Origin of the sequence: Pseudomonas sp. BLCC-B112, from assembly GCF_028550695.1 — a bacterium.
GTDB lineage: Bacteria > Pseudomonadota > Gammaproteobacteria > Pseudomonadales > Pseudomonadaceae > Aquipseudomonas > Aquipseudomonas danubii.
In genome coordinates this window covers 113,272-227,301 of sequence record NZ_JAQQGK010000008.1, presented here as the reverse complement: position 1 = coordinate 227,301, position 114,030 = coordinate 113,272, and the positions used below count along the sequence as shown (strand labels likewise).

The following is a 114,030-nucleotide window of genomic DNA, read 5'->3' as shown; positions in this document are numbered from 1 at the left end:
CGATGTTCCTGCAACATGGTTTATCACTCATAACACTCCCGTATTAGAGAGACTCAGGAACAATCCAAAGTTTGAGCTCGGTATACACCCTAACTTTAATCCTTTGCTAAAGGGAGATTTCACCAACGGTACAACCGCAAGCGAGGTGATTGATCGTCTAATGCAACTTGTGCCAGAGGCTACTTCCGTTAGATCTCATTTTATGACACAAAGTAGCTATCTGATCAGTCTATTCAGTGAGAAGGGACTGACTCATGAATGTAATCACTTCATACCAGAGCAGGCAAATATAGAGTTAAAGCCTTGGGAACATTGGCTAAATATGACCAAAGTTCCATATTTCTGGGAGGACGATGTAGTATGCCTAAGCAAAAACAACTCGGATTTATACACCTTAAAAAAGAGAGAAGGGCTCAAAGTTTTCGACTTCCACCCAATACACCTTTTTTTAAACACCTCTGACATTTCACTTTATAACGAGTGCCGTAACTTTTTATCTGACACAAAACTATTATCAAAAAAAATAAATCGTGGCAATGGCAGCGCTTCCTGGCTAAAGATACTTCTGAGTCAGTAATACTGAATAATATTCAGCTAAGATAGAGATGAAACATGCAGCTTATTGAGGCAACCAAAGAAGAACTAGAAAAATGGGATCATATGATTGAAAACTCGGTCAATGGCACCATTTATCACCAGCGACTTTTTTTGAGCTATCACGGAAAAAAATTCGACAACCAAGAACAGTTTCTTGTATTCAAGAAAAAAAATAAAATTATTGCCTTACTGTCTTTACTTGACAAAAAAGACGCCATAGTTTCACCATTTGGTGCAAGCTATGGCGGTGTTGTTTTCCTAGAAAGACCAACATTCTCTATATCAAGTGAAGTTTCCATACTATTAAAGTCATTTCTCACGTCAAATCGTGCGGACAAAATGACTCTTACGTTCCCAACTAGCGCATGCGACAAAGTACCACTTGGAACATTTTACTACTGCTTGCTACAAGTAGGTTTTAATCAGTCCTCACATGATATTTCAAGTACAGTACATCTGCAGCAAGCATTCGATACGGATGATATATTAAATACTCGTGCACGACGCATGGTACGTAAAGCAGTGAGTCTTGGAGTATCGCTACAAAACAACGCTAGTTTAGACTTAGCTTGGCCATTACTGGTTAAGAGCCTAGAAAAACACAATGTCGCCCCCACTCATAGCTATGATGAACTTTCAGAGCTGCTTAAAAAATTTCCTAATAAAATTTCATTCCATATAGCAAGTATTGGATCAGAACCTCTCGGAGGAATATGCGAGTTTGATATCACAGATAAGGTACGTTGCTCTTTTTACATATTCCAGAACAATGAAAAAAGAGAGTACCAAGCTCTATCTCTAGTGATATCAGATGCATTAAAACGCGCAAAGAACGAAAAGTTCGACTACTTTGATTTTGGAACATCGACACAAAAAGGCTTACCACACCCTAGTATTTTCGAATTTAAAGAAGGCTTTGGTGCAAATGGTTACTTCAGAAAATCTTTTACTCTAGATAATACAAACCATGACACGTAAAATAGTATTGAGCCGTTGCAAATCAGACGATAAAGTTTTATCAAGTCTAAAAAATGAGCTTCGTGAACTAGAGTTCTCATCAAGCCTTGAAGAGATAATCGACGTAGAAAACTCTTTTATAATACTTTACTCATGGCCTACGATATTATCCGAAGACTTTATAAACAAGCAAACCTGCGTGCTAAACGTGCACAACTCGCTGCTTCCTAAATATCGTGGCAGGCATGCTTTTACTTGGGCGATGATCAATGGAGAGAAGGAGGTTGGCTATACACTTCATAAGGTTGACGGTGGTATAGACACAGGCGATATTTATGCCCAATTAATTATACCTGTGGACTCGCAAATCGATATAAATACTTTATTTGAAATCGCTGAAACGGAACTGGCCAGCTGGCTCCCCAGCAAACTAATTCAAGTAATAGAAAAAAAAGCAATACCAAAAAAACAAAACAATAATAAGGCAACATACTTTAGAGCTCGTCGCCCTGAAGACTCTATGATAGATTTGTCTCAAAGCTATGAAAAAATTTACAATTTTATACGAGCTCAACGCCCACCCTACACAAAGGGAGCATACTTAGAAATTCATGGTTCGAGATTATACTTTGGTGAAGTAAAAAAAATACCTTCTGGCACGCTAAAAAATAAAGATTTTATAATCAATGACGATATATCCATAATAACCAGGTGCCTAGATGCTGAAATTGAACTGTACCGAGCTTGTTAAATGAATAAGAGAAAAAAAAACTCGAAAGGGAAGGTCGTTTTCTTCACTTATAAAAACTATAGAAATAACCCAATGCTGAAAATGTATACTAGTGCGTTCAAAACAAGGTACGACTGCCTAGTATCATGCTTCGATAGTAAAACAACACCTCCTGAAAAAGACATTCAGCTCACCAACATCTCAATCAATCACTGGGAATATATAAGAGCGCTTTACAGAAAGTCCCCCATAGAATTGAAAAATCTTCTTAAGAAAATAAACTTCATAAAAAAAATTTCACTCTATCTTTTAACACTTTTATTTATTGTAAACTTCATCATCAATAACTTTATTTTTCTAGCTAAGCAATTTCGCTTTGTTAAAAGTGGTGTCAGATTAGTATTCGCTGTAGATGGAGACTACTTGCTAGCCTCATGGCTTACGGCAAGATTGCTTGGCGCAAAGTTCTATTACTTCGTTTACGAAATATGGCCTGATCAATACCCGGTTACCTCATTAGTTGATCGTGCAGAAAAGAGTGCTCGTACAGCTTTAGAGTACTTTTTCTGTAACCGTGCAGACAAAGTAATAACTGTACAAGATGTCGTCTCCAAATATATAAGACGAAAATATCATCTTAACAATAACGTCATGGCGACGATACCTGTATGCCCAGACAAATATTCCGCTACAACTTTCTCTGTAGAGACGCCTTTAAAACTTCACTATCATGGTGCATATCAAGCATCTCGTGGGTTAGATGAACTAATTCTTGCCTTCAAGCAAGTTAGCTCTGCAACCCTATATCTCCGCGGAGTTGGTGATTATGAGAAAATTTTACGAGATCTAGTTATCAAAGAAAATTTGACAGAGCGGATTTTTTTTCTAGACGCAGTACCCTCCGATCAACTTGTGTCAAACTCAGTAAGTTTTGATGTCGGAGTAATCCTGGCATCGCCCAATACCGGCAACGGAAGAATGTGTGTCGGATTTAAACTTTATGAGTATATAAATTCAGGCTTAGCTGTTCTTGCCCCCTCCTCTCTACCCCTGATGAACGTGCTCAGAAAGAGTGGTTGTGGAGTAACCTACGGATGGCCAAATTCAAATAAAATAGCGGCTCAAATAGAACTCATGAAGTCGGATATCAGTGCTGTAATGGAAATGAAAAAAGCAGCAATAAAACTGAGCCGTACTTATAATTCTGAATATCAAATCGATCGACTCCTTAAACTGACAGACTTATCATGAGCATAAAAGTAGGTAGAGACATATTCACCTATGGTATTGGGGAGCTCATATTCAAACTTCTCCCAATACTAATTCTTCCTTTCATTGTTAGAAATTTAGATCAAGCTGAGTTTGGGGCAGCCGAACTAATGCTGACAATCATGAATTCATTTATTATTTTTTTGTGCTTTGGATCCGGCAGCGCCATTCACAGGTATTATAACGATCCGAAGTTTTCACTCAAGGAACGGTCTGAAATAATTAGCACTAGCTTTCTATTTGTTATATTTATAACAACTCTATCCTTAGCAATCCTATTCTTATTCTATGACTACCTCATCTTAAAACTAAACCTCTACACCTTTAAAGATTACAAATTAATTTTTGCATTATTTATTATCTTTTCCATTTTTGGTCAACTGACATTAGACGTGATCAGAATCCGAGGAGAACCATTACAGTACCTGCTTGTAGCAGGATTAGCTCGTATTGGCGGAGGTCTCTTATGTTTAGTTTTTGTCGTTTTTTTAAGCTTCGGAGTCAAAGGCTACTTATCTGCTCCAATTATAGCCACAGCCTCAGCGCTTATAGTTGGTATTTTATTAATCCGCAGCGATCTTTCAGCATCTTTTAAATGGAATAGCTTAAGAAAAATCGTTTCTTATGGATGGCCATTCGCACTTCTCGCCCCACTCCAATGGCTAATTTCAGGATTGGACAGATATCTGATTGCTAGTGATGCTGGACTAGCTACTCTTGGAAGCTATGCAATGGCTGCAAAAATAGCGACCATGATAGGACTCATGTTTGCTTCCATCTTATCCGCATGGGGTCCATCTGCTGCGCGCCTACAAGCAATATCTAAATCTAACTTTCTAGCACTCCATAAAATGGTATTTTATGGATGCTTGACTGCATTTTTTGCTACTTGCCTACTATTGCACTGGTTTTCGAATTGGGGAATAATACTCCTGTTTTCTGAAATATATTCAGAGTCACATTATTATGTTTTGCCCCTTGTTATTGGTAGCTCACTACCAATGGTATCAGCAACTCTATATACATATATATCCCTCAGCGGAAAAACATATACTTACATTCTGATTAATATAGCAGGTGGAGGATTGGCACTTATCCTTAACTTAATATTAATTAATAGAATTGGAGCACTCGGCGGGGCAATTTCCTCTGCCCTTGTAGGTATTAGCATATTTTTACTCAACTACTTTGCAGCTGTAAAATATGGCTTCTCAAGATTTACAACTTATGAGCTCCTGTCATTTGCTTTAGGTATAACTACAGTATTCACACTGGCAACTACCTCTAAGTACGAAATTTTTCTTATTATTTTAAATTCAATTGTTATATTATATTTTCTTATGCGCTTTTTTTCCTCGTTAAAAAAAGTACGCGAGCTGTGAGGGAGAGACTTTATCAATGTGCGGAATTTTAGGCGGTAACTGGCAACAAAAGACTTCAAAATCTGATCAAGCAATCCAAGAAGCTCTTTCAACTTTGAAAAATCGAGGGCCTAATGATCAAGGTTTTGAGCGATACGTCCATCATGATAGGGAAACTTTGCTCGGACACACTCGACTGTCTGTACAGGACACTTCTTCAGCTGGCCATCAGCCAATGCACTCCAGTGATGAAAATTTCACTATAGTTTTCAACGGTGAAATCTACAACTTCAAGGAGTTAAGAAAAGAGCTCTCTAGCACTACCGGCGCACTATTTAACTCTGAGTCAGATACAGAAGTACTATTAGCAGCTTGGCAACATTGGAAAGAAGGTTGTCTCAGCCGGTTGAAAGGGATGTTTTCATTTGTCATTTACAACCGCCAAGATGAAACTCTAACATGTGTAAGAGACCAATTTGGTATCAAGCCTTTTTTTTATACCCAAGAAAATAAAGATTTTTTGTTTTCCTCAGAGCTACCTGCTCTACGAAAATTGAAAACAAAAAAATTTGAGCTTAATACTCAACGGGCATATGACTATCTGGTTCATGGAGACTATGACTCCAAAAGTTCGACATTTGTCAAAGACATTTATCAGCTAATGCCAGGACACTTAATAAAACTGAACACTTCCACAGGAGTTGTATCTGCTCCTCAGCAATGGTGGGTTCCTAATGTAGAGCAAACATCTGTATTGAGTTTTTCAGATGCTGCTGATGAACTACGTGAGCGTTTTCTGGATAATATAAAGCTACATCTTAGAAGTGATGTGCCGTTGGGTGCTGCTCTCTCAGGTGGGGTAGATTCTTCGGCAGTTGTCTGTGCAATGCGTAAGATAGAACCAGACGCAGTCATTAGTACGTTCAGCTTCATTGCTAAAGACAGTACAGTATCCGAAGAGTCATGGGTTGATTTGGTTAATCAACATGTTGGGGCAAAAGCATATAAAGTGTTTGTAAGTCCTCATGAGTTAGCCAATGATCTCGATGATATGATACTTGCTCAAGGTGAGCCATTTGGAAGCACCAGTATTTATGCGCAATACAGAGTATTCAAACTAGCGAAAGAGAGTGGCATCACCGTAACTCTTGACGGTCAAGGTGCTGATGAACTGCTTGCAGGTTACCATGGATACCCTAGTAAACGCATAAAGAGCATGTTGGAACAGCGACAATACTTGAAGGCATTAAACTTTGCTAAAGAATGGTCAAAATGGCCTGATCGAGACTTAAAGCATTGTTTAAAAACGGTAATCGCGGAGTGCGTAGACGGCCCAGTATACGAACTGCTCCGACGCGGAAATGGTATGCGTACCAAACCAACGTGGATTGATACTGATATCCTGCGCGAGTCGGGAGTTGTTATTGGATACCCGCGTCAAAAGTCACCTTATGATATAACTGGACGTAAACTCGCCTCTGAGCTTGCTTTCTCCCTGAGCCACCGTGGACTTCAGTCACTACTAAGACATGGTGACCGAAACTCAATGCGTTTTTCCATAGAAAGTCGAGTACCGTTTCTCACCAGTGACATGGCAGATTTTCTTCTTTCGCTCCCAGAAAACTACCTGATTTCTCAACAAGGAGAAACTAAATCAGTATTCCGAGCAGCAATGCGAGGCATCGTGCCCGATGCCATTCTTGATCGCAGAGATAAGATAGGCTTCTCTACACCAGAACAAGTATGGTTGACCCATTTGGCCGATCAGATACGGGAATGGCTAAAAATTGACCTTGGGCTTCCGTTCCTTGATCAATCCGCCATATTAAAAGAGTTTGATAAAATAATTTCAGGGAAAGCACCTTTTAGCTGGCAAGTATGGCGCTGGATTAATTTTATTCGCTGGCACCAACATTTTTTCGGGTGAAAATCATGACTAACATACTAATAATTTCGTTTTCCCCCATAAAAACTGACCCTCGCGTGATGCGTCAAATTGACTCACTAAGAGGTTCATATCATTTAACTGTTGCCGGATTTGGTAGCTCTCCGTACCCAGATATTGAGTTTATCGACATCAGCTCTATAGGTGCTCATTTTTTTAAGAAAGTCTTGAAAGGGACTTTACTTATATCCCAATGCTTCGAAACTTATTACTGGAAAATGCCCTACGTCCTAAAAACCCTTAATTTACTACAAGGGAAAAAATTTGACTGTGTATTGGCAAACGATATAAACAGTTTGCCGCTTGCTCTTCGCCTAGCAGGAAAATCCCCAACATTTCTTGATGCCCACGAGTACTCACCAAAGGAATTTGAAGACCGCTTTATTTGGCGTTTATTTTTCTCAAAATTCTACGAATACATTTGTAAAAAGTACATCCCCAAAGTTTCTGTAATGTCTACTGTTTGCACGGGAATAGCTGAGGAATATGAAAGAAATTTCGGAGTACATTCTAATGTTGTCCTGAACGCACCGGCTTACAGCGAGCTATCACCAACACCAGTTATGGAAGGAGTCATCCGCTTAATCCATCACGGCGCAGCTATTAGCTCAAGAAATCTCGAACTAATGATCGAAATGATGGACTATCTTGATGAACGCTTCACTTTGGACCTCATGTTAGTAGACAACGGAAGCGGTTACCTTGAAACATTAAAAAAAATGGCAGCCAAGAATAATAAAATCAAATTTCGCCCGCCTGTCGACATGAAAAAAATATCGTTCGAAATCAACAACTATGATATCGGCTTATTCTTGTTGCCCCCCGTAAACTTCAACTACAAGTATGCACTTCCCAATAAATTTTTCGAGTTTATCCAAGCCCGCCTTGCCATTGCTATTGGTCCTTCTGACGAAATGGCTCGACTAACAAAAAAATATAACCTGGGTATAATCAGCGACGATTTTTCGCCAAAAAACATGGCACACAAACTGTCTCAGCTGACATCAAAAGACATCTATCGAATGAAAGAGTCGGCCAACCTAGCGGCCAAAGACTTAAATGGCGACTCCACAAAAAAATTTATATTTGATACTGTAAAAAAACTCTTAAATAGTTGACACAAAATGCTAAGTATTTTGATGCCCGCCAAAAATGAAGCTCTTTACATTGAGGCAGCACTTCGTTCCATTGAAAAAATAAACAATCTCGACTTCGAAGTTATTGTTGTCGATGATGGATCTGATGACGAAACTTTCAACATTGTAGAGAGACTCGATTTCAGCTTTGTAAAACTCATAAAAAGCGGGGGCGTTGGTAAAGCACAAGCCTTCAATATTGCTTATGAGAACGCATCTGGAGATATTTTTATCCTGCTGGCAGCTGACGACTTATTGATTGCAGAAAGTATTCATGAGCGAATCACGCCAATACAGAAAGAAGGCACACCAAAAGTCTCATACTGCAAACTAAAGTCTTTCTCCGCTGATTCAAAATACAATGCAATGACACTACCAAAGAACCCTGCACTGGGTCTTGAGTCAGGTGGTTGCATGGCGTTTAATCGCTCATTTGCTCAATTGGTTTTTCCAATCCCAAGTTTTTTGCCGAATGAAGACGTGTGGATGATGCTCCACGCACGCTACTCTTCCGTGGAAGCAACTCACGTCCCTACAATTGGAATTTTTTATCGAATTCATGACAACAACAGTTACAAGCGCGGGATCAACTACTCACAAATTAACGAACAGATGTGGGTCAGGCAACGTGCAATATTCTATTTTTACGAACAATACAAACCAAAACTTTCCCCTCAAAAACAGAGAGCACTTCTTGTAGCATTTCTTCTACAACTTTTGCGCTATCTTGGTTACTCAAAAATAATATGTTTCATCCCAGAAGCATCCTTAAAGGAACGGGCCAAACTTCTATTAAACTCTTCAGCTTGGCTTTACTCCATTAGAGAGCGTTTTTATAGCTTTTTCTCTGGACGGTAAATCGCCATCATCGTCTAGGTTAGGCTTTATTCAAAGAAGGTGCTCCAGACTAGTACGTCTGGGGTCGCCCATAGCAGTCCAGTCTTTGCGAGATCCGCATCGAACCATGCTGCATGCTGGCTTTTTTAGCAAACCAGTACTCTCATACATCCCCTAGAACGCCAGCACCATCGCGCATATCCGCCACCCCGCACGCTCATCCAAGGAACCCCATGTCAGAACATGCATGCCCCAGACGCCGACTGGCCACCCGCTGGCTGCCCACCCCTGGCCTGGCCGGATCTGTCCGATCAGGGCGCACGGCTGAAGTGGTACCTGGCCACGATCGGTGCCTATGGCGCTTTATGGGAAGGACACGTCAACGAGCCTGAATTAACCCCCGTCAGCGAGGAAGCGCTGGTGGCCCTGGAGCAGCGACTGGGCTGTGCCTTGCCGCCCTCGCTGCGCGACTATCATCGGCAGTTGGGGGTCTTGTCCCTGGCGGAGATCCTTTGCAGCGTAGGCCCCGGCCATACCCCGATCCAGCCTCTGCTGGAGGCCTACCCTGGCATTGTCGATATCCCCGAGAGCGATCTGGACCTGGCACTGGCGCACCAGTTGGTTGCCTTTGGCGACTACCTGGGCAACGGCAACCTGTTCTGTTTCCACCGGGAAAGCGGCGCGGTCTACTACTTCGATCACGACACCGGCGTAGCGCTGACACGTTTCTTCGACTCACCCGAGGAGTACCTGGATGCGCTGATGCTGCTGTGCCTGGCCGAGGTGTACGAGGACGACGACGGCGCCGAAGCGCTGATCAGCCAGCGTTACGGCGACGACTTGGTGCGCAAGTGGCGCTACTGAAGAACAAGGACCTCGGTCTCTACTAACGCCAATGCCGGCGCACAATCTGCGGTTCTCAACCCCGAACAAGGATGCTCCATGTTTCAGCGTGCCCTGATCTGCACACTCCTGACACTGCTTGCCTTACCCGCCAGCGCCGCTCCGGCCAAGGTCGAACGCCGATGCGGCTGGTTCGAGAACCCGACGCCGGCCAACGCCACCCTGACCGACCGCGACGGCGTCTGGGAAATTGCCAGCCAGGGCGGTTATCAGGCCGAGGGCGACTGGCCCACCTTCAACGACCAGCAATGGGTGCGCACCAACAACCACTACGGCTACGGCTGTGCCTGCGTCAGCGCCAGTGCTGATCCACAGACACATCGCCTCGACCAATTGCACAAGGCCAAGGCCCGCCCGCTGTCTGCCTGTCGCAACGATCCCAGCCTGTACGAACCCTTGCGCGAGGAAGCCGGAGTTCCGGTATTGCCCATGGATTCACCACGCTTCAAGGCCCAGGGCTTCAGCCTGCAATACCCCAAAGGCTGGAAGCTTGGCCAGGCGCAGAACTGCCTCACCCTGGACCACCCGAAAAAACGTCCCCAGGAGGAATACACCCTGCACCTGTGCCTGCAGCAGGGCAGCCTGGAACAGGCCGCCGAAGGTTTGTTTTTCTATCAGGAAAACGGCGTGTGGATGCGCAGCGCCGGAAGGGATGAACCCAGCCCGGTGCAAGAGATTTCAGGCCCCGGCTGGAAAGGCCTGCTGGCCTATCAGACCTGCGGCATCAGCGATGGGGACACCGGCTTTCACGCCTATGGCGGCACCTGCCTGATGGCGCTGATCGACAGCGGCCAGCGTCAGGTGGTGGCTGATAGCGTCGGGTTCTTTCAGGACTTCGCCACCCTGAGGGCGATTCTGTACTCGATCCGCTTCGACCCGGCGCCAGCGGCGCCATAGAGCTCGCGCTAAGGCACCGCCCGATACAGGGCCTGCAGGTGACAAAGGCGCAAGCCGCAGTGCTCCAGGTTGCGCCGGCTTTGCGAGTTCACCAGGGCCGTGGCCGCGACACTCCGGGCGCCAAGAGCGGCGGCCTGCTGCACGCGATGGCCGATCAGGGCCCGATGATGGCCCTGCCCCCGGGCGGCCCGGGTGGTAAAGGCAGTGCCCAGGTAGGCCACGCCATTGTCAGCGATGAACAGCGCTGCGCCAGCCACTGCAACACCCCGGTCCCGCAGCAGGTACAAATGCCCGCGCCCATCGTTGAGCAAGCCGCTGAAAGCCGCCTGGTTGATCGGCCGCGCCGCCGCAGGGGTATTGAAGCCTTCGCTGTGCAGCGCGCAGAACCTTTCAAGGTTCAAGGCCGTCACCGGCTCGATATCCAGCGCGGAAGACGGCGGCGCCAGTTCGTCGATCGAAGCGAACAACTGCCCGTGGGTCCAACCCTTGAGGCGCTGCAATGGCTGCCCCTCCAGTTCCAGGGTGCCCGCCACCTTGGCTGACTCAGCGATCAAGGCGATCGCCGGGGCGCAGGCCGCGCAGGTCTGTAACAGCTCGACGAGGCGGCAGGCCTGTTGCGCCCAGTCGCCATGCACCCGGTTCATCATCGGACTGGGATTGCCAGCGACGACGAAGGCGCCACACCCCGGCTCGCCCAGCAGGTTGGCCCCATGGGGGTTGCCTGCCAAGTTCGCCAAGCCCTGAACCCGGGCCCGCAGGTATTGGTGCTCCGCGTATTCAAGCGCCAGGGCGCGGCGGCGATCCATATCAGCGACCGCCCATCGGGGTTTCACTGACCCAGGGCACGCGCACTTGTTCGGCAATGCTGGCAGCCTGCTGCTGCAGGACCTCGAGTTTGGCGCGACGCCCAAACACCCCGCTGAAATGCAGCAGCAGGCGCCCGGCAAAGCCCAGGGCATCGCCACGCTTGCGCGGGATCAGGTGCAGATGGGCATGGGGGATGTGCTGGTTGGTGGCCCGACCATCATTGACCAGCAGGTGGGTGCCTTCGACGCCGTAGCCGGCACGCCGCTGCGCGGCCAGCAATCCATCGAACACCTGATACAGATGCTGACGGACGAAGCCGGGTAATTGATCGAGCTTTTCCACATGGGGCTGGGGAATCAGCAGGACATGACCCGCCCCCAGGGGATGCACGTCCATGAAGGCCATGCAGTGTTCATCGCGGTAAACCACGGCCGCCGGCAGGGTGCCGGCGACAATCTGGCAGAAAATGCAGTTCATCCATGAATCCTCAAGTGACAAGGTGCGTCCTGGCGGGCTACGTCAATGTAACCCACCTTATCCCTTGAAGGCCTGTCCCTTGAAGACTCATTCTTGGAGAGCCTGTCCGCGAAACAGGCCTGCGGATCAGTCCAGGGCCAGATAGGCGCCGGCGTCGACTTCGATCATCACCGGCTGGCGGATATCCCTGAGGCTCTGCAGCAGTTCCTGCAACTGCGCCGGGGTGTCGGCGCGATGGTGCGCCACATGGAAACTCTGGGCCATGGCCCGGAAGTCCGGAGTGAGGATGTCCACCCCCAGCGGCGCAATGTCCCGGGCCTGCATGTAGTCGCGGATCTCGCCGTAGCACTGGTTGTTCCACACCAGCAGGATCACCCCGATCTGCGCTTCCTTGGCGGCGATCAGTTCGCTGCTGGCGAACTGCAAGCCGCCGTCCCCCACCAGCGCCACCACCGGACGCTCGGGCCGCGCCAGCTTGGCGCCCATGGCTGCCGGCAGGCCGTAACCCAGGGTGCCGTAACCGCTGCCGGCGTTGAACCAGCTGGCCGGGGCCGGTGCCTGGTAGCCGCAGGCGCCCTGGTACACCGGTTGGGTCGAGTCGCCCACCAGGATCGGACTGCCCAGGGTGTCGCGCAGCAGGTCGAGCAAGCCCTGCAAGCCTTGTTGCTTGGGCGTCCAGCCGGTGCGTTCGGCCTGGTTGACCCGCTGTACGCTGTCCACGGCCCAACGACCGCGAGAGCTGGGTTGCAGCACTTTGCCAAGCAAGGCTTGCAAGCCTTCCAGGGCATCGCCTACCAGGCCGACATGGGCCCGCTGCACGCCCATGACCTGCATCGGGTCGATGTCCAGGCGGATCAACGAGCCTTTGAAACGCAGCGGGCCCAGGCCAAAGAAGTCGTAGTCGGTTTCCCCCAGTTCAGTGCCCACGGCCAGCACCACGTCGGCTTCGTCGATCAGCGCCCGGCCATGGGCCGATGACTGCACGCCGTCGAGCAACAGCGGGTGCGCGCAGGGCAACAGGCCCCGGGCGTTGGTGGTCAGGGCCACCGGCGCTTGCAGGCGTTCGGCCAACTGGCGCAACGTCTCGGCGCAACCCCGGGCGCCGCCGCCGGCCAGGATCAACGGCCGGTGAGCGCTGTTGAGCAAGGTCGCGGCCGCTTCGATCGAGGCTCCGGCCGGGGCCGGAGCACCGGGCAGGCTGCGGGGCATCAGGTTGAGGTCGGTGGCGGACATGTCCAGCACATCCAGGGGAATCTCGATGTGCACCGGCCGTGGCCGCGCGCACTTGAACACGGCAAAGGCCCGGGCCAGGAGCTCCGGCAGTTCCGCAGGCGACTGCAGGGTGTGACTGAAGGCGCAGACCCCGGCCACCATCGCCCGCTGGTCCGGCAGTTCATGCAGATGGCCATGGCCCAGGCGCAGGTGCTCGCGACGGTTGACCGTGGAGATCACCAGCATCGGCACCGAATCGGCGTAGGCCTGGCCCATGGCGGTGAGGATGTTGGTCATGCCGGGGCCGGTGATGATGAAGCACACCCCGGGCTTGCCGCTGGCCCGGGCATAACCGTCGGCCATGAACCCGGCGCCCTGTTCATGCCGCGGGCTGACATGGCGCAGGCGGCTGCCGTGCAGGCCGCGATACAGCTCGACGGTGTGCACGCCGGGAATCCCGAACACCGTGTCCACGCCATAACCTTCCAGCAAACGAACCAGCGACTGGGCACAGGTGGTCATCGACTACTCCTCTTGTTCTTATGCGTCCGGACGACACCCTGCGCCCGGCTGATGTCGAAGGACATTAGTCGCTGCACCCGAGGCGCAACAATCGAAAAAAATCGCGGCGATTGCTCAATAAAATTCACGCTTTGCCGTTGCGGCGCGGCTCCGGGTGCAAGCGGGTGATGCCCTGCAACTGGGATTTGACCCATTCGCTGAAAGCCAGCACCACCGGACGCTCGGCCTTGAGCAGATCGGCCACCAGGTAGTAACCGCGGTTGGATTCGATTTCGGTGCCGAAGGGTTGCACCAGTTGCCCCCGGGCCAGGGCCTCGCCGCTGATCAGGTTGTCGCCCATGGCGATGCCCTGGCCGGCGATGCAGGCCGATTGCACGAAGTGCGCGTCGGCGAAGATGATGCCCCGGCGCACATCGACATTCGGCGCCCCGGCCGCCGCCAGCCAGACCCGCCAATCGGAGTAGTCGATCATGTGCAGGAGCAAGGCGTGATCGAGCCCGTCGAGGGTTTTCAGGCCGCCCATGGCATTCACCAGGCTCGGGCTGCACACCGGGAAGTAACGCAGGGAAACGATCTTCTGTACATGCTGGTTGGGCCAGTCGCCCATGCCGTAGGCGACGAACAGATCGACGCTGCTGTCGCTGGTGTCGCCCGGAGTGCGGGGTGACACCAACTGCAGTTCCACCTGGGGATACAGCGCCTGGAACTCGGCGATATGGGTGCACAGCCAGTAGGTGGCGAACCCCGGCGGGCTGCTGATGCACAGCCGGCCACTGACCTGCTGGCCATCGGAACGCTGCCCGGCCTCGAGGATATTGGCCAAAAGCAGGTGAATGTCCCGAGCGTAGCGCTCGCCCTGATAGGTGATGCGAATGCTGCGGCCCTGGCGCTCGGTCAGCGCAAACCCCAGGGTCTGCTCCAGGCTCTTGATCTGGTGGCTGATGGCACTGGGGGTCAGGTTCAGCTCATTGGCGGCTTCGGCGACACTGCCCAGGCGGGCCACCGCGTCCAGCGCGCGCAGGGCGGTCATGGAGGGATAACGCATACCGATCAGGCCTCGACTGCAAAAAAACGAGTGGCAGCACCATAGCTGCAAACGTGGTCCGGCAATAGTCTTGTCCGTCGCCGGAAAAACCGTCCATTGCTGAAAAAAATTACCGGGTCCGGCTAAAAAAGCTCGATTGACCCCAGGCCATCGATGGCTAATTCTCCAGCCCTACCCTGTGCCGGGTACTGCCCGGCCATCGCACAATAACAAGAGGGTCGACCCTTGCAATCGCAGCCCAACTCCGTCAATCCCGTGGTGGCGATCGATGATCTGCACAAGAGCTACGCCGATCACCACGTGCTCAAGGGCATCGCCCTGCGCGCCAATGAAGGTGAAGTGGTCTCGCTGATCGGCTCCAGCGGCTCGGGCAAAAGCACCCTGCTGCGCTGCATCAACCTGTTGGAAATTCCCTGCAGAGGCAGCTTGCGCATCAATGGCGAAGAGGTGCGCATCAAGACCGATCGCGCCGGCAACCCCCAGGTCGCCGACCCGGCCCAGGTGGCACGCCTGCGCACCCAACTGAGCATGGTGTTCCAGAGCTTCAACCTGTGGCCCCATCGCACCGTGCTGGAAAACGTTATCGAGGCGCCGGTGTATGTCCTCGGTGAAGATCGCAAGGATGCCATCGCCCACGCCGAACACCTGCTGGAAAAAGTCGGCCTGGCCAACAAACGTGACACCTTCCCGTCCTTTCTGTCCGGTGGCCAGCAGCAGCGTGTGGCCATCGCTCGGGCCCTGGCCATGCGCCCCCAGGTGCTGTTGATGGACGAACCGACCTCGGCCCTGGACCCGGAACTGGTGGGCGAAGTGCTCAAGGTCATCCAGGGCATCGCCGAGGAAGGCCGCACCATGATCCTGGTGACCCACGAGATGGCCTTTGCCCGGGATGTGTCGAGCAAGGTGATGTTCCTCCACCAGGGGCTGGTGGAAGAGGAAGGCCCACCGCAACAAGTGTTCCTCAACCCGGTCAGCGAACGCTGCCGGCAATTCGTCATGGCTCAGGAAAACCGCGTCTGACGTCCCGCTTCAATCCTTGAAAACAACAACTTCGATAAAGGGTAAAGCCATGAAAAACCTGCTCAAGGTGCTTGCCACCGGTTGCCTGTTCAGTGCATTGGCCAGCCACGCCGTGGCCGCCGACAAGATCGTCTTCGGCATCGCCCTGGAACCCTACCCGCCGTTCTCGATGAAAAGCGGCAACGGCAACTGGAGCGGCTTCGAGCCGGAGCTAATCCAGGCGCTGTGCGAGCGCATGCAGGCCCAGTGCCCGCTCAAGGAAGTGGCCTGGGACGGGCTGATTCCGGCCCTGCAATCGAGCCAGATCGACGCCATCCTCAATTCCCTGAGTATCACCGAGGAGCGTGAGAAGGTCATCGATTTCTCCGCGCCTTACTACCAGACCCCGGCCATGTGGGTCGCCGACCAGAGCCTGGAGCTTGCGACCACTCCCGAAGGCCTCAAGGGCAAGCTGATCGGCGTGCAGGGTTCGACCTCCAACGCCACCTTCGCCAAGACCTACTACGGCAAGACCTCGACCCTGCGTTACTACACCACCCAGGACGACATGATCGCCGACCTGCAGAGCGGGCGCATCGACGTGATGCTGGCCGACGCCCTGACCATCGAGCCGATCCTCAAGACCGCGGCCGGTGCCGGCCTCGCGGACAAGGGCCTGGCGCCGAAAGACCCGCTGTTCGGTTCCGGCATCGGCGTCGGCCTGCGCAAGGGTGACAGCGCCCTGCAACAGCGGATCAACACCGCCCTGGCCTCGCTCAAGGCCGACGGCACCTACGACAAGATCCGCAGCCGCTACTTCAGCGTCGACATCTCTGCCAACTAAGCCGTCCGGCGCGCCCGTTTGCGCGGGCCGCCGGCGTTGACTGGATACGTCATGATTTCTCTGTCCGACCTTTCCCAACTGTTCGTCGCCGACGGCTGGCTCGGTGCCCTGGCCCAGGGCGCGCTGGTGTCCCTGCAGATTTCCGCCGGGGCCTTCGTCCTCGGCCTGGGCATCGGCCTGCTGGTGGCGATGATCAAGCTCAAGGGCCCGCGCTGGCTGGTGAAACTGGCCAACGTCTACACCACCCTGTACCGGGCCATGCCCGAGCTGCTGCTGATTCTGTTGCTGTACTACGCCGGCACTGACCTGTTGAACATGGCCATGGCCGCCATGGACCGTCCGAGTGTCACGGTCAACGGCTTTATCGCGGCGGTACTGGTGCTGGGGATTGTCCAGGGCGCCTATTCGGCGGAGATCATCCGCGGCGCGATCCAGGCCATTCCCCACGGCCAGATCGAAGCGGCGCGGGCCTACGGCATCGAGCGCTGGCTGCTGGTGCGGCGCATCCTGCTGCCGAGCATGCTGCCCTACGCCATGGCCGGGCTGTCGAACCTGTGGCTGGTACTGGTCAAGGACAGCGCGCTGATCAGCATCGTCGGTTACAGCGAACTGCTTTCAGTAGGCAAACAGGCGGCCGGTTCCACCAAGCACTACCTGGTGTTCTACCTCGCGGTCGCGGCTTTCTACTTCGTCATCACCCTGGTGTCCGGCAGCCTGTTCCGTGTGCTCGAACGTCGCACCAACCGCTGGCTGCCCCAGCACTAGGAGACTCGGATGGACTTTTCCTGGATCAACGGTTTTTCCACAGAGCTGCTGCGCGGCCTGGGCATCACCCTCAAGCTCCTGCTGCTGAGCGGAATCTGCGGCTTTGCCCTGGCGGTGGTGGTGGGCCTGGGCCGGGCGTCGCGCAACCCTCTGATTCGCGCACCGATGCAGTTCTATATCAGCGTGTTCCGCGGTACGCCGCTGCTGGTGCAGATCTACATCCTGTATTACGGGGTCGGCAGCCTGTTCGCCGCCTACCCGCCGATTCGCGGCAGCTTTCTCTGGCCCTACCTGCGTGAAGGCTTCTGGTACGTGGCCCTGGCCCTGACCCTGAGTGTCGGTGCCTATGTCGGTGAAGTGCTGCGCGGCGGCTTGCGCGCGGTGCCCCGGGGCGAACTGGAAGCGGCCCGCGCCTATGGCATGGGTTACTGGCTGACCCTGCGCCGGGTGTGGCTGCCCCGGGCCCTGGAGCTGGTGCGCCCGACCCTGGTGGGCGAATGCGTGCTGCTGCTCAAGGCCACTGCGCTGGCGTCCACCGTGGCGGTCACTGATTTGCTCGGCGCCGCCAACCTGGTGCGCGCCCAAACCCTGAAGGTCTACGAGCCACTGCTGGCGGTGGCGCTGATCTACATCATCCTGGCCTTCGCCATTGAGCATCTGTGCGCACGCCTGAGCAACCCCGAACGAAACCGGGCCCCCCAGCGTCAGGCCTGAACCCATTGATTGCACGGGCAACCAAGCCCGTGAGGAGAACAACATGCGTTACTCACCTTTCGTTCAGCGCATCAGCGGCGAATCCGTCAGCGCCTGGGATATTCACTACGCAGCCATCGAGGCCCGGGGCCGTGGCGAGGATGTGATCGTCCTCAGCGTCGGTGATCCGGACTTCGCCACCGATGCGCGCATCAGCGCCGCCGCCAGCGCTGCCCTGGAGCAAGGCGACACCCATTACACCCATGTCCTCGGCCGCCCGGCCCTGCGCGAGGCGATTGCCGCCAAGCAGCGGCGCCTGCTGGGCATCGATGTCAGTGCCGATAACGTGGCCCTGGTGGCCGGTGCACAGAACGGTCTGTTCGCCACCTGCCTGTGCCTGTTCGGCAGTGGCGACGAAGTGCTGGTGCCCGAGCCCATGTACCTGACCTACGAGGCCTGCGTGCATGCCTCCGGGGCGCAGATCGCCTGCGTCCAGCAGCCGGCGGCCAACGGCTTCCGCCTGACCGCCGCCGCGCTGGAAGCGGCGCTGACCAACAAGACCCGGGGCATCGCCCTGGCCACGCCGTGCAACCCCACCGGCAACGTCTACAGCCGCGAGGAGCTGGAAGCCGTGGCCGAGGTGGCGCGCAAGCATGACCTGTGGGTGATCTCCGACGAGGTCTACGGGCAACTGACCTATGACCGCGAACACCTGAGCATCGCCTCAATGCCAGGCATGGCCGAGCGCACGGTGATCCTCAACAGCCTGTCGAAAACCCACGCCATGACCGGCTGGCGCGTGGGCTGGGTGATCGCCCCACCGGCCTTGGTCGGGCACCTGGACAACCTGCTGCTGTGCATGCTCTACGGCCTGCCCGGGTTTATCCAGGAAGCCGCGCTCAAGGCCCTGGAGCTGGATGAAGAAGTGATCGGCAGCGCTCGCGAGGTCTATCGCCGGCGCCGCGATCTGGTGGTGGCCGGCCTCAAGCCGGTGCAACTGCTCGATTGCCGCGAGCCCGAGGCCGGGATGTTCATGCTGGTGGACGTGCGTCGTACCGGGCTGTCGAGCATGGATTTCGCCTGGCAGCTGTTCCGCGCCACCGGGGTCTCGGTGCTCGACGCCCAGGCCTTCGGCGCCAGTGCCGAGGGCTTCGTGCGGATCTCCTTCACCGTCGCCGACGACGTGCTCAAGGACGCCTGCCAGCGCATCGCCGGCTTTGTCGAAACCCTGGGCGCACAACGCTGAATGCATGACCCGGGCCGCCCCGCGGCCCTCGTACCTCTGACAAGAACACTGCTGCGCCTTACTTTTTTGCCCACCTTTGAAGGGCCCCCCTGCTTGAGAGGTTGACCCCGTGACCGCTTCCGACCAATTCAACTCCACCCATAGCGCCGTCGATCAATACGCCGAACTGGTGCTGCACAACGGCCGGATGTACACCCTCGATCCGGCCCAGCCCTGGGCCGATGCCGTAGCGATCCGCCAGGGCAAGCTGATCGCGGTGGGCAGCCTCGCCTCCCTGGCTTCGCTGATCGGGCCCAACACCCGTCAACACGATCTGGATGGGGCCTTCTGCATGCCCGGCCTGCACGACATGCACACCCACCCGGACCTGGCCCTGGCGCCGCGCTACGCCGACGATCTGGACGTGGGCATCGAAGACCCGACTCCCGAGCAACTGGCCGCGGCGATCCACGCCTATGCCGACAGTCACCCAGGCGATGGCTGGATCTACGGCCAGTACTGGGTGCGCTACACCTTCCGCGAAGCCGGCCTGACCCCGGGCCGCGAGTGGCTCGACAGCGTCATGCCGGACCGTCCGGTGGCCCTGCTGGACCGCATGTGGGGCACCATGATGGTCAACTCCAAAGCCCTGGAACTGGCCGGTATCGACCGCCACACCAGCGACCCGCGCAACGGCTACCTGGAGCGCGATGAACTGACCGGCGAACCCAATGGCCTGCTGATCGACGGCGCCTACGCCCTGATCCACGCCGCCATGCCACCGACTCCGGTGTCGGTGCTGCGCCGCGCCTACCGTGATGGCGTGCACTTCCAGACCTCTCGCGGCGTCACCGCCACCAAGTACGTGCACGTCTGCGAGAACCGCCTGCAAGCCCTCAAGGAACTGGACGATGCCGGTGAGCTGACCCTGCGGGTGGAGGCGGCCATCAGCTGGCAGGACGATATCTTCCCGGTGCGTCGGCGCTGGGAGCTGCTCAGCGGCGAGCGGCATTTCTATCGCAGCGCCCGCCTGAATGCCAACGCGGTGAAGTTCCATTTCGACGGCACCGTGGAGCCCAAGTCGTCCTACCTGCTGACCCCCTGGCCGGAAGAGTCGAGCTGGCGCGGCAAGCTCAACCTGACCCCGGAACACATCACCGACATGGTGGTGGACATGGACAAGCGCGGCCTGCGGGTGATCGCCCACTGCACCGGCGACGGCGCCTCCGACGTGTTCCTCGACGCCGTGGCCGAAGCCCGGCGGCGCAACGGCAACAGCGGCATCCGTCACCAATGCGCCCACAGCACCCTGCTGCACCCGGGCAACCTCAAGCGCTTCCAGAGCCTGGACGTGATTGCCGAGTTCTCCCCGGCGGCCTGGTACCCGACGCCATTCGCCAGCGGTGCGCGTTCCGGCTACGGCCAGGAGCGCCTCAAGCGCATCTATGACTTCAAGGGCGTGCTGGCGGCCGGCGGCATCGCGGTGTTCGGCACCGACTGGCCGGTGGCGTCCATCGACCCGTGGCTGGCCCTGGAAACCATGGTCACCCGGCAGAACCCGTGGAACCAGGAACCCGACACCTTCGGCGACCCCATCAGCCTGGAACAGGCCCTGCAAGTGGCGACCCTCAACGGCGCCCACGCCATGGGCCTGGAACACCTGACCGGCAGCCTGGAGGCTGGCAAGTCGGCGGACCTGATCGTCCTCGACCGCAACCTGTTCGCCCAGGACGCGCGCAACTACATCCACCACACCCAGGTGCAACTGACCTTCGTCGAAGGACAACTGGTCTACGACCGCCAGGGCATCTTCAGCGACACGCCGTTGCAGGCGGTCTGGGAAGGCCTGCCGCCGGTGATCGAGGGCAAGGAATAATGAACAGCACCCCGAGCATTCCGGTCACCGTGGTTGCAGGCTTTCTCGGCGCTGGCAAGACCACCCTGCTCAACCGCATGGTGCAGCGCGCCGACAGCGGCCGGCTGGCGGTGATCGTCAATGATTTCGGCGAGCTGAACATTGATGCGGCGATCATCGCCGAGGTCACCGACGCGGTGTACAGCCTGCAGAACGGCTGCATCTGCTGCACCGTGCAAGAGGACCTGCTGGCGCAACTGGTGAGCCTGTCCAAGCTGCGCCCGGCCCTGGAGCGAATCGTCATCGAGTGCAGCGGCGTCTCCGACCCGCAGCGTATCGTGCAGACCATCGGCTACCCGCAACTGCGCAACCGCCTGCACCTGGACGCGGTGATCACCCTGGTGGATGCCAGCGGTTATCAGGACCTGGAAGGGGAAATGGCCCGGCTGTCCCGGGCCCAGGTGGCCTGCGCCGACTGGGTGCTGCTGAACAAGGCCGATCTGGTGAGCGCCGAGCAGTTGCAGAGCATTCGCGCCAGCCTCGGCCACCGCGCCCCGGTGTTCGACACAGTGCAAGCCGAACTGCCCCCCGAGCTGCTACTGGCGCCGCCGGTTCGCTCCACCGAAGTGCTGTTCAAGGCCCTGCCCCAGGCCCACGACGAATTGTTCGAAAGCTGGGTGTGGAAAAGCTCGCGACCGCTGCAGCCCAAGGCTTTGCGCGACTGGCTGGCGCGCCTGCCCGCCGATCTGCTGCGCCTCAAGGGCCTGGTGCGCCTGGAAGGCAATGAACAACCCTACTGGTTGCAGCATGTGGGCAACCGCAGTCAGTTCACCCTGGCCACAGGGCAGCCCACCGAGCATGCCGCGCAGTTGGTGTTCATCGCCCGCCGGGGCAGCGATCTGCGTCAGGAACTGGAGGCTGGGGTCAGCGATACACAAGTGCTTTGAACGACAGGGAATCTGTGGCGAGGCGGCCGGTCTGATGAGGCGCGGCTGCCGGGCCGTCGCTTGGTCCGTGACAATAGTGTCCGGGTCCAATAGATTAGGCGCCCCCGAAAATGCCCCCCCGGGCCTTTCGCGCCTCAAACCTGTTAAACCAAGTAGTGGATGTTCAATGCCTGATTCCAACACCGAAGAATCCGTGATCGCCCTGTCCAACAAGGCCGAATACGAAAACGCCATTCATCTTTCCCAGCACGTGTCCCAGGCCAAGACCATCAGCGAGATGGTGCTCGACGCCTTCCACAGCTCGAAAGAAAGTGACCAGATTCGCGAACTGCGTGCTGCGATTCGCCAGGCCCACGACCGCTTTGACGACGACACCGCCTATGAACTCATGGGCCAGCTCAAGCAACTCAAAGACGCCGAGGCCGCCGACTTGGCCGCCCTGGAAGACCTGAGCAAGAAATTCCCCATCAGCCGGATTCTCTCCAGCTACAAGGACGACCCGGACTTCCAGGAACTGGTCTACGGCCTGGCCCTGAAAGTGCTGAACCAGACGCACCAAGCCATCAGCAACCCCAGCGGTGGCAAGAGCAAGGCGCGGCCGAAGAAGGAAATGGAAGTGTTCGCCATCAGCAAGGACGGCATCAGCGTCACCCTGCCGATGCGCCCGCGCTCCAAGGCCAACGTCGACCGTGAAGCCTTCGAATTCCTCGGTTTCAGCTTTGTCGGCGAAGGCGATGAGGCGGAACTGGAAAGCGAAATGTTCCTCGACAAGAACGGCAACGAGCAGCAAGCGACCCGCAAGAACATCGTCACCGCAATCCAGCAACAGACGGCGTTCGAAGGCTACAGCGCGCAGCAACAGCTGTAACCCGGCCCTGTAGCGAGCTGCTCGCGAAGGCACCAGCCCGCCCCGAGCAGCCAAGAAAAAGCCCCGTACTTGCGTGTGAAGTCGGGGCTTTTTGTTTTCAGCGATCCCCGTACTCACGGATCGGGTACATCGTGCACAACGCTTCGGTCTGTTGCCGGAACTGCTCCTGCAATACGGGCTCCAGGGTGTATTTCTGCTCGCCGTGGGGCTGCACCTGATCGAGTATCCGGCACACCAGGTCGACGATCTGGCGACACCCTTGGGCGTCCACGTAGCGCTGGGCGATGGAGCCGGTGCCGATACACAAGCCATTGGCGGCAAATGATGATCGGTTTTCCCTCGGACCGCGTTTTTTGCTGACGATGATTCCACACTTCTCCAGCGCCGATTCGGCGATGGAGCCGCTGATGCCGCCACGCAAGCGCAGCAGGATCGTGTGATTTTCCGTCCCTCCTCCCACAACCTCGTAGTCCCGCGCCATGAACGCGCAGGCCATTTCATCCGCCGTGGCGCGAATCCGCCCCATGTAGGCATCAAACGGCGGGGACATCGCATAACCCAGCGCGGCCGCCTTGGCGGCAATCACGTTGACCGCAGGCGCGCCTTGCATACCGGGGGAAACCGCTTGTTCGAGAACCCGGCGAAAACTCGACCTCAGTCCAGGCACTTTGGTGTCTGCATCACGACCGGAAAGAATCAGACCTCCACGCGGGCCGGCGAGCTGCTTGTGGGTGCAGGTGATTGTGACGTGCGCGGCATCGATCGGGCTCGGATGGCGCCCTGTGGCCACCAGCCCGGCGATATGGGAAATATCGGCAAGCACGATGGCACCGGCCTCATCGGCAATGGCACGAAAGCGCTGAAAGTCCACGACCCGAGAATGGGCCGTCGCCCCGCAAATGATGATCCGCGGACGATGGGCCATCGCCAGTTGGCGCACTTCTGCGTAATCGATCTCCCCCTGGGATGTGGTGCCGTAGCGAATAGCCTTGTAGTTGGCCTCCGTGAAGGCTTCCACTCGGCCATGTGCAAGGTGCCCACCCTGTTCGAGGGCCATGCCCAGGATCGTATCCCCCGGCTCGGCCAGCGCAGTCAGCACCTGGTAAATGGCATTCGAGGCCGAGTGTGATTGCACGCAGGCGTATTGGGCAGAGAACAGCTCCCGAGCGCGTCGGATCGCCAGAGCCTCAACCCGATCAACGTTCTCACACCCACTATAATGACGCCGGCCGGGAGCGCCCTCGACCGTGACGTTGACCAGCGCCGAGGCTGATGCCGCCAAGCTCCGGGGGCCGGCCGCGCAGGAAGATGAAACCAAAGACAGTGTGCGGTGTTGGCGCGTGACTTCCGCGTCCAGGATGCTTGCCAGCTCGGCGTCTTCAGCGCGCAGATCGGCCAAGCCACGTCGCAGCAGGTCGGCCTGGGTCCTGAGTGGTTCAGTGTCAGCTGCCATTCTTCTGTGTCCCTTCCTTGTATGTTGCGCGCCACGAACGACAGCACGCTTCCTGGATATCACGTTCGTTTGCCTGCATCGGGCTTATCCAAGCCTCGACGTCAGACTCTATAAGGCGCAACAAAATTAATCAAAGAATTAAACATTTTCCAAATTAAATGCTGCTTTTCTGCCCAGATAAAAACATCAGCCCTGTACTGTTGCTCAATACCCAGCAACGAGGAGCCAGGCCACGGTTTTTTGGGGCTTTATTCCCCGGACTGACGCATGTAACACTTACCCACCGCGGCGCCCTTACGAATCGTGATTTCTCCCACGATTTGATCGCCCCACATACCAACAGCAGAGCAACCCAGGACGGATGCACGCTGACTAAAGGAGTAGTAGCGAATTGGTAAATATCAAAAACTAACCTGCCCACTTTCGCTGCAGTAGCCCAGCGCTTGGCATAACACATGCCGAGAGCCATATACGGCATAACTTCTATAAACGTCTCGATGCCTGACGACTATAAGGAAATGGTGAGCATTTGATGCACAGAAGAGAAAGAACAGAGTATTTGAAGAGCAATATCAAATACTTGATAAAAAGTCGCGGCGAAACGCAATTATCTTTGTGCAACGCTAGTGGCCTGACCAGAACGACCATATACAACATACTGGAAGGCAAGGTTACTAATGTACAACAATCCACCATTCGAAAGATTTCCGACTTCTTCGGTGTTTCCTACGAAGAAATAGAAACCATCGACTTTGAAGAAAAGGAGATCATCGAAAGCAGCATCTCACCTCAAGGCAACATGAATCCCGCCGCTGTGCCAATCATCAAGGAAAGTCTGCTGATCGCCAATCTCGATAGACGCATCGGCGAACTGGCCACGCTTTATCCGCTGACCTATTATTTCGGCACATCTCACAACTTGATAGCGGTACTGCTTGAGAATGAAATACGTGACATGAATGAACCTGGCGACCTTTTGATCGTGCAAAAAGGGTCATCGACAGACGACAAGGAAAAACTCGTTTACGACAGGCTGACAAAGAAACTGTTCATCGTAAACACTCCGTACTCCAGCTCAGATGATATGTGCATCGTGGGAGACATCATCGAGGAGCGATTCAATGACAGCATTTGAAAGTGAAATCGAGAACAGCAAATATAAATTACTAGGCTTTGAAAACAACAAGAATCTAGCTGTGATTATGATTATCGCCACAGGCAAAGTCATCAGAATAAAGCTGAACGAAGTATTGAACAGTGAAATAATGGACAATCTGAACAAAATGGAAATCAGAAACCTGTATAAAAAATTCTATTCCCAAGGAGGAGCACTTACTGCCTACGACCTGAATGACCGCCACGAAAACTCATGGATGATTTATATCATCCTGAACCTACTACTCTTTACATTCTATATTTTCACCAGTATTGCTGCGACAAAGCCAATTTATCTGGAGTCGCTCAATATCATCATCACTCCCGGCACCTTTCTTTATCCCCTGACATTTTTGATCGTTGACCTGCTGAACGAAAACTTCGGACTCAGACTTGCAAGAAAAGCCATTTTCTTTGCTTTTGCAAGCAACGCAATGATCATCATCCTCCTTTATGCTTCGACTTTTCTCCCTGGACTGCCCGACTGGAAACTCGACAAACCTTATAACGACGTCATCATTCAGGTGACCTCCGTATTGATTGCTTCCTCTGTTTCTTTCCTTGTTTCGGAAAATGTAAACTCATACTTACTATGCAAGATAAAGGAACTGACAAACTCTAGATTCCTTTTCCTGCGTATATTTCTGAGCACCTTGTTTGCAGTGATCATCGACAGCTTCCTGTTCTGCTTCATTGCTTTTTATGGAGCAATGCAGAACAACGATATTCTGAGCATGATTTACGTTCAGATCGCGATCAAAGTATGTTTTGCTTTTTTCAACATTCTGCCTGCCTATGGTGCGCGATCACTATTCAAGAGATACGTCACAGATAACCAGGTAAGAAAATAGACATACAATAGGCGGAAGCCATTGAATTCAATACTCACCTGTTTCAAAGACAGGTGCAGTATTGAATAGCAATGGCGAGTCAGCACTTATAAATTATTTCAGAGCCATTTTGCTTTTCAAGCTATTCATCACTTCAGCTTTATTCTCCAAGTAACTGCTCAAGCCTCTTGCACGAAGGTTGCAAGCGTCACAATTAGCACAGCCACTTCCGACGACACCGTTATAGCAAGTCAGTGTTTGCTCGCGAATCAGATCCAAACGGTTGTGGTAGTCCGCCAGCGCCCAAGTCTCTGCCTTGTTTAGCCACATCAACGGGGTTTCAAGACGCAGCCGGTACTCCATTCCCAATTCAAGGGCCTTATTCAAGGCTTTCACGAACTCGTCCCGACAATCGGGGTAACCGGAAAAGTCTGTCTCACACACCCCGGTAATGACCGTCTCAGCCTTTACTTGATAGGCATATATAGAAGCCAACGTTAAAAATAGAATGTTTCTTCCTGGCACAAAAGTGCTCGGCAAGCTTTCACCGGAACTGTTTACCGTCGGAACGGGAATATTGTCCCGAGTGAGGCTACTGATCGCCAGCTCATTCAACAACGAAGCGTCCAGTACCTTGTGGACTGTCGCTCCTAATTGTTTGGACAGTCTCTGTGCCGTTTCGATTTCCGCGTGATGACGCTGACCATAGTCAAACGTAATACAGTGCACTTCGTCATAAGCCGGCAGTGCATGGATCAAACAGGTTGTTGAATCCTGCCCGCCACTAAAAACGACAACGGCTATTTTTTTCATCATTCTGCTTCCTGCAAAGGTTGAGTCATTTATATGGTTTGAACAGCCCAATGGCGGGCTCTGGATAAACAACCCCGCCCGTCTCTCGAAGGCGGGGTTTTCTCTGCTCGGACGATCAATCAAGCCGAGGTCGTGCTACCCGCCATGCGCCGCAGGACATGCCCCTGGCCTTTGACGCAATGCAGGATCACCGCCGCTACATGGCCCACGATCAGTACCAGCAAGGTCCAGCCCAGCAGGCTGTGGAAGCTGTTGCCCAGGTCGGTCATCCACTGGATCTTCGGCCCTTCGAAACCGCTCATCACCGGCAGCCCGAAGGCGGAAAACGCTCGCCCGGAACCGTACTGGCGCAGCAGGCCGAGAAACGGGATGGCGAACATGCCGGCATACAGCAGCCCATGCCCCAGACGCGCGCCCAGGTTCAGGCTCGGCGGCCGACGATGGCGGTTCAGCAGGCTCCAGAGCAGCCGCACCAGCAACAGCCCCATCAATAGCAGCCCCACTTGCTTGTGGGTCGGCCAGAGGAACTTGTCCAATGCCGAATCCTCCAGCAGGTAATGGGCAGCAGTCGTGCAATAGATCCAGGCAAAGGCTAGCGCCATGGCCCAGTGCAACCCACGACTGACCGCGCCGTAGCGCGCCTTGGAGTCGTTCATTTCAATACGGCTTTGCATGACATCCACTCAGGCTTAATCAACGAACCGGCAATTTTACCCAGCCCGGGGATCGTACTGGGCCGAAAAACTTTAAATGATGTAACGACGCGGCCAAAAAAAACCCCGCGCTTCTCTCGAAGGCGGGGCTTTTCTGTGGCCTGGACAGCTTAGTGTGCGTAGGTCAGCAACAGCTCGGTCGGGGCCTTGAAATCCACCGACATCATCACGCTCAGCGCGGTGATGGTGAAGATCGAGAACACGAACAGCTTGCGCGCCCACACGGTGTCATCCACCGCCTTGTAGCCGGTCCAGGCCATGTACAGCCAGTACATGCCCATCGCCGCCGCTACCGCCAGGTAGCTCATGCCGGCGTAACCGCTGAAGGTCAGCATCAGGGTCGCCACCAGGAACGCCAGGATGTAGAGCAGGATGTGCTTCTTGGCCACGCGAATCCCACGTTTTACCGGCAGCACCGGAATCGATGCGGCCAGGTAATCGTTGAAGCGGAAGATCGCGATGGCGTAGGAATGCGGCATCTGCCACAGGCTGAACATCACCAGCAGGGTCAGCGCGGCCATGTCGAAGCTGTTGCTCACGGCCACATAACCGATCACCGGCGGCATGGCCCCGGACAGACTGCCCACCAGCGTGCCGTGAACCGACTTGCGCTTGAGGTACAGGCTGTAGAGACCGACGTAGATGACAAAGCCGATTACCGCGAACAACGCGGCCAACGGATTGGCCACGTAGTACAGCAGGGCGACGCCAGCGACCCCGAGGAGGGAGGCATAGACCAAGGCCGCTTCCAGGGAAATCAGGCCCTGGACCAGCACCCGGTTCTTGGTGCGCTCCATCTTCAGGTCGATGTCACGGTCGATGCAGTTGTTGAACACGCAACCGGACGCTACCACCAGCGAGGTGCCGATCATGGCGGCCAGGAAAATGGCCAGATCGACATGCCCTTTCGAGGCCAGGAAAAACCCGCCTGCCACAGAAAGCACGTTACCGAAAATGATCCCCGGTTTGGTGATTTGGATAAAGTGCTTGAGCGACATCGGGTTTACCTCACTTGGCCATCATGACGGTGTGGATGCTGAACATGATCCACAACGACAGACCAACCAGCAGAACAATGACCAGCGCCGCGAAGATAAACGCGATGACGTTGTTACGCTGCGCCGCGGAACGGTCCAGATGGAGGAAGTACACCAGGTGAACGATCACCTGGATGACCGCGAACGCCAGGACGATCCACAGGGTCACGTCTTTAGGCAGCGACGGGTACATCACCAGGCCGAACGGGATCAGTGTCAGGATGACCGACAGGATGAAGCCGATGGCGTAGGACTTGACGCTGCCGTGACCGGCTTCGTCGTGGGAGTGTGTGTTGGCCATTTACATAGTCCCCATCAGGTAAACAACGGTGAATACGCAGATCCACACCACGTCCAGGAAGTGCCAGAACAGGCTCAGGCAGCTCAGACGGGTCTTGTTGGTCGCCGTCAGGCCGTTTTTCTGCACCTGATACATCATGATCGCCATCCAGATCAGACCGCTGGTCACGTGCAGACCGTGGGTGCCGACCAGGGTGAAGAACCCGGACAGGAAGCCGGAACGGCTAGGGCCGTAGCCTTCGGAGATCAGCAGGTGGAACTCGTTGATCTCCATGCCGATGAAGCCCAGGCCGAACAGGAAGGTCATGGCCAGCCAGCCCAGTACCTGCTTCTTGTTGCCCCGGAAGAACGCCAGCATGGCGAAGCCGTAGGTGATCGAACTGAACAGCAGCAGAGCGGTTTCGCCCAGTACGTAAGGCAGTTCGAAGATGTCGTGGCCCGACGGGCCACCCGCTACGTTGTTAACCAGTACCGCGTATACCGCGAAGATCGACGCAAACAGAATGCAGTCGGTCATCAGGTAGAGCCAGAAACCGAATACGGTCATCTCGCCCGAGTCGTGGTGATGGTCATCGTGCCCATGGTCATCGACATGGGCGTGTCCAGCATTGGTCACTAAGTTCGACATGGATTAAGCCTGTTCCAACGAGGTTTCAACACGGGTAGCCGGGATCTTGTTCTCCGATACCAGACGCTTGTGCTGCTCGGCTTCGATGCGTTCGATCGTCTCGACCGGCACCATGTAGCCTTGATCATCACGGGCAGCGTGGATCGCGAAATAGATCACGGTGCCGGCCAGGCTTGCGATGGCCAGCCACCAGATGTGCCAGATCATGGCGAAACCGAACACGGTCAGCAGTGCCCCCATGACCACACCGGTAGCGGTGTTGTTGGGCATGTGGATCGGCTGATAGCGGCTTGGCTTCGCGTAGGCGGTACCGTCTTCCTTGGCTTCGGTGAACGGGTCGATGCCGTCGGCTTTGGGCAGTACCGCGAAGTTGTAGAAAGGCGGTGGCGACGAGGTCGACCATTCCAGGGTGTGGGCGTTCCATGGGTCGCCGGACACACACATGTTCTGCTTGCGATCACGCACGCTGACGTACAGCTGGATCAACTGGCAGGCAATACCCACAGCGATCATCAGTGCACCCACCATGGCCACGTACAGGTATGGCACCCACTCAGGGTTGGTGGTGGCGTTCAGACGACGGGTCATGCCCATGAAGCCCAGTGCATAGAGCGGCATGAACGCGACGAAGAAGCCCGAGATCCAGAACCAGAAGGCAGCCTTGCCCCAACCTTCATGCAGCTTGAAGCCGAAGGCTTTCGGGAAGTAGAAGCTGAAGCCGGCGATGTAGCCGAATACCGCGCCGCCGATGATCACGTTGTGGAAGTGAGCGATCACGAACAGGCTGTTGTGCAGGACGAAGTCCGCACCCGGGATGGCCAGCAGTACGCCGGTCATGCCGCCGATGGCGAAGGTCACCATGAAGCCCAGGGTCCACAGAACCTGGCTGGTGATGCGCAGACGGCCGTGGTAGATGGTGAACAGCCAGTTGAATAGCTTCACCCCCGTCGGGATCGAGATCAGCATGGTTGCCAGGCCGAAGAAGGCGTTGACGCTGGCCCCCGAACCCATGGTGAAGAAGTGGTGCAGCCAGACCATGAAGCCCAGGATCGAGATCGCGCCGGAGGCGTAGATCATCGAGTGGTGGCCGAACAGGCGCTTGCCCGAGAAGGTCGAGATGACTTCGGAGAAGATACCGAACGCTGGCAGGATCAGGATGTACACCTCGGGGTGACCCCAGGCCCAGAACAGGTTCACGTACATCATTGGATTGCCACCAAGTTCATTGGTGAAAATGTGGAAATCCATGTAACGGTCAAGCGTCAGCAGTGCCAGGGTAGCGGTGAGGATCGGGAACGAAGCCACGATCAGCACGTTGGCCCAGGTGCAGGTCCAGGTGAAGATCGGCATGTCCATCATCTTCATGCCCGGGGTACGCATTTTCAGCACGGTGGCCAGGAAGTTGACCCCCGTCAGCGTTGTCCCCAGCCCTGATAGCTGTAGCGCCCAGATGTAGTAGTCGACACCCACGCCCGGACTGTATTGCAGGCCCGACAGTGGTGGATAGGCAACCCAGCCGGTCTTGGCGAATTCGCCAACGCCCAGGGACAGGTTGATCAGCACCACACCCGATACCAGCAGCCAGAAGCTCAGGGAGTTGAGGAACGGATAGGCCACGTCACGCGCGCCGATCTGCAGCGGCACGACCAGGTTCATCAGGCCGGTGAAGAAAGGCATCGCCATGAAGATGATCATGATCACACCGTGGGCGGTGAAGATCTGGTCATAGTGTTCAGGTGGCAGGTAGCCAGGCGAACCCTCGGTGGCCATGGCCAGCTGGGTACGCATCATGATGGCGTCGGCGAAGCCACGCAGCAGCATGACCATGGCGACGATGATGTACATCACACCGATTTTCTTGTGGTCGACGGACGTCAGCCACTCGGTCCACAGGTAGGTCCACTTCTTGAAGTAGGTGATTGCCGCGAACAGCGCCACGCCGCCGAGCGCGATCATGGCAATGGTCACCATGACAATCGGCTCGTGGAACGGAATCGCTTCCAGACTTAATTTACCAAACATCGTTTACTCCTCTGCCCCGGCAGCTGAATGCGAACTCACGTCCATCCCTTCGGTTGCAGCCACTTCCTTTTCTTTCTTCTCGTGCTTGAGCGGCTGGCCCGGTTTCATGCCTTCATACTTGTCGATGATGGTCTGGAACAGGTTCGGCGCGTACGCGGAGTAGAGTTCTACAGGATTGTTCTGGCTCGCCTTGGAAAGGGCTTCGTATTCAGCGGTGTCCAGCTGTTTAGGTGCCTTCTTGACTTCGTTTACCCAGGCGTCGAAATCTTCCTGACTGGTTGCGATCGCTTTGAATTTCATGCCGGTAAAGCCCGCGCCGCTGTAGTTGGCGGAGATACCTTCAAGTTCGGTGTTCTGGTTGGCAATCAGGTGCAGCTTGGTGGTCATGCCCGCCATCGCGTAGATCTGGCCGCCCAGGCCCGGGATGAAGAACGAGTTCATCACGGTGTCGGAGGTCACGCGGAAGTTCACCGGGGTATGGGCCGGGAACACGATCTTGTTGACGGTGGCGATGCCTTGCTCGGGGTAGATGAACAGCCACTTCCAGTCCATGGCGACCACTTCGATGGTCACCGGCTTGACGTCGGACTCCAGCGGACGGTACGGGTCCAGGGCGTGGGTCGACTTGTAGGTGACATAACCCAGGGCAATGATGATCAGCACCGGAACCAGCCATACGGCGATTTCGATCTTGGTGGAGTGGGACCACTTCGGCGCGTAGGTCGCGTCCGTGTTCGAGGCGCGGTATTTCCAGGCGAAGGCGAAGGTCATGATGATGACCGGCACAACCACCAGCAGCATCAGGATGGTTGCCGTGATGATCAGGTTTCGTTCATCCAGACCGACCTGACCCTTAGGATCGAGCAAGGTCCATTTGCAGCCTCCCAGCATCAACATGCCGAGCAGCGGCAATAAGCCTAGTAATCTGGGGTACCTGTTTTTACTCATCTCACGACCTCTAAAGCAGCTTGCGCAATGCAGTTGGGTTTTGATCGCCAACACTTCACCCTGCCAAGGGTTGGCATTTTTCTTCAATGGAATAAGGGCCTGCCCGTTGCGTTAAACGCTCAACGACACATCCCGGGCTAGCAGTGGTTCTTATTCGATCTCGTGGTCAAAGGCCTTGTTACAGACCAATTCCATTTGGTGCGGAAGTTTGGAAGGCGCCGACACCCGCAGTCGCATGGAGCGCTCAATCCGCCCCTCGACCGTCCTCGTGTGCTCAGGGATGAGCAGCGTCGGAAATTCAGTGCGGGCGATTGTAGATATGTCGCGTTTTATAAACCATGTCTTATCCCGAAATAATTTTTATCGCTGGGCGCAACAATCGCTCACGATTGTTGCAAAGGATCGCAATCATAACGATTTTCATTATCAACAAAAACCCCCAAAAAGGACTTGAAAAAGCCCCGCCGCCGGACCTCTACCCACCCCTGAAAGCCGCCTTTCATATGGCTTCACCCCTTGTAAAACGGGGTCTGTGAAGAATTGTATAGATAGCAGGCTATGGGTTTTCCCCAACAACGCGGCTTACATAAACTGACAGACTTGTATGGAACCAGTTGCCCGGAATGCAGTCTGTTGGCAGCCCCCGACCGCCCGCCTGCGGCCGCGACAGTGTGACAACATGTCGCACTTTTGCCGCACCCTCACTTGCCGCAAATCACGGACTTTTCAACTGCTGGATGAACGACATGAAAAAGCCCCGGCCCCTGTTGAGGGACCGGGGCTTTTCCGGGTGAATCAGTAGGTTTTCTTGCGATTGCGCACCACGCCCAGGGGCACCAGGATCACCGTCAGCACGAACGCCAACAGTGCCCACTGGGCCAGGGACAGCCCAAGGATCGGCGGATACGGCGTGGAGCAGAAGCCGTCTACCTGAAAGCCCAGGGGAAAGATCGTCGCCAAGGGCAGGCTGTCGACAATCGGCTGCAGCACGTCAATGCCACAGCTCACTGCTGGATAGAACTGGGTGTACACATGGTGCCCGGCCACTCCCGCGCCGGCGATGGCACTGATCACCACCAACGTCTCCATGATGGTGATGCCACGCCGCGAACTCAGGGCCGCGCCAATGAAGGCGAACAGTGCAATCAGCAGCAAGGCGTAGCGCTGCAAGATGCACAGAGGGCAAGGCGCCTCGCCCAATACCACCTGCATGTACAGGGCACCGCCGATCAACGCCAGGCAGATAACCCCCAGCAGCACCAGGAAGCGCCGTTCACGTCCCAAACGCAGTCTGTCGTCACTCATCCCTTTTCCTTTTTTCTGTTGTCTGTCCAACCGGGCCACCTGTGCTGCTCACGGCAGCCCACGGTTGAATTGCGAAGTTGATCTGATTGCCATCGGGTGCCCGGAAGTCTACACGCTGATCATGACCTTTGAATGCATTGCATCGCAGGCAATACCCAAGGTTTACGGGCCTGGGGGACGCACAATGAAAGGGCCGGCATGGCAGCGCCATCCCAGCATCGTGGGGAATTAACGACAGGCAGGTTAAGCAAGGATTAACAAGCCAGCCCCATTGCAGGGCTGGCTTGTGCAGGAGTCGCGAGGGTTATTCCAGGGCCGCCGCCGGGCCGAAGAACTCGTAGCGACTTTGTTGCTCGGGAATGCCCAGGGCCTTGAGATGGCGCTTGATGGCCGCCATGAAGCCCTTGGGCCCGAGGAAATAGGCATCCAGATCACGCTGCTCCGGCAACCAGTCGGCCAACTGCTCCCGGGTCAGCAGCCCCAGTTTGTCTGCTGCTGGGCTGATGCCGTCGTCTTCGGCGTAGCAGTAGAAACGCTTGAGCTGTGGATAACGTTGCGCCAACTCGTCGACCCAGTGGCGAAACGCATGCACCTGGCCATTGCGTGCACAGTGGATGAAATGCACCGGGCGCTCGGTCGCCAACGCGGCCTCCAGCATCGGCAGGGTCGGGGTGATACCTACCCCGCCACTGATCAGCACCAGGGGCTTGTCGCTGGCCTCCAGGGTGAACTCACCCGCCGGCGGAAACAGCATGATGCGCGCGTCCACCGGGCACTGGTCATGCAGGTAGTTGGACGCCACGCCTCCGGCCTCGCGCTTGACGCTGATGCGGTACTGGCCCTGGCTGGTAAGCGCCGACAGGGAATAATTGCGCCGTACTTCCTCGCCTTCGATGAAGAGCTGCAAGCCAATGTACTGCCCAGGCTCGGCGGCGAGGATCGGCCCCCGGTCCAATGGCTCGAAATAGAAGGAGGTGATTTCCGCGCTCTCCTGGACCTTATCCACCAATGTGAATTCCCGCGCGCCCCGCCAGCCGCCGGGTGCCTGGGCCTTCTCGTCGTAGATGGCCGCCTCGGCGCCAATCAGGATATCCGCCAACTGGTTGTAGGCCGCACCCCAAGCATTGATCACTTCGGGAGTGGCGATCTCGCTGCCCAGCACCTCGGAAATGGCCCGCAACAGGCAGGCGCCAACTATGGGGTAATGCTCCGGCAGGATCTGCAGGGCCACATGCTTGTTGATGATCTTGGCCACCAGGTCCCCCAGTTGGTCCAACTGGTCGATATGCCGGGCATACATCAGTACGCCATTGGCCAGGGCCCGGGGCTGATCACCGCTGGCCTGGTGGGCCTGGTTGAACAGCGGACGCACCTGGGGGTACTCGGACAGCATCATCCGGTAGAAATGGGTAATCAGGGCTTCGCCACCGCTTTCCAGCAGGGGCACAGTGGATTTGATGATGGCGCGATCTTGAACGCTTAGCATAGGGACAACTCCTGGACTTTTTGACTGCTTGCAGGTTGCCCTTAACTAATCAGTTTCCATGCCAGAATTTAAATCGTTATAAATCAATAACTTAAAATATAAATAGTCATAAAGACACGCCGACCTTTATAGTCATTAAGACAACGCGGAGTCCTTATGACTGCAAAATCCCTACTCACGACCCTACTGCCACTGGTGACCGACCTGTCCCGGGAACTGCCTGAGGGCGAACGATATCGCCGCCTGCTGGAGGCCCTGCGAGCCCTGCTGCCCTGCGATGCCACCGCGCTGCTGCGCCTGGATGGCGAATGGCTGGTGCCGCTGGCGGTCAACGGCCTGAGTACCGATACCCTGGGCCGGCGCTTCAAGGTCAGCGAGCACCCGCGCTTTGCCGCCCTGCTCAGCAGCCCGGGACCGACCCGTTTTGCCAGCGACAGTGAACTGCCCGATCCCTATGACGGCCTGGTGGAAGGTCTCGACGATCACCTGGAAGTCCATGACTGCATGGGCTGTCCGCTGTTCGTCGATGAACGCCCCTGGGGCCTGCTGACCCTCGACGCCCTCGACCCGCAGCGCTTCGAGCCTATCGAGCTGGACGCCCTGCAAGCCTTCGCCAGCCTGGCTGCCGCCACGGTCAGCGCTGCCGAACGCATCGAGCGCCTGGCACTGCGCGCCGAAAACGAGCATCAACGGGCCGAAGTCTTCCGCCAGGCCAGCGGGCAGAACCGCGAGATGATCGGCCAGAGCAAGGCCCACAAGCGCTTGCTGGAAGAGATCAATCTGGTGGGCGGCAGCGACCTGACCGTGCTGATCACCGGGGAAACCGGCGTTGGCAAGGAGTTGGTGGCCCAAGCCATTCACGCGGCCTCGCCCCGGGCGGAGCAACCGATCATCAGCCTCAACTGCGCGGCCCTGCCCGACACCCTGGTGGAGAGCGAGCTGTTCGGCCATGTGCGCGGCGCCTTTACCGGGGCCACCCAGGATCGTCGGGGGAAATTCGAGCTGGCCAATGGCGGCACCCTGTTTCTCGATGAAGTCGGTGAACTGTCGCTGACGGTACAAGCCAAGCTGCTACGGGTGCTGCAAAGCGGCCAATTGCAACGCCTGGGCTCAGACAAGGAACATCAGGTGGACGTACGCCTGATCGCCGCCACCAACCGCGATCTGGCAGAAGAGGTGCGCAACGGTCGTTATCGCGCCGACTTCTACCATCGCCTCAGCGTGTATCCACTGCGGGTGCCGGCCCTGCGGGACCGGGGCCGGGACGTGCTGCTGCTCAGCGGCTACTTCCTGGAACAGAACCGCTCGCGCATGGGCCTGGGCAGCCTGCGCCTGAGCGCCGATGCGCAACAGGCGCTGCTGGCCTACAACTGGCCGGGCAACGTCCGCGAACTGGAGCACTTGATCGGACGCAGCGCCCTCAAGGCCTTGGGCAACTGCCGTGAACGGCCGAAGATCCTCAGCCTGGATGCAACGGACCTGGACCTGCCGCGGGTCAGCGAAAAGGCGCCTGCCGTGCCCGAGCAAGCCCTTGAAAGCGCGCCTCTGGCCCTCACCAACGGCGATCTGCGCCAGGCCACCGAGCACTATCAACGCCAGCTGATCAACGCCTGCCTTGAACGGCACCAGCACAACTGGGCCAGTGCCGCCCGTGAGCTAGGCTTGGACAGGGCCAACCTCAGCCGCCTGGCCAAGCGCCTGGGCCTGCGGTAGAGGCCAAGGGCCTGCTCGCTGGAGCGGGCGTGCCAGCAAAGGGCACGGCGTAAATCCAGGGACCCGCGCAGCGGCCGACGGAAAGCAGCCTCGCCGCTAAAGCCAGTCCTGAATACGTCGATAACCCGTTATCAAGGGTTGTCCGTGGGTCGAGCCACAAGCCAATTTTTTCCAGAGAAGGTTTTTATGTCCTCCAACAAAGCCCGCGCAGACTCGCTTTCGCTTCTGCTGTTTACCTTGCGCAGCGGCAAGCTGATGGCAATCAACCTGCTTAAAGTCAGTGAAATCATTCCCTGCCCGCCGCTGACCAAGCTGCCGGAATCCCACCCCCATGTGAAAGGCATCGCCACCTTGCGCGGCAACTCGCTGTCGGTGATCGACCTCAGCCGGGCCATCGGCGAGCGCCCACTGGCCGACCCGGACAGCGGTTGCCTGATCGTCACCGACGTCAGCCGTTCCAAACAGGGCCTGCACGTGCAGGCGGTGAGCAAGATCGTCCACTGCCTGACCACCGATATCCGCCCACCGCCCTTTGGTTCCGGCGGTATCAAGTCCTACATCACCGGCGTGACCCAGGTGGACGGCACGCTGGTGCAAGTGCTGGATATCGAGAAAGTGATCCACGGCATCGCCCCGGCGCAGATCGAGATGGCGCCCACCGAACTGAGCATGGAAGACGCCGATGCCCTGGGCAATGCGCGCATCCTGGTGGTGGACGACAGCCAGGTAGCGCTGCAGCAATCGGTGCACACCCTGCGCAACCTCGGCCTGCAATGTCACACCGCCCGCAGCGCCAAAGAGGCCATCGACTGCCTGCTGGAACTGCAAGGCACGGCCAACGAGATCAACCTGATCGTTTCGGACATCGAGATGTCGGAAATGGATGGCTACGCCCTGACCCGGACCCTGCGGGAAACCCCGGACTTCGCTCATCTGTATGTGTTGCTGCACACCTCGCTGGACAGTGCCATGAACAGTGAAAAGGCCCGCCTGGCCGGAGCCAATGCGGTACTCACCAAATTCTCCTCGCCGGAACTGACCCGCTGCCTGATCGACGCTGCCAAGACCATCGCCAGCCAGGCAGCCTGAGCCATGAGCGAGGTCCACTGCCTGCTGCTGCGTCGTGACCTCAGTGTCCCCCAGGCCACGCCACAGTGGCCGGCGGGCATCACCCTGCAGCACTACAGCCCGGAACTGGCCGAAGCCGTGCATCAACTGCTGCACCTGGGCTACCAGGACGGCGGTGGCCAGGTGCCACCCCTGGAAAACTGGCGCCGGGCCTTCGAAACCGATGCCGAGTACGACCCTCAACTGTGCCTGGTGGTGCGGGATGCGCAGGGCGTGGTGGCGGTGGCCCAGTGCTGGACCAGCGCCTATATCAAGGATCTGGTGGTGCACCCTCGGGCCCGTGGTCAAGGACTGGGCCGCGCCCTGCTGCTACAAGCCTTCATGATGTTCGCCGAACGCCGGGAAGGCTTTGTCGATCTCAGGGTGCTGGAGGACAACCTGCGGGCGCGGCGCTTGTATGAAAGCACCGGCATGCATATCGTGCGTCGCGAAGTCCTGCCCTAGGCGACAGCCATCAAGACCCGACAGCTGGCGTGCAACTTGCTTCGACACGGCTCCTGGCCGCGTCAATAACAGCATTTATGGCGCTATCCCTGTCGACCCAGAACGGTTTACTCGCTCCATGAATACTCAGTTTTCCTGCGTTGGTTGCGGCAAGTGCTGCAACGATCACCATGTGCCCCTGACCCTCACCGAAGCCCGGGCCTGGGCCGCCGACGGCGGTCAGGTGATCGTCCTGGTGGAGGCCTTCCTCGGCAATGGCCTGGGGCTGCCGGCGCAACAGCGCGAGCACGCCGAGCGCCGTTCCTGCCGGGTCACCAGTGGCAGTACCGAGGCCTACGTGGCAATCACCTTTGCCGCCTACAACGTCGGCCCCTGCCGGAATCTTGACGAAGACCAGCTCTGCCGCATCTATGAGCGTCGCCCCCTGGTGTGCCGTATCTACCCCATGGAGATCAATCCCCATATCCCCCTCAACCCGCAGGCCAAGGAGTGCCCGCCGGAATCCTGGGAACAGGGACCGCAACTGATTCTGGGGGGAGCACTGGTGGATAGGGAACTGGCCGAGCTGATCAGCCGCTCACGCCAGGCCGACCGCGACGATATCCACACCAAGGAAGCCATTTGCGCCCTGCTCGGCATTCGCACCACGGCCCTCAAGGGCGACGGCTTCACCGCCTACTTGCCCGACATGAATGCCCTGGCCAGGGCCATCGATCAAGTTCAGGCAGCGCCCCCCGTGGCATCCAGCCAGCCCTGGCGCTTTCATCTGTCCGGAAACGACATCGCCGGCCAGGTCCAGGCTGCCGGCGCCCAGGTGGTCAGCGAAGCGGCCCTGGACTACGCCTTCATCTCGCTACGCGCCGCCTGACCCCGCAGCATCAGGCTGGCCGGCGAACCGGCCTATCCGCGCTTATGCCAGAACTCCTGGGCCAGTTGCCGCAAGTCCCCCGCCAGCCCGGCCACGTCGCCTGAATTGACATGACTGAGCTGGCCGGCACTGACCGTCACTTCACAGGCATTGCGAATACCGATGATGTTGCGGTTGATGTCCTCGCTCACCGCGCTTTGCTCCTCCACCGCCGCGGCAATCTGCAGGCTCATTTCGGTGATCTGATTGACCCGCTGGCTGATGCCGTCCAGGGCCACTGCGGCGCGCTGGGCCTGGTCGACACTGCTTTCCACATGGGCACTGCTGTGCTGCATGGCCTCCACGGCATGGCGCGCCGCATTTTGCAGGGTGCTGATCATGCGCTGGATTTCGTTGGTGGAATCCTGGGTCCGCTGGGCCAGCCCACGGACCTCATCGGCCACCACGGCAAAGCCGCGCCCCTGCTCCCCGGCCCGCGCCGCCTCGATGGCAGCGTTCAGGGCCAGCAGGTTGGTTTGCTCGGCGATGCTGCGGATCACCTCCAGCACCCCGGAAATATCCGTGCTGTGGCCCTCCAGCTGATGAATGACTTCAGTGGCTCGCTCCAGCTCGCTGGCCAGGCGCAGCACCGCGCTGCGGCTTTCGCCCACCAGTTGATGACCTTCACGGGTTTCGCTTTCCGCCTGATCCGCCGCCACCGATGCCTGCTGGGCATGGGTGGCGACCTCGGCCACGCTGGCGGCCATCTGGTGGATGGCGGCCGCCACCTGATCGGTTTCCGCCTGCTGCTCCAGGGTGCTGTTGTGGCTGCTGTGCAGGTGTTCCACCAGCTCTGCGGCGTGCCCGGCCAGGCGCTGGGACGCATCGCCGATCCGCCCCACCACCGCCCCCACTTGGGCCTCGAGCATCTGCAAGGCGAACTCGATACGCCCGAACTCGTCGGCACGACCGGTGTAGATGCCCTGGCTCAGTGGGTTGTCGCCGATCTGCCGGGCACGCTCGGCGAGGCGATCCAGCGGGCGCATTTGCAGACCGACCGCCACCAGACTCAGGCACCAGCCCATGGCCATCACCGTGCCCTGGAGCATCCAGGACTCGGGCAGCAGCCAGGCTGAAACCCCGAAACTGCCGATAAAACCGGCGCTGATAGCGGCCCACAGGCGCAAGCGCAGGCTGACGACAGGCAGCATGCTCCAACCTGAACGCCCGCCCTCCCTGAGCCGGGCATAAGCCCGCTCCGCGGCGTCGATCTGTTGCGGACTGGGCTTGGTGCGCACCGATTGGTACTCCACCGCCTGACCGTCGCGGGTCACCGGCGTGACGTAGGCGCTGACCCAGTAGTGGTCGCCGTTCTTGCAGCGGTTCTTGACCATGCCCATCCACGAGCGGCCGCTCTTGAGGGTGCGCCACATATGGCCGAAGGCCGCGGAGGGCATGTCCGGGTGACGCAGCAGGTTGTGCGGCGAACCCAGCAGTTCCTCGCGGGTGTAGCCGCTGATCTCGATGAAGTCAGGATTGGCGTAGGTGATCGCGCTGGTCAGATCGGTGGTCGAAAGGATGTTCGCATCAGGGGCAAAGTCCACGTTTCGCCCAGTAACCGGCAGGTTGATCTTCATGGGAAGCGCGCTCGTAATTGTTAGGAGGAGTCGGCAGGGCTGCTGACTCTAAGCGCACTGATGCCACAAATACTGATCCAGCTCAGGTTTAAAGCAATTAGCCATCATTGCGATTAAAAAGCGCAAATCGAGGCAATATCTTCGATTGTCGGCGATATCAACGTTTGCCCATGGAGCGCCGGGTACCGGGAGGCGCTGCGCCGGGGGTCTTGGTGTGGCCATTGCTGGCGCCGTTCTTGTACCAGGGCTGCTGAACGTTTTTTGCCGCGGCGAATTCGGACGGTTTGAAGGGAAACTTGAACGCCGGTATCTCAGCCTTGCCCTCGGTTTCAGGGGTGGCCGGCTCGGCCGCAGGATCAACGCTCAGGGCGTCATCCGCAGCAGGTTGTGCAGGGGAAGTCATGGAAGCTCCAGGAGAGAAAGAAAAGCCGGGCCGAGGGACGGGCCACAGGGGCCGGCAGTATACCTGTGTGCCTGCGATCTTTGACCTGCATCGCAAGGGCTGGCAGGTACTTTTCTGACAGGGCTGACAGCTGGCCGTCACCCTGCTGACCGGGTTAGCGGACTATAACTGTGCACAGATCATGGCCGTCCTTCCGACATCACTGCCCGGCGCCCTCCCCCCATGCCCATTGCCAAGAAAACCGTCGTGACCGCAACGCTTCTCCTGGCCATCGCCGCCGCTGCGATCTGGTTCTTCAACAAACCCACAAGCCCCAGGCTGGCCGCGCCCACGGCGATACCAGTGCGAGTGGTACAGGTGGTCCAGCAGGACGTAGCGCGCTACACCAGCGGCATAGGCTCGGTGCAGTCGCTGCACAGTGTGACCATCCGTCCCCAGGTGGACGGCATCCTCACCCGATTGCGGGTCAAGGAAGGGCAGTGGGTGAAAGCAGGTGACCTGCTGGCCACTCTCGATGACCGTTCGATCCGCGCCAACCTGGATCAGGCCCGGGCCCAGCTGGCACAGAATCAGGCCCAGTTGCAGGTGGCGCAGATCAATCTCAAGCGCTACAAGCTGCTGTCGGTGGATGAAGGCGTCTCGAAGCAGACGTACGACCAGCAGGTGGCCCTGGTCAATCAGCTCAATGCCACGGCCCAAGGCAACCAGGCCGCCATTGACGCCACCCAGGTACAACTCTCCTACACCCAGATCCGCTCTCCCGTCACTGGCCGGGTGGGTATTCGTACCGTGGATGAAGGCAACTTCCTACGCGTGACCGACACCCAGGGGCTGTTTTCGGTGACCCAGATCGACCCCATCGCCGTGGAGTTTTCCCTGCCCCAGCAAATGCTGCCGACCTTGCAGCAGTTGATCCGCGCCCCGAAGCCGGCGGCGGTCCAAGCCTACCTGGGCGCCGACAGCAACAGCCCCGATGCCCTGCTGGGCAACGGCCACCTGACGCTGATCGACAACCAGATCAATGCCGGTACCGGCACCATTCGCGTCAAGGCCGAGTTCGACAACGCTCAGCAAAAGCTCTGGCCCGGACAATTGGTGACGGTGAAAATCCAGACGGCGCTGGACCAGGCCGCGCTCACCGTACCGCCTAACGTGGTCCAGCGCGGCCTGGATCAGCACTTCGTGTTCAGGGTCAAAGGCCAGCACGTGGAAAGCGTGCCGGTGCAGGTGCTGTATCAGGACAGCGGGCTGAACATCATCTCCGGCGTCCAGGCCGGGGACGTGCTGGTCAGTGACGGCCAGTCGCGGCTCAAACCCGGCTCCCAGGTCCAGGTACTGAGCGACCCGCCGCCCCTGGTGCAGGCCTCGGAGCCCAAGCCATGAAGGGCCGTGGCTCGATGTCCGCCTGGTGCATCGACCATCCGGTCGCCACCGTGTTGCTGACGTTCGCGCTGGTGCTGCTGGGGCTGATCGCCTTTGCGCGCCTGCCGGTGGCGCCGCTGCCAGAGGCCGAGTTTCCCACCATCCAGGTTTCCGCCACCCTGCCCGGGGCCAGCCCGGACACCATGGCCTCCTCGGTAGCCACGCCGCTTGAGGTGCAGTTCAGCGCCATCCCCGGCGTGACCCAGATGACCTCCAGCAGCGCCCTGGGCTCCTCCCTGCTGACCCTGCAATTCACCTTGAACAAGAGCATCGACACCGCCGCTCAGGAAGTACAGGCGGCCATCAACACCGCCGCCGGCAAACTGCCCAAGGACATGCCCACCCTGCCCACCTGGAGGAAGGTCAACCCCGCCGACAGCCCGGTGCTGATCCTCAGCATCAGCTCAACGCAGATGCCCGGCACCGAGCTCAGCGACTACGCGGAAACCCTGCTGGCCCGGCAGATCAGCCAGATCGACGGTGTTGGCCAGATCAACATCACCGGCCAGCAGCGCCCGGCGATCCGGGTCCAGGCTTCAGCAGACAAGCTGGCGGCCATCGGCCTGACCCTGGCCGACATCCGCCTGGCGATCCAGCAAACCAGCCTCAACCTGGCCAAGGGCGCGCTGTATGGCGAATCGAGCATCTCCACCCTGTCCACCAACGATCAGCTGTTCCATCCCGAGGAATACGGCCAGTTGATCGTTTCCTACAAGGACGGCGCACCAGTGCACCTGCAGGACGTGGCGCGAGTGGTCAACGGCTCGGAGAACGCCTACGTCCAGGCCTGGTCCGGCGACCAGCCTGGGGTCAATCTGGTGATCTCGCGCCAACCGGGGGCCAATATCGTCGACACCGTGGACCGCATCCAGGCTGCGCTGCCGGGCCTTGAGGCGATGCTGCCGGCGTCGGTGCAGGTCAAGGTGCTGGTGGATCGCACCCAGACCATCCGCGCCTCGCTGCATGAAGTGGAGATCACGCTGCTGATCGCCGTGCTGCTGGTGGTGGCGGTGATGGCGCTGTTCCTGCGCCAGTGGTCGGCGACCCTGATCGTCTCCGCAGTGCTGGGGGTATCGCTGACCGCCAGTTTCGCCCTCATGTACGTGATGGGCTTCAGCCTGAACAACCTGACCCTGGTGGCCATCGTCATCGCCGTGGGCTTTGTGGTGGACGATGCCATCGTGGTGGTGGAGAACATCCACCGTCACCTGGAGGCCGGCGACGGCATGCGCGAGGCGGCGATCAAGGGCGCCGCAGAGATCGGCTTTACCGTAGTCTCCATCAGCTTTTCCCTGGTGGCGGCGTTCATTCCACTGCTGTTCATGGGCGGCGTGGTCGGCCGGCTGTTCAAGGAGTTCGCCCTGACCGCCACCTCCACCATCATGATTTCGGTGGTGGTCTCGCTGACCCTGGCCCCGACCCTGGCCGCCCTGTTCATGCGTGCCCCGGTGCACCCGCCCCATGCCCAGCCGGGTTTCGGCGAGCGCCTGCTGGCCTTCTACGAACGCGGCCTGCGCAAGGCCCTGGCCCATCAGCAACTGATGCTGGGGATTTTCGGCCTGACCTTGAGCATGGCCATCGCCGGTTACATTCTGATTCCCAAGGGCTTCTTCCCGGTGCAGGACACCGGCTTCGTACTGGGTACTACCGAGGCGGCGGCGGACATCTCCTACCCGGACATGGTGAAAAAACATCAGGCCCTGGCGGAAATCGTCGCTGCCGACCCAGCAGTGCAAGCCTTCTCCCATTCGGTGGGCGTCTCCGGCAGCAACCAGACCATCGCCAATGGCCGCTTCTGGATCTCGCTGAAAAAACGTGGCGACCGGGATGTCTCCGCCAGCGCCTTTATCGACCGCATCCGCCCACAACTGATGCAGGTGCCGGGCATCGTCCTCTACTTACGGGCCGGCCAGGACATCAACCTCAGTTCCGGCCCCAGCCGCGCCCAGTATCAATACGTGCTCAAAAGCAACGACGGCCCGACCCTGAGTACCTGGACCCAACGCCTGACTGAAAAACTGCGCGGCAACCCGGCGTTCCGCGATGTTTCCAACGACCTGCAACTGGGCGGCAGCATTACCCACATCAACATCGATCGCACCGCCGCCGCGCGCTTCGGCCTCACCGCCAGCGATGTCGACGAAGCGCTGTACGACGCCTTCGGCCAGCGTCAGATCAACGAGTTCCAGACCGAGATCAACCAGTACAACGTGATCCTCGAACTCGACACTCAGCAACGGGGCAAGGCCGAGAGCCTGAACTACTTCTACCTGCGCTCGCCGCTGACCGGGGAAATGGTCCCGCTGTCGGCCCTGGCCCGCTTCGACGCGCCCAGCATCGGGCCGCTGTCGATCGCCCACGACGGCATGTTTCCGGCGGCCAATCTGTCGTTCAACCTGGCCCCCGGCGTGGCCCTGGGGGATGCGGTGATCCTGCTTGACCAGGCCAAGAGCGAGATCGGTATGCCGGCGGCCATCAGCGGCAACTTCCAGGGCGCGGCCCAGGCCTTCCAAAGCTCCTTGGCCAGCCAGCCGTACCTGATCCTCGCCGCGCTGGTGGCGGTCTACATCATTCTCGGGGTGCTGTACGAAAGCTTCGTGCATCCGCTGACCATCATTTCCACCCTGCCTTCAGCGGGCCTCGGCGCCTTGTTGATGCTCTGGCTCTGCGGCCAGGACTTTTCCATCATGGCGCTGATCGGCCTGGTGCTGCTGATCGGCATCGTCAAGAAAAACGGCATCCTGATGATCGACTTTGCCCTGGAGGCCCAGCGCAACCGTGGCCTGGCTCCTGAAGAAGCGATCTACCAGGCCTGTATCACCCGCTTCCGGCCGATCATCATGACCACCCTCGCCGCCTTGCTCGGCGCCCTGCCGCTGATGCTCGGCTATGGTACCGGTGCCGAACTGCGCCAGCCCCTGGGTATCGCCGTGGTCGGCGGTTTGCTGGTAAGCCAGGCCCTGACGCTGTTCACCACGCCGGTCATATACTTGTGGCTCGAGCGGCTGTTCCACCGGCCCCAGCCGGCCCTTTCGCCGGCCACCAACACCTGAGGCGGGTCATGCGCGTTCTGATTATCGAAGACGAAGAAAAAACTGCGGACTACCTGCATCGCGGACTGACCGAACAGGGCTATACCGTCGACCTGGCCCGGGATGGCGTCGAGGGTCTGCACCTGGCTCTGGAAAGTGACTATGCGGTGATCGTGCTGGATGTGATGCTCCCCGGCCTGGACGGCTTTGGCGTGCTGCGAGCCCTGCGTGCGCGCAAGCAGACCCCGGTGATCATGCTCACCGCCCGGGAGCGCGTGGAGGACCGGATTCGCGGCCTGCGCGATGGCGCCGACGACTACCTGGGCAAGCCCTTTTCCTTCCTTGAACTGGTGGCCCGCCTGCAGGCCCTGACCCGCCGCAGCGGTGGTCACGAACCGGTGCAGATCAGCATCGCCGACCTGTGGATCGATCTCATCAGCCGCAAGGCCAGCCGCGCCGGCACGCGCCTGGACCTGACCGCCAAGGAGTTTTCCCTGCTCAGCGTGCTGGCCCGGCGCCAGGGCGAGATCCTGTCCAAGACCTCGATTGCCGAGATGGTCTGGGACATTAACTTCGACAGCGACGCCAACGTCGTCGAAGTGGCAATCAAGCGCCTGCGGGCCAAACTCGACGGCCCTTTCGAACACAAGCTGCTGCACACCATCCGCGGCATGGGTTATGTGCTGGAGAGCCGCAGTGCCGAGTAACTCCATTGCCCTGCGCCTGAGCGGGCTGTTCACCCTGGTGGCACTGCTGATCTTCCTGCTGATTGGTGGCGCCCTCTATCAACAGGTGGACAAAGGCCTGGGCCTGCTGCCGGAAGCCGAGCTGGACGCGCGTTACAGCGTCCTGGAGTCGGCCTTGAACCGTTACGGCACGCCTGAACACTGGGCCAAGATCAACGCCAAGCTCAAGCTGCTCAGCGAGGAGGACAAGCGCATCCGTTTCTGGGCAGTGAGCGGCGATCCCGCTTATGAGTACGGCAACCCGGACCCACAGATCCGCGCATTCGCCCAAGGTCCGCTTGGCATGCGCGACCTGATCCTGAGCGCTCATCCCTATCCACTGAAGGTACTGGTCAGCCAATTGCCGGCCAAGGAACAGCGCCCGGCCCTGCGCTTCCTGATTGCCATCGACACCGATACCTTCCACCAGACCCAGCAGCAGTTGCTGATAGCCCTGATCGGCCTGGCCATCGTCGGTGTACTGCTGGCCTCGGCCCTGGGTTACTGGGTGGCGCGGATCGGCCTCAAGCCGCTGATCAAGCTGTCCCAGGAGGCCCAGCGCCTGGCACCGCCGCGGCTCTCCGGGCGCCTGCAGCTCTCGCCCCTGCCGCCGGAGCTGAGCCAGTTCGTCAGCTCCTTCAACTCCACCCTGGAACGGGTCGAACAGGCCTATTCGCGCCTGGAGTCGTTCAACGCCGACGTCGCCCATGAACTGCGCTCGCCCCTGACCAACCTGATCGGCCAGACCCAGGTCGCCCTGACCCGGGGCCGCTCGGCGGAGCATTACTTCGAGGTACTGCAATCCAATCTTGAAGAACTGGAACGGCTGCGCTCCATCGTCAACGACATGCTGTTCCTGGCCAGTGCCGACCAGGGCAACAAGGCCACCAAGCTCACCAGCACCTCCCTGGCGACGGAAGTGGCCGCTACCCTGGACTACCTGGACTTTATCCTCGAAGACGCCCAGGTCAGGGTCGAGGTCCAGGGCGATGCCCAGGCACGGATCGAGATTGCCCACCTGCGCCGGGCCCTGATCAATCTGCTGAACAATGCCGTGCAGCACACGGCGGTGGGGGAAGTGATCCAGGTGCGGATTGAAGTGCAGGAGCAGCAAGTGACGATCGCCGTCAGCAACCCGGGGCAAGGCATCGCCAGCGAACACCTGCCGCGTTTGTTCGAGCGTTTCTACCGGGTCGATGCCTCGCGCAGCAACAGCGGCGCCAACCACGGCCTGGGGCTGGCCATCGTCAAGGCCATCGCCCTGATGCATGGCGGCGACGTCTTTGTGCGCAGCGATCAGGGGATCAACACCTTCGGCCTTTATCTGCCTCTGTGACTCGGGATTCTCGGATTCTGCAGACGCCGACTGGCCGACGCACGCCTCAACCTATCCGGCGCGGACTATGGGGCACTTTCGCTGACAACCCGGCACCTGCTGGCCAGTCTCTACTGTTGTGTTTTTGGTAACAGTCCTTATCCTGTTCGGCTCTTTTTCCAGCAGCCACATGGTTATATTTTTGTCGCACCGAATTGAACTTGCTCTGCAAGAAGGTCTTCAGAAATGTCCAACAGTATGGGTTTGGCCAGCGTCTTTGTTTTGTCTTCCCTGTTCGTGGTGCCAATGGCCATGGCCGAAGAATCCCAGGGATTCGTGGCGAGAAATGCCGCACGCGCCGCCGCGTTCGAACAAGCACAGATTGCCCAGGCCGCCCAGCAGCAAAACAGCCAGCAAGCCCAGAAGATCACCGCTGAGCACAGCAAGACCGACGCTCACAAAGACAGTTGATCGGCGATAGCCACTCGTTTCCCTCGACAACTTCTCTGCTTTCAACCCTGGAGTAAGTTGTCTTAAAGCCGCTGACTTCAGCGGCTTTTTTTTGCTGTAGAGAAACCCTCTGCACATTCGTCATGCACAGAACAAGAAACAACCGAATTCACAATAAAAAATCATGTTCATTCACCAAAGGAGCTACACGTTGTTCAGGACCACGCTGAGAATCAGCCCACTATTCATTGCAATCGCTGCAACTATTCCCGCCTTGGGCCAGGCTGCCGAAGAGCGCGACAAACAGGGCTTCGTCGCCGGCTCGAGCCTCAAGCTCAACGCCCGCAACTACTACATGAATCGCAACCGGCATCAGCAAGCCGATGACAACATCGAATGGGGCCAGGGTTTCCTGGGGGTCTTCGAGTCCGGCTACACCCAGGGCACCGTAGGTTTCGGCCTGGATGCCAATGCCATGCTCGGCCTCAAGCTCGATGGCGGTGGCGGCACCGACAGTTCGAGCATCCTGCCCATCAGCGATGGCAACGGAAAAGCGCCCGCAGCGTTCTCCACCGCTGGCGCCACCTTGAAGATGCGAGCCTTCGACACCGAGCTCAAGGCAGGCGATCTGTTTCTCAACAACCCGGTGATCGCCGGGGGCATGAGCCGCATGCTGCCGCAGACCTTTCGCGGCGTCAGCCTGACCAACCACAGTTTCGACGGCTGGTTGATCGAAGGCGGCCAAGCCAGTTTCACCAAGCCTTACAACCAGAGTGGCCACAAGCGCATCGGCACCTCCTACGGCACCTTGCAAAAAGGTGACGAAAGCCTGCACCTGAATTGGGCCGGGGTCGCCTGGAGCGGCGTTCCGGGGCTGACCAGCAGCCTCTACGCCTCTGAACTCAAGGACATCTGGAACCAGTACTACTACGACCTGGACTACACCTACGCGCTCAACGATCTGGTCAGCCTCAATCCGGGCCTGCACTTCTATCACACCCAGGACACCGGCCAGGCACTGCTGGGCAACATCGACAACAACACCTACAGCCTGCACTTCACCGTGGGCGTAGGCAGCCACAGCGTCACTGCGGCCTACCAGCGGGTCAACGGCAACACGCCGTTCGACTACATCGCCCAGGGCGACAGCATCTACCTGGACAACTCCCAGCAGTACTCGGACTTCAACGGTCCCAACGAGCGCTCCTGGAAGCTCAAGTACGCCTACGATTTCGCCGGCGTCGGCCTGCCGGGCCTGACCTCGGCACTGTCTTACTCCCGGGGCGAGTTGGACCTGACCCAGGTCGATCCGGCCAGCCGCGGCTATGCCAACTGGTACAGCGCCGACGGCAAGCACGCCAAGCACTGGGAGCGCGACCTCGACCTCAAGTACGTGGTGCAAGGCGGCACCGCCAAGGACCTGGCCGTGCGCTTGCAATGGGCCACCAACCGTGGCGGCAACGGCTACGGCGCACTGGACAACGACACCGATGAGTACCGGGTGATCGTCGACTATCCGATCAACGTGTTCTAAGCCGATATGAGCAAAAGGCCAGCATGTTTTGCTGGCCTTTTTTTTATTCGGGATTTATACAGGCGCGAAGGCGTGACCGATTTCTGTAGCCCACGTCCACACTAGACTTAACTATGTCGACGTAGCAGAAATCAAAATCATGAGCGTGAGTCGTGCGACACCCCGCACAGGGAAAATCGCGTCAAATCCGGAACGTCTGTTGGTCCTGGCCAGCTCGCTGATCGTCGTGGCCATTCTCAGTATCGTCACCTACCTGTTGATCCGTGAACACGCTGCTGCCGAACAGGCTGCCACCCGTGCCGCGAACAACATCGTGCAACTGATAGAAGCGGATGTGTTGCGCAACGTCGAACTCTACGACCTGTCCCTCAAGGGGCTGATCAGTGCGGCGCAACGCGACGACCTGAAGGACGTGTCGGCGCCCATCCGCCACCTGGCGCTGTTCGACCGGGCCACCGCAGCGCCCTACAAGGGCGATATTCTGTTGCTGGACAAGCACGGCGAGGTACTTGCCGACTCGGCTTCGGTCGTGCCGCGCACGGGCAACTACGCCGACCGCGAGTACTTCCGCTCGCATATCGACAATCCAGATCCAGGCATGATGATCAGCCCCCCGTTCCGTGCCCGCACCGCCGAGCATGACTGGCGGATCAGCTTCAGTCGTCGGCTCAGCAACGAGAATGGCGAGTTCATTGGTGTCGCCGAAGCGGCCATGCGCCTGAGCTACTTCAATGAGCTGTTCAAGAATCTGGATATCGGGCGCAATGGCTCGATCAACCTGATCAGCCGCGACGGGGTTCTGCTAGCCCAACAACCGCCCCTGGCGGACGACCTGATTGGCAAGAGTTTCAGTAACCGCCCCAACTTCGTGCGCATCCTGCGCGAAGGCAATGGCAGCTTCGGCAGCGTGTCCAGCGTGGATCGGATGCACCGGCTGTACACCTTTTCCCAGGTGGGCGACCTGCCGCTGATCGTGGTTGTGGCGCTGTCCATCGACGAAGTCTTCGCTGCCTGGCAACGCACGGCGCTGCTGATCAGCGGCGCCACTGGGGCGCTGTGCATCGCCCTGTTCTGGCTAACCTGGCAACTGTGTCGCGAACTGCGGCGCCGACAGGATGCCGAGCAGGAGCTGGCGCGCCTGGCAGCTGTCGATGCCCTCACTGGCCTGGCCAACCGTCGTACCCTGGATCAAGTGATGAACAATGAGTGGGCCCGGGCCCGGCGCACCAACCAGCCCCTGTCGCTGCTGATGGTCGATGTCGACCACTTCAAGTCGTTCAACGACCGCTTTGGCCATCCACTGGGGGACCAGGCATTGCGTGCAGTGGCGCAGAACATTGGCACTTGCGCGGGACGCCCGGCAGATCTGGCGGCGCGCTACGGAGGCGAAGAGTTCGCGATAGTACTGCCGGAGACCGACAGCGCCGGCGCCGCCGTACTCGCCGAGCGAATCCGCGCCAGCATCGCCGCCTTGCCGCCTGTCAGCGAACAGGCCACACCCTTGACGGTGAGCATCGGCATCAACACCTGGTCGGGCAATCCCGATATCAGCCTCGACCAATGGGTGAGTGACGCCGACAAGGCCCTGTATCAAGCCAAGTACAGCGGCCGCAACCGAGTGGTTTCCAACATGTCACGACGCAGCAGTTGAACATTCGGGCATAAAAAAAGGCCATCCGGGGGGATGGCCTTCAAAAACAAAAGGAAAGAGAGAGTAATTACACGGCCGCGACCGGACGCATGTAAGAGATCGGTGCAGTGCTGGCATCTTCGAAGGTCACGACTTCCCAGGCATCTTTCTGCTCAATCAACTTGCGCAGTAGCTGGTTGTTCAGTGCGTGGCCCGACTTGAAGCCCTTGAACTCGCCTATCAGGCTGTTGCCTAGCAGGTAGAGGTCACCAATTGCATCCAGGATCTTGTGCTTGACGAATTCATCTTCGTAGCGAAGACCGTCTTCGTTCAGTACGCCATCCGAATCGACCACAATGGCGTTTTCCACGCTGCCGCCGAGTGCGAGGTTGTGCTTGCGCAGGTACTCGATATCACTCATGAAACCAAAGGTACGGGCGCGGCTGACTTCTTTTACAAACGAAGTGCTGGAGAAGTCCACGCTTGCACTCTGGGTGCGGTCACGGAAAACCGGGTGATCGAAATCGATCTCGAAGCTCACTTTAAAACCATCGAAAGGCACGAAAGTGGCGCGCTTGTCGCCGTCTTCCACGGTCACTTCACGAAGGATGCGGATGAACTTTTTAGCTGCGTCCTGTTCTTCGAGGCCAGCAGATTGAATCAGGAATACGAAGGGTCCGGCGCTACCATCCATGATCGGGACTTCGGACGCGGAGAGCTCGACGTAGGCGTTATCGATGCCCAGGCCAGCCATGGCCGAGAGCAAGTGCTCCACCGTGTCCACTTTGACGTCACCGTTGACCAACGTGGTCGACATCGTGGTTTCGCCAACATTTTCCGCGCGAGCAGGAATCTGCACCACAGGGTCCAGGTCGGCACGACAAAACACAATGCCGGTGTCGACAGGCGCAGGCTTGAGGGTCAGGTAAACCTTCTCCCCGGAATGCAGGCCTACACCTGTGGCACGGATAATATTCTTCAGGGTGCGTTGTTTAATCATGGCTTGGGCCGCTTCAGCGCAAATTGCGAACTGGTATCAACAAAGGCTGGCGATAATAGCAGACCATGCCTTTGCTGAACACCAATCACCCTAATACCCCTGATACATTCCATCAATCGGCCTGACGACGCAGGAATGCCGGGATGTCCAGGTAATCCAGATCATCTTGCGGATTCAGCTTCGCCGCGGTCGCCGCGTTCGACTGCGCCTGATTGCGCATGACGGTCGGACGGTCCAGGTCACGGTAGTTCACCGACGGCAGTTCCTGACGAGCAGGGGCTGGCGCTTGCGACTGAGCGGACATGGAAGTCTGAACGGTGTTGTCGATGACCTTTACAGGTTTCTCGATTTTCGCGCCCAGACCGGTGGCCACTACGGTTACATGCAGTTCGTCACGCATGTCCGGATCGATAACGGTACCGACCTTGACCATGGCGTGTTCGGAAGCGAAGGCTTCGATGATGCTACCCACGTCGGAGTACTCACCCAGGGACAGGTCAGGACCGGCGGTGATGTTCACCAGGATGCCGCGTGCACCTTCCAGATTCACGTCTTCCAGCAACGGGTTGCGGATCGCCGCTTCAGTGGCCTCACGCGCACGGTTCGGACCGCTGGCGCAGCCAGTGCCCATCATCGCCATGCCCATTTCGCTCATCACGGTACGTACGTCGGCAAAGTCGACGTTGATCATGCCCGGACGCTTGATGATGTCGGAGATACCGCGAACGGCACCGGCCAGCACGTCGTCAGCCTTGGCGAAAGCCGACAGCAGGCTGGCGTCCTTGCCGAGGATGGTCAGCAGCTTCTCGTTGGGGATGGTGATCAACGAGTCGACGCTTTCGCTCAGCGCGCGGATGCCCTCATCGGCGATCTGCATGCGCTTGCGGCCTTCGAACGGGAACGGACGGGTCACCACCGCGACGGTGAGGATGCCCATTTCCTTGGCCACTTCAGCGATGATCGGCGCCGCACCGGTACCGGTACCGCCGCCCATGCCGGTGGTGATGAACACCATGTTGGTGCCCGCCAGTACTTCGGCGATACGCTCGCGGTCTTCCAGAGCGGCTTGACGGCCGACTTCCGGATTGGCGCCAGCGCCCAGGCCCTTGGTCACGCCGGTACCCAGTTGCAGGATGGTCCGCGCGCCGATGTTTTTCAGCGCTTGAGCATCAGTGTTGGCGCAGATGAACTCGACGCCTTCGATGTTGCTCTTGACCATGTGATTGACCGCGTTGCCGCCGCCACCGCCAACACCGATAACCTTGATTACCGGACTCTGCGGGATGTTGTCTACGAGTTCGAACATTTTCCCTCTCCTTTCATTTCTCTAGTTTTTCGCCTACTGCCTACTGCTTTGAAACGGTGTTGCGGTAAATCTTTAGAAGTTGCCCTGAACCCAGCTTTTGATGCGGTCCAGCAACGCGGCCTTGGGCTCGTCGCTGCTGTAGCTGTCGCGGCTGCCGATGCCGGAGAACGAGATGCCATCGGACTGTTTCTGCAGTCCGTAGAGCAGCAGGCCGACGCCGGTGGAATAGATCGGGTTGCGCACCACGTCGGACAGGCCCTTGACACTGTGGGGCACGCCCAGACGAACCGGCATGTGGAAAATCTCCTCGGCCAGTTCCACCGCGCCTTCCATCTTCGAAGTACCACCGGTGAGCACGATGCCGGCCGGGATCAAGTCTTCGTAGCCGCTGCGTCGCAGCTCGGCCTGGATCAGGGTGAACAGTTCGTCGTAACGCGGCTCGACCACTTCGGCCAGGGCCTGGCGCGACAGCTCGCGCGGCGGACGATCGCCAACGCTCGGCACCTTGATGGTTTCGCCGGCACCGGCCAGCTTGGCCAGGGCGCAGGCGTAACGGATCTTGATCTCTTCGGCATACTGGGTCGGCGTGCGCAGGGCCATGGCGATGTCGTTGGTCACCTGATCGCCGGCAATCGGGATCACCGCGGTGTGACGGATCGCGCCTTCGGTGAAGATCGCCATGTCGGTGGTACCGCCGCCGATGTCCACCAGGCACACGCCCAGCTCTTTTTCGTCGTCGGTGAGTACCGAATAGGCCGAGGCCAGTTGCTCGAGGATGATGTCGTCGATTTCCAGGCCGCAGCGACGCACGCACTTCTCGATGTTCTGAGCGGCATTCACCGCGCAGGTCACTACGTGCACCTTGGCTTCCAGACGCACGCCCGACATGCCCAAAGGCTCACGCACGCCTTCCTGGTTATCGATCACGTAATCCTGTGGCAGGGTGTGCAGGACCCGCTGGTCAGCCGGGATTGCCACGGCCTGGGCCGCATCCAATACCCGCTCCAGGTCCGCCGAGCTGACTTCACGGTCGCGGATCGCCACGATGCCGTGGGAGTTCAGGCTGCGGATGTGATTGCCCGCCACACCGACGAAGGCCGAGTGGATACGGCAACCCGCCATCAGTTGCGCTTCTTCCACCGCGCGCTGGATCGACTGCACGGTGGACTCGATGTTCACCACCACGCCCTTCTTCAGGCCGCGGGAAGGATGGGTGCCGATGCCGACGATTTCCAGCGAGCCATCGGCCGCGACTTCGCCCACCAGCGCCACCACCTTGGAGGTGCCGATATCCAGGCCGACGATCATTTTGCCGCTTTGCACATTTGCCATGGTCCTGCCTCTTCTTAATTCTTCGCGACGGCAGGTTGCGCCGTCGTGGGTGCCGCCGGATCGCGCCAGCCCACGGCCAGGCCGTTGGCGTAGCGCAGATCGATGCGCGCGATGTTCGTGATCTGTTCTTTCAGCGTTTTTTCATAAATGGCAATGAAGCGGCGCATCTTCTCCACCAGATGATCGCGACCTAGGAGCAACTCGATACCGGGACCGGCACTGCCGGCACCGGTGGTCAGGAACCAGCTGCCGCGCTCGCGCAGCTCCAGACGGGCTATCGAAAAGCCCAGCGGCCGCAGCATCTGGCTCAACACCTGATACTGCTGCATCACTTGCTGCTGGGCCCGCTGCGGCCCGAACAACTGCGGCAAGTGTTCATAGTTCGCCAGTTCACGCGGAGTGAAGGCCTGGCCCTGGTTGTTCAACAGTGCCTCGTCGCCCCAGCGGGCCACTGGCAGTTGTTCTTCCAGGCGAATCACCACTTGGTCCGGCCACACCCGACGAACTTCGGCGTGGGCGATCCAGGGCATCTTTTCCAGCTCGGTGCGCATGCTCGCCAGGTCGATGGTGAAGAAGCTCGCCGCGACATATGGCGCGATCCGCTGCTGCACCGCCTGCTGGCTGATGTAGCTCAAGTCCCCCTGCACCGCGATCTTGGTGATCGGACGGTCGGCGTATGGCAGCAAGCGCTGGGCACCTTCATAGGTGCCAAAGCCCAACGCCACCAGCAGCACCGGCCAGAACAGGCTTTTCAGAAAACCAAAGTTGGCTTTCGGCAGGCGCACCGACATCGGCTCTTTGGCCACCATACGGCTGGCACCCCGCGGCACCGGCTTGCGGCCGGGTGCGGGTTGCTGATGACGAAGCGACGCGCCTTGCATGGACTTAACCTCTCGCCTCAAGACTGGCTGCCAGGATGGCCAGGACCAACTGCTGGAAATCCAGACCGGCCGCACGAGCGGCCATCGGCACCAGGCTGTGGTCGGTCATCCCGGGAGCGGTGTTCACTTCCAGAAACCAGAACTGCCCCTGGGCATCCTGCATCACATCGGCACGCGCCCAACCGGCGATACCGAGCGCCTCACAGGCTTTCGCCGTGAGGTCCATGAGTTCCTGTTCCTTGGCGCTATCGAGGCCGCATGGAATCCGGTACTGGGTATCGGAAGCCAGGTACTTGGCGTCGTAGTCGTAAAACGTGTGGGGAGTGCCCAACGCGATCGGTGGCAGCACCTGGCCACGCAGGGTTGCGATGGTGAACTCCGGACCCTGGATCCATTGCTCGACCAACACTTGCGAATCGTAGGTACTGGCCGCCTTCCATGCCTCGATCAATTCGGGCGCGGAAGTCACCTTGGCCATACCGATACTGGAGCCTTCATGAGCCGGTTTGACGATCAAAGGCAGGCCCAGTTCCGCCACCGCGGAAATACAGTCGGCTTCCGAACTCAGGACCGCGTGACGCGGCGTCGGAATACCCAGGCTGTGCCAGACCTGCTTGGTGCGCAGCTTGTCCATGGCCAGGGCCGAAGCGAGGATGCCGCTACCGGTGTAGGGAATCCCCAGGCATTCCAGCAGGCCTTGCATGCTGCCGTCTTCACCGCCACGGCCATGGAGAATGATGAAGGCGCGATCGATCTTCTCGCTCAAGAGGCGCTGCAGCAGGTCGTCACCGACATCAATACCGAAGGCGTTCACACCGCCACTCTGCAAGGCTTCAAGCACGGCCTTGCCGGACTTCAGCGACACTTCGCGCTCGGCGCTCTTGCCGCCGTAGAGCACGGCAACGCGACCGAAATCGCTCGGCTTTACGGTGGAGAACAGGTTGGCGTAGGCAGCTGTCATTTCGCCCCCTTGCCAGCGGCCACAGCACCGGCGAACAGCGGGCTGTTGAGCAGTTTTGGCGCCAGGCCACCGATATCACCGGCGCCTTGGCACAGCAGGATGTCACCAGCACGCAGCAGTGGCTTGACCAGCGGTGCCAGGTCGACGCCTCGCTCGATGTAGATCGGGTCCAACTGGCCCCGTTGCCGAATGCTGTGGCACAACTGGCGGCTGTCAGCGCCCGGAATCGGCTCTTCACCGGCCGGGTAGACCTCCATCAACAGCAGCACGTTGGCATCGGCCAGCACCTGCACGAAGTCGTCGTACAGATCGCGGGTACGGCTGAAACGGTGCGGCTGGTAGACCATCACCAGACGGCGCTCCGGCCAACCGCCACGCACGGCCTTGATCACTGCCGCGACCTCGGTCGGGTGGTGCCCGTAGTCGTCCACCAGCATGACGTTGCCGCCTTCCACCGGCAGTTCGCCGTAGACCTGGAAGCGCCGGCCCACGCCCTGGAAGCCCGACAGCCCCTGGACAATGGCTTCGTCGCTGATGCCTTCGTCGGTGGCGATGCAGATGGTCGCCAGGGAGTTCAGCACGTTGTGGTTGCCCGGCATGTTCACCGACACGTCCAGCGGCTCGCGGTCACGACGCAGCACGGTGAAGAAGGTCTGCATGCCTTGCTGGCGTACATTGATGGCACGCACATCGGCTTCTTCGCTGAAGCCGTAGGTCACGGTCGGACGCTTGACCTGCGGCAGGATATCGCGCACCACCGGATCGTCCAGGCACATCACCGCCAGCCCGTAGAACGGCAGGTTATGCAGGAAGTCGACGAAGGTTTTCTTCAGTTTGTTGAAGTCACCGTCGTAGGTCGCCATATGGTCAGCGTCGATGTTGGTGACCACGGCCACCAGCGGTTGCAGATGCAGGAAGCTGGCGTCGCTTTCGTCGGCTTCGGCAATCAGGTAACGGCTGGTGCCCAGCTGGGCATTGGTGCCCGCTGCATTGAGCCGACCACCGATGACAAAGGTCGGGTCCAGACCGCCGGCGGCGAACACCGAAGCCAGCAGGCTAGTGGTGGTGGTCTTGCCGTGCGTACCAGCCACGGCAACGCCGTGACGGTAGCGCATCAGCTCGGCGAGCATTTCCGCCCGCGGCACCACCGGAATACGCCGTTCCAAGGCAGTGGCGACTTCCGGGTTGGAGGTGTTCACGGCGCTGGAAACCACCAGTACATCGGCGTTCGCAGCGTTCTCGGCGCGGTGGCCGATAAAAATCTGTGCACCGAACGACTCCAGGCGCTCGGTGACCGGCGACGCCTTGAGATCGGAACCGGAGACCTGGTAACCCAGGTTCAGCAGCACCTCGGCAATCCCGCACATGCCCACGCCGCCAATACCGACGAAATGGATACGACGGATACGGCGCATTTCCGGTTGCGGCATGGCTTTTTGATTCTCAACCATGGGCCACCTCCAGGCAGATATTCACCACATCGCGGGTGGCATCGGGTTTGGCCAGGCGGCGCGCAGCCTGGGCCATCTTGTCGAGTCGTTCTGGTTGCATCAAAACCTCTGTCAGGCGAGCGGCAAGGTCCGCTGCACCAGTCGTTCTTTGCGGCATCAGGAAGGCAGCACCTTCACGAGCCAAATATTCGGCATTGCGGGTCTGGTGATCGTCGATCGCATGGGGCAAAGGCACCAGCATCGAAGGCAGACCGGCAGCAGCCAGTTCGCTGACGGTCAACGCGCCTGCGCGACAGACCACCAGGTCGGCCCAGCCGTAGGCTTGAGCCATGTCTTTGATAAAGGGCTGCACTTGCGCCTCGACGCCGGCGGCGCGATAGCGCTCTGCAGTGACTTCATCGTGGTTTTTACCAGCCTGATGGAACACCTCCGGACGCAGCTCGGGGGCGACCTGTGCCAGGGCTTCCGGCAATAACTTGTTCAACGGCTCTGCCCCCAGGCTTCCGCCCAGGATCAGCAAACGCGCCTTGCGTCCGGCCAGGGCCTCGCGCGGTGTGTCGAGGAACAGTTCGGTGCGCACCGGATTGCCCGTGGTGCGGCGGCTGTCGGAGGCTCCGAAGGTGTCCGGGAAAGCTTCGCAGACTCGGGCGGCCAACGGCACCAGCAGCCGATTGGCGGTACCGGCCACAGCATTCTGCTCGTGAACGATCACCGGCACCCCCGACAACTTGGCGGCAACACCACCAGGGCCGGTCACATAACCACCAAAACCCAGCACACAGACCGGCTTGATTTGCCGAATGATCCGCCGGGCCTGGAGCACCGCCTTGATCAGGACGAACGGCGCCTTGAGCAGGGACAGCTTGCCCTTGCCCCGCAGCCCGGTGACGTTGATCAAATGCAGCGGCAGGCCAGCCGCCGGTACCAATTCGTTCTCGATCCCACGGGGAGTACCCAGCCAGTGCACGCTGTAGCCACGGGCCTGGAACTCGCGGGCACAAGCCAGCGCCGGGAACACGTGGCCACCGGTGCCGCCCGCCATGATCAGCACGTTAGCGCCCATGGATCGGCTCCTCGGCAAAGTCACTCTCACTGAACTCCATCTCTTCACTGCCCAGGTGGGTCCTGCTCTCCCATTCGATACGCAGCAACAATCCGAGGCAGGCGCAGCAGATCACCAACGAACTACCGCCATAACTGAGGAACGGCAGGGTCAGCCCCTTGGTCGGCAGCAGACCGACGTTCACCCCGATATTGATCAAGAACTGACCAATCCACAGGAACGACAAGCCATAAGCCACATAAGCGGCAAAATACTGCTTGGCTTTCTCGGCCCACAGGCCGATGTACATGCCGCGTATACAGACGAATACGAACAGCGCCACCGTGCACAAGGAGCCCACGGCTCCCAGCTCTTCGGCCAGCACCGAGAACACGAAGTCGGTATGAGCCTCCGGCAGATAGAACTGTTTCTGCACACTATTGCCCAGGCCCACGCCTAGCCACTCGCCACGACCGAAGGCGATCAAGGCCTGGGACAGCTGGTAACCGGCACCGAACTGGTCCGCCCAGGGGTCGGCAAAGTTGGTCAGACGGGCCATTCGATAGGGCTGCATCTGAATCAGCAAGACCACCGCCGCCACCGCCAGAAGCACCATCAGGGAAAACCGGAACAGCCCGACACCGCCGAGGAACAGCATCGCCGCCGCGGCGCCCATCATCACCACGGTGGCACCGAAGTCCGGTTCCATCAGTAGCAGGCCCGCCATTGGCAGCAGAACGATGAACGGCTTGAAGAAGCCCATCCAGCTTTCACGCACTTCCTTCTGCCGCCGCACCAGATAGCCGGCGAGGTAAATCACCACGAACACCTTGGCAATCTCGGAGGGCTGAACGTTAAAGAAGCTGAAACCGATCCAGCGCATCGAACCGTTCACTTCACGGCCAATCCCCGGAATGATCACCATCACCAGCAAGCCGAAGGCACCAATCAACATCATCCAGCCCAGGCGCTGCCAGGTGGCGATGGGAATCATCATGGTGACAATGCAGGCCCCCAGGCCCAACACGATGTAGATAAGGTGGCGAATCATGTAATACAGGGCACTGCCCGACTGCGCCGCTGCCACTTCGGTAGAGGCCGATGCAATCATGACCAGCCCCAGGCCGAGCAGCGTCAGGCAGCCGGCGAGCATCGGGAAATCAAGATCGATGCCACGCCCAGTGATGAGCGGTGACGGATATGGCTTGATGATGTTTCGCAGATTCATGCCAGTTCCTCCACGACGCGGACGAACTGGTGACCCCGGTCTTCGTAGTTCTTGAACATGTCGAAACTGGCACAGGCGGGAGATAGCAACACCACGTCGCCAGGCTGCGCGGCTGCGCGGCATTGAGCCACAGCGTCGGCCAGCGAATCGGCACGAATCAGCGGCACGGCATCGCCGATGGCCTCACCGATCTTGTCGGAGTCACGGCCCATCAAGACCACCGCGCGACAGTTGGCCGCCACCGGGTCCCGCAGATCCTTGAACTCGGCGCCCTTGCCGTCGCCACCGGCGATCAGCACGATCTTGCCAGCGATGTCCGCACCCAGGCCTTCGATGGCAGCCAGTGCGGCGCCGACGTTGGTGGCTTTGGAATCGTTGTAATAGCCCACGCCATCCACGTCGCGAACCCACTGGCAACGGTGCTCGAGGCCGGCGAAGGTGCGCAGGGCCGAGAGCATCGCGTCGAACGGCAAGCCGACTGCATGCCCCAGGGCCAATGCCGCCAGGGCGTTGGACTGGTTATGGGCACCACGGATTTTCAGTTCGCGCACCGGCATCAGGGTCTGGAACTCGAAGGCCAGGTACTTCTCGCCGTTCTCTTCCCGCAGGCCAAAGCCCTTGAAATCGGGCTTGCCCAGGCCAAAGGTCCAGCACGGCAGGTTCTCGCTCAACAACGGCCGGGACAGCGCATCCTGGCGATTGACCACCACTTGCCGCGCGCCCCGGAAGATCCGGTGCTTGGCCAGGTGATAGGCCGGCAGACCGCTGTAACGGTCCATGTGGTCTTCGCTGATGTTGAGCACAGTGGCCACTTCAGCGCCCAGCTGGTCGGTGGTCTCCAGCTGGAAGCTGGACAGTTCCATCACGTACAGCTCGACATCGTCGTTGAGCAGATCCAGAGCCGGAGTACCCAGGTTGCCGCCCACGGCGACCCGCTTGCCCGCCGCAGCGGCCATCTCGCCCACCAGGGTGGTCACGGTGCTTTTCGCGTTGGAACCGCTGATGGCGACAATCGGCGCCTTCGCGTTACGCGCGAACAGCTCGATGTCACCGGACAATTTCACGCCACGGGCAGCAGCGGCCTGCAGGGCCGGGGTCGCCAGGGCCAGGCCGGGGCTCACGTAGAGCTCGTCGGCACGGCACAGGAACTCGACATCCAGCTCGCCACAACGCACCTCCACCTGCGGGTAGTCACGACGCAACGTGGCCAGCTCAGGTGGATTCTCCCGCGTATCGGCCACCGCAAAAGCCACGCCCCGGTTCGCCAGGAAGCGAACCAGGGACATGCCGCTCTTGCCGAGGCCGACAACGATGCGGAAGTGGTCAGAAGCGATCAGAGACACTCGTTCTACCTCAGCTTCAGGGTGGCAAGGCCGATCAACACGAGGATCACGGTGATGATCCAGAAGCGGACAATCACGCGAGGCTCGGGCCAGCCCTTGAGTTCAAAGTGGTGGTGGATCGGTGCCATGCGGAATACACGGCGACCGGTCAATTTGAAGGAAGCGACCTGGATCACCACCGACAGGGTCTCCATCACGAACACGCCGCCCATGATGAACAGGACGATTTCCTGACGGACGATCACCGCAATGGTGCCCAGGGCCGCGCCCAGCGCCAGTGCGCCGACGTCGCCCATGAAGACTTGTGCCGGATAGGTGTTGAACCACAAGAAACCCAGGCCGGCACCGATCAGCGCACCGCAGAAGACGATCAGCTCGCCCGCCCCCGGTACGTAAGGAATCAGCAGGTATTCGGCGAACTTCACGTTACCCGACAGGTAGCAGAAGATCCCCAGCGCGCCGCCGACCATCACGGTCGGCATGATCGCCAGGCCATCGAGGCCATCGGTCAGGTTGACCGCGTTACTCGAACCGACGATGACGAAGTAGGTCAGGACCACGAAACCGATGCCCAGAGGAATACTCACGTCCTTGAGCATCGGAATCAGCAGGGTGGTTTCCACCGGACTCTGTGCGGTCATGTAAAGGAAGATCGCGGCGCCCAGGCCGAACACCGACTGCCAGAAATACTTCCAGCGGCTGGGCAAGCCACGGGAGTTCTTCTCGATCACCTTGCGGTAGTCATCGACCCAACCGATGGCGCCAAACGCCAGGGTGACCACCAGCACTACCCACACATAGTGGTTGCGCAGGTCGGCCCAGAGCAGCGTGCTGATACCGATGGCGGAAAGAATCAGCGCGCCGCCCATGGTCGGCGTACCGGACTTGGACAGGTGGGACTGCGGACCGTCATTACGCACGGCCTGGCCGATCTGCCGGTTTTGCAGAGTACGGATCATCCACGGACCCAGGCACAGCGCCAAAGACAGCGCAGTCAGTACCCCGAGAATCCCGCGCAGGGTCAGGTACTGAAAGACCGCGAAGCCTTTGTAGAACTGTTGCAGGTACTCCGCTAGCAGCAGCAGCATCAATGTTTCTCCGTGCTCGAGCCGCACAAAGCCGCGACGATGTTTTCCATCACCGCGCTGCGCGATCCCTTGATCAAAATGGTGGTATTTGGGTCTTGCTCGACGTCCAGGGCGGCAATCAGATCAGCCTGGCTGGCGAAGTGGCGCGCGTGTTCGCCGAAGGCGGCAACGGCATGAGCCATCATCGGGCCTACGGCGTAGAGGGCCGAAACCTTGCCAGCGGCATATGCACCTACTTCGCGGTGCCCCTGCTCCGCCCACTCGCCCAACTCGCCAATGTCTCCGAGCACCAGGACGGTGCGGCCGGAAAAGCCGGCGAGTATATCAACGGCGGCACACATTGAGGTGGGGTTTGCGTTGTAAGTGTCATCGATCACCCGCATGCCGTTCTTGGACAGTTGGGCAACGGTGCGGCCCTTGACCGGCTGCACAGCGTTCAGGCCAGTGACGATGCCGAACAGCGAGACACCCATGGCATGGGCTGCGGCAGCAGCAGCCAGGGCGTTGGCCACGTTATGGGTGCCAAGCAGGTTAAGTTGCACCCTATCCACGCCCTTTGGGCTGTGCAATGTGAAGGACGGGCAACCACGGGCATCACGACCGATATCCGAGGCATGGAAATCTGCTGCGCTGTTGTCCAGGGCAAAGCTCAGCACCTGGCGACCGGCGGCTCGGGTCTTCCAGATTGGGAAGGCCTTGTCGTCCAGATTGAGCACCGCGATCCCGGCGCTATCGAGCCCCTCGAGAATCTCGCCCTTGGCTTCGACGATTTTCTCCGGGCCGCCGAACTCACCGACGTGAGCGGTACCTGCATTATTGATGATCGCCACATGGGGGCGAGTCATGGCCACGGTGTAGGCGATTTCGCCGATGCGTGACGCACCCAGCTCGATCACCGCAGCGGTGTGTTCGGGGGCCAGTTCCAGCAGTGTCAGCGGCGCGCCCAGATCATTGTTCAGGTTGCCCCGGGTTGCCAGCACTGGACCACGGGTACGCAGGATGCTGGCCAGCATCTCCTTGACCGTGGTCTTGCCGCTGGAACCCGTCACCGCAGCTACCGGCTGGGTAAAGGCGCCACGATTCAGAGCGCCCAATTGGCCGAGGGCCAGACGGGTATCCTTGACCAGCAACTGAGGCAGGGTGCTGTCGGGAACTTCACGTTCAACCAACGCGGCTACGGCACCTTTGCCTGCCACTTCGCTCAAGTAGTCATGGCCGTCAAAACGGGGGCCCGTCAAGGCAACGAACAACTGGCCCGCCTGAATCGCCCGGCTATCGATACTGACACCACTGAAACGCACGTCGCCCGCGATCAAGCGGGCATCCAATGGGGCCGATACTTCACTGAGCAGCAAGGCTTTAAGCATGTGCCACCTCCCATGCGGTCAAGGCCTTGTCGGCTTCAGCAAGGTCGGAGAAGTCATGGCGCTGGCCATTGATCTCCTGATAATCCTCATGGCCCTTACCCGCCAGAACCACCACATCGTCTGCCGATGCGGCGGCGATCAATCGAGCAATGGCTAGGCCACGACCGGCAACAAAATCGACCTTGTCTACCGCGCTGAAACCAGCACGGATGTCGTCGAAGATCTGCGCAGGGTCTTCGCTGCGTGGGTTGTCATCGGTGACCAGCACACCATCTGCCAGGCGCTCTACCACCTCGGCCATCAGCGGACGCTTGCCACGATCGCGGTCACCGCCGCAGCCGAACAGGCAGAGCAGACGCCCCTTGGCGTGAGGGCGCAGGGCCAGCAATACTTTTTCCAGGGCATCCGGAGTGTGGGCGTAATCCACGACCACCAGGGGCTGAGTACCACCACCCAGGCGTTGCATGCGCCCGGCAGGGCCTTCGAGCTTGGGCAGCACGGCGAGAATTTCGTCCAGTGCATACTCCAGGCCCAACAAAGCACCGACCGCAGCCAGCACATTGCTCAGATTGAAGCGTCCGAGCAGAGCGCTGCGCAGATGGTGCTCGCCCTGCGGAGTCACCAGGGTTGCGCGAACGCCGTCGTCGTCGAAGGTCGCCTCACGGCAATACAGATAAGCAGAGGCATCCTCGAGACTGTAGGTAATCAGCCGTGACTCGTGCTTGTCCGCTGCCAGTTGCCGGCCGAACTCATCATCGAGATTGATCACCCGGCAACGCAGGTCGGTCCAGTTGAAGAGCTTCGCCTTGGCTGCGCCATAGGCTTGCATGGTTCCGTGGTAATCCAGATGGTCACGGGACAGATTGGTCAGCACCGCAACATCGAAAGCCAGGGCCGCCACGCGCCCCTGATCCAGACCATGGGACGAGACCTCCATGGCCACCGCCTTGGCGCCGGCGTTTTTCAGGTCAGCCAGGGTCGCCTGCACAGCGATAGGGTTAGGCGTGGTGTGCAAGCCACTTTCCAGCGCGCCATAGAAGCCAGTACCCAGCGTGCCCACCAAACCACAACGCTGGCCCAGCAGATCCAGTGCCTGAGCCACCAACTGGGTGACGCTGGTCTTGCCGTTGGTACCGGTCACGCCCAGCAGATTCAGCTGGCGGCTTGGATCACCATAAAAGCGTCCGGCAATATCCGACAGTTGCGCCGCCAGGCCCTTGACTGGAATCAGCGGCACATCAGTCAGCGGCAATACAGTTGCGCCTTCCACCTCATAGGCCACTGCAGCAGCACCGCGCTGCAAGGCGTCGGCAATATGCGCACGGCCGTCAAACTTGGCGCCGGGTACCGCCAGGAACAAATCACCGGCACGTACATTGCGGCTGTCCAGCGTCAACTCGCGGATCAGCAGATCGCGACCAGCGTGGGCGAATATCTTGTTCAGGCTAAGAGACATTAGCCGCGCCCTCCATTAGCTCGTACTGGGGTACCGGGCACCGCATTGGCCTGTTGCGTGGCCGGCAGATTATCCGGAGTGATGTTCATCAGGCGCAGGGTGCCGGACATCACTTTGCTGAACACCGGAGCCGATACCAGGCCACCGAAGTAACCGGCCTTGCTCGGCTCGTCGATCACCACCACGATGGCATAACGCGGATCGCTCATCGGGCCGAAACCGGCAAACAGCGAACGATAGGAATTCTCGGCATAGCCTTTGGTGCCGACCGAAGTCTTGCGCGCGGTACCGCTCTTGCCAGCCACGTGATAGGCCGGAACCTGGGCACGGAACACGCCCCGGGGCGCCTCGATCACCTGCTGCAGCATGCCCTGCATAGTCTTGGCGACGTTTTCCGGAATCACCTGGGCGGTTTGCGGGGTCTTGTCGGATTTGATCAGCGTCAGTGGAGCGATCCGCCCATTGTTGGCCAGCACGGAAAACGCGTGGACCAGCTGGATCGCGGTCACCGAGAGACCGTAGCCATAAGACAGGGTCGCGGTTTCAGCCTTGCGCCACTCACGGTAGTTCGGAAGGTTGCCGACTCGCTCGCCAGGGAAGCCCAGGCCGGTGTCCTGACCCAGGCCAATCTTCTGTGCCAGACGAAAAATGGCTTCACCACCGATATCGAAGGCGATCTTGCTCATGCCGACGTTACTGGAGTTGATCAGGATGCCGGTCAGATCAAGCACCGGCCCTTCGGTCTTCGACACGTCACGAATGGTGTATTTACCCAACTGCAGGGTGCCCGGATAGACCTCGACAGTATCGCTGGGCTTCCAGCGACCGGTTTCCAGAGCGGCACTCATGGAGATCGCCTTCATGGTCGAGCCAGGCTCGAACACGTCGATCATCGCGCGGTTACGCATCATCGCCGGCTGCAAATTGCGGCGGTTGTTCGGGTTGTAGGTCGGCTGGTTGACCATGGCCAGGATCTCGCCGGTCTTCACGTCCATGATCACCAGGCTGCCGGCCTTGGCGCCATTTTCGACAATGGCATTGCGCAGCTCACGGTTGGCCAGGTATTGCAGGCGCAGGTCAATCGACAACGCCAAGGGCTTGCCGGCCTTGGCGTTCTTGGTGACTTGGACATCCTTGATCAATCTGCCGCGCCGGTCCTTGATCACCTGGCGCTTGCCGGGAACACCGGCGAGCCATTCGTCATAGGCCAGCTCGACCCCTTCGCGGCCACGGTCGTCAATGTCGGTAAAGCCAACCATGTGCGCGGTCACTTCGCCGGCCGGATAGAAGCGCCGGAACTCCTCAATGCCATAGACGCCCGGCACCTTCAGATCGAGCACCGCCTGGCCCTGCTCCGGAGTCAGGCCCCGGACCAGATAGATGAATTCTTTATTGGCCTGAGCTTCAAGACGCTTGGCCAACGCCTTGGGGTCCTGACCAAGAGCCATAGCCAATGCTGGCCAGCGGTCCTTGGCCAACTGCATTTCCTTGGCATTGGCCCAAAGCGTGGTCACTGGCGTACTCACGGCCAGAGGCTCGCCATTGCGGTCTGTGATCAGGCCACGGTGAGCGGGAATAGGGATGTGCCGGACACTGCGCGCATCGCCCTGCCCCTTGAGGAAGTCACGGTCGACCACCTGCAGATCGATAATGCGCCAGCCAATCGCCGACACCATGATCGCAAGCAGACCCAGCACCACACGGAAACGCCAGGGGTAGAGAGCGCCTTCAAGTTTCATGGCGCCACCATGCGGACTTCAGCCGCGCCAGGGATATGCATCTTCAGCTGTTCGGTGGCCAGCACTTCGATCCGGCTATGAGCGGTCCAGGTGCTTTGCTCGAGAATCAACCGTCCCCATTCGGCCTGGGCCTTGTCACGCACACTCAACTCGCCATACAGCGTATTGAGTAATTGACGATTCCAGTGGGCGCTGTAGGTAACCGCAATCGCGGAAACCAAAACGCCAACGAATAGCAGAAGCATGAAAAAGCTTCCGCCTGGAAGAGGCTTGGCGAAGAGCTTGCTCACCGAAGCTTCTCCGCAACACGCATGACCGCACTACGGGAACGGGGATTGGCTTTGAGCTCGGCCTCGGAGGCGAACTGCGCTTTGCCATGAATCTTGATTTTCGGCACGAAGGCTTCGAAACGTACCGGCAGGTTGCGCGGCAGATTGTCGGACTCGCCCTTCACCAGGCGTCGCATGAACAATTTGACGATGCGATCTTCCAGGGAGTGGAAGCTGATCACCACCAGGCGACCACCCACTTCCAGCGACTCCAGCGCCGCTTCAAGGCCAGCCTCGAGATCGCCCAGTTCGTTGTTAACGTGGATGCGCAATCCCTGGAAAGCCCGAGTAGCAGGATTCTTGCCCTTCTCCCAGGCAGGATTGGCGACTTTCAACACTTCGGCCAGATCGGCGGTGCGTTCGAAGGGCTGGATTTCACGACGCTCGACCACGGCCCGCGCCATGCGCCCGGAGAAGCGCTCTTCGCCGTACTCCTTGAACACACGGGCAATTTCCTCGACGGGCGCGGTGGCAATGAACTGCGCAGCGCTGATGCCACGAGTCGGGTCCATGCGCATGTCCAGAGGGCCATCATTGAGAAAGCTGAAGCCGCGTTCAGGATCGTCCAGCTGTGGCGAAGACACGCCAAGATCCAGCAGAACACCACTGACCTTGCCTGCCAGGCCGCGCTCCGCGACCTCCGAACCCAACTCGGCAAAACTGCGCTGTACAACGACAAAGCGGCCGTCTTCGGCCGCTAGCGCTTGCCCGGTGGCAATCGCTTGGGGGTCCTTATCAAATCCGAGGAGCCGGCCCTCCGTTCCGAGCTTGCTGAGAATCAAGCGGCTATGCCCGCCACGGCCGAAGGTGCCATCCAGATAGCAGCCATCAGGGCGCACGGCGAGAGCCTCGACGGCTTCGTCAAGCAGCACGGTGATGTGGTTAAAGCCGCTATCAATAGTCACAGGATCAAATCACGCAGTTCATCAGGCATCGCGCCCGGTTGTTGAATAGCCGCCAGGTCAGCCGCAGAAACAGCATCCCAGGCATCCTCGTCCCACAATTGGAACTTGTTCAGTTGGCCCACCAGCATTGCGCGCTTATCCAACTTGGCATATTCACGCAGGCGCGGCGGCACCAGAAAACGACCACTGCCATCGAGCTCAAGATCAACGGCATTACCAATCAGCAAACGCTGCAAACGACGGTTTTCTTCGCGAAGCGAAGGCAATGCGCGCAGTTTGGTTTCTATCAGCTCCCACTCATCGAGGGGGTAAACACACAAACAAGGATCAACAGCGTCGATAGTGACGATTAATTGCCCGGAACTTCGCGAAACGAGCTCGTCACGATACCGGCTCGGCATGGCGAGACGGCCCTTCGCATCGAGACTGATAGCGTTAGCTCCGCGAAACACGTCAGCGTTTCTCCAAATTTTAGCGTTTTGCGCTCAAAAAACCCACTTCATGCCACTTTCTGCCACTTGCGCACACTATAGGAATGCGCCCACACCACCGTCAAGGCGCGCAGCGACGGAAAAGCCTTATAGAACGGAGATTTAGGAGACTAAGAGGAGAGATAACGAGAATTCGGAGGGCATTCCAGAGCATCAACTTCAAACAGCTCAATAAGCTGCAGCATGAAGTTAAAGTAATTTATTAAGAGTAAGATTTTTTCGGTATTACAGAAACGCTTCTGCTATTGATTCAAGCAGGGAGGGAAAAGGTGGAGAGTCGATCTGTAAGCCGGGTTCTGTCGAGGACAGTCATTCCTCTACGATGGCCATCACTGGACATCTTTAGCAACCTACCCGGTTCCAGCGCGGGCCACGCCTTGGAACCCTATTTGGTCTTGCTCCGAGTGGGGTTTACCTAGCCACGAACTGTTACCAGACGTGCGGTGCGCTCTTACCGCACCTTTTCACCCTTACCGGCACCGAAGTGCTTAGGCGGTTATTTTCTGTGGCACTTTCCGTAGGCTCACGCCCCCCAGGCATTACCTGGCACTCCGCCCTATGGAGCCCGGACTTTCCTCCCCCCTCTAATTTTCATAGAGGGCAGCGACTGTCCAATCGACTCTCCGCCGCGCAGGTTAACGGCAGAGCGCCCCAAGAACAAGCGCTAAAAGCCTTTGGCCACCCTGCCACGCAATTTATTGTTCTTTCTGTTTATTCAGCGCTACCTGATACAGGACATTCTTGCGCTCACCCGTGATCTCGGCTGCCAGCGCCGCCGCCCTTTTGAGGGGCATCTCCTTAAGCAACAGATCAAGAATGCGCATCGACTCACTACTGATCGCTTCATCACTTTCCGGTGCCGTCCATCCCGCCACCAGCACTACGCACTCACCACGCTGCTGGTTGCTGTCAGCCTCTACGAACTGGCGCAACTCGGAAAGAGGCAGCCCCTTGAGGGTCTCAAAGGTCTTGGTCAGCTCTCGAGCCAACAGTGCCGGCCGCTCACCACCGAATACCGCTTCCATGTCTTGCAGACACTCAAGAATGCGATGCGGCGCCTCATAAAAAATCAACGTGCGGGGTTCTTCCTTGACCAACTCCAGGCGCCCACGCCGCCCAACGGCCTTGGCCGGCAGAAAACCCTCGAAGATAAACCGATCCGACGGCAAACCTGCCGCCGACAGTGCCGCGATCAATGCACAAGCCCCCGGCACAGGAACCACATTGATGCCTGCAGCTCGAGCCTGCCGCACCAAGTGATAACCAGGGTCGGAAATCAGCGGCGTGCCGGCATCGGAAATCAAGGCGACATCATCACCCGCCAATAAACGAGTAATGAAACGAGAGCCTTCATCACGCTCGTTATGCTCATGGCAAGCCGCCAAGGGCGTGGAAATGCCAAAGTGCTGCATGAGGCGCTGAGAGTGCCGAGTATCCTCGGCAGCGATCAAAGACACTTCGCGCAACAACTTAAGGGCCCGGGCACTGATGTCGTCCAGGTTGCCGATGGGCGTTGCCACCACATAAAGCGAGCCGGCAGCGGTATTCAAAGCACCTGGAGCAGTCAAAGGGCACACCTCTAGATCGAAAAAAGCACCATTGTAACGCGTTGAAGCCCTATCAATACGCCTGACGATCACTCAACAACCCAGCCCTTTGGGACCTTTTAGGCACTACGGCAACATTTGCACCAGCTAAATAGACGGTTTATCACCAGCAACATCGCGCCCCGGCCAGCGCTTGGGTACAATTCCACGCTCATTTGATCGAGTATCAGGAACACTTACATGATCGCTTGCCTGCGGCTGTTTCTTGCCCTCTGCCTGGCTACCCTTTTGGTGGCTTGCGCCAGCTCGCCCTCTTCCAGCCTTGGCGAACTTCCACGGACACCGGATGCCAGCATCGAGCAATTGCTCGAACAGGCCGCCACCAGCAAAAACCCGGACAAGGCAGCTCTGCTGCGCTTGAGCGCTGCAGACCTGGCATATCACCAGGGCAACGCAGGACGCGCCGGACAAATCCTTCAGCAAGTGTCGCTGGATCAACTCAAACCTGCCCAGCAGATCTTCGCCAGCACCCTGGCCGCAGAGCTGGCCATGATCCGCAATCAGCCGAAAGCCGCGCTGACTGCGCTGAGCCATCAGAGCCTGCAGCATCTCAGCGAACTACCTGCAACTCAGCAGATCCGCACCGGCAACGTTTATGCTCGTGCCCTGGAAGCAGACGGCCAAACGCTCTCTGCCGCCAAGCAGCGAATTCTTATCGCCCCCCTGCTGAAAGATGATGCCGCGGCAAAAAACCATGAGGCCATCTGGGCACTGATTGCTGCCCTGCCCACCGACCAACTGCAACCTGCAGGCAACGATGACCTGGCCGGCTGGCTGAGCCTGGCCCTGGCAGTCAAGACCGCCGGCACTCTAGAGCAGCAACAGTCGGCCATTGATAACTGGCGCGCGCAGAACCCAAAGCATCCTGCCGCCATTCAACTGCCACAACCGCTGACCCAGCTCAAAGAGCTGGCTAGCCAACCCGTTTCGAAAATCGCCCTGCTTCTGCCACAAGATGGTCCCTTGGCTTCGGTTTCCAAGGCCCTGCGTGAAGGCTTCATGGCCGCTCACTACCAGGCTCAGCAAGCAGGGCAAAAGCCGCCCAGCATTGAGTTTTACGACAGCTCGCGCTTGAGCTCCCTGGACGACTTCTACCGCAAAGCCCAGGCCGCAGGCGTGCAACTGGTAGTCGGCCCCCTGGAAAAACCATTGGTCAAGCAACTGGCCACACGCTCGCAACTGCCGATTACCACCCTCGCACTGAACTACAGCGAAGGCGAACAAGGCCCGGCGCAACTGTTCCAGTTCGGCCTGGCTGCCGAGGACGAAGCCCGTGAAGTCTCTCGTCGTGCCCGCGCCGATGGCCTGCATCGCGCCGCGGTACTGGTCCCCAAGGGCGAGTGGGGCGATCGCGTGCTCAAGGCGTTCCGCCAGGATTGGGAAGCCAACGGTGGCAGCGTGATCGGCATCGAACGCGTTGACCAGCCTGTCGCCTTAGCTCAGCAAATTGCCGACCTGTTCCGACTGCGCCAAAGCGAGAGCCGCGCCAAGAGCCTGCAGAGCACTGTAGGCACTCAAGTCGCCGCACAACCGTCGCGCCGCCAGGATATCGAGTTCATTTTTCTCGCCTCCACTCCACAGCAAGCACAGCAGATCAAGCCGACCCTGAACTTCCAGTACGCTGGCGATGTTCCGGTGTACGCAACTTCCAACGTGTTCAGCGCCAGCGGCGATCAGAATCAATACAACGACATGAACGGTGTAATGTTCTGCGAAACGCCTTGGCTGCTGGATGCCAACGGCCTTCTGCGTCGCCAGGTCACTGCACAATGGCCACAAGCTGGAGGCAGCCTCGGTCGCCTGTACGCAATGGGTGTCGACGCCTATCGCCTGGCGCCACGCCTGGGTCAGCTCAAGGCTCTGCCCGACAGCCGTATCGAAGGCGAATCCGGAAGCCTGGGCATGGCCGCCGGTCAGCGCATTGAGCGTCAACTGCCCTGGGCCAAGTTCGTCAACGGCCAGGTCACCCGCCTGCCCGACACAACGCGCTAATGATTCAAGGGTCACGCCAGCAAAGCGGAAGAGATGCCGAGAGCCAAGCACTCCGGCATCTCCAACAGCACGGGCTGCGCCTATTGGCGCAGAACTGGCTGTGCAAACGCGGCGAGCTTGATCTGGTCATGCTTGACGGCGATACAGTAGTATTCGTCGAAGTCCGCTACAGACAACACACGCAATGGGGTGGAGCTCTGGGCAGTATCGATGGACGCAAGCGTCAAAAACTGATTCTTGCCGCGCAGATTTTCCTGCAACGCGAATCATGCTGGTCCAACCACCCCTGCCGTTTCGACGTGGTCGCCATTGAAGGCGCCCCGGGTGCAGAAGCCCGTTTGAACTGGCTACGCAATGCCTTTGATAGCTGAAAGACGCCTTCAGGCCGCACCCATTTTCACTCAACTTTTTTGCTCTTTGCTTTGCGGGCTGCACATTCACGTGCCACCAAGCCGCGCCACTTAAGGTCACACAGATGGACATGCAATCCCGAATTCGCCAGCTTTTTCAGGCCAGCATCGACACCAAGCAACAGGCGATGGACGTACTTGCACCGCACATCGAGCAAGCCAGCCAGGTCATGGTCAACGCCTTGCTCAACGAGGGCAAAATGCTCTCCTGTGGCAACGGTGGCTCCGCCGGCGACGCCCAGCACTTCTCCTCCGAGTTGCTCAACCGCTTCGAGCGTGAGCGCCCCAGCTTGCCCGCCATCGCCCTGACCACCGACAGCTCGACCATCACTTCGATTGCCAACGACTACAGCTACAACGAAGTCTTCTCCAAGCAGATTCGCGCTCTAGGCCAACCTGGCGATGTGTTGCTGGCAATTTCCACCAGCGGCAACTCGGCGAACATTATTCAAGCCATCCAGGCCGCACATGATCGTGAAATGATTGTCGTAGCATTGACTGGTCGCGACGGCGGCGGCATGGCCTCGCTGCTATTGCCTGAAGACGTGGAAATTCGCGTACCGGCCACCGTCACTGCACGTATTCAAGAAGTCCACCTGCTGGCGATCCATTGCCTTTGCGACTTGATCGACAGCCAATTGTTCGGGAGTGAAGAATGACCCTTAATCGCCTTGGCCTTCTGGCCTTGACCTTATGCCTCGGCATCACTGGTTGCAGCTCGGTGATTACCGCCACCCGCGACAAACCAATCGATGACGATCGCGGCACCCGCACCTTCGGCAGCAAGATCGACGATTCGCTGATAGAAACCAAAGTCGCCGTCAACGTTGCCAAGGCCAACCCGGATCTGGAAAACAACTCGCACATTGTCGTCACCAGCTTCAACGGTATCGTCCTGTTGGCCGGCCAGACACCGCGCCCCGACCTCAAGGCAACAGCCGAACAGGCCGCCAGCGAGGTACAGCGAGTCAAGAAGGTGCATAACGAACTGCAGGTGCTGCCACCATCAGGATTCCTGGCACGGCAGAACGATGGCTGGCTGACCACCAAGATCAAGACACAGATGCTCACCGACGCCAGCATTCCCGCTTCACGGATCAAGGTGGTGACCGAGAACGGCATTGTCTACTTGCTGGGCTTGCTGACCCAACAGGAAGCCGCCCAAGCCACCAATTTGGTACAGGGCGTCTCCGGCGTACAGAAAATCGTTAAGCTGTTCGAATACATCGACTGACAAAGCACTGCAGCAGATACAAAAAAGGCGATCCATCCGGATCGCCTTTTTTATTACTTGACCACTTTCAGGCTCGGCCGGCCGCTAGGTCGCGGCGGCTCACTGCCCGGTGGAGGCAGGTCGTCATCCGGCTCAATATCGTCCTCCTCATCCAGAGGCGATTCCAGATCAAAGACCATGCCCTGCCCATTCTCGCGCGCATAGATCCCAAGGATCGCAGCAACCGGTACGTGCAGGCTGTGAGGCACACCGCCGAAGCGCCCCTCGAAAGTTACTGCATCGTTGTCCATATGCAGATGGCGCACGGCACTGGGAGAAATATTCAGAACAATTTGCCCATCGCTGGCGAAACCCTGAGGCACCTGTACAGCCGGGTAATCGGAGTTGACCAGCATGTGCGGGGTGCAATCGTTGTCCACAATCCACTCATAGAGCGCGCGGACCAGATAAGGTCGACTGGAGTTCATAGCGGCTCCTTAAGCCTCAGCGCATATCACGTTCGACGCCAGACAAACTTGCCTGGAAAGCCTCACGCGCAAATTGGCGGTCCATATAATCAAGCAGCGGCTTGGCCTGCCGCGGCAGTTCGATACCCAGGATTGGCAACCTCCAGAGTATGGGCAGTAGGCAGCAGTCCACCAGGCTTTGTTCCTCACTGAGGAAAAATGGCTTATCGGCGAACAGCGGGGAAACCCCTGTCAGACTTTCGCGTAATTCCTTACGCGCCTGCACCCGGACCGCCTCCTTGGTCCGCGAATCCAGAATCAGATCCACCTGCCCGCACCAATCACGCTGGATCCGATGGATGAGCAAGCGACTGTTGGCACGCGCAACAGGGTAAACCGGCAGCAATGGAGGATGAGGGTAACGCTCATCCAGGTATTCCATCACCACTGTCGATTCCCACAACGCCAGGTCCCGATCGACCAGCGTCGGCAAGCTCCCGTAAGGGTTCACTTCGATCAGTTTCGGCGGCTGACGCCCCGCCTCCACACTGATGATCTCGGCGCTGACACCCTTCTCCGCAAGCACAATGCGCACCCGGTGGGAATAGTGGTCGGCGGGGTCGGAGTAACAGGCCAACCGATTGGTCACGCCCATGGCGATCCTCCTCGCTTGTTGAAATTATCGGAAGCAGAAAAAACAAGCGCGCCCTCAGGGCGCCTCTGGTAACCCCCGAATGATACAGGGTTGTTACAGTTTCAGAGACGCCCCTGGGCGCGCATGTTCAACAACTGATGCTTAAAACGCTATTAATGCACATCCTTCCAGTATTCGCGCTTGAGCAGATAGGCGAACACGAAGAAGAAGGCCAGATACAAGAGCACGTAAGTACCGATGCGCTGATGCTGCAGTTTGACAGGGTTGGCCGAGTAAGCCAGGAAGGTCACCAGATTCTTGACCTTCTCGTCGAACTGAGCCTCATTGAGAGTACCGGTACCCTCTTTGACTGTCAGCTGGTCGCACGCCTCGTGAGTCAGGGGCGTACCAGTCAGCGGATCGTATTGTTTCTTACCGTCTTCAACGATTTGCACCTGCTTGCAACCGACAACTTGACGCCCTTGCAGACCGACCAGGACGTTAGGCATACCAACGTTCGGGAAGACCTTGTTGTTCACGCCCCAAGGGCGCGCAGGATCTTCATAGAAGGACTTGAGGTAGCCATAAAGCCAATCGGTACCACGAACGCGAGCCACCAAGGTCAAATCTGGCGGCGCAGCGCCGAACCAGGTCTTGGCATCAGCCGGCTGCATGCCGATGTTCATGTGGTCACCGATCTTGGCACCGGTGAAAACCAGCTTGCTCAACATCAAGTCGTGAGGAATGCCCAAGTCATCGGCGACCCGCTCATAGCGCTGGAACTTGGCGCTGTGGCAGCCCATGCAGTAGTTGGCGAAAGTACGCGCACCGTCTTGCAAGGCAGCCTTGTCGGACAGGTCAATATCAACCTTCTCCAACTCAGGACCCGCGGTATTCGCGAAAGACAACACAGGCATAGCAGCAAGAATCAGTACAGCAAATAGCTTTTTCATCAGCCAGTCACCCTTTCCGGAACCGGTTTGGTCTTCTCGAGCCTGGTATAGAACGGCATCAGAATGAAGTAGGCGAAGTACAGGAAGGTACACACCTGCGACAACAGCGTACGGCCTGGAGTCGGCGCCAACACACCCAACACACCCAGGATCACGAACGAGACGCAGAACACCAGCAGCCAGATCTTGCTCAGCCAGCCTTTGTAGCGCATGGACTTGACTGGACTACGGTCGAGCCAAGGCAGCACGAACAGGACCGCAATTGCAGCGCCCATGGCGATAACACCCAAGAGCTTGTCTGGCACCGCACGCAGAATCGCGTAGAACGGAGTGAAGTACCAAACAGGAGCAATATGCTCAGGTGTCTTGAACGGGTTGGCCGGTTCGAAGTTCGGCTTCTCGAGGAAGTAACCACCCATCTCAGGGAAGAAAAACACGATCGAGCAGAAGATGAACAGGAACACAACTACGCCGACGATATCCTTCACGGTGTAGTAAGGATGGAAAGGAATGCCATCCAGCGGGACACCGTTCTCATCCTTGTTCTTCTTGATGTCTACGCCATCCGGGTTATTCGAACCCACCTCGTGCAACGCCAGAATGTGCAGCACCACCAGACCGAGAATCACGATCGGCAGGGCTACCACGTGCAGAGCGAAGAAGCGGTTCAGGGTAATCCCGGAAATCAGGTAATCACCACGGATCCACTGAGTCAGGTCGTCACCAATAACGGGGATCGCACCGAACAGCGAGATGATCACCTGGGCACCCCAGTAGGACATCTGCCCCCAAGGCAGCAGGTAGCCCATGAAGGCCTCAGCCATCAGCGCCAGGTAGATCAGCATGCCGAACAGCCACACCAGCTCACGAGGCTTCTGGTAGGAACCGTAGAGCAAGCCACGGAACATGTGCAGATAGACCACGATGAAGAACGCCGAAGCGCCGGTGGAGTGAAGCAAACGCAGGATCGCGCCGTACTCGACGTCGCGCATGATGTATTCAACGGAAGCAAAGGCTTCTTCCGCCGAAGGGGTGTAGCTCATGGTCAACCAGACACCAGTAACGATCTGGTTAACCAGAACCAGCAGTGCCAGGGAGCCAAAGAAATAGAAGAAGTTGAAGTTCTTCGGAGCGTAATACTTGCTGAGATGGTCTTCCCACATCTTGGTCGCAGGGAAGCGCGCATCAACCCAATCCATGAACTTGCTCATCACGCTTTCTCCGTGTCGACGCCAATGACGATGATGTCATCCGACTCATAGGAATGCGGGGGTACTGGCAGGTTCAGGGGCGCAGGCTGCGCTTTATAGACGCGACCAGCCAGGTCGTAGTGGGAGCCGTGGCAAGGGCAGAAATAGCCACCTACCCAGTCCTTGCCCAAATCAGCGGGCGCCACTTCAGGACGGAAGGTCGGAGAACAACCCAGGTGAGTACAGATCCCGATCAGCAGCAGAATCTCTGGCTTGATCGAACGCACTTCCGGATCGACGTAGGTTGGTTGTACCGAGTTCTTGGAGTCAGGGTCAGACAGCTGGCCCTCGATCTTTTTAAGATTCCCCAGGATTTCCTCTGTACGGCGGACGATGAATACCGGTTGACCACGCCACTCAGCAATCATCTGCTGACCTGGTTCGATCTTGCTGATATTCACTTTCACCGGTGCACCTGCGGCTTTCGCCTTGGCACTGGGAAACCATGACCCCACGAACGGGACCGCAGCCCCCACCGCTCCAGCAGCACCCACCACGGATGTGGCTGCTACTAGGAAGCGACGCCGGCCTGCATTCACGCCGTCATTGCTCATTCAGTCCTCTCCCATCAGCTTTGTGGCCTGTTAAATCAGGCATCTACTAAGTAAAAATCTGAACTTATAAAAATTTTGCCGAATGGTAATGAAAAGCCCCTATTCTGACAAGGTAATTACCAAGCCGACCCAGCCCGAAGCCTTGTAGTATAGGGCCTGCGCGGATGTGGCAAGTTGTCACAGCGCAAATTTCAGACAATAAAAAACGCCCAGCTCCGCGAGGAGACTGGGCGCTTTTGAACGCAGTAGCGAATTAACGCTTGGAGTATTGCGGACGCTTACGCGCTTTACGCAGACCCACTTTCTTACGCTCAACTTCACGTGCGTCACGGGTTACGAAGCCAGCTTTACGCAGAGCGCTGCGCAGAGTTTCGTCGTAATCCATCAGAGCGCGAGTGATACCGTGGCGGATTGCGCCAGCTTGACCACTTACACCGCCGCCGATAACGGTAACGTAGATATCGAACTTCTCAACAGTCTCGGTCAGCTCCAGCGGCTGACGAACTACCATGCGGGCAGTTTCGCGACCGAAGAAGTTATCCAGGGAGCGGTTGTTGATCGAGATATTGCCAGTGCCCGGACGCAGGAAAACGCGTGCGGTTGCAGTCTTGCGACGGCCAGTGCCGTAATTTTGAGTCGCCGACATAATGAACTATTCCGTTAAATCTTCAGTTCTTGGGGCTGCTGAGCAGTATGAGGGTGAGCAGCGCCCGCATAGACTTTCAGCTTACGGTACATGTCGCGACCCAGCGGGTTCTTAGGCAGCATGCCTTTTACCGCGGTCTCGATCACGCGCTCAGGGGCTTTAGCGATCAGCTTTTCGAAGTTGATCGACTTGATGCCGCCCGGGAAACCGGAGTGGGAGTAGTACATTTTGTCAGTGGTTTTAGCGCCAGTAACACGTACCTGCTCGGCATTGATTACGACGATGTAGTCGCCGGTATCAACGTGAGGAGTGTACTCAGGCTTGTGCTTGCCACGCAGACGGCTCGCGATTTCGGTGGCCAGACGACCCAGGGTCTGACCAGCAGCGTCGACGACGAACCAGTCGCGCTTTACTGTTTCCGGTTTAGCAGTAAAAGTTTTCATTCTTTATAGCCTCAGGGGCCGCCCAGCAAAATAGACGGCGGATCTTACTGAATAGTGCGTACTTTGACAAGGTCAAAGGCAGCCGGACACAGACGCTATCGGGGGCTCGGGTCAGCGCGTCTGATATACGGCAAGATTCTTCGGCAGGCGGCGCATCACTTCCACTGCAGAAAGAGCTGCCGAATTATGCAGATTGCGAAAAAAAATTCAACCTGCTTTTATGATTGTTTTGCCAAGGGAGTACCCGATGGACTACCGCCAGCTGGGCCGAACCGATCTGAATGTGAGTGCGATTTGCCTGGGAACAATGACCTGGGGTGAGCAGAACACCGAGGCAGAGGCCTTCGCTCAGATCGAGCGGGCCAAGAATGCCGGAATCAACTTCATGGACACCGCCGAGATGTATCCGGTGCCCCCCAAGGCCGAAACCTACGCCACCACCGAACGCTATATCGGTAACTGGTTCAAGCAACGTGGCGACCGCGCCGACTGGGTCCTGGCCAGCAAGATCGCAGGTCCAGGCAACACCATCGACTATATTCGCGACAAACAGCTCAAGCACAACCGCAAACATATAACTGAAGCCGTGGATGCCAGCCTCAAGCGCCTGCAGACTGACTGGATCGACCTCTACCAACTGCACTGGCCCGAGCGCAGCACCAACTTCTTCGGCCAACTGGGCTACAAGCATCAGCCCGATGAAGACTTCACACCTCTGGAGGAAACCCTCGAAGCCCTGGACGAACAGGTTCGCGCCGGCAAGATCCGCCATATCGGCCTGTCCAACGAAACGCCCTGGGGCACCATGAAGTTCCTAGCCCTGGCCGAAAGCCGCGGCTGGCCAAGGGCCGTTTCGATCCAGAACCCCTACAACTTGCTCAACCGCAGCGTTGAAGTAGGCCTGGCGGAAGTCGCCATTCGCGAGCAGTGCGGCCTGCTGGCCTACTCGCCCCTGGCGTTCGGTTTCCTGTCCGGCAAGTATGAAAATGGCGCCCGACCAGCCAAGGCTCGACTGAGCCTCTACAGCCGCTTCAGCCGCTACTTCAACCCTCAGTCGGAAGCGGCCTGCAGCCGTTATGTGGCGCTGGCCCGCGAGCATGGTCTGGACCCGGCACAGATGGCCCTGGCCTTCGTCACTCAACAGCCGTTCGTGACCAGCAACATCATCGGCGCCACCACACTGGAACAGCTGGACAGCAACATCGCCAGCGCCACCTTGAAGTTGTCGGAAGAGGTCCTCGCCGGGATCGAGGCAATCCACAAGGATCACCCCAACCCTGCGCCTTAACCGGTCTACAGGGGCTGGCTTGCCAACGAATGGGCACGTCGCACCATTTGCCAGCAAGCCGGTCCCTACAGTGAACGGGCGATGATTTCCTTCATGATCTCGTTGGTCCCGGCATAAATGCGCTGCACCCGGGCATCGGCCCAGGCCCGGGCCACCGGGTACTCCCACATGAAGCCGTAGCCGCCGTGCAGTTGCACGCACTCATCGAGTACCTTGCACTGCAGATCGGTGCCCCAGTACTTGGCCATGGCCGCCGTCGGCACATCGAGTTTGCCCTGCAAATGCAGCTCCAGGCAGCGATCGACAAAGACCCGGCCGATCTGAATTTCCGTGGCCATTTCAGCCAGCTTGAAGCGACTGTTCTGGAAATCGGCAATTGCCTTGCCAAAGGCCTTGCGTTCGCGGGTGTATTCCAGGGTCCACTGCAACGCGGCCTCGGCACTGGCCAGGCCACCAATGGCCACGGTCAGGCGCTCCTGGGGCAACTCCTGCATCAAGTAGGCAAAACCAGCCCCAGCCTGCCCCAGCAGATTTTCCTTGGGCACTCGCACATCCTGGAAGAACAGCTCGGAGGTGTCCTGAGCCTTCATTCCAACCTTTTCCAGGCGCTTGCCCTTGGAGAACCCGGGAGTATCGGCCTCAACCAGAAACAGGCTGGTGCCCTTAGCTCCTGCCTTGGGATCGGTCTTGGCCACGACTATCACCAGGTCCGCCAGGTAGCCGTTGGTAATAAAGGTCTTGGACCCATTGATCACATACTCGTCGCCGTCGAGCACTGCCATGGTCTTCACCCCTTGCAAGTCAGAGCCCGCACCCGGCTCGGTCATGGCAATGGCCGTGACCATATCCCCCGACACCAGACGGGGCAGGTATTTGCGTTTCAGCGCCTCACTTCCGTAGTGCAGGATGTAGGGCGCAACAATGTCTGAATGCAGAGAGAAACCAATGCCGGTCAGACCCAGACGGCCGATCTCCTCGATCACCACCGCACTGTAGAGAAAATCCGCCCCCAGACCGCCGTACTCCTCGGGAATGTGCGAACACAGCATCCCCGCCTCCCCGGCCTTATTCCACAACTGACGGTCGATGAAGCCCTGTTTTTCCCACTCACCATGGAAAGGCACAGCCTCTTTTTCAAGGAACGTACGCACGCTGTCACGAAAGAGTTCATGCTCGGAACTGAACAAGGTTCTAGGGATCATGCAGGCACCTGTGATGTTGATTGATCATGGGTTGGCTGCCAGAGCCTAAGCCCAGGCACCTGCACGGGACACTGGACACATCCGACAAAAAATAAGACGATCCAGCCGTCTGGTGACCACTTTCCCCTATAAGAACAATTGAATTATGTCTAACCAAACCTCCACGCCCTTGCGGCGCGTCAGCATCCTGGCTATCGACCGGGTTTTCGCTTCCACCCTCATGCAGGCAAAAGATTTTTTTCATCTGGCCAGCCTGCGTTACGGCAAACAGCTGGGCCAAGGCCTGACTCCGGCGTTCGAAACTCGCCTGGTCAGCCCCGACGGCCAGCCAGTCTGCAGCTTCAGCAATGTGATCATGCCGGTGGACGGTGCGCTGGAAGATACCGATGTGATCATTCTCCCGGCCTTCTGGGATGACTTCGACACCCTGTGCCAGCGTTATCCACAGATACTGCCCTGGCTGCGCGCCCAGCACGCCCGCGGTGCGGTGCTTTGCGGTGAAGCCACCGGGGTTTTCTGGCTGGCTGAAGCCGGACTGCTCGACGGCAAGGAAGCCACCACTTACTGGCGCTTCTTCAACGCTTTCAGCGAGCGCTTCCCCAAGGTCCAGCTCAACCAGGACAAGCACCTGACAGACGCCGACAATCTCTATTGCGCCGGCGGCACCACCTCGGCCTGCGACCTGTACATTTACCTGATCGAACGCTTCTGTGGAGCCAACGTGGCCCAGGCCGTGGCTCGGGACATCCTCTATGAAGTGCAGCGCAGCTACGCCCCCGGACGCATCGGCTTCGGCGGCCAGAAACTGCATCAGGACGTAATCATCCTGCAGATCCAGCATTGGCTTGAAGAGCACTTCGCCGACAAGTTCCGCTTCGAGGACGTGGCTCGCGAACATGGCATGAGCATTCGCAATTTCATGCGCCGCTTTCAGACGGCTACCGGCGACAAGCCCTTGCACTACCTGCAGCGTCTACGCATCGAAACCGCCAAGGGCCTGCTTTCGGGAACGCGCAAGAGCATCAAGACCATCAGCTATGAAGTCGGCTACGACGACGCCAGTTTCTTCGCCCGCCTGTTCCGCCAACACACCGAACTCTCACCCAATCAGTACCGCCAGCAGTTTCAGCAGCAGGCGGCATAAAAAAAGGGCCTGCAATGCAGGCCCTTTTTCATCGACTCGAGATTATGGCTTGTGCGCCCGCGACAGAAACTCGTGGGACTGCATCTCCAGCAACCGGCTGAGAGTGCGCTGGAACTCGAACGTCAGGCGCCCTCCGGTATAGAGGTCCTTGAGCTCGACCTCGGCGGAGATGATCAGCTTGACGTTGCGGTCATAGAACTCGTCGACCATGTTGATGAAACGCCGAGCAATATCATCCGTGGTAACACTCATCTGCTCCACGCCACTGAGCAGCACGGCATGAAAGATCTTGCCCAGTTCGATGTAGTCGTTCTGGCTACGAGGACCATCGCACAGCTCACGGAAGTCGAACCAGGCCACATCATCACAGGTGCGCAGCGCACGAATTTCTCGGTTCTCGATGATCAAAACATCGTTTTCCACCGCCTGAGTGCACTCTGGCGTCAGCGCACGGAAGCTCTTGCGCAGGCTTTCATGGGCAGCTTCATCCAATGGATAGTGAAACAGCTCCGCCTGCTCCAGATGCCGCAGACGGTAGTCGACGCCACTGTCGACGTTGACGATCTCGGTGTTCTGCTTGATCAGGGCAATGGCCGGCAAGAAGCGCGCACGCTGCAGACCGTCCTTGTACAAGCCATCCGGAACGATGTTCGACGTCGCCACCAGGGTCACACCGTTCTTGAACAACTCTTCCATCAGGGTGCCGAGAATCATCGCATCGGTAATATCAGACACGAAGAATTCATCGAAGCAGATCACCCGCGCCTCTTGTGAGAAACGCTTGGCAATGATGGTCAGCGGATTCTTTTCGCCACCCAGGGTTTTCATTTCTTCGTGTACGCGCTTCATAAAGCGGTGAAAGTGCGTACGAACCTTTTCCTTGAACGGCAAGGCTTCGAAGAAGGTATCTACCAGATAAGTCTTTCCACGCCCTACCCCGCCCCAGAAGTACAGCCCCTTGACTGGCGCCTGATCCTTCTTGCCAAAGAGCTTGCCGAGCAAGCCCGGCTTGTTTTGCTCGGCTGCAATCAGATCCTCATACAGGCGCTGCAGATGACGCACAGCGGTTTCCTGTGCCGCGTCATGAAAGAAGTCCGGGCGTTTCAGATCTGCTTGGTATCGTTCTAGGGGCGTCATAATTCGTTAGCAAGGCAACAAAAACGGGCCGTCACTTTAGCGACGGCCCTGGGGAATGGCAATCAGCCCTTGGTCGGGAAGATTCCGATTAGTCCTGCGCAGGGGTCAGCGCAATCCGCAATGCATCAATGGCTGCGTCACGCGCGGCAGCGTCAGCGAAGGCTGGACTGTCAGCCACGCAGGCGCCATCCAGCCAAACGCTGAAACTGCCGGCTTCGCTACGCAAATCCAGCTCCTGCCCCGATTGCAGTCGTTTGGTCACCGCACCGGCAGCCTTGCCATCGGCGAAGTGACGCGACAGCAGCAACTGCTCGCCATCGGCGGACAGCAAGCGGAAACGGAAACTACCATCGTCTTCACGGAAGCTGATGAAGCGCGGGGCCTTGGCGGCCTTTTTCTTGGTCGTGGCGGCAACTTGCACCTGACTGGCAAAGGAGCGCAGGCCCACGGCCTCACGCAGCTCGGCAAGGAACGGCGTGGCCACAGCCCGAGCTTTGGCGGCACCGGCACGCAGAATGTCTTCAAGATCCCCGGGACGGGCGATCAACTGGTGGTAACGTTCACGAGCCTCACCCAATTCACCATCCAGCAACTGGAACAGGCGGTTCTTGGCTTCGCCCCAGCCCAGCCCCTGCAACAGCTCAGTACGGAACTCGGCAGCCTGCGTCGGGGTAGAAAATGCCTGGAACAGAGTGAACAGATGGGAGTTGTCCGGGTCCTTGGCCTCACCCGGCGCCTTGGAGTCAGTGACGATCCGCGAGATCGCGTCCTTCATGTCCTTGGCACTGGTGAACAAAGGGATGGTGTTGTCGTAGCTCTTGGACATCTTGCGACCGTCCAGGCCAGGAAGAGTGGCGACACTCTCCTCGATCAGCGCCTCGGGCATGGTGAAGAACTCCTTGCCCTGGCCAAACAGATGGTTGAAACGCTGGCCGATGTCCCGAGCCATTTCCACGTGCTGGATCTGATCACGGCCCACCGGCACCTTGTGCGCGTTGAACATCAGGATGTCCGCGGCCATCAGCACCGGGTAGCTGTAGAGCCCCATGGTGATGCCGGCATCCGGGTCTTCACCGGCCTCGAGGTTCTTGTCCACCGATGCTTTGTACGCATGGGCACGATTGAGCAGGCCCTTGGCGGCTACGCAGGTCAGCAGCCAGGTCAGTTCCGGAATCTCCGGAATGTCCGACTGACGATAGAAGGTCACACGTTCCACATCCAGGCCGCCAGCCAGCCAGGTCGCCGCGATTTCCTGGCGCGAACGCTGAATGCGCAACGGGTCATCGCACTTGATCAGCGCGTGATAGTCGGCCAGGAAGTAAAAGGAATCGGCATTACTGTCAAGGCTGGCAAGGATCGCCGGGCGAATCGCGCCAGCGTAGTTGCCCAGGTGCGGGGTACCGGTGGTGGTGATGCCGGTGAGGATACGCGTACGAGTAGTCATGGGTAATCGCTTATCAGACTGCTATCAATTCGAAAGTCGCGGCAGCACCAGATCCTTGAGATCAGTGAGCTTGCCATGAAAAAAGTGCCCGCATTCTGCCACTTTCAGCAGCTCATGGGGGCGAACAAGCGCGTCGGACCAGTCATAGACCGCTTGAGGGTCAATGACTTCATCGGTTTCCGGCTGGATCAGGGTCAGCGGGCAGTTTTCTGGCAACTGGTCGGTATCCCGCAGACGGGTCACCGCCGCCGCCACCATGAACAGGTGCTTGAGCTGCACGCCCTGGGCCTCCAGGCGCCCGCCAAGACTGGCGGCGACAAAACCGCCGAAGGAGAACCCCAGCAGGGTCAATGGCAGTTCAGGATGTTTGGCCTGCAACCACTGGGCGGCAGCCTGGGCGTCATTGACTTCGCCACTGCCCATGTCGTGACTGCCTTCACTGGCACCAACACCCCGGTAGTTGAAGCGCAAGGTAATCAGGCCGGCATCCCGCGCGGTGCGCTGCAAGGTGGACACCACCTTGTTGAGCATGGTGCCGCCCTGCACCGGGTTGGGGTGGCAGATCAGTGCCACGCCACGAGGATCGGGCACCTCCAGATACAGGGCTTCCAATTGGCCCACCGGGCCGGCAATCACTACAGGGGTTTCACGCATTAGCAAGGAAGGAACTCCGTGACCTCGAAGGGGGTCGACTCGTCTAGCAAATGGTCTGTGCCAATCTATTGCGAGTGAATCGCGGTATACAGCGCAGGTTCGAGCCGTTAACGTAAAGCAAAGCCGTTTATAGAGGAAGGACTCGTGGAACACTCGCTCTTAGTTTGGTTGTTGCCGACTCTTGCCCTGGTCGCGGGTGTCGCCATTGGATTCCTGGTTGCTCGCCTGCTGCCCAATGCCGCGCCTAACCGCACGCAGCGTCAGTTGGACGATATTCAGGAACGTTTCGACAATTATCAAAATGAAGTGGTCACCCATTTCAACAGCACTGCCACCCTGGTGAAAAAGCTCACCCAGAGCTATCAGGAAGTGCAGGACCATCTCGCCGAGGGTGCCAACCGCCTGGCCCTGGACGAACTGACCCGGCAACGCCTGCTGGCCGCACTGCATTCCGAGTCGGCACAAGCTCCACGGGAGCGCCTGACTCCACCGCGGGATCAGGAGCCACCACGGGACTACGCGCCGAAGACGCCAAACGCTCCGGGCATGCTCGACGAGCACTACGGCCTGAAGAAGTAACCGCTTCAGTCACTAAAAAGCCCGCCCGATTTGCATCGGGCGGGCTTTTTTGTACCTGGGATTGCAGTCGAGTCGATCAGTACTGCTGGTAGGGCTGCTGGTACTGCTGACCTTGCTGCTGATACTGCTGGCCCGGAATCGCCTTGAGGTTGACCTCTACACGACGGTTCTGCGCACGGCCATTGACGTCGGCGTTGCTGGCAATCGGATTGTCCGGACCAGCACCGCGAGCGGACAGGTTGGCACTGCTCACCCCCTGAGACGTGAGGTAGGTCGCCACGCTCTGGGCACGACGCTGGGAAAGGTCCATGTTGTGCTGACGGCTGCCAGTGCTGTCGGTGTAGCCGACGATCTCGATCTGGTTCTGGTTGAACTCGCGCAGGGAGTTGGCCAGGTTGTTCAGTGGTTGGTAGAAGCTTGGGGCGATATTGGCCGAATCAGTGGCAAACGTGATGTTGCCCGGCATGATCAGCTTGATCTGATCACCCTGACGCTGCACTTCAACCCCGGTATTGGCCATGCTGGCGCGCAGTTTCTTCTCCTGCTGGTCGGCGTAGTAACCGTAACCGGCGGCGGATGCCCCCACCACCGCGGCACCGATCAACGCGCCCTTGCCACGGTTATTGTGGTCAATGGCAGCACCGGCCAATGCACCAGCCAGGGCACCCAGGCCACCGTATTTTGCAGTTTTGCTCATGCCCGACGAGCCGCCGTCGGCCTGCCCCTGATTGTCATAGGGGTTAGGCGAAGCGCAGCCGGACAACAAGGCCACAGCAGTAGCGACAACAATCAAACGACGCGAGGTGAACATGGAAAACTCCTACATTTTGCATTCTGTGGTGCAGCGGACGTTGGCAACAGACCTTAGCTAGCGTTGGAACACACAGAGTGGCAAAAATTCCGTCAGCGGCCTGGCTAAAAGTCAGGCCCTCACAAACGGATTCTGGCGCATCTCATCGCCCAATCGGGTGTCTGGGCCGTGCCCGGCAACCACTGTGGCATCTTCATCAAGGGTATACAGACGCTGCTTGATCGAACGCACCAGGGTGGCCTGATCCCCGCCCCACAAGTCCGTGCGCCCGACCCCGCGCTTGAACAGCGTGTCGCCGGCAATCAGAAGCTTAGCCTCGGAAAACCAAAAACTCATGGAACCCGGAGTGTGCCCGGGAGTATGCAGGGCGACGCCGCAACCGCAGGCCAGTTCCTCATCGTCGTCCAGCCAGCGGTCCGGGGACGGGACAGGCGTGTAGGGCACGCCGAACATGCTGCATTGCATCTCAAGGTTGTCCCACAGGAACTGGTCGTCCTTATGCAGATGCAAAGTGGCGCCGGTCTTTTCCTTCATCTGCCCGGAGGCGAGAAAATGATCCAGGTGCGCATGGGTATGAATGATGCTAACCACCTTCAACCCCAGGGCATCGAGGCGAGCCATGATCAAATCGGGATTGCCTCCCGGATCGACAACTATGGCTTTCTTGGTCAGCGGGTCGCCAATGATGGTGCAGTTGCACTGCAAAGGGCCGACGGGGAAGGTTTCGCGGATAAGGCTGGGTTTGGCGGCGTCCATGGAAGCGTTCCAGAAAAAATCGATGGCCCATTCTGGCACAGCTCGCCGCCAGCACTCACTCAGAACGCCAGTTGCAGCGTCTCCTCCCCCTCCAGCGCCAGCAGGAATTGCTTGGCTTCAAGCCCTCCGGCAAAGCCGGTCAGGCTCCCCGATGCACCGATCACTCGGTGACAGGGGGCCACAATCGAGATCGGGTTCCGGCCATTGGCTGCGCCCACCGCCCGCACCGCCTTGGGACTGCCAATCTGCTGGGCGATCTGGCTGTAGCTGCGGGTCTCACCGAAAGGGATGGTCAGCAAAGCCTGCCAGACCTTGCACTGAAACTCGGTACCGACGAAATCCAGCTCAAGCTCGAAGCGCTCACGGCTGCCTGCAAAGTATTCCCGAAGCTGGCGCTCGGCTTCCAGCAGCATGGGATGATCAACCGACTCCTGCAACGGCCCGAGACGTACCCGGTTCTGCCGTTCGTGCTCCCAGAGAATCGCCGCCAGCTTGGTCCCTCTGGCCACCAGGGTCAGTTGGCCAACGGGGGACGGCATCAGTTTGAATACGCAGGACATCTCAGGTCTCCTTCAATCCGTCAGTGGAATCGGACCCGGAACCCGGTGGTCCATGGCCGTCCTCTTAGTACGCCGACACTGTAAAACGAGATTCAAGCGCAAGAACCACGTTTCTTGCGCTTGAACTCGACGGCGAATCAATCTGAGTGCCGAGCGGACCCGAAGCTAATCGTCCTCATCCACCAGGAAACAGTTGTCACTGCTACTGCGCTGGCCATAAGGGTCGACAATGAAGGCCCCGCGCCCCTGGCCGCATTCGAGCAGGTGCACCGGGGACAATTCGCGCTGCCGGTCGATCTGCGCATTGAAGCGCATGATGTAGATCCCCAGGGAGATCGATACACAGAGAATCAGCACCAGGCACAGCACCAACTGATCGGTGTAGCTGGCGCCGGCCTTATCAGCATGCAGTGATGACATGCTCGGATCCCGCCCGCTCAACACTGTGGCCAATCAGTAACCAACTCAGGGGGCCGCCCCCTCCCAGGCGCCCCAAAGGTGCCTGGGAAGGCAGGACGCAGGCCATCAGGACGAGAAGTATCAGGACCTGTAGGATTCCTTTGACTACCGAAATCAGGTTCATGACTGTGCCACGCTCTGGAGTTAAGAAGAGCCCAAGCTTAGAGACGGCCGGGTTAACACCGGGTAAACATCCGCAGAAACCGGCCTGACTCCGCTATCCTTCGGCCCATCGAGCGCCAAGGGTCCAAGGGGACGTTTCCGTGCATATTCAACTGCTATTGGTCGAGGACAACCTCGACCTGGCCAACACCGTCATCGAGTACCTGGAAATCAGCGGCATCGTCTGCGACCACGCCAGCAATGGCCAGACCGGCCTTAACCTGGCTTTAAGCCAGCACTACGACGTCATCCTGCTGGACATCATGTTGCCGCGACTGGACGGCCAGCAGCTGTGCCAACAGTTGCGCCAGCAAGGCAGCCAGACGCCGATCCTGATGCTCACCTCGCTGGACGCCCTTTCCGACAAACTCGCCAGCTTCGCCGCCGGGGCCGACGACTATCTGGTCAAGCCCTTTGAAATGGCGGAACTGGTGGCCCGTATCCGAGCCCTGAGCATGCGCCGCAGCGGCCAGGCAAGCCGCCTGCAAGTGGCCGACCTGGTGATGGAGCTGTCTACCCGCAAGGTCAGCCGCGCCGGGCAAGAGCTGCATCTGTCACCCATTTGCTGGACCCTGCTGGAGTGCCTGATGCGTGCCAGTCCGGAACCGGTAACCCGGGAACGCCTGGAGACAACGATCTGGGGCGACGAGCCACCGGACAGCAATACCCTCAAGGTGCACATGCACCGATTGCGCAAGACCGTGGACAAATCCTTCGGCCAACCGTTGATCCACACCCTCCCTGGTATTGGCATTCAGATGAGGTCACATGCGTAACGGTCTGGGTCTGAAATGGGTGATCAGCGGCAGCTTCCTGCTGCTGATTGCCGTGGTGTTGCTGATCTACAGCCTGCTGCTGCCCGAATACAGTGTCCGTGGCCTGCTCTATACCGCCAGCGCAATGATGGAGGAGGAAGCCCAGTACTTCGCCAGGCATTACAAGAAAGATCCAAACACCCCACCGCCGCATAACTACTTCTATACCAGCGTCATCGGCAAGGAGGCGCTGCCGGAGAAAATCCGTCAGATGCTGGACACCCCACCCAGCCTGTCCTTCGGTGCGGTGCAGGCGTTTGGCGACCTGGAGTCCGATGACGAGGATGAAGGGCGGGTGGTACTGGCCCAGCCGCTTAGCGACGGCAAGACCCTGTACATGTACGACGTCGACCACGACAAAGAAGAAGGCGGTGAAGTGGAGACGCCACTGTCCGACGCCTACATCGAGCGAGAGTTGCGCGGCGTCAACTTCATCAGCCTGGCGGTGTTCGTCCCGGCGCTGATTATCATTGCCCTGCTGGTCTGGTGGCTGGTACGGCCCCTGGGGCGCCTGGCCCAATGGTCCTCCACCCTCAAGGATGCGGACGCGGTATCCAGTCAGCGGCCGAGTTTCGGCTTCAAGGAGTTCAACATGTTGGCCGATGCCCTGGCCCAAAGCGTGCAGCAGGTGCAGGCCGCCAGCCTGCGAGAAGGCCGCCTGCTGCGCTACACCAGCCATGAGCTGCGCACCCCACTGGCGGTGCTCAAGGCCAATATCGAACTGCTGACCTTGCAATCCGGCGGCGTCCTGCCGCCGCCCCTGCAACGTATCGAGCGCTCGGTATTGAACATGCAGCGCATCGCCGAAACCTTGCTGTGGATGAGTCGGGAACTGCCCGAACCCTTGCCCGAGGAGCCCATCGACATGAGCGGCCTGGTCACTGAACTGATCGAGGAACACCGCTACCTGATCGGCACACGGGATATCGAACTGCTGCTGGACATCAGCAGTACCCCTTGCCGCCTGCCTCTGACCGCCTGCCGCATCGTGGTGGGCAACTTCCTGCGCAATGCCTTGCAATACGCCGATGAGGGCAGTGTCGAGATCAATTTCGACTACCCACAACTGCGCATCGTCAACCGCATCCGGGAAGCCAAGCAGTTGGAGCCATCCAACGACTTTGGCTATGGCCTGGGTCTGGAACTGATGCGGCAACTCAGTGCCCGGCTCGGCTGGCGTATTGAGGTGCTGATGGAACAGCAACGCTTCACGGTCACCCTGGACTTCAATGCCGCCCCGCCCGCCGAGGAGCTGCCTGCACCGCAGAGCGCTCCAGAGGCGTAAAGTTGAAAACCATCGTCCTGGCCGAGATCGGTTAAGGCCAGGAAATACCTGCTCACAAGCGATGAAAAAACTGCCTAGACCCCGCCCTTTCCGACAGCGTTTGTGAGTATCGTTGACGGACAAGAAACCAAGCCCGGGAGGCTTGTCGGTGCATAACTTGCTTGCAGGAAGCGGGCTGCATCTTTCGCAGTGCACTCTAGAGCCGGATCAGAACGAGGTTCGCTGTGGCCGCCTACAATCTGCGTCAACTCAAGTACTTCATCACCACCGTCGAATGCGGCAGCGTCGCTGAAGCGTCACGCAAGCTGTATATCGCCCAGCCGTCGATCTCCACCGCCATCAAGGGCCTCGAGGACAGCTTCGGCGTGCAATTGCTGATCCGCCACCACGCCCTGGGTGTGTCCCTGACCCCAAGTGGTGCACGCTTCTACCGCAAGGCTCAGGAACTGCTGCGCATGGCCAAGGAGTTCGAGCAGAACGCCCTGGCGGACAACGACGTGGTGGCCGGACAGATCGACATCGGTTGCTTTGAAACCGTGGCACCGCTGTATCTGCCGCAGTTGATCGCCGGCTTCAGTGCCCTGTATCCCGGGGTGGAAATCCGCATCCGCGATGGCGAACAGCAGGAACTGGTACAGGGCTTGACCGGCGGTGCGTTCGACTTGGTGATCCTGTACGAGCACGAACTGGACGGCACCATCGAAACCGAACCACTGATGCCACCGCAACGGCCCTATGCGTTGCTTCCCGCCGACCACCGCTACGCCCAGCAGGCCCAGGTTTCACTGCGTGACCTGAGCCTGGAACCAATGATCCTGCTGGATGTGCAACCGAGCCGGACCTACTTCGTCAGCCTGTTCGAGGAACTGGGATTGACGCCACAGATCGCCTTCAGCTCGCCCTCCATCGAGATGGTGCGGGGCATGGTGGGCCAGGGCTTCGGCTTTTCGATTCTGGTAACCCGCCCCCACTCCCAGTGCTCCTACGACGGCAAGCCGGTGGTGTGCGTGGATATTGTCGAGGACGTGACCGGCTCCGGCCTGGTGGCGGCCTGGCTCAAGCGTGGCCAGTTGACCAAGCCGGCGCGCCTGTTCGCCGATTACTGCAAACAGCACCTGGCCCGATAACCCCGGGCCCGGCGCTGTATCACGGCGCAGCTGCAGCCGGTCGGCCGACCACGACGCGACCGCTACAAGCCCTGGCCGGCAGAGTAGCGCCTACCCCAGCAACCCCAACTCCTGGGCCCGTGCCACTGCCTGTGTACGTCGCTCAACCCCCAGCTTGCTGTTGATATGGCTGGCGTGGGTTTTCACCGTATGCAGCGAAATGAACAAGCGCTCGCTGATTTCCTGATTGGAACACCCCTGAGCAATCAATTGCAGCACCGACAACTCCCGGGAACTCAACGACTCACTATGAGCCGCCTCGGGAAGCTCACGGGGGGCAGCAGGCAAACGCTGCAACAGAGCCTGGGTCAAAGCGGTCGACACACAGTGCTGCAATTGCTCGCGCATCCAGCAGGGGTGACTGCGGATCAAGCTCTCGAAAGGTTGCACTGCGCCCCCCACTGCTGCTTCCAGGGCCTGGGCAAAGTCCCGTCGTGCCTCTGCGCCGCGCCCGGACGCCAGCAACAGCAGGGTTTTCTGGGTCAGGGCCATAACGCTCAACAACTGCCGACCGCTTTGCTGTCCATGCTCCACCAATCGACTCAAGCGCTGTTCGGCCCGGGCGGAGTCGCCCTTGATGGTTTCCAGTTGGGCTTGCTGCAATTCGATGTGCAAGGGCAACTGCGGATGGAACTCCGGCGGCGCCGCAGCCTGTTCTCCAGTGTAGGTCTGGCCCAGACGTGCCAGCCAGGCCTCGGCCAGGTCGATGCGGCCCTGGGCCAGCCAGAGCTCGCACTTCACCAGGGTGATCATCGCCAAGTAGTAGATCGGCGGCACGTCCCAGATATGCATCAGGCGCTCGGCCTCGGCCAACTCGGCAAAGGCCCGGGAAAACTCGCTCCGCAGGCCTTCCTGCTTGGCAATCACGCAATGGGCGATCAACACGCTGATGTCGCGACAGGCCCGCGCCTCCAGCAACCCGGCCTGTAAACGCACCAGGCCGGCCTCAGGCTGGGCACGCAGCGTCAGCAGATAACCTTCATACAGGGTCAGCCGGGCCCGCACCGCGTACAGCCGCTGAGCCGACAGTCCCTGCAGCCGTCGCAGCCCTTGGTGCACCTCCTCCAGCGCTCTGAGCACCTCGCCCCGCGCCTGCAGAACCCGGGCCCGATCGTAATGGGCCAGGGCCTCGAACAGCGGATTGCCGACCCGCTGCGCCAACTCCAGGGATTCGCGATTGAGACTGCGGGCGCGCCACAGGTCGGCGTCGGTAATCGCCAGGTTGGACAAGGTCGACAGACACATCAGGCGCTGTCCGTAACGCTTGTGCGGCAGGCTTTCCAGAGCCTCGCCGCAGTAGGCCAGGGTCCGTTCCCGCTGGCCCCGCCCGCGAGCGATGATCCCGCTCAAGGCCAGCCATTGCGCCAGCATCGACTTTTGCGCAGTGGCCGAAGGCGCCGGCAGGAAACGACTCAGGTGATCCGCCAGTTCCTCTGCCGCGTCCAACTGGCAGGCCAGGCCCAGGGCCCAGCTGTAGAGCACGATCAGCCGCGGTGTGCTGATCAACAGGCTGTCGGGCAGGTCCATCTTCCAGCGCAGCAGCATGCCGACGTTCTGCTCCGCCAGCAGTTGCTCCTCCGACAGGTTCTGCACCAGGTTGGCTGCCACATCCAGGTGTCCGGCACGCAGCGCCTGCTCCACGGCTTCATCCAACAGCCCCTGAGCGTTGAACCAACGACAGGCACGCAAATGCAGGCTGGCGGCCGGCACCAGGGTATTGGCCGTGGGTCGGGTACGCAGCAGATCGGAAAACAGATGGTGATAGCGATACCAGTGCCCGTGTTCGTCCAATGGCACCAGGAACACTTGGTGAGCCTGCAGGAAACCCAGGATCTCGGCACTGTCATGCGCTTCGCGCAGGGCGTCGCAGAGCTCGGCGCAGAAGCGCTCCTGGGGCGCCGTGTCATAGAGGAATGCCTGGACCTCGGCGGGCAGGCAGTCGATGACCTCTTCCAGCAGGTAGTCGCGGATCAGCCCTTCGCCCCCATGCAGTCCCTGAGGCAAGGTGCCCAGCGCACCAGCCTCGGACGCTGCCAACAGCCAGAAACGCAGCCCGGCAACCCAGCCCTCGCTGCGCTGGATCAGACTTTCCAGAGCCTCGCCGCGCAAGGAACTGCTGTGGCGGTCCAACAAGCTGAGGGACTCGTCATGGGTCAGGCGCAAATCCTGCTCATGCAGCTCCAGCAACTGTCGTGAAAGCCGCAGCCGCGCCAGATGCCAATCCGGACGCTGGCGGCTGGTGACCAGCACCAGCAGGCCGTCGGGCAGGTGATTGAGGAAAAACTGCAAGCAACGATCAAGCACCGGCCCCTGGGCCAGGTGATAGTCGTCCAGGACCAGCAACAACGGCCTGCTGCTAGACAGGTGAAGCGCCAGTTCGTCCAGCAAGCCATCCAGCCACTCTTCAAAGGCGAAAGGCTGATGGCGCTGGCGCATTTTCAACAGACCGAGAGACTGCCGGCCCAATTGGGGAAAGTACTGCTGCAAACCGGCCAGCAAGCGTTCGAGAAAACGCCCGGGATCGCTGTCCCGGCGGCTCAACCCCAGCCATAGGCTCTGCCAGTTGCCCGGCAAGCCCTGGCAAAACTCCACCGCCAACGAGCTCTTACCGAACCCGGCCGGCGCACTGACCAGCAACAGCCTGCCCTTCAACCCGGCACTCAAGCGTTCGCAAAGACGCGGCCGCTGCACGTATCCGTCGGGCAGAGGGGGTCGATAGAAACGCCCTTCCAACGCAGGAATCACCGCGCTGGCAGACCGTTGAAGGGGGGACAGCTCAGTCATGGCCAACTCTTATTGATGTAGGGTTGTCGGCGTAGCAGATGCCCGCAGACTAGCGGTAAAAAGCGACCTGTTGAAGATTTTTGCGACCATTCGAGTGAAAAAGACTATGACCAAATGGGTCAGATACAGCTGATTGATCAGTCGTTATTTCGGTTGTTTATCCGGCAACCTACTAATTCATCTGGAGAAAGCCTGCCGGAACAGCCTAGATTGTTGTGCATATCTGCGAATCCACAATCTTCCAGGCAAAAAAAAGCCCCGAGCCAGTCGGGGCAATTTCCGAGGATGCGGCCTCTATTTGCAGCGGATCAGCGAACCCCGTCCTGACGCAAGGCGGCTGGAGTGAAGTCGCTGGTGGTCGCGGTGAAGCCAAAGTCATACGCCTGCTTCTCTTCGTTCTTCATGCCCAGTGCCAGGTAGCGGCCGGACTGCAGGTCGTAGAGGGTTTCCAGGGCATACCACGGCACTTGCTTGTCGTAGTAGTTCTCGGCGTGGGCTTCGGCCACACGCCACAGTTGACCACGACCGTCATAGTGGTCGATCACCGCAGCCTGCCAGGTGTCTTCGTCGATATAGAAGTCACGTTTGGCATAGATGTGCCGCTGACCTTCCTTCAAGGTGGCGACCACATGCCAGACCCGACGCAGCTCGTAGCGAGCCAAGTCCTGGTTAATGTGCCCGGCCTTGATGATGTCCGCGTACTTCAGGCTCGGCGAGTCGAGCTTGTAGCTGTCGGAGGCGATGTACATCTCCTTCTTGCCTTCCAGTTTCCAGTCGTAGCGATCCGGCGCACCGTTGTACATGTCCAGGTTGTCGGAAGTCCGCAGACCATCGGCGGCGGTACCCGGGCCGTCATAGGAGACTTGCGGGGCACGGCGCACACGACGCTGGCCAGCGTTGTAGACCCAGGCCGAACGCGGCTCCTTCACTTGGTCGAGGGTTTCGTGGACCAGCAGCACGCCACCGGCCAGACGCGCCGGGGCCGTCACCTTCTGCTTGAAGTAGAACAGGATGTTGCCCGGGTTTTTCGGGTCGTAGTCCTTCATCTTGTCGCGGAACACGAACTGGTCCTGGAAGTACACCAGGCTGTAGGAGCCGTTGGCCTGTGGCGTGGCCTGGGTCACCAGACGGGTCACGCTGCCACCGCGATAGCGAGTGATGTGGTTCCAGATGACTTCCACACCGCTTTTCGGGATCGGGAACGGAATCGCGGTTTCGAAGTTCTCCAGGCCGTTGCCGCCGGACACCAGGTTGGTGCTGGTGGCATTGCGTTTGATGGCGGCGAACACCTCAGCAGGCACCGTGGCCCCGCGATGAGACGGGTAAACCGGCATCTTGAAGGTTTCCGGGTAGCGCTTGAACATCGCGTACTGCCCGGGGGCCAACTTGTCCTTGTACTGCTCGACGTTCTGCGCAGTGATCGTGAACAGCGGCTGCTCGCTGCCGTATGGGTTGGACAGGAAACCCTTGCTGTCCACGGTACCGGCGTTGGTTGCCAGGGGTTTCCAGGCGGGAATGGTACCGGCAGCGTTACCGGCCATTTCCGCGCCCATCGGCGTCAGGCTGGTGCCCAGCTTGGCCGCTTCATCGGCCGAGACCGCGGCCATGACCCCGGTGGCCAGCAGTGACAGTCCCAGCACACCGATGTGCAACAGACTCTTGGTGATGTTCATATTGTTGTTCTTCCTGAAAATGCAGTGTGCTTAGAAGTTCACGCCAACGCTCAAGGCGAGGAAGTCCCGATCATCCACGGTGCTGTAGTCGCCACCAAAGAAGTTGGTGTAGGCCAGGCTCGCGGTGTAGGTGTTCTGGTACTCGGCATCCAGCCCCAGGCTGATGGCCTTGCGGCCTTCCTCGAAGTTGGCGCCAGGACCTGGCGAGTAGCCCTTGACGTCATGGGACCAGGCCACGTTCGGCTTGAGGTTCACACCAGCGAATACATCCGGGTATTCCCAGATCGCCCGGCCGCGGTAACCCCAGGAGGTGGCGGTGGTGAAGCCGTCGTTGTTGCAATTGGAAGTGAGGTTACTGGCATCGGCTCCTGGGCCTGCGCCGGCAATGGTGGCGGCATTGAGCACCCGGCAACTGTTCTGTCCACCGGGAGTGGCAGGCAGGGCACCGGGGCCGAAGACAGGATCGCGGCCATAACGCACATCCGATTTGCTCTCCAGGCCACCCACACGAGTGATCCCGAGTTCGCCTACCAGGGTCAGGCGGCTGGCACCCATGACCTGGTCGAAGAAGTGCGTGAAGGTGGTCTGGAACTGGGTAATCTCTTTACGGCGATAGCCATGAAGGTCTTGTCCAGGAATCCCATCGAGCAAGGAAGCATTGGTGAAGTTGCCTCCCAGAGGCCGGACAGCAGAGTAGAGGATATCGGTGCTGTTCAACTGAACCGGCGCATTCGGCCGATAACTCAGTTCGCCGCTCCAGGCGGTCCCTGTAGGCAAGGTGGTGGAGAAGCTCAGCCCGTACAGGCGGATGTCTTCCGGATACTCGACAAAGTACTTCGAGTTACCGGCAATCCACACCGGCGCCAACGTGCCAAAGCCCGGGGCGATGGTATAGGCCGACTGAGGTGCACCGGTGGCGCTGAAGATCGGCGCACGGCTGTGATAGTTCATGAAGTAGGCGCCGAACTCGGTGTCCAGCGGCTCGAAGTTGTAACGGAAAGCCACACCGAACTGGCCGCTGTCACGAGCATCGCGGTCGCCACTGCGACGCACCAGCGCACCCTCTTCATTGACATCGACGCCACGAGCCTGCATCGCCGCCAGGGCCGCCCGGCCCGGGGCCGTGGCGGTAATGGTCGAACGCTTGGCGAGCAGACGCAGATTGTCGTCACAGCCATCGGAAATGTTGTCCGGCTGCGAGAAGAAGGTCCCGCAGTTGTCGGTAACGGTCTGGTCCCATTCCAATTGATAGAAAGCTTCGGCCGACAGGTTCTCGGTCAGGTTCTGGGAGATGTAGAACATGTTGACCGGAATCAGACCTTCCTTGACCTCGGCACCGGGACGGCGGAATGCCGACACGTCGATCGGGTTGATCGAGTTGATACCGCCGCCAATGAAGGTACTTTCACCCCAACTCACTACCTGCTTGCCCAAACGCACCGAGCCCGGTTCATCGGCGATGGAGTAGTTGTGATAGACAAAGGCATCGAGGATCTGACCGCCGGAGGACTTGGCGCCTTCCTTGCGGTTGTTGTCACTGATGTTCTTGAAGTCCATGTCTTCGTCTTTGAGCTTGAAGTCATACCAGTACTTGCCACGAACAAACACACCGGTATCGCCGTACTTCAATTCCAGGTCATGAATGCCCTTGAAGATCTTCGAGAAGGTCTGCCCCTTGTTGAAGTTCAAGTGGCCGTCATCGGTGGTCTGGGACAGACCCTTGCCGCCATTGTTGACCCCGATCAGGTCCTTGTTGCGTCCGGCGGTCGACCAACTGGCCCCCACCGACAGGGACGAATCGAAGCTGCCTTCGATTTCACCGATATTGAAGCTGACGCCGAATGCAGGCCCGGCGAGCGTGGAGGCGAGACCGACGGCCAGGGGCAGTTTCGCCCGGCGCCAGAACTGGTTTGCTGATGTCATCGACGCTACTCCATGTGCATTATTTTTATGGCAGTACGCTCTTCTGAAAACGCTTCGAATACCGGTTGGATGAACACTTGCCCGGTTCCGAGGTTGCATGGCGCGAGCACCCCACAGTGCTCCGTTGTTCAGAAAAATCCGTAGGCGGACTATATCCAGCAGGGATTACTGCTTGATCCCTCTAAAGTGTGATTTGCAGCCGACCACCGCATTGGAACAGTCCTTTGCCACAACCGTTGAAAGACGGCGCGGTAAGGATGGCTGAAAATCTCGTGAGCACAAGGCAAAGGCTTGTCGGATGGGCATGCCGTGCCCGGACGGGCACGGCAGAGGACGCTCAAAGCGTGGAGAGGAAGGTGCTGTTACTGGCTTGCCATTCGCTGATGTCGACGCGGATGCGCTTCTTGTCGAGCTTCCCAACGCTGGTCTTGGGAATTTCAGTAACAAGGGCGATCTGGCTGGGGATCGCCCACTTGCTCAGGTGCCCCTGCTCCACGAACGGCTTGAGGTGTTCCTTGAGCTCACGGGCACCAATCTCATGGCCTTCGCGGATCACCAGCAAGGCAAACGGGCGCTCGCCCCACTGTGGATCGGCGATGCCCACCACTGCTACTTCACGTACCGCCGCATGGCGACTGATGAGGTCTTCCAGGTCCAGGGAGGAGATCCACTCGCCACCGGTCTTGATCACGTCCTTGATCCGGTCACGGATGTCGATCACCCCCATACTGTCCAGGGTCGCCACGTCGCCGGTGTGCAGCCAGCCGCCCTCCCAGAGCTCGGCGCCCTTCTGCGGCTCGTTGAAATAGCCTTCAGTCAGCCAGGGCGCACGCAGCACCAGCTCGCCCTGGGACTCACCGTCCGCCGGCAGGAAGTTGCCCTCGGCATCGATGATCGCTGCCTCCACCAAGGGCCCTGGCACCCCGGCCTTGATCCGGTAAGTGGTGCGCTCGTCTTCGCTGCCCGCCATCAGTTCATCGTTGAGGTGGGCGCAGGACACCAGCGGACCAGTCTCCGACATGCCGTAGGCGGCCGTCAGTTGAATCCCCTTGGCCTTGGCCGCCTCGTACAGCGCACGGTTCAGCGCACTGCCGCCGATGACGATCTTCCAGCCACCGAAATCGGTGTTCTGGGCCGCCTTGGCATTGAGCACCATCTGCAGGATGGTCGGCACACAGTGGGAGAAGGTGACCTTCTCCCGGCGCCACAGCTCCACCAGGTACTCCGGGTCGTAACGCCCGGGATAGACCTGCTTGAGCCCAAGCATGGTGGCCACATAAGGCAGCCCCCAGGCATGCACATGGAACATCGGCGTAATGGGCATGTACACATCGTTGGTGCCTAGCAGGCGCACACTGTCGATGGAGCCCATGATGGTGGAGACGCCCATGGTGTGCAGCACCAGTTGCCGATGGGTGAAATACACCCCCTTGGGATTGCCGGTGGTGCCGGTGGTGTAGAAGGTGGTGGCCACCGAATTCTCGTCAAAGTCCTCGAACTGATACTGGGGGCTGGCGGCGGCCAGCAAGGTCTCATACTCGCCCACCAGATTCGGCAGTTCGGCAGTCTTCTGCGGTGCGTCGGTGAGCAGCAGGGTTTTCTCCACCGTGGTCAAGTGCCCAGCGATGGCCTGATACAGACCGACGAACTCGCTGTTGACCAGCACGAAGCGGTCCTCGGCGTGGTTCATGGTGTAGAGGATCTGCTCCGGTGACAGGCGCACGTTGATGGTGTGGATCACCGCACCGATCATCGGGATAGCGAACATGCACTCCAGGTAGCGATGGCTGTCCCAGTCCATCACCGCCACGGTATCTCCGGCCTTGACCCCGGCCGCAGTCAACACATTGGCCAGACGCGCCACCCGCTCGATCAGGGTCGGATAGGTGTAGCGCAACTGGTCGCGATAGATGATTTCGCGGGTTTTCTCGTAGCGCGCGCCGGACATCAGCAACCGCTTGATCAGGAGCGGGTATTGATAAGCGCCTTCGGCGGGGGGAATAACACGAGTCTGCAACATAAGAATCCCTTTTCTGACGGCTCGGTCGTGACTGGAGGATGACCACTCTAAAGTTCCCGTGCGCCGGCTAAATCAGCCAAAGGGATGATTTGCAGGGCCGCACCAATACTAGCTCCAGGCCAGTATTCGCGCGGTTCAGGAGATCCTGCGTGCCCTGTCCGGGGAGAGTGTTCAATGCATCTCGGTGAAGGCCAGTTTCACGCCGATGGCGATCAGCACCGCGCCCATGGTGCGGTCGAACCAGTGCCCCATGCGGGCGAAGCCGGCACGCACCCGTTGCTGACTGAAGAGCATGGCTACCAGGCAGAACCAGACTGCGGTGGCCGCCGCCAGATACACCCCATAACCGGCCTGGATCGCCAGGGGCGTGTGCGGGTTGATCACCACGGTGAACAGCGAGAGGAAGAACAGGGTCGCCTTGGGGTTCAAGCCATTGGTGACAAAACCGGAAGTAAAGGCACCGCGCGCGGTACGCTCTCCGGCTTCCTTGTGCAGGTCGTCCGCCGCCGGCTTGGCCGGCTGAGCACGCAGGGCCTTGTAGCCGATGTACAGCAGATACGCCGCCGCCAACCACTTCAGGGCGTTGAACAGCACGATGGACTGGGAAACGATCAGGCCGATCCCCAGCAGCGAGTAACCCACGTGCAGGAAGATCGCACAGCCCACTCCCAGGGCAGTCCAGGTACCGGCGCGGCGGCCGTGGGTCACGCTTTCGCGCACCACCACGGCAAAGTCCGGGCCGGGGCTGGCCACCGCCAGCAAGTGGATCAGGGCAACGGTCAAGAACTCGGTGAGGTACATGCAGGCTCCTGTGTATGTCTAATTATTTCATCTGTTAGGCTCGGCAGATTACGCCTTAGATCCCTCGTGCAAAAGGTACAGTTCATGATCAACAATCGCCGCGCCGTCTTCCTCGATCACAGCTCACTGGACCTGGGCGACCTGGATCTGAGTGCGCTGCATGAGTGCTTCAGCCCCCTGCAAGTGCATGCCCACACCCCCGCGGACCAAGTGACCGAGCGCTTGCAGGGTGCGCAGGTCGCCATCAGCAACAAGGTGGCCCTGAGCGCCGAGACCCTGGCGGCCTGCCCTGATCTGCAACTGATCCTGGTGGCCGCCACCGGCACCAACAATGTCGATCTGGCCGCTGCCCGCCAACAAGGCATCAGCGTCAGCAACTGCCAGGGTTATGGCACTCCGTCGGTGGCCCAGCACACCCTGATGCTGCTGCTCAATCTCGCCACTCGGGTTGCCGACTACCAACAAGCCGTGGCCGCCGGCCGCTGGCAACAGGCCAAGCAGTTCTGCCTGCTGGACTTCCCCATCATCGAACTGGCGGGCAAGACCCTGGGCCTGCTGGGCAATGGCGAGCTGGGCAGCGCCGTGGCACGCCTGGCCGAAGCCTTTGGCATGCGCGTGGTATTGGGGCAGATCCCCGGACGCCCGGCTCGACCGGATCGCCTGCCGCTGGAGGAACTGCTGCCACAAGTGGATGCCCTGACCCTGCACTGCCCACTCAACGAACACACCCGAAACTTCATCGGTGCCCGGGAACTGGCCCTGCTCAAGCCCGGCGCCCTGGTGGTCAATACCGCCCGCGGCGGCCTGATTGACGAACAGGCCCTGGCCGATGCGCTGCGCAGTGGTCATCTGGGTGGGGCGGCCACCGACGTCCTGAGCGTCGAGCCGCCAGTGAATGGCAATCCACTGCTGGCCGGTGATATCCCACGCCTGATCGTCACGCCGCACAATGCCTGGGGCAGCCGCGAAGCTCGCCAGCGAATCGTCGGGCAACTGACGGAAAATGCCCAAGCCTTCTTCAGTGGCGCCCCACTGCGTGTCGTGAGTTGATAAACTTCGCCACTTTTTTCGGGTGCGGATCATGGACACACGCAGTGAAGTACTGTTACGCCAGGCTCAATTGTTTCAAGGCTCACTGCTGCTGGCCGGCCTGACCGCGGATGACCTGCTCGGGCGTCTGCCCAATGCCCGTGGCTGGAGCTGGCACGCCGGTGACCACGCGGCCCTGGAGGCACGCTTTCCAGGCCGCAGCCACTTTGGCGTAGAAGCACCGGCAGAATCCTTCGACAGCGCCGTGCTGTTCCTGCCCAAGTCCAAGGACCTCACCGACTACCTGCTCAACGCCCTGGCCTCACGCCTGGCCGGACGCGAGCTGTATCTGGTGGGCGAGAAGCGCAGCGGCGTGGAGAGCGCCGCCAAACAACTCAACCCTTTCGGCAAACCGCGCAAGCTCGACAGCGCGCGCCACTGCCAGCTGTGGCAGGTCACGGTCGCCAACGCTCCCGAACCGGTGGCGCTGGAGAGTCTGGCCCAGGAATACGAACTGCCCCTGGCCGAAGGTCCATTGACGGTCGTCAGCCTGCCGGGAGTGTTCAGCCACGGGCGCCTGGACCGCGGCACCGCGCTGTTGCTGGAGCATCTGGATCACTTGCCCGCCGGCCACTTGCTGGACTTCGGCTGTGGCGCCGGGGTGCTGGGGGCCACAGTGAAGCGCCGCTACCCGGACAACAGCGTGACCTTGCTGGATGTGGACGCCTTTGCCGCCGCCAGCAGTCGCCTGACCCTGGCCGCCAACGGTCTTGAAGCCGAGGTACTGACCGGCGACGGGATTGATGCCGCGCCCATGGAATTGAACTGCATTCTGACCAATCCCCCCTTCCATACCGGGGTCCACACCGATTACCAAGCCACAGAAAACCTGCTGCGAAAAGCGGCGAAACATCTGCAAAAAGGCGGCGAACTACGGGTAGTGGCCAACAGCTTCCTGCGCTACCAACCCCTGATCGAAGAGCACCTTGGACCCTGCGCAATCAAGGCCGAAGGCCAGGGATTTCGGATTTATCGGGCCAAGCGCGGCTGACCTTCTTTTCGCAAACAAGGCTTGCCGAATGGAGTTTGCCTAGGCAGAATCCGCTCCGTCCTAGGGGAGTAGTCTCCCACGAGCGCCACGCTCGTCCGGCATGCGTCAACATACTTGGTCCTCAGACCATGGCGCATGCGACCCAAGAGTCCGCACAGACGGACCGCAGGGTTTGACAAGACCTATGACACGCACACCTTACCCGGGGCGGGAAGGCTGTACGTGTCATAGCCGTGTCGACCCGCCCCTTAGGAAAACCCTGATGATGCTGGATTCTCTCCTCGTTCCCACCGCGATCGTTGCCTTGGCCGAAATCGGCGACAAGACGCAACTGCTCGCCCTGATTCTTGCCGCGCGCTTTCGCAAACCCTGGCCCATCATCGCCGGCATCGTCGCCGCGACCCTGGCCAACCATGCGGCCGCCGGCGCGGTAGGTGCCTGGTTCGGCAGCTTCTTCTCGGACGCGACCCTGCACTGGATTCTCGCCGCCAGCTTCACCGCCACCGCCCTATGGACCCTGGTTCCAGACAAGATGGATGACGATGAAGCCACTACCGCACGCAAGTTCGGGCCTTTCCTCACGACCCTGATCGCGTTCTTCCTGGCTGAAATCGGCGACAAGACCCAAGTCGCTACCGTCATGCTGGCGGCGCAATATCCGGATCTGTGGCTGGTGATCATCGGCACCACCCTGGGCATGCTGATTGCCAACGTGCCGGTGGTTCTGGCAGGTAACTTCGCCGCGGACAAGCTGCCCCTGACCCTGATTCGTCGCCTTGCGGCGACGGCCTTCTTCATCCTCGCCGTAGTGGCGGTGTACAAGGCCATGCAGATCAGTGGCTGGCTGTAAATGAAATCGCCGGCAAGTCGACTCCTACACAACCTGCAGGAGCCGGCTTGCCGGCGAAAGCGTCAGCGCAAATGAAGCAATGGATCAGGACTTCTTGGCCTGCTCATACAACGGCATCACCTTTGGAATCGCCGCCTGCAAGGAGGCGATACGGCTGGTGGAAGCTGGGTGAGTACTCATGAACTCGGGCGGCGCAGAACCACCGGCAGCCTGGCCCATCTTGTTCCACAAGCTGATGGCCGCGTTCGGGTTGTAACCGGCGCGGGCAGCCAGCTCCAGACCAATCAGGTCCGCTTCGTTTTCATTCTCGCGGCTGTTGGGCAGAGTCATCAGCAGGCTCACCCCGTTGTCGCCCAGGGCTACGGTTTCCTGCGAGACACCGAACAGGGTAGCGATTTGCTTGCCTGCACCGACCGCGTACTGCTTGGACATCGCTTCACGACCATGCTCGCGCAGGGCGTGGGCAATTTCATGACCCATGACCGCAGCGATTTCATCGTCGGTCAGTTTCAGCTTTTCGATCAGCCCGGAATAGAAAATGATCTTGCCGCCAGGACCGCAGTTGGCGTTGAGCTCGTCGCTCTTGATCAGGTTGACTTCCCATTTCCACTGCGCGCAGTCGGGACGGAAGGTCGGTGCCTGGGCAATCAGGCGATTGGCAATGACCTGCAGGCGCTTGGCATTGGCACTGGTCTTGTCCAGTACGCCTTGGCTGCTGGCCTCACCCAGAGTCTGTTGATAGGACTGGGCGTAGGACTGGTTGACTTCAGCGCTGGACACCATGCTGAACATCGACTGTTTGCGATCCACACCCACCACGCCACCGCTAGTGGTATTGACCGTTTCACAGCCGGTCAGCAGCACAGCAGCGCTCAATGCACATACGAGTAACGACTTCTTCATCATGAAACCTCCCTGAAAACATGGCGCGTATCCTAAGGGCGGAACTGTGTCTGCGCCAGATGCAAAACACGCATTCAGTCGCAATTCAGATACATCCAGAGCCTGACGAAAAAACTTCACATACCGCCCAAGGCCGCCAACGGTCTGCAACACGCCCCCGCCAATAACGACCTTTAACCATCTGAAACAGTCATTTCTCCTCTCCAGGCTAATGACCGGTGAGGCTGCGGCCGATACAGCACGGCAGACCTAAATTCCTGCGCCCGGAGCCTCTATGAAGTTCAAGTCGATCCAGTTTTCCGTCGCCGCCCTGGCCGGTGCCATTGTCCTCAGCGTGGTTGTAGCCCTGGTGCTGTACGCCCTGTTCTCCGGGGCCAAGACCCAGCAAATGGTGCAGGAACGGACCCAGGCCCAATTCGAGCAAGTCATCGAACAGCGCCTGAGCGGCCTGGCGCAGACTCAGGTCAGCCAGATCCAACGGGAACTGGAGGCGCCACTGCTGATTGCCGGCGGCCTGGTGCGGGTCAATGCCCTGATGGGCACCCAGGACTCCCAAGGCCATGCCGGACTCAGCCTGAACCGTGAACAGCTGATCGCCCTGATCAAGGAGAACGTCACCCAGAACCCGAAGATCCTCGGCGCCTACATCGCCTGGGAGCCGGGCGCCATCGACCACAACGACGCGGCCTACATCGGCACCTCGGTGGTAGGCATGGACGCCGCCAACGGGCGCTTCCTGCCCTGGTGGTTCCGCAACGAAGACGGCAGCCTGGGCCTGGACAAGCTGGCCGACGTCAACGACCGGACCCTGCTCTCCACCGGCGTGCGTACCAGCGAGTACTACCTGTGCTCCCAGGACAGCCTCAAGTCCTGCGTCATCGACCCCGCTCCGTACAAAGTCGGCGACAAGGTGGTGATGCTCGCCTCCTTTATTCAGCCCATCCTGCTCAACGGCAAATTCCAGGGCATCGTCGGCGCTGACCTGTCGGTGAACTTCATTCAGGACATGCTGGTAGCGGCCAATCAGAAGCTCTACAACGGTGCCGGGGAAATGGCCCTGATCGGCGGCAACGGCCGTCTGGTGGCCTACACCAAGGATTCGAGCAAGTTCGGCGAGAAAGTCAGCGACGTGCTGCGCCAAGACACCGTGGCCAGACTGTCCAACCTCAAGCGCGGCGAAGTGACCTACAACGTCGACCAGGCCAACGGCCAGATTGCCCTGTACCTGCCGTTCGGTATCGGCCAGACCGATGCCAACTGGACGCTGATGCTGCAACTGCCCCTGGGGGCGGTGATGGCCGATCTGGACAAGCTGCAAGGCGACCTGGCCGAACAGCGCAAGGCCGACACCTTCGGCATGGCCATGGTCGGCTTGGTGATTGCTGGCCTCGGCCTGCTGGTGATCTGGTTGGTGGGGCACGGCATCGCACGTCCACTGCGACAGATGGTGGCCATGCTCGATGATATCGCCCAGGGCGAAGGTGACCTGACTCGGCGCCTGACCAGCGACCGGGCCGACGAGCTGGGCTCCATCGCCAAAGGGTTCAACACCTTCCTGGCCAAGCTGCAGGCAATGATCAGCCAAGTGGTGACCTCGGTGCAGAGCGTCAGCGATTCCTCGGAACATACCGCCGATATCGCCATTCGCACCAACCAGGGCGTACATAAACAGATGGTGGAAATCGACCAAGTGGCCACGGCAGTGCATGAAATGACCGCCACCGCCCAGGACGTGGCCCGCAATGCGACCCAGGCCGCGCAAGCGGCCAGTCATGCCGATCAGGCCGCCAGCCAGGGCATGCAGATCGTGCGCGACACCTCCAGCTCGATTGGCGCCCTGGCCGAGGAAATCGGCCGCGCAGTGGGCGTGGTGCAGACCCTGGCCAAGGACAGCGAGAACATCAACGCCATTCTTATTGCCATCCGTGGGATTGCCGAGCAGACCAACCTCCTGGCCCTTAACGCAGCGATCGAGGCGGCACGAGCAGGCGAACAGGGCCGCGGCTTTGCCGTGGTCGCCGACGAAGTGCGCAATCTGGCCCAGAAGACCCAGCAGGCCACGGAAGAAATCCAGTCGATGATCCAGCAGCTGCAGCAGGGCACCCGGGAAGTGGTGCGGGTCATGGAAGACAGCCAGCACAAGACCGACCAAAGCGTGGAGCATGCGGCCAAGGCAGCCCAGGCTCTGGAAACCATCACTCAGGCGGTATCGGTGATCAACGACATGAACACCCAGATCGCCAGCGCCGCCGAGGAGCAGAGCGCAGTGGCCGAGGACATCAACCGCAACGTGATCAACATCGGCCAGGTGGCCAACGAGGTAGCAAGCGGTGCCGATGAGTCCAGCGCCGCCAGCGCCGGGCTGACCAAGCTCGCCGAACAGCAACGGCGCCTGATCAATCAGTTCAAGGTTTAATCCAGCACCACGCCGCTGCTCCATCCCTCTTGGGAGCCGGCTTTTCGGCGAAGGTGGCGCAAGGCCCTTTCGCCGGCAAGCCAGCTTCTATTGCCACCCAATCAGGCGGGGGTCAGGCACTCGGGGCCGTTGAGCTTGGGGTCGTTGACTAGGTTGGCCAGGACCCGCTCGCGCAACGCGGCAGGCGGGCTGGCGAGCAAGGCTTGCAAGGCAGGTAGCGGCGTCTCGGGATCGAGCCAGACTTCCTGGGCGGCGGCATCCAGGATCAACGGGCGACGCAGATTGGCAGCCGCCTGAGTCACCACCGCAGTACTCAGCCAGACCTGTTCCTGCACCGGATAGGCCTCCCAGATCGCGGCAAAGAAGATCGACGAACCCTCACCCGGCGTCAGCCAATAAGGCCGTTTACGACTTCCGCCGCGCCATTCATAGAAGCCGTTGGCCGGTAACAGACAGCGGCGCTCACGGAACGCCTGACGAAACATCGGCTGCTCCGCCAGGGTTTCCGCCCGGGCATGAGCCGGAGTACGCGACAGGTCCGTCAGCCAGGGCGGGGTCAGCCCCCAACGGGCCCGAGCCAGAGTGCGCTGGCCGTTTTCGACCCGCTGGATCAGCACCGAATCATTGGGCGATATATTCCACTGCGCGCGCTGATCCTCGGGAAATCCCGGCAAGGCGGCAAAAGCGGGGTTCCAACGAAACAGGGCATAACGTCCACACATGGGGCAATACAACTCTCGGCAAATCGGCGCTCAGCCTAACAGACCAGCACCCCGGTAAAACTATCCGGTTCTTCAAAGGGCAATGGCTGGGCCGCATTGTACGCAGCGATCAGTTCCAGCGCCTGCTGCGCCTGATCATTCTCCACCGTCAGCCCCAGCAGTCCGAACAGCGGCAACTCCCCCGCCCCGCCCAACAAATCGCGCCCTTGCAGGTGTGCCTCGATACCCTCGCTCGCCAGCATGCACTGGAGCAACTCGCCTTCCATCAGATTTTCTGGCTCATAGATGCGCTGCATAAGAACCACGCCCCACTCAGTCATTTTCACTGTGGACATCGAGCATCCACTCCCGACCATCGGTTTGCAGCGTGAAGACAATGGGCCGGCAGCACACCGGGCAGTCTTCGATATAGGTCTGGTCGCCGGCGGACAGGTCCAATACAGCTTCTGCCTGTTCGCCACAGTAAGGGCATTGATAATGGTCGGTTTCCAGCATCGCCGTCTCCAGAGTGACTTATGCGTATAATCGCCGGTCTATTTGCAGGGCTTTTTTTGTTTGAGCTGAACTTTCAGACCATGCCCGGCTTTTTTCGATACAGACCTTTTCTTACCCTAGCCGTTTCTAACAAGAGAGCATGATGGGCGAATTCGATGCCATCCGACCTTACCACGACAGCGAAGTACCAGCGGTGCTGGCCAGGCTGCTCAGCGACAAGGCGTTTCTAGATATCCTCACCCACTTCCGCTTCCCGCGTTTTGCCAATACGTTCGGCTGGCTGCTCAAACCCCTGATTGCCCATCGCCTGCGCCGCGAATTCGCCGGGGTCACTTCGGTGGCGACCCTGCAGGACAAGGTCGAGTTCTACGTCGACCACACCATTGAACGTGCCACCGACGGCGTGACCTATACCGGCGTCGAGCAGTTCAAATCCGGCACCGCCTATGTCTTCCTGGCCAACCATCGCGACATCGTCATGGACCCGGCCTTCGTCAATTACGCGGTGTATCACGCCGGACTGCCGACACCGCGCATCGCCATTGGCGACAACCTGCTGCAGAAGCCGTTCGTCAGCGACCTGATGCGCCTGAACAAGAGTTTCATCGTCCATCGCTCCATCAGCGGACGACGGGAAAAACTCGCGGCCTATCAACTGCTCTCGGCCTATATCAACCATTCGATCCGCAACGACGTCCAGTCGATCTGGATCGCCCAGGCCGAAGGTCGGGCCAAGGATGGCGACGACCGCACCGAGTCGGCGATCCTCAAGATGTTCCACATGAGCCGCAAGGACGAGCCGTTTGGCGAGGTCATCCAATCGCTGAACCTGACCCCGGTGTCCATCAGCTACGAATATGACCCCTGCGACCAGGCCAAGGCCCGGGAGCTGTACATCCGCGCCACCACCGGCAGCTACACCAAAGCGCCAGGGGAGGATGACGTGAGCATCGCCAAAGGCATCACTGGCTATAAGGGCCGGGTCCACGTGAACTTCGCCGCCCCCATCAGCGAACTGTTCGAAGACACCAAGCAATTGGCCATGGAAATGGACCGGCAGATTCTCGGCGGCTACCGCCTGTTCCCGGTGCATTACCTGGCGTATGCCCAGTGGAGCGATGCCGACCCGCAACTGCAGGTACCGAGCGCCGCCGAGGTCTTCGCGCCACAGGAACTGGCCAAGGCCGAGGAAGAATGGCAGCGCCGGCTGGACGCCTGCCCACCGGAGCACCGCCCTTACCTGGTGCTGCAATATGCCAATCCGGTGCGCAATCAGTACCGGGTCAAGGCAGGCCTGGCGCTGTAATCGCGGCACTGCAACGCACAACGGCGCCTGCGGGCGCCGTTGTCATGTCTGCGGTTCAAGGATCGGTCAGAAACGCGTACTGATCCAGGACACCAGCAGTGCCAGCCCCAGGCAGGCGAAACCGAAGCGGTAGAAGAATCGGTTCATTCGCAAAGTAGCGGGGTCCAGCATGGGTTGCCCCAGCCCCCGGTCTTCACTCTGGATGGCCAGGTTGGCCAGGGCCCGCCGTTCACGGCAACGAGTGGCGTGCAGCAGCCAACTGCCCGGGCAAGCAAACAGTAGGGCCAGCAGGTTGATCAATTTGGCAGGGTGGGCGTTGAACATCGACCAGATCAGTTGCAGCGACATCATGAACCTCGATTGAAACCTGTATTCGGGTCGTCGAGTGCACCCGCGGCGCGGATTCTACTCAATCCACGGATAAACGCGGGGGCTTTCCGACCAGTAACGAGGTGTCGACCAATTAATTTGAAACGTCATCTTTTCGTCATCTAAACAAGCCAGTCTGTTGCCCCTCGATGCCCCACGGAGCTTGTCATGCTGCACGCAGAAAACCAGGATCGCCTTTACCTGATAGCCCCCAGTGAAGAACAGCAAGCGCTAGTGGGCGCACTGGCCTTCAACGTTCAGGACCGGCATTGGCTGGTGTATTGCGCCCTGGGCGGACACCAGCATGCGGACTTGCCGGAAACCGATCTGCTGACCGGCGTCAGCATGCTGGACTTCTACGTCGAGGCGGCCTGACACGCGAACAGCAAAAAGCCCGGCTGCCTGATGGGCAGCCGGGCTTTTTATTGACGGAGCCAGTAGCGAGCATGAAGCCGCAGCGGCGCCTTACTCGCCGAGGATTTGGCCGACGGTCGGGTCCTTGAACAGACGGGTCAGCGCATCGCTCAGTACGTCGCTCACCAGCTTGGTATTGGTGTCCTGGTTCGGCGCCATGCCGAAACGCTGGTCAAGGGAGGCGCCATAGCGACCGCTGTAGCGACGGTTGGCGTTCTGCACATCAGAACGGAAAGTGGCGCCAATGGTGGCCTCGGTCACGTACAGGCCCTCTTTGGGCGACTGGTACTTGAGCTCGGCCAGGGTCACGGTCAACTGCGGAGCATTGCTGCCGCCTGCGGTCGGGGTGAAGCCCAACAGACGTACCGCGGCTTCGGCCTGGGCCTGCAGTTTCGGCAGGATCTGCGCGCTCTGCACAGTAATGGCGCTGGTTTCCGGGTACAGACCGCCACGGGTACCCAGGGTCGGCGATGGACGTCCATCAACCACTTTCACCACCACCGGCTGGCCATGGCCGACGGGGGCCAACTGGGTCGTGAGCTTCGGCTCCGGGCTCAGTTGTTGCGGGCTGTGGGCGCAACCCACCAGCGACAGGCTGGTCACAGTGATCAAACCGAACAACAGGCGTTGCAACATGCTCATCTCTCCAGGAATCAGGCACAAACAGGGCCGCAGTATAGCGGTGCATAACCGCGACGAACCAGCTTCAGGCAAGAGTTAGTCAAGTCTCAGACAGGTGCCGTACAACCAGGTTCCTGTAACCTGCCGTTCACTCGCAATACATCATGATGTAACGGCTCAAGGGCACCCTTATCGTCAATGACCCACTCACAGGTGTTCGGTTATGAACTTCCTTCGCTCCCTGTTCGCCCCGCGTCAGCAGTTCCGCAGTTTTGCCCTGCTCGATGGCCAAGGCCGTTGCCGCGCCTTCAAACACTGCCCGGCGGCTCCCGTGGGTGACGGTTGGGTGGAAATCCAAGAGATTCGCCTGAACTGGTTGCACCAGGTATTACCCGCCAGCGCCCGGATCAGCCCACGCTGCGCCAGCTCCTTGGTGCGACCGATACTGGCCACCTGACCAACAGCCTAATAAAAGTCACGAAACAGGATCATTTCTGCGCATTTCTTCGTTACAATCTCCCCCCGATTATAAGGACGTCTCCTGATCGGGCCTCGCAGTACCGCCAACGCCACTGCATTGGCACCCCGCACCGCCCACAGAGAGCCGCCCACACAGATCGAGTGAAGCTGGCGTGCTTGCTGTACCACCTTGCAAACCTCCACTTTTCGCGAATCTGCAGAGCTGCCATTGCTCGGCCACTTAAAGCTGTTTGCCCGTTGTGCCCGCATGCCTTGCATGCCGGCAACACCGCTCGGGCCAGGTGCCAGGCCGAGGCAGCCCTTTTTTGAGGTTCACGTCTTCAAAAGAGCGTGAAAAAACGGGTTTTCACAACTTCACAAGAGTGTGGCGAGCAAATGAATAGTTTTGCGTCTGAACTGGCACCATTGGCCTCTACAACAGCCCGATTACACAGGACCGAGCACTCCTCAAGAACTGGTGCTTGAAGCCTGTCCGCTGACGGATTTGGTTGCACGAGCGGATGTATCGACCATAAGTCGAATTGCCTGAGGCGCCCCGAGATGCGTTCATATGCACCTTGAGGCCCGGTTGGCAGCGTCCGCAGTAGTTGCAAAGAATTGCGAAGATTCGGACATGGCGATCCTGGCCATGGGTAACCTGGGGCATTACGTGAACCGCCCCGTCACTCCTGGCAGCCATGCCGTCAATTTGGTGCTGCAGATTTTGGAGACGCGTTAATGGCGCATAACGAAGCAGTAGACGTCGTATTGGTTGGGGCCGGC

Annotated in this window: 108 protein-coding genes, 1 other RNA gene, 1 pseudogene and 1 riboswitch (2 of these 111 cut by a window edge); of the genes and pseudogenes, 49 read left to right on the top strand and 61 right to left on the bottom strand. The window is 59.0% G+C overall.

Features of this window, described 5'->3' with window-relative positions; genetic code table 11:
- The 10 genes from PQT43_RS21980 to PQT43_RS21935 form a co-directional block, all read left to right on the top strand.
- Nucleotides 1–577, top strand: the 3' portion of a protein-coding gene (locus tag PQT43_RS21980) for a polysaccharide deacetylase WbmS family protein (protein WP_115580852.1). Its footprint begins 137 nt before the window's first position; 577 of the gene's 714 nt are visible here — the last part of the coding sequence; its start codon lies beyond the left edge, outside the window; the stop codon is at nt 575–577.
- A gap of 35 nt (nt 578–612) precedes the next feature.
- The gene (locus PQT43_RS21975; protein WP_110652266.1) at nt 613–1,575 is read left to right on the top strand and encodes a GNAT family N-acetyltransferase; all 963 of its coding nucleotides are present in this window, start codon (nt 613–615) and stop codon (nt 1,573–1,575) included.
- The gene (locus PQT43_RS21970; RefSeq protein ID WP_110652265.1) at nt 1,565–2,305 is read left to right on the top strand and encodes a methionyl-tRNA formyltransferase; all 741 of its coding nucleotides are present in this window, start codon (nt 1,565–1,567) and stop codon (nt 2,303–2,305) included. The genes PQT43_RS21975 and PQT43_RS21970 overlap by 11 nt, the downstream gene beginning before the upstream one ends.
- The gene (locus tag PQT43_RS21965) at nt 2,306–3,535 is read left to right on the top strand and encodes a glycosyltransferase (RefSeq protein ID WP_253084934.1); all 1,230 of its coding nucleotides are present in this window, start codon (nt 2,306–2,308) and stop codon (nt 3,533–3,535) included.
- Nucleotides 3,532–4,935: an oligosaccharide flippase family protein gene (locus PQT43_RS21960; protein ID WP_110652264.1), complete on the top strand. Its 1,404-nt coding sequence runs from the start codon at nt 3,532–3,534 to the stop codon at nt 4,933–4,935. Before PQT43_RS21965 ends, PQT43_RS21960 begins: the two co-directional genes overlap by 4 nt.
- A gap of 16 nt (nt 4,936–4,951) precedes the next feature.
- Nucleotides 4,952–6,841 carry an asparagine synthase (glutamine-hydrolyzing) gene (asnB, locus tag PQT43_RS21955; protein ID WP_110652263.1) on the top strand — a complete coding sequence of 630 codons (1,890 nt, stop codon included), beginning with the start codon at nt 4,952–4,954 and terminating at the stop codon, nt 6,839–6,841.
- A 5-nt stretch (nt 6,842–6,846) separates the two neighbouring features.
- A complete protein-coding gene (locus tag PQT43_RS21950; RefSeq protein WP_267268856.1) occupies nt 6,847–7,977 on the top strand; it encodes a hypothetical protein in 1,131 nt (376 codons plus the stop codon).
- Between the two features lie 21 nt (nt 7,978–7,998).
- Entirely contained in the window at nt 7,999–8,853 is an 855-nt protein-coding gene (locus tag PQT43_RS21945) for a glycosyltransferase family 2 protein (RefSeq protein ID WP_416375930.1), read from the top strand.
- Between the two features lie 222 nt (nt 8,854–9,075).
- Nucleotides 9,076–9,696: an SMI1/KNR4 family protein gene (locus PQT43_RS21940; protein WP_267268858.1), complete on the top strand. Its 621-nt coding sequence runs from the start codon at nt 9,076–9,078 to the stop codon at nt 9,694–9,696.
- A gap of 78 nt (nt 9,697–9,774) precedes the next feature.
- Nucleotides 9,775–10,632, top strand: coding sequence for a DUF4087 domain-containing protein (locus PQT43_RS21935; protein WP_102880843.1), 858 nt, complete (start codon nt 9,775–9,777; stop codon nt 10,630–10,632).
- Nucleotides 10,633–10,640: 8 nt separating this feature from the next.
- On the opposite strand, the gene PQT43_RS21930 is transcribed toward PQT43_RS21935, so the two are convergent.
- The 4 genes from PQT43_RS21930 to PQT43_RS21915 all read right to left on the bottom strand — a co-directional run bounded on the left by PQT43_RS21930 (nt 10,641) and on the right by PQT43_RS21915 (nt 14,695).
- Nucleotides 10,641–11,438, bottom strand: a complete 798-nt coding sequence (locus PQT43_RS21930; protein WP_267268859.1) for a GNAT family N-acetyltransferase — start codon at nt 11,436–11,438, stop codon at nt 10,641–10,643.
- Nucleotide 11,439: 1 nt separating this feature from the next.
- On the bottom strand, nt 11,440–11,916 hold the full coding sequence (locus tag PQT43_RS21925) for an HIT family protein (RefSeq protein WP_102880845.1): 477 nt from the start codon (nt 11,914–11,916) through the stop codon (nt 11,440–11,442).
- A 126-nt stretch (nt 11,917–12,042) separates the two neighbouring features.
- Nucleotides 12,043–13,650, bottom strand: a complete 1,608-nt coding sequence (locus tag PQT43_RS21920; RefSeq protein WP_123394014.1) for a 5-guanidino-2-oxopentanoate decarboxylase — start codon at nt 13,648–13,650, stop codon at nt 12,043–12,045.
- Between the two features lie 124 nt (nt 13,651–13,774).
- Nucleotides 13,775–14,695 carry a LysR substrate-binding domain-containing protein gene (locus PQT43_RS21915; RefSeq protein ID WP_170001477.1) on the bottom strand — a complete coding sequence of 307 codons (921 nt, stop codon included), beginning with the start codon at nt 14,693–14,695 and terminating at the stop codon, nt 13,775–13,777.
- Between the two features lie 225 nt (nt 14,696–14,920).
- Between PQT43_RS21915 and PQT43_RS21910 the strand changes: the two genes are divergently transcribed.
- The 8 genes from PQT43_RS21910 (at nt 14,921) to PQT43_RS21875 (ending at nt 22,891) form a co-directional block, all read left to right on the top strand.
- Nucleotides 14,921–15,715, top strand: a complete 795-nt coding sequence (locus tag PQT43_RS21910) for an ABC transporter ATP-binding protein (protein WP_272754568.1) — start codon at nt 14,921–14,923, stop codon at nt 15,713–15,715.
- A gap of 49 nt (nt 15,716–15,764) precedes the next feature.
- The gene (locus PQT43_RS21905) at nt 15,765–16,538 is read left to right on the top strand and encodes a transporter substrate-binding domain-containing protein (RefSeq protein ID WP_102880847.1); all 774 of its coding nucleotides are present in this window, start codon (nt 15,765–15,767) and stop codon (nt 16,536–16,538) included.
- A gap of 51 nt (nt 16,539–16,589) precedes the next feature.
- Nucleotides 16,590–17,303: an ABC transporter permease gene (locus PQT43_RS21900; protein ID WP_047305985.1), complete on the top strand. Its 714-nt coding sequence runs from the start codon at nt 16,590–16,592 to the stop codon at nt 17,301–17,303.
- A 9-nt stretch (nt 17,304–17,312) separates the two neighbouring features.
- Nucleotides 17,313–18,017, top strand: a complete 705-nt coding sequence (locus tag PQT43_RS21895) for an ABC transporter permease (protein ID WP_267268860.1) — start codon at nt 17,313–17,315, stop codon at nt 18,015–18,017.
- A 43-nt stretch (nt 18,018–18,060) separates the two neighbouring features.
- Nucleotides 18,061–19,242 (top strand): pyridoxal phosphate-dependent aminotransferase, encoded by a 1,182-nt coding sequence (locus PQT43_RS21890; RefSeq protein WP_267268861.1) that lies wholly within the window; start codon nt 18,061–18,063, stop codon nt 19,240–19,242.
- A 109-nt stretch (nt 19,243–19,351) separates the two neighbouring features.
- Complete coding sequence (locus PQT43_RS21885) at nt 19,352–21,097, top strand: amidohydrolase (RefSeq protein WP_103740483.1); 1,746 nt, start codon at nt 19,352–19,354, stop codon at nt 21,095–21,097.
- Nucleotides 21,097–22,023, top strand: a complete 927-nt coding sequence (locus PQT43_RS21880) for a CobW family GTP-binding protein (protein ID WP_267268862.1) — start codon at nt 21,097–21,099, stop codon at nt 22,021–22,023. The genes PQT43_RS21885 and PQT43_RS21880 overlap by 1 nt, the downstream gene beginning before the upstream one ends.
- A 166-nt stretch (nt 22,024–22,189) precedes the next feature.
- Nucleotides 22,190–22,891 (top strand): hypothetical protein, encoded by a 702-nt coding sequence (locus tag PQT43_RS21875; RefSeq protein ID WP_213665915.1) that lies wholly within the window; start codon nt 22,190–22,192, stop codon nt 22,889–22,891.
- Between the two features lie 97 nt (nt 22,892–22,988).
- On the opposite strand, the gene glyA is transcribed toward PQT43_RS21875, so the two are convergent.
- Nucleotides 22,989–24,344, bottom strand: a complete 1,356-nt coding sequence (glyA, locus tag PQT43_RS21870; RefSeq protein WP_253084942.1) for a serine hydroxymethyltransferase — start codon at nt 24,342–24,344, stop codon at nt 22,989–22,991.
- A gap of 532 nt (nt 24,345–24,876) precedes the next feature.
- On the opposite strand from glyA, the gene PQT43_RS21865 reads away from it, so the two are divergent.
- Nucleotides 24,877–25,479: a helix-turn-helix transcriptional regulator gene (locus tag PQT43_RS21865; protein WP_110596366.1), complete on the top strand. Its 603-nt coding sequence runs from the start codon at nt 24,877–24,879 to the stop codon at nt 25,477–25,479.
- Nucleotides 25,466–26,350, top strand: coding sequence for a queuosine precursor transporter (locus PQT43_RS21860; protein ID WP_253084943.1), 885 nt, complete (start codon nt 25,466–25,468; stop codon nt 26,348–26,350). The genes PQT43_RS21865 and PQT43_RS21860 overlap by 14 nt, the downstream gene beginning before the upstream one ends.
- A gap of 93 nt (nt 26,351–26,443) precedes the next feature.
- Here the strand turns inward: PQT43_RS21860 and queC are convergent, their stop codons facing one another.
- From queC to hmpA, 9 genes are all read right to left on the bottom strand, one after another.
- On the bottom strand, nt 26,444–27,142 hold the full coding sequence (gene queC, locus PQT43_RS21855; RefSeq protein ID WP_253084944.1) for a 7-cyano-7-deazaguanine synthase QueC: 699 nt from the start codon (nt 27,140–27,142) through the stop codon (nt 26,444–26,446).
- 119 nt (nt 27,143–27,261) lie between these two features.
- On the bottom strand, nt 27,262–27,816 hold the full coding sequence (locus PQT43_RS21850; RefSeq protein ID WP_253084945.1) for a cytochrome b: 555 nt from the start codon (nt 27,814–27,816) through the stop codon (nt 27,262–27,264).
- Nucleotides 27,817–27,965: 149 nt separating this feature from the next.
- Nucleotides 27,966–28,853 carry a heme o synthase gene (gene cyoE, locus PQT43_RS21845; RefSeq protein ID WP_102880855.1) on the bottom strand — a complete coding sequence of 296 codons (888 nt, stop codon included), beginning with the start codon at nt 28,851–28,853 and terminating at the stop codon, nt 27,966–27,968.
- Nucleotides 28,854–28,863: 10 nt separating this feature from the next.
- A complete protein-coding gene (cyoD, locus tag PQT43_RS21840) occupies nt 28,864–29,193 on the bottom strand; it encodes a cytochrome o ubiquinol oxidase subunit IV (RefSeq protein WP_016964601.1) in 330 nt (109 codons plus the stop codon).
- A complete protein-coding gene (locus PQT43_RS21835; protein WP_011063285.1) occupies nt 29,194–29,820 on the bottom strand; it encodes a cytochrome o ubiquinol oxidase subunit III in 627 nt (208 codons plus the stop codon).
- A 3-nt stretch (nt 29,821–29,823) separates the two neighbouring features.
- On the bottom strand, nt 29,824–31,842 hold the full coding sequence (gene cyoB / locus PQT43_RS21830; protein WP_102860344.1) for a cytochrome o ubiquinol oxidase subunit I: 2,019 nt from the start codon (nt 31,840–31,842) through the stop codon (nt 29,824–29,826).
- A 3-nt stretch (nt 31,843–31,845) separates the two neighbouring features.
- Nucleotides 31,846–32,790, bottom strand: coding sequence for a ubiquinol oxidase subunit II (cyoA, locus tag PQT43_RS21825; protein ID WP_102860343.1), 945 nt, complete (start codon nt 32,788–32,790; stop codon nt 31,846–31,848).
- Nucleotides 32,791–33,585: 795 nt separating this feature from the next.
- The gene (locus PQT43_RS21820) at nt 33,586–34,095 is read right to left on the bottom strand and encodes a disulfide bond formation protein B (protein WP_102880856.1); all 510 of its coding nucleotides are present in this window, start codon (nt 34,093–34,095) and stop codon (nt 33,586–33,588) included.
- A 304-nt stretch (nt 34,096–34,399) separates the two neighbouring features.
- A complete protein-coding gene (gene hmpA, locus PQT43_RS21815) occupies nt 34,400–35,581 on the bottom strand; it encodes an NO-inducible flavohemoprotein (RefSeq protein WP_272754567.1) in 1,182 nt (393 codons plus the stop codon).
- A 156-nt stretch (nt 35,582–35,737) separates the two neighbouring features.
- Here hmpA and norR point away from each other — a divergent pair, with 156 nt between their 5' ends.
- From norR to PQT43_RS21795, 4 genes are all read left to right on the top strand, one after another.
- Complete coding sequence (norR, locus tag PQT43_RS21810; protein WP_272754566.1) at nt 35,738–37,294, top strand: nitric oxide reductase transcriptional regulator NorR; 1,557 nt, start codon at nt 35,738–35,740, stop codon at nt 37,292–37,294.
- A gap of 186 nt (nt 37,295–37,480) precedes the next feature.
- A complete protein-coding gene (locus tag PQT43_RS21805) occupies nt 37,481–38,383 on the top strand; it encodes a chemotaxis protein CheV (RefSeq protein ID WP_102880859.1) in 903 nt (300 codons plus the stop codon).
- 3 nt (nt 38,384–38,386) lie between these two features.
- Complete coding sequence (locus PQT43_RS21800; protein WP_102880860.1) at nt 38,387–38,866, top strand: GNAT family N-acetyltransferase; 480 nt, start codon at nt 38,387–38,389, stop codon at nt 38,864–38,866.
- Between the two features lie 118 nt (nt 38,867–38,984).
- The gene (locus PQT43_RS21795) at nt 38,985–39,734 is read left to right on the top strand and encodes a YkgJ family cysteine cluster protein (RefSeq protein WP_272754565.1); all 750 of its coding nucleotides are present in this window, start codon (nt 38,985–38,987) and stop codon (nt 39,732–39,734) included.
- A gap of 32 nt (nt 39,735–39,766) precedes the next feature.
- On the opposite strand, the gene PQT43_RS21790 is transcribed toward PQT43_RS21795, so the two are convergent.
- From PQT43_RS21790 to PQT43_RS21785, 3 genes and pseudogenes are all read right to left on the bottom strand, one after another.
- Nucleotides 39,767–40,822 carry a methyl-accepting chemotaxis protein gene (locus PQT43_RS21790; RefSeq protein WP_372342534.1) on the bottom strand — a complete coding sequence of 352 codons (1,056 nt, stop codon included), beginning with the start codon at nt 40,820–40,822 and terminating at the stop codon, nt 39,767–39,769.
- A 246-nt stretch (nt 40,823–41,068) separates the two neighbouring features.
- A pseudogene (locus PQT43_RS31510) lies at nt 41,069–41,350 on the bottom strand (PAS domain-containing protein); the annotation flags it as partial.
- 157 nt (nt 41,351–41,507) lie between these two features.
- Nucleotides 41,508–41,753 (bottom strand): hypothetical protein, encoded by a 246-nt coding sequence (locus PQT43_RS21785; protein ID WP_102860335.1) that lies wholly within the window; start codon nt 41,751–41,753, stop codon nt 41,508–41,510.
- A gap of 222 nt (nt 41,754–41,975) precedes the next feature.
- On the opposite strand from PQT43_RS21785, the gene PQT43_RS21780 reads away from it, so the two are divergent.
- From PQT43_RS21780 to PQT43_RS21750, 7 genes are all read left to right on the top strand, one after another.
- Nucleotides 41,976–43,136: an efflux RND transporter periplasmic adaptor subunit gene (locus PQT43_RS21780; protein WP_272754564.1), complete on the top strand. Its 1,161-nt coding sequence runs from the start codon at nt 41,976–41,978 to the stop codon at nt 43,134–43,136.
- Nucleotides 43,133–46,228 (top strand): multidrug efflux RND transporter permease subunit, encoded by a 3,096-nt coding sequence (locus PQT43_RS21775; protein ID WP_272754563.1) that lies wholly within the window; start codon nt 43,133–43,135, stop codon nt 46,226–46,228. The genes PQT43_RS21780 and PQT43_RS21775 overlap by 4 nt, the downstream gene beginning before the upstream one ends.
- A gap of 8 nt (nt 46,229–46,236) precedes the next feature.
- Complete coding sequence (locus PQT43_RS21770) at nt 46,237–46,914, top strand: heavy metal response regulator transcription factor (protein ID WP_102860332.1); 678 nt, start codon at nt 46,237–46,239, stop codon at nt 46,912–46,914.
- Complete coding sequence (locus PQT43_RS21765; protein ID WP_272754561.1) at nt 46,904–48,268, top strand: heavy metal sensor histidine kinase; 1,365 nt, start codon at nt 46,904–46,906, stop codon at nt 48,266–48,268. Before PQT43_RS21770 ends, PQT43_RS21765 begins: the two co-directional genes overlap by 11 nt.
- 225 nt (nt 48,269–48,493) lie before the next feature.
- Nucleotides 48,494–48,718 carry a hypothetical protein gene (locus PQT43_RS21760; RefSeq protein ID WP_170001488.1) on the top strand — a complete coding sequence of 75 codons (225 nt, stop codon included), beginning with the start codon at nt 48,494–48,496 and terminating at the stop codon, nt 48,716–48,718.
- A 190-nt stretch (nt 48,719–48,908) separates the two neighbouring features.
- A complete protein-coding gene (locus PQT43_RS21755) occupies nt 48,909–50,231 on the top strand; it encodes an OprD family porin (RefSeq protein WP_258379282.1) in 1,323 nt (440 codons plus the stop codon).
- A 139-nt stretch (nt 50,232–50,370) separates the two neighbouring features.
- Nucleotides 50,371–51,882 (top strand): sensor domain-containing diguanylate cyclase, encoded by a 1,512-nt coding sequence (locus PQT43_RS21750; RefSeq protein WP_267268869.1) that lies wholly within the window; start codon nt 50,371–50,373, stop codon nt 51,880–51,882.
- Between the two features lie 67 nt (nt 51,883–51,949).
- On the opposite strand, the gene lpxC is transcribed toward PQT43_RS21750, so the two are convergent.
- The 18 genes from lpxC to rsmI all read right to left on the bottom strand — a co-directional run bounded on the left by lpxC (nt 51,950) and on the right by rsmI (nt 71,348).
- Nucleotides 51,950–52,861 carry a UDP-3-O-acyl-N-acetylglucosamine deacetylase gene (lpxC, locus tag PQT43_RS21745; RefSeq protein ID WP_011063304.1) on the bottom strand — a complete coding sequence of 304 codons (912 nt, stop codon included), beginning with the start codon at nt 52,859–52,861 and terminating at the stop codon, nt 51,950–51,952.
- A 112-nt stretch (nt 52,862–52,973) separates the two neighbouring features.
- Nucleotides 52,974–54,167: a cell division protein FtsZ gene (gene ftsZ, locus PQT43_RS21740; RefSeq protein ID WP_011063305.1), complete on the bottom strand. Its 1,194-nt coding sequence runs from the start codon at nt 54,165–54,167 to the stop codon at nt 52,974–52,976.
- A gap of 72 nt (nt 54,168–54,239) precedes the next feature.
- The gene (gene ftsA / locus PQT43_RS21735; protein WP_011063306.1) at nt 54,240–55,499 is read right to left on the bottom strand and encodes a cell division protein FtsA; all 1,260 of its coding nucleotides are present in this window, start codon (nt 55,497–55,499) and stop codon (nt 54,240–54,242) included.
- 14 nt (nt 55,500–55,513) lie between these two features.
- Nucleotides 55,514–56,380, bottom strand: coding sequence for a cell division protein FtsQ/DivIB (locus tag PQT43_RS21730; RefSeq protein WP_102860327.1), 867 nt, complete (start codon nt 56,378–56,380; stop codon nt 55,514–55,516).
- A gap of 4 nt (nt 56,381–56,384) precedes the next feature.
- Nucleotides 56,385–57,341 carry a D-alanine--D-alanine ligase gene (locus tag PQT43_RS21725; protein WP_102860326.1) on the bottom strand — a complete coding sequence of 319 codons (957 nt, stop codon included), beginning with the start codon at nt 57,339–57,341 and terminating at the stop codon, nt 56,385–56,387.
- Entirely contained in the window at nt 57,338–58,792 is a 1,455-nt protein-coding gene (gene murC / locus PQT43_RS21720) for a UDP-N-acetylmuramate--L-alanine ligase (protein ID WP_102860325.1), read from the bottom strand. Before murC ends, PQT43_RS21725 begins: the two co-directional genes overlap by 4 nt.
- Nucleotides 58,785–59,855 carry an undecaprenyldiphospho-muramoylpentapeptide beta-N-acetylglucosaminyltransferase gene (gene murG, locus PQT43_RS21715; RefSeq protein ID WP_272754560.1) on the bottom strand — a complete coding sequence of 357 codons (1,071 nt, stop codon included), beginning with the start codon at nt 59,853–59,855 and terminating at the stop codon, nt 58,785–58,787. The genes murC and murG overlap by 8 nt, the downstream gene beginning before the upstream one ends.
- Nucleotides 59,845–61,062, bottom strand: a complete 1,218-nt coding sequence (gene ftsW / locus PQT43_RS21710; protein WP_102860323.1) for a putative lipid II flippase FtsW — start codon at nt 61,060–61,062, stop codon at nt 59,845–59,847. The genes murG and ftsW overlap by 11 nt, the downstream gene beginning before the upstream one ends.
- Nucleotides 61,059–62,405, bottom strand: coding sequence for a UDP-N-acetylmuramoyl-L-alanine--D-glutamate ligase (gene murD, locus PQT43_RS21705; RefSeq protein WP_272754559.1), 1,347 nt, complete (start codon nt 62,403–62,405; stop codon nt 61,059–61,061). Before murD ends, ftsW begins: the two co-directional genes overlap by 4 nt.
- A gap of 5 nt (nt 62,406–62,410) precedes the next feature.
- Nucleotides 62,411–63,493 carry a phospho-N-acetylmuramoyl-pentapeptide-transferase gene (gene mraY, locus PQT43_RS21700; RefSeq protein ID WP_102860321.1) on the bottom strand — a complete coding sequence of 361 codons (1,083 nt, stop codon included), beginning with the start codon at nt 63,491–63,493 and terminating at the stop codon, nt 62,411–62,413.
- Complete coding sequence (locus PQT43_RS21695; RefSeq protein ID WP_267268872.1) at nt 63,493–64,860, bottom strand: UDP-N-acetylmuramoyl-tripeptide--D-alanyl-D-alanine ligase; 1,368 nt, start codon at nt 64,858–64,860, stop codon at nt 63,493–63,495. Before PQT43_RS21695 ends, mraY begins: the two co-directional genes overlap by 1 nt.
- Nucleotides 64,853–66,316, bottom strand: coding sequence for a UDP-N-acetylmuramoyl-L-alanyl-D-glutamate--2,6-diaminopimelate ligase (locus PQT43_RS21690; RefSeq protein ID WP_110596350.1), 1,464 nt, complete (start codon nt 66,314–66,316; stop codon nt 64,853–64,855). The genes PQT43_RS21695 and PQT43_RS21690 overlap by 8 nt, the downstream gene beginning before the upstream one ends.
- On the bottom strand, nt 66,316–68,055 hold the full coding sequence (locus tag PQT43_RS21685) for a peptidoglycan D,D-transpeptidase FtsI family protein (protein WP_267268873.1): 1,740 nt from the start codon (nt 68,053–68,055) through the stop codon (nt 66,316–66,318). Before PQT43_RS21685 ends, PQT43_RS21690 begins: the two co-directional genes overlap by 1 nt.
- Complete coding sequence (gene ftsL / locus PQT43_RS21680) at nt 68,052–68,345, bottom strand: cell division protein FtsL (protein WP_102860317.1); 294 nt, start codon at nt 68,343–68,345, stop codon at nt 68,052–68,054. Before ftsL ends, PQT43_RS21685 begins: the two co-directional genes overlap by 4 nt.
- Nucleotides 68,342–69,289, bottom strand: a complete 948-nt coding sequence (gene rsmH / locus PQT43_RS21675) for a 16S rRNA (cytosine(1402)-N(4))-methyltransferase RsmH (protein WP_162884089.1) — start codon at nt 69,287–69,289, stop codon at nt 68,342–68,344. Before rsmH ends, ftsL begins: the two co-directional genes overlap by 4 nt.
- Nucleotides 69,286–69,741 (bottom strand): division/cell wall cluster transcriptional repressor MraZ, encoded by a 456-nt coding sequence (mraZ, locus tag PQT43_RS21670; RefSeq protein ID WP_019693566.1) that lies wholly within the window; start codon nt 69,739–69,741, stop codon nt 69,286–69,288. The genes rsmH and mraZ overlap by 4 nt, the downstream gene beginning before the upstream one ends.
- 308 nt (nt 69,742–70,049) lie before the next feature.
- Nucleotides 70,050–70,403: RNase P RNA component class A (gene rnpB, locus PQT43_RS21665), an RNA gene on the bottom strand.
- 72 nt (nt 70,404–70,475) lie between these two features.
- Nucleotides 70,476–71,348: a 16S rRNA (cytidine(1402)-2'-O)-methyltransferase gene (rsmI, locus tag PQT43_RS21660; RefSeq protein ID WP_102860316.1), complete on the bottom strand. Its 873-nt coding sequence runs from the start codon at nt 71,346–71,348 to the stop codon at nt 70,476–70,478.
- 219 nt (nt 71,349–71,567) lie between these two features.
- Here rsmI and PQT43_RS21655 point away from each other — a divergent pair, with 219 nt between their 5' ends.
- The 4 genes from PQT43_RS21655 (at nt 71,568) to PQT43_RS21640 (ending at nt 75,023) form a co-directional block, all read left to right on the top strand.
- Complete coding sequence (locus tag PQT43_RS21655; protein WP_272754558.1) at nt 71,568–73,379, top strand: penicillin-binding protein activator; 1,812 nt, start codon at nt 71,568–71,570, stop codon at nt 73,377–73,379.
- Complete coding sequence (locus PQT43_RS21650) at nt 73,379–73,750, top strand: YraN family protein (RefSeq protein WP_102880876.1); 372 nt, start codon at nt 73,379–73,381, stop codon at nt 73,748–73,750. Before PQT43_RS21655 ends, PQT43_RS21650 begins: the two co-directional genes overlap by 1 nt.
- Nucleotides 73,751–73,854: 104 nt before the next feature.
- Nucleotides 73,855–74,448 (top strand): phosphoheptose isomerase, encoded by a 594-nt coding sequence (locus PQT43_RS21645; RefSeq protein WP_015636934.1) that lies wholly within the window; start codon nt 73,855–73,857, stop codon nt 74,446–74,448.
- The gene (locus PQT43_RS21640; protein WP_102860313.1) at nt 74,445–75,023 is read left to right on the top strand and encodes a BON domain-containing protein; all 579 of its coding nucleotides are present in this window, start codon (nt 74,445–74,447) and stop codon (nt 75,021–75,023) included. The genes PQT43_RS21645 and PQT43_RS21640 overlap by 4 nt, the downstream gene beginning before the upstream one ends.
- Nucleotides 75,024–75,076: 53 nt before the next feature.
- Here the strand turns inward: PQT43_RS21640 and PQT43_RS21635 are convergent, their stop codons facing one another.
- The 7 genes from PQT43_RS21635 to rplM form a co-directional block, all read right to left on the bottom strand.
- A complete protein-coding gene (locus PQT43_RS21635) occupies nt 75,077–75,490 on the bottom strand; it encodes a ClpXP protease specificity-enhancing factor (RefSeq protein ID WP_102860312.1) in 414 nt (137 codons plus the stop codon).
- A gap of 16 nt (nt 75,491–75,506) precedes the next feature.
- Nucleotides 75,507–76,124 carry a glutathione S-transferase N-terminal domain-containing protein gene (locus PQT43_RS21630; protein ID WP_102860311.1) on the bottom strand — a complete coding sequence of 206 codons (618 nt, stop codon included), beginning with the start codon at nt 76,122–76,124 and terminating at the stop codon, nt 75,507–75,509.
- Between the two features lie 152 nt (nt 76,125–76,276).
- A complete protein-coding gene (locus PQT43_RS21625; RefSeq protein ID WP_102860310.1) occupies nt 76,277–77,056 on the bottom strand; it encodes a cytochrome c1 in 780 nt (259 codons plus the stop codon).
- Nucleotides 77,056–78,267 carry a cytochrome b gene (locus PQT43_RS21620; RefSeq protein WP_272754557.1) on the bottom strand — a complete coding sequence of 404 codons (1,212 nt, stop codon included), beginning with the start codon at nt 78,265–78,267 and terminating at the stop codon, nt 77,056–77,058. The genes PQT43_RS21625 and PQT43_RS21620 overlap by 1 nt, the downstream gene beginning before the upstream one ends.
- Nucleotides 78,267–78,860, bottom strand: coding sequence for a ubiquinol-cytochrome c reductase iron-sulfur subunit (petA, locus tag PQT43_RS21615; RefSeq protein WP_102860308.1), 594 nt, complete (start codon nt 78,858–78,860; stop codon nt 78,267–78,269). The genes PQT43_RS21620 and petA overlap by 1 nt, the downstream gene beginning before the upstream one ends.
- Before the next feature lie 253 nt (nt 78,861–79,113).
- Nucleotides 79,114–79,506, bottom strand: coding sequence for a 30S ribosomal protein S9 (gene rpsI / locus PQT43_RS21610; RefSeq protein WP_003228056.1), 393 nt, complete (start codon nt 79,504–79,506; stop codon nt 79,114–79,116).
- A gap of 14 nt (nt 79,507–79,520) precedes the next feature.
- Nucleotides 79,521–79,949 carry a 50S ribosomal protein L13 gene (gene rplM, locus PQT43_RS21605; RefSeq protein ID WP_007928449.1) on the bottom strand — a complete coding sequence of 143 codons (429 nt, stop codon included), beginning with the start codon at nt 79,947–79,949 and terminating at the stop codon, nt 79,521–79,523.
- 247 nt (nt 79,950–80,196) lie between these two features.
- Between rplM and PQT43_RS21600 the strand changes: the two genes are divergently transcribed.
- Nucleotides 80,197–81,237 (top strand): NADP(H)-dependent aldo-keto reductase, encoded by a 1,041-nt coding sequence (locus tag PQT43_RS21600; protein ID WP_272754556.1) that lies wholly within the window; start codon nt 80,197–80,199, stop codon nt 81,235–81,237.
- 65 nt (nt 81,238–81,302) lie between these two features.
- Here PQT43_RS21600 and PQT43_RS21595 read toward each other — a convergent pair whose 3' ends face one another.
- Complete coding sequence (locus PQT43_RS21595; RefSeq protein ID WP_272754555.1) at nt 81,303–82,439, bottom strand: acyl-CoA dehydrogenase family protein; 1,137 nt, start codon at nt 82,437–82,439, stop codon at nt 81,303–81,305.
- Between the two features lie 244 nt (nt 82,440–82,683).
- Here PQT43_RS21595 and PQT43_RS21590 point away from each other — a divergent pair, with 244 nt between their 5' ends.
- Entirely contained in the window at nt 82,684–83,583 is a 900-nt protein-coding gene (locus PQT43_RS21590; protein WP_170001537.1) for a GlxA family transcriptional regulator, read from the top strand.
- Between the two features lie 42 nt (nt 83,584–83,625).
- Here PQT43_RS21590 and zapE read toward each other — a convergent pair whose 3' ends face one another.
- The 3 genes from zapE to PQT43_RS21575 all read right to left on the bottom strand — a co-directional run bounded on the left by zapE (nt 83,626) and on the right by PQT43_RS21575 (nt 86,818).
- Nucleotides 83,626–84,720, bottom strand: a complete 1,095-nt coding sequence (gene zapE, locus PQT43_RS21585; RefSeq protein ID WP_102860304.1) for a cell division protein ZapE — start codon at nt 84,718–84,720, stop codon at nt 83,626–83,628.
- An 88-nt stretch (nt 84,721–84,808) separates the two neighbouring features.
- A complete protein-coding gene (locus PQT43_RS21580) occupies nt 84,809–86,164 on the bottom strand; it encodes a tryptophan--tRNA ligase (protein ID WP_272754554.1) in 1,356 nt (451 codons plus the stop codon).
- Nucleotides 86,165–86,188: 24 nt separating this feature from the next.
- The gene (locus PQT43_RS21575; RefSeq protein WP_272754553.1) at nt 86,189–86,818 is read right to left on the bottom strand and encodes an alpha/beta hydrolase; all 630 of its coding nucleotides are present in this window, start codon (nt 86,816–86,818) and stop codon (nt 86,189–86,191) included.
- Between the two features lie 144 nt (nt 86,819–86,962).
- On the opposite strand from PQT43_RS21575, the gene PQT43_RS21570 reads away from it, so the two are divergent.
- The gene (locus PQT43_RS21570; RefSeq protein WP_102880880.1) at nt 86,963–87,397 is read left to right on the top strand and encodes a YhcB family protein; all 435 of its coding nucleotides are present in this window, start codon (nt 86,963–86,965) and stop codon (nt 87,395–87,397) included.
- Nucleotides 87,398–87,473: 76 nt separating this feature from the next.
- Here the strand turns inward: PQT43_RS21570 and PQT43_RS21565 are convergent, their stop codons facing one another.
- From PQT43_RS21565 to PQT43_RS21550, 4 genes are all read right to left on the bottom strand, one after another.
- A complete protein-coding gene (locus tag PQT43_RS21565; RefSeq protein WP_102860300.1) occupies nt 87,474–88,208 on the bottom strand; it encodes an OmpA family protein in 735 nt (244 codons plus the stop codon).
- Nucleotides 88,209–88,319: 111 nt separating this feature from the next.
- The gene (locus PQT43_RS21560; protein ID WP_170001496.1) at nt 88,320–88,964 is read right to left on the bottom strand and encodes an MBL fold metallo-hydrolase; all 645 of its coding nucleotides are present in this window, start codon (nt 88,962–88,964) and stop codon (nt 88,320–88,322) included.
- A gap of 59 nt (nt 88,965–89,023) precedes the next feature.
- Nucleotides 89,024–89,524, bottom strand: coding sequence for a methylated-DNA--[protein]-cysteine S-methyltransferase (locus PQT43_RS21555; protein WP_102880882.1), 501 nt, complete (start codon nt 89,522–89,524; stop codon nt 89,024–89,026).
- Nucleotides 89,525–89,689: 165 nt separating this feature from the next.
- Nucleotides 89,690–89,944, bottom strand: a complete 255-nt coding sequence (locus PQT43_RS21550; protein WP_102880883.1) for a hypothetical protein — start codon at nt 89,942–89,944, stop codon at nt 89,690–89,692.
- Nucleotides 89,945–90,246: 302 nt separating this feature from the next.
- Between PQT43_RS21550 and PQT43_RS21545 the strand changes: the two genes are divergently transcribed.
- From PQT43_RS21545 to PQT43_RS21535, 3 genes are all read left to right on the top strand, one after another.
- Complete coding sequence (locus tag PQT43_RS21545) at nt 90,247–90,921, top strand: response regulator transcription factor (RefSeq protein WP_102880885.1); 675 nt, start codon at nt 90,247–90,249, stop codon at nt 90,919–90,921.
- Entirely contained in the window at nt 90,914–92,245 is a 1,332-nt protein-coding gene (locus PQT43_RS21540) for a sensor histidine kinase (protein ID WP_102880886.1), read from the top strand. Before PQT43_RS21545 ends, PQT43_RS21540 begins: the two co-directional genes overlap by 8 nt.
- 224 nt (nt 92,246–92,469) lie before the next feature.
- Nucleotides 92,470–93,372 (top strand): LysR family transcriptional regulator, encoded by a 903-nt coding sequence (locus PQT43_RS21535; RefSeq protein ID WP_102860294.1) that lies wholly within the window; start codon nt 92,470–92,472, stop codon nt 93,370–93,372.
- 90 nt (nt 93,373–93,462) lie between these two features.
- Here PQT43_RS21535 and PQT43_RS21530 read toward each other — a convergent pair whose 3' ends face one another.
- The 5 genes from PQT43_RS21530 to PQT43_RS21510 form a co-directional block, all read right to left on the bottom strand.
- Nucleotides 93,463–96,195 (bottom strand): LuxR C-terminal-related transcriptional regulator, encoded by a 2,733-nt coding sequence (locus PQT43_RS21530; RefSeq protein ID WP_102860293.1) that lies wholly within the window; start codon nt 96,193–96,195, stop codon nt 93,463–93,465.
- Between the two features lie 308 nt (nt 96,196–96,503).
- Nucleotides 96,504–97,868 carry a DUF1329 domain-containing protein gene (locus PQT43_RS21525; protein WP_102860292.1) on the bottom strand — a complete coding sequence of 455 codons (1,365 nt, stop codon included), beginning with the start codon at nt 97,866–97,868 and terminating at the stop codon, nt 96,504–96,506.
- Between the two features lie 30 nt (nt 97,869–97,898).
- Nucleotides 97,899–99,791, bottom strand: coding sequence for a DUF1302 domain-containing protein (locus PQT43_RS21520; RefSeq protein ID WP_102860291.1), 1,893 nt, complete (start codon nt 99,789–99,791; stop codon nt 97,899–97,901).
- 337 nt (nt 99,792–100,128) lie between these two features.
- Complete coding sequence (locus PQT43_RS21515; protein ID WP_267268878.1) at nt 100,129–101,811, bottom strand: fatty acid--CoA ligase; 1,683 nt, start codon at nt 101,809–101,811, stop codon at nt 100,129–100,131.
- A 171-nt stretch (nt 101,812–101,982) separates the two neighbouring features.
- Complete coding sequence (locus tag PQT43_RS21510) at nt 101,983–102,612, bottom strand: LysE family translocator (protein WP_102860289.1); 630 nt, start codon at nt 102,610–102,612, stop codon at nt 101,983–101,985.
- 84 nt (nt 102,613–102,696) lie between these two features.
- On the opposite strand from PQT43_RS21510, the gene PQT43_RS21505 reads away from it, so the two are divergent.
- The 3 genes from PQT43_RS21505 to PQT43_RS21495 all read left to right on the top strand — a co-directional run bounded on the left by PQT43_RS21505 (nt 102,697) and on the right by PQT43_RS21495 (nt 105,542).
- Complete coding sequence (locus PQT43_RS21505; protein WP_110596345.1) at nt 102,697–103,662, top strand: 2-hydroxyacid dehydrogenase; 966 nt, start codon at nt 102,697–102,699, stop codon at nt 103,660–103,662.
- Nucleotides 103,663–103,693: 31 nt separating this feature from the next.
- Complete coding sequence (locus PQT43_RS21500) at nt 103,694–104,692, top strand: class I SAM-dependent methyltransferase (protein WP_110652237.1); 999 nt, start codon at nt 103,694–103,696, stop codon at nt 104,690–104,692.
- A gap of 50 nt (nt 104,693–104,742) precedes the next feature.
- A riboswitch (yybP-ykoY riboswitch) is annotated at nt 104,743–104,866 on the top strand.
- Between the two features lie 91 nt (nt 104,867–104,957).
- A complete protein-coding gene (locus tag PQT43_RS21495) occupies nt 104,958–105,542 on the top strand; it encodes a TMEM165/GDT1 family protein (protein ID WP_102860988.1) in 585 nt (194 codons plus the stop codon).
- A gap of 84 nt (nt 105,543–105,626) precedes the next feature.
- On the opposite strand, the gene PQT43_RS21490 is transcribed toward PQT43_RS21495, so the two are convergent.
- Nucleotides 105,627–106,445: a M48 family metallopeptidase gene (locus PQT43_RS21490; protein WP_102881002.1), complete on the bottom strand. Its 819-nt coding sequence runs from the start codon at nt 106,443–106,445 to the stop codon at nt 105,627–105,629.
- Between the two features lie 274 nt (nt 106,446–106,719).
- On the opposite strand from PQT43_RS21490, the gene PQT43_RS21485 reads away from it, so the two are divergent.
- Nucleotides 106,720–108,861 (top strand): methyl-accepting chemotaxis protein, encoded by a 2,142-nt coding sequence (locus PQT43_RS21485; RefSeq protein WP_102860285.1) that lies wholly within the window; start codon nt 106,720–106,722, stop codon nt 108,859–108,861.
- Nucleotides 108,862–108,962: 101 nt separating this feature from the next.
- Here the strand turns inward: PQT43_RS21485 and PQT43_RS21480 are convergent, their stop codons facing one another.
- The 3 genes from PQT43_RS21480 to PQT43_RS21470 are packed head-to-tail and all read right to left on the bottom strand — an operon-like array spanning nt 108,963 to nt 110,078.
- The gene (locus tag PQT43_RS21480) at nt 108,963–109,583 is read right to left on the bottom strand and encodes an SOS response-associated peptidase (RefSeq protein ID WP_110652236.1); all 621 of its coding nucleotides are present in this window, start codon (nt 109,581–109,583) and stop codon (nt 108,963–108,965) included.
- 35 nt (nt 109,584–109,618) lie between these two features.
- Nucleotides 109,619–109,879, bottom strand: a complete 261-nt coding sequence (locus PQT43_RS21475) for a putative signal transducing protein (protein ID WP_102860283.1) — start codon at nt 109,877–109,879, stop codon at nt 109,619–109,621.
- A 16-nt stretch (nt 109,880–109,895) separates the two neighbouring features.
- The gene (locus PQT43_RS21470; protein WP_016967048.1) at nt 109,896–110,078 is read right to left on the bottom strand and encodes a CPXCG motif-containing cysteine-rich protein; all 183 of its coding nucleotides are present in this window, start codon (nt 110,076–110,078) and stop codon (nt 109,896–109,898) included.
- Nucleotides 110,079–110,217: 139 nt separating this feature from the next.
- Here PQT43_RS21470 and PQT43_RS21465 point away from each other — a divergent pair, with 139 nt between their 5' ends.
- Nucleotides 110,218–111,384, top strand: a complete 1,167-nt coding sequence (locus tag PQT43_RS21465; protein ID WP_102860282.1) for a 1-acyl-sn-glycerol-3-phosphate acyltransferase — start codon at nt 110,218–110,220, stop codon at nt 111,382–111,384.
- A 66-nt stretch (nt 111,385–111,450) separates the two neighbouring features.
- Here the strand turns inward: PQT43_RS21465 and PQT43_RS21460 are convergent, their stop codons facing one another.
- Nucleotides 111,451–111,732 (bottom strand): hypothetical protein, encoded by a 282-nt coding sequence (locus PQT43_RS21460; protein WP_267268884.1) that lies wholly within the window; start codon nt 111,730–111,732, stop codon nt 111,451–111,453.
- A 189-nt stretch (nt 111,733–111,921) separates the two neighbouring features.
- On the opposite strand from PQT43_RS21460, the gene PQT43_RS21455 reads away from it, so the two are divergent.
- The gene (locus tag PQT43_RS21455; RefSeq protein ID WP_011063378.1) at nt 111,922–112,128 is read left to right on the top strand and encodes a hypothetical protein; all 207 of its coding nucleotides are present in this window, start codon (nt 111,922–111,924) and stop codon (nt 112,126–112,128) included.
- A 90-nt stretch (nt 112,129–112,218) separates the two neighbouring features.
- Here PQT43_RS21455 and PQT43_RS21450 read toward each other — a convergent pair whose 3' ends face one another.
- Complete coding sequence (locus tag PQT43_RS21450) at nt 112,219–112,803, bottom strand: YajG family lipoprotein (protein ID WP_102860280.1); 585 nt, start codon at nt 112,801–112,803, stop codon at nt 112,219–112,221.
- Nucleotides 112,804–113,011: 208 nt separating this feature from the next.
- On the opposite strand from PQT43_RS21450, the gene PQT43_RS21445 reads away from it, so the two are divergent.
- Complete coding sequence (locus PQT43_RS21445) at nt 113,012–113,245, top strand: hypothetical protein (RefSeq protein WP_102860279.1); 234 nt, start codon at nt 113,012–113,014, stop codon at nt 113,243–113,245.
- A 740-nt stretch (nt 113,246–113,985) separates the two neighbouring features.
- Nucleotides 113,986–114,030, top strand: partial view of a malate dehydrogenase (quinone) gene (gene mqo / locus PQT43_RS21440; RefSeq protein WP_102860278.1) — the 5' portion only. It continues 1,467 nt past the right edge of the window; only the first 45 of its 1,512 coding nucleotides appear in the window; its start codon is at nt 113,986–113,988; the stop codon falls past the right edge of the window.

Coding starts and splice junctions, on each gene's coding strand:
- PQT43_RS21970 (WP_110652265.1), top strand. CDS start 1,565: ATGACACGTAAAATAGTATTGAGCCGTTGCAAATCAGACGATAAAGTT.
- ftsA (WP_011063306.1), bottom strand. CDS start 55,499: ATGGCAAATGTGCAAAGCGGCAAAATGATCGTCGGCCTGGATATCGGC.
- PQT43_RS21450 (WP_102860280.1), bottom strand. CDS start 112,803: ATGTTGCAACGCCTGTTGTTCGGTTTGATCACTGTGACCAGCCTGTCG.
- PQT43_RS21790 (WP_372342534.1), bottom strand. CDS start 40,822: ATGCTCCAGGGCACGGTGATGGCCATGGGCTGGTGCCTGAGTCTGGTG.
- murC (WP_102860325.1), bottom strand. CDS start 58,792: ATGGTTGAGAATCAAAAAGCCATGCCGCAACCGGAAATGCGCCGTATC.
- PQT43_RS21860 (WP_253084943.1), top strand. CDS start 25,466: ATGACAGCATTTGAAAGTGAAATCGAGAACAGCAAATATAAATTACTA.
- PQT43_RS21565 (WP_102860300.1), bottom strand. CDS start 88,208: ATGTTCACCTCGCGTCGTTTGATTGTTGTCGCTACTGCTGTGGCCTTG.
- glyA (WP_253084942.1), bottom strand. CDS start 24,344: ATGGCAGCTGACACTGAACCACTCAGGACCCAGGCCGACCTGCTGCGA.
- PQT43_RS21485 (WP_102860285.1), top strand. CDS start 106,720: ATGAAGTTCAAGTCGATCCAGTTTTCCGTCGCCGCCCTGGCCGGTGCC.
- PQT43_RS21795 (WP_272754565.1), top strand. CDS start 38,985: ATGAATACTCAGTTTTCCTGCGTTGGTTGCGGCAAGTGCTGCAACGAT.
- cyoB (WP_102860344.1), bottom strand. CDS start 31,842: ATGTTTGGTAAATTAAGTCTGGAAGCGATTCCGTTCCACGAGCCGATT.
- PQT43_RS21555 (WP_102880882.1), bottom strand. CDS start 89,524: ATGTCCTGCGTATTCAAACTGATGCCGTCCCCCGTTGGCCAACTGACC.
- PQT43_RS21630 (WP_102860311.1), bottom strand. CDS start 76,124: ATGGGCGTGACCAATCGGTTGGCCTGTTACTCCGACCCCGCCGACCAC.
- PQT43_RS21930 (WP_267268859.1), bottom strand. CDS start 11,438: ATGGATCGCCGCCGCGCCCTGGCGCTTGAATACGCGGAGCACCAATAC.
- PQT43_RS21865 (WP_110596366.1), top strand. CDS start 24,877: ATGCACAGAAGAGAAAGAACAGAGTATTTGAAGAGCAATATCAAATAC.
- PQT43_RS21805 (WP_102880859.1), top strand. CDS start 37,481: ATGTCCTCCAACAAAGCCCGCGCAGACTCGCTTTCGCTTCTGCTGTTT.
- murG (WP_272754560.1), bottom strand. CDS start 59,855: ATGGGCGCTAACGTGCTGATCATGGCGGGCGGCACCGGTGGCCACGTG.
- PQT43_RS21635 (WP_102860312.1), bottom strand. CDS start 75,490: ATGAACTCCAGTCGACCTTATCTGGTCCGCGCGCTCTATGAGTGGATT.
- PQT43_RS21625 (WP_102860310.1), bottom strand. CDS start 77,056: ATGAAAAAGCTATTTGCTGTACTGATTCTTGCTGCTATGCCTGTGTTG.
- PQT43_RS21750 (WP_267268869.1), top strand. CDS start 50,371: ATGAGCGTGAGTCGTGCGACACCCCGCACAGGGAAAATCGCGTCAAAT.
- PQT43_RS21940 (WP_267268858.1), top strand. CDS start 9,076: ATGCATGCCCCAGACGCCGACTGGCCACCCGCTGGCTGCCCACCCCTG.
- PQT43_RS21965 (WP_253084934.1), top strand. CDS start 2,306: ATGAATAAGAGAAAAAAAAACTCGAAAGGGAAGGTCGTTTTCTTCACT.
- hmpA (WP_272754567.1), bottom strand. CDS start 35,581: ATGCTAAGCGTTCAAGATCGCGCCATCATCAAATCCACTGTGCCCCTG.
- PQT43_RS21890 (WP_267268861.1), top strand. CDS start 18,061: ATGCGTTACTCACCTTTCGTTCAGCGCATCAGCGGCGAATCCGTCAGC.
- PQT43_RS21875 (WP_213665915.1), top strand. CDS start 22,190: ATGCCTGATTCCAACACCGAAGAATCCGTGATCGCCCTGTCCAACAAG.
- PQT43_RS21775 (WP_272754563.1), top strand. CDS start 43,133: ATGAAGGGCCGTGGCTCGATGTCCGCCTGGTGCATCGACCATCCGGTC.
- PQT43_RS21975 (WP_110652266.1), top strand. CDS start 613: ATGCAGCTTATTGAGGCAACCAAAGAAGAACTAGAAAAATGGGATCAT.
- PQT43_RS21520 (WP_102860291.1), bottom strand. CDS start 99,791: ATGACATCAGCAAACCAGTTCTGGCGCCGGGCGAAACTGCCCCTGGCC.
- PQT43_RS21835 (WP_011063285.1), bottom strand. CDS start 29,820: ATGTCGAACTTAGTGACCAATGCTGGACACGCCCATGTCGATGACCAT.
- PQT43_RS21470 (WP_016967048.1), bottom strand. CDS start 110,078: ATGCTGGAAACCGACCATTATCAATGCCCTTACTGTGGCGAACAGGCA.
- petA (WP_102860308.1), bottom strand. CDS start 78,860: ATGAGCAATGACGGCGTGAATGCAGGCCGGCGTCGCTTCCTAGTAGCA.
- PQT43_RS21960 (WP_110652264.1), top strand. CDS start 3,532: ATGAGCATAAAAGTAGGTAGAGACATATTCACCTATGGTATTGGGGAG.
- PQT43_RS21695 (WP_267268872.1), bottom strand. CDS start 64,860: ATGCTTAAAGCCTTGCTGCTCAGTGAAGTATCGGCCCCATTGGATGCC.
- PQT43_RS21945 (WP_416375930.1), top strand. CDS start 7,999: ATGCCCGCCAAAAATGAAGCTCTTTACATTGAGGCAGCACTTCGTTCC.
- PQT43_RS21460 (WP_267268884.1), bottom strand. CDS start 111,732: ATGTCGCTGCAACTGATCTGGTCGATGTTCAACGCCCACCCTGCCAAA.
- ftsW (WP_102860323.1), bottom strand. CDS start 61,062: ATGAATCTGCGAAACATCATCAAGCCATATCCGTCACCGCTCATCACT.
- PQT43_RS21595 (WP_272754555.1), bottom strand. CDS start 82,439: ATGATCCCTAGAACCTTGTTCAGTTCCGAGCATGAACTCTTTCGTGAC.
- PQT43_RS21560 (WP_170001496.1), bottom strand. CDS start 88,964: ATGGACGCCGCCAAACCCAGCCTTATCCGCGAAACCTTCCCCGTCGGC.
- PQT43_RS21510 (WP_102860289.1), bottom strand. CDS start 102,612: ATGTACCTCACCGAGTTCTTGACCGTTGCCCTGATCCACTTGCTGGCG.
- PQT43_RS21915 (WP_170001477.1), bottom strand. CDS start 14,695: ATGCGTTATCCCTCCATGACCGCCCTGCGCGCGCTGGACGCGGTGGCC.
- PQT43_RS21920 (WP_123394014.1), bottom strand. CDS start 13,650: ATGACCACCTGTGCCCAGTCGCTGGTTCGTTTGCTGGAAGGTTATGGC.
- PQT43_RS21540 (WP_102880886.1), top strand. CDS start 90,914: ATGCGTAACGGTCTGGGTCTGAAATGGGTGATCAGCGGCAGCTTCCTG.
- PQT43_RS21935 (WP_102880843.1), top strand. CDS start 9,775: ATGTTTCAGCGTGCCCTGATCTGCACACTCCTGACACTGCTTGCCTTA.
- PQT43_RS21850 (WP_253084945.1), bottom strand. CDS start 27,816: ATGCAAAGCCGTATTGAAATGAACGACTCCAAGGCGCGCTACGGCGCG.
- PQT43_RS21905 (WP_102880847.1), top strand. CDS start 15,765: ATGAAAAACCTGCTCAAGGTGCTTGCCACCGGTTGCCTGTTCAGTGCA.
- PQT43_RS21445 (WP_102860279.1), top strand. CDS start 113,012: ATGAACTTCCTTCGCTCCCTGTTCGCCCCGCGTCAGCAGTTCCGCAGT.
- rpsI (WP_003228056.1), bottom strand. CDS start 79,506: ATGTCGGCGACTCAAAATTACGGCACTGGCCGTCGCAAGACTGCAACC.
- norR (WP_272754566.1), top strand. CDS start 35,738: ATGACTGCAAAATCCCTACTCACGACCCTACTGCCACTGGTGACCGAC.
- PQT43_RS21950 (WP_267268856.1), top strand. CDS start 6,847: ATGACTAACATACTAATAATTTCGTTTTCCCCCATAAAAACTGACCCT.
- PQT43_RS21475 (WP_102860283.1), bottom strand. CDS start 109,879: ATGCAGCGCATCTATGAGCCAGAAAATCTGATGGAAGGCGAGTTGCTC.
- rplM (WP_007928449.1), bottom strand. CDS start 79,949: ATGAAAACTTTTACTGCTAAACCGGAAACAGTAAAGCGCGACTGGTTC.
- PQT43_RS21500 (WP_110652237.1), top strand. CDS start 103,694: ATGGACACACGCAGTGAAGTACTGTTACGCCAGGCTCAATTGTTTCAA.
- queC (WP_253084944.1), bottom strand. CDS start 27,142: ATGAAAAAAATAGCCGTTGTCGTTTTTAGTGGCGGGCAGGATTCAACA.
- cyoD (WP_016964601.1), bottom strand. CDS start 29,193: ATGGCCAACACACACTCCCACGACGAAGCCGGTCACGGCAGCGTCAAG.
- PQT43_RS21900 (WP_047305985.1), top strand. CDS start 16,590: ATGATTTCTCTGTCCGACCTTTCCCAACTGTTCGTCGCCGACGGCTGG.
- PQT43_RS21505 (WP_110596345.1), top strand. CDS start 102,697: ATGATCAACAATCGCCGCGCCGTCTTCCTCGATCACAGCTCACTGGAC.
- PQT43_RS21895 (WP_267268860.1), top strand. CDS start 17,313: ATGGACTTTTCCTGGATCAACGGTTTTTCCACAGAGCTGCTGCGCGGC.
- PQT43_RS21770 (WP_102860332.1), top strand. CDS start 46,237: ATGCGCGTTCTGATTATCGAAGACGAAGAAAAAACTGCGGACTACCTG.
- asnB (WP_110652263.1), top strand. CDS start 4,952: ATGTGCGGAATTTTAGGCGGTAACTGGCAACAAAAGACTTCAAAATCT.
- PQT43_RS21600 (WP_272754556.1), top strand. CDS start 80,197: ATGGACTACCGCCAGCTGGGCCGAACCGATCTGAATGTGAGTGCGATT.
- PQT43_RS21575 (WP_272754553.1), bottom strand. CDS start 86,818: ATGCGTGAAACCCCTGTAGTGATTGCCGGCCCGGTGGGCCAATTGGAA.
- PQT43_RS21640 (WP_102860313.1), top strand. CDS start 74,445: ATGACCCTTAATCGCCTTGGCCTTCTGGCCTTGACCTTATGCCTCGGC.
- PQT43_RS21925 (WP_102880845.1), bottom strand. CDS start 11,916: ATGAACTGCATTTTCTGCCAGATTGTCGCCGGCACCCTGCCGGCGGCC.
- PQT43_RS21655 (WP_272754558.1), top strand. CDS start 71,568: ATGATCGCTTGCCTGCGGCTGTTTCTTGCCCTCTGCCTGGCTACCCTT.
- PQT43_RS21530 (WP_102860293.1), bottom strand. CDS start 96,195: ATGACTGAGCTGTCCCCCCTTCAACGGTCTGCCAGCGCGGTGATTCCT.
- PQT43_RS21690 (WP_110596350.1), bottom strand. CDS start 66,316: ATGTCTCTTAGCCTGAACAAGATATTCGCCCACGCTGGTCGCGATCTG.
- ftsZ (WP_011063305.1), bottom strand. CDS start 54,167: ATGTTCGAACTCGTAGACAACATCCCGCAGAGTCCGGTAATCAAGGTT.
- PQT43_RS21800 (WP_102880860.1), top strand. CDS start 38,387: ATGAGCGAGGTCCACTGCCTGCTGCTGCGTCGTGACCTCAGTGTCCCC.
- PQT43_RS21525 (WP_102860292.1), bottom strand. CDS start 97,868: ATGAACATCACCAAGAGTCTGTTGCACATCGGTGTGCTGGGACTGTCA.
- PQT43_RS21515 (WP_267268878.1), bottom strand. CDS start 101,811: ATGTTGCAGACTCGTGTTATTCCCCCCGCCGAAGGCGCTTATCAATAC.
- PQT43_RS21645 (WP_015636934.1), top strand. CDS start 73,855: ATGGACATGCAATCCCGAATTCGCCAGCTTTTTCAGGCCAGCATCGAC.
- lpxC (WP_011063304.1), bottom strand. CDS start 52,861: ATGATTAAACAACGCACCCTGAAGAATATTATCCGTGCCACAGGTGTA.
- zapE (WP_102860304.1), bottom strand. CDS start 84,720: ATGACGCCCCTAGAACGATACCAAGCAGATCTGAAACGCCCGGACTTC.
- PQT43_RS21685 (WP_267268873.1), bottom strand. CDS start 68,055: ATGAAACTTGAAGGCGCTCTCTACCCCTGGCGTTTCCGTGTGGTGCTG.
- PQT43_RS21495 (WP_102860988.1), top strand. CDS start 104,958: ATGCTGGATTCTCTCCTCGTTCCCACCGCGATCGTTGCCTTGGCCGAA.
- PQT43_RS21730 (WP_102860327.1), bottom strand. CDS start 56,380: ATGCAAGGCGCGTCGCTTCGTCATCAGCAACCCGCACCCGGCCGCAAG.
- PQT43_RS21490 (WP_102881002.1), bottom strand. CDS start 106,445: ATGAAGAAGTCGTTACTCGTATGTGCATTGAGCGCTGCTGTGCTGCTG.
- mraY (WP_102860321.1), bottom strand. CDS start 63,493: ATGCTGCTGCTGCTAGCGGAGTACCTGCAACAGTTCTACAAAGGCTTC.
- PQT43_RS21550 (WP_102880883.1), bottom strand. CDS start 89,944: ATGTCATCACTGCATGCTGATAAGGCCGGCGCCAGCTACACCGATCAG.
- PQT43_RS21455 (WP_011063378.1), top strand. CDS start 111,922: ATGCTGCACGCAGAAAACCAGGATCGCCTTTACCTGATAGCCCCCAGT.
- PQT43_RS21820 (WP_102880856.1), bottom strand. CDS start 34,095: ATGAGTGACGACAGACTGCGTTTGGGACGTGAACGGCGCTTCCTGGTG.
- cyoE (WP_102880855.1), bottom strand. CDS start 28,853: ATGTCGCTCAAGCACTTTATCCAAATCACCAAACCGGGGATCATTTTC.
- PQT43_RS21780 (WP_272754564.1), top strand. CDS start 41,976: ATGCCCATTGCCAAGAAAACCGTCGTGACCGCAACGCTTCTCCTGGCC.
- PQT43_RS21465 (WP_102860282.1), top strand. CDS start 110,218: ATGATGGGCGAATTCGATGCCATCCGACCTTACCACGACAGCGAAGTA.
- PQT43_RS21785 (WP_102860335.1), bottom strand. CDS start 41,753: ATGACTTCCCCTGCACAACCTGCTGCGGATGACGCCCTGAGCGTTGAT.
- PQT43_RS21650 (WP_102880876.1), top strand. CDS start 73,379: ATGATTCAAGGGTCACGCCAGCAAAGCGGAAGAGATGCCGAGAGCCAA.
- cyoA (WP_102860343.1), bottom strand. CDS start 32,790: ATGAGTAAAAACAGGTACCCCAGATTACTAGGCTTATTGCCGCTGCTC.
- PQT43_RS21760 (WP_170001488.1), top strand. CDS start 48,494: ATGTCCAACAGTATGGGTTTGGCCAGCGTCTTTGTTTTGTCTTCCCTG.
- PQT43_RS21880 (WP_267268862.1), top strand. CDS start 21,097: ATGAACAGCACCCCGAGCATTCCGGTCACCGTGGTTGCAGGCTTTCTC.
- PQT43_RS21580 (WP_272754554.1), bottom strand. CDS start 86,164: ATGACTACTCGTACGCGTATCCTCACCGGCATCACCACCACCGGTACC.
- PQT43_RS21480 (WP_110652236.1), bottom strand. CDS start 109,583: ATGTGTGGACGTTATGCCCTGTTTCGTTGGAACCCCGCTTTTGCCGCC.
- PQT43_RS21620 (WP_272754557.1), bottom strand. CDS start 78,267: ATGAGCAAGTTCATGGATTGGGTTGATGCGCGCTTCCCTGCGACCAAG.
- PQT43_RS21725 (WP_102860326.1), bottom strand. CDS start 57,341: ATGACAGCTGCCTACGCCAACCTGTTCTCCACCGTAAAGCCGAGCGAT.